Here is a 114,261-nt window from a genome sequence, read left to right as displayed (position 1 = left end):
GCGTCACCGTCCAGCCCTCCGGCGTGTTCGAGAGCAACGTGGCGTTCCGCAAGAAGACCATGCGCGCCGAGAAGGAGGCCGTCGCCGCGAAGGCGGCCACCCTGATCGAACCCGGCATGTCCGTGATGATCGACGACTCCACCACCGCCCTGGAACTGGCCCGGCTGCTGCCCGGCATGGAACCGCTCACCGTGGTCACCAACTTCCTCGAAGCGCTCAACCTGCTCTCCGACGAGCGCGGGCTGCACCTGATGGCGCTGGGCGGCGACTACGACCGGCTGCACGACTCCTTCCTCGGCGTGCCCTGCGTCGAGGCCGTCGAGGCGCTCCGCGTCGACCTGTGCTTCGTGTCCACCTCGTCGGTCTACGGCTCCTACGCCTACCACCAGGAACAGCGCATCGTGGCGGTCAAGCGGGCGATGCTCGGCGCCGCCGACCGCAGCGTCCTGATGATCGACCACTCCAAGCTGGGGCGCACCGCGCTGCACCGGCTGGCCCCGCTGAGCACCTTCGACCTCGTCGTCGTCGACGACCGCACCCCGCCCGACGTCCTGCGCTCCCTCGACGAGAGCGGCGTCCCCTACGAGACCGCTCCGACCGGGACATGAGAGCGCCCCGGCCCGAGCACGCGACCGACCGATGAAGGAGACCTCGGCCATGAGAATCCTCGCAGCGGGCGACCACTTCGTCGCACCCGACCTGTTCGCCCGGGAACTGGCGTCCGAGATCGGCGCCGGCCACAGCGTCGAGCACCTGCGGCTGCCGTGGCCGCTCACCCCGTTCGGCCCGGTCGCCGAGATCGACGAGGCGTCCGGCGACGAGGACACCATGATCGCCGCACTGGGCGGGGCGGAGGTGTGCGTCACCCAGATGGGCCCGGTGACCCGCAGGGTCCTGGACGGCGCCCCCGACCTGCGGCTGGTGGTCGTCGGCCGCGGCGGCCCGGTCAACGTCAACCTGGAGGCCGCCAGGGAGCACGGCGTCCAGGTCTGCAACACCCCCGGCCGCAACGCCGCCGCCACCGCCGAGTACACCGTCGGCATGATGCTCGCCGCGATGCGCCGCGTCCCCGAGACGTCCGCGGCGCTGGCCGCCGGCCGCTGGGCCGGCGAGTTCTACACCTACGACAACTGCGGCCCGGGCCTGGACGGCGCCCGGGTCGGGCTGATCGGCTGCGGCGCGGTCGGCAGCAGGGTGGCCCGCGCCCTGACCGCGTTCGGCGCCAGGGTGCGGGTGTACGACCCGTACGCCGACGAGCAGGTGCTGCGCGCGGCCGGCGAACCCGTCGCCGACCTCGACGCGTTGCTGCGCGAGTCCGACGTGGTGTCCCTGCACGCGCGGCTGACACCGCGGACCCGCGGGATGCTCGGGGCCCGCGAGCTGGCGCTGCTGCCGGACGGCGCGGTCGTCGTCAACTGCGCCCGCGGCGCGCTGCTGGACGAGGACGCCCTGTGCGACGGCCTGGAGACCGGGCACCTCGCCGCCGCCGCGCTCGACGTCTTCGCGGTCGAGCCCCCGCCGCCGCACTCCCGGCTGCGCACCGCCCCGCGCCTGGTCATGACCCCGCACCTGGCCGGCGCGAACACCTCCGTCGCCCACAACGCCGCCCGGATCGCCGCGGCGGAGGTCGGCCGCTTCCTGCGCGGCGAGCCGCTGGCCCACCGCGTGGCGTAGGCGCGCCGCCTGCTCCCGCCGTACCTCCCGCCTCACCTGCAAGCGGCGTTCGCGCCCTGTGCACGTGGTTCAGCCGAAGGTCTTCCAGCCGAGGGAAGGAACGCACGGTGTTCGTCGGAGTGGACATGGGGACATCCGTCGCGAAGGCGGCGGCCTTCGCCGAGGACGGCACGACCCTGCGCGTGGAGTCGGTGCCGATCGCGCTCGGCGGGCACGGCGAGGCCGTCGAGCAGGACGTCGAGGAGGTCGCGCGCGCCGCGACCGCCGTGATCGGCGCGGTCACGGGCGGGCAGCGGCCCGCGCTGGTCGCCGTCACCGGCCAGGGCGACGGCCTGTGGCTGGTGGACGACCGGGGCCGGGCGGTGCGCCCGGCGATGTCGTGGATGGACGGGCGGGCCGGCGGCCTCGTCGCCGAGTGGATGGCCGACGGCACCGCCGACCGGCTCTACCACCGCACGGGCAACGTGCTCTTCCCCGGCTCGCCCGGGCCGCTGCTCGCCTGGCTGGACCGCCACGAACCGCACGCCCTGGACGCGGCGGCCACCGCCGCCTGCTGCAAGGACGTCATCCACCTGCGGCTGACCGGCGAACGCGGCACCGACCTGTCCGACGCGTCGGTGCCCTTCCTCGACCCGCGCACCCGCACCTACGCCCCCGACGCGCTCGCCGCGCTCGGCGTCGCCCACCGCGCCGGGCTGCTGCCGCCGATCGCCGCCACCCTGCCGTACGGGCAGGCCCGGGCGGGCACCGCGGGCCTGCCGGACGGCACCCCCGTCACCGGCGGCCCCTACGACCTGCCGGCCTGCGCGACGGGCGCCGGGGTCACCGAACCCGGTGACGGGCTGCTCATCGTGGGCACCACGCTCGCCTGCCAGGTGGTCGTGGCGGACGTCGACCTCGACGGCGACCCGGTGGGCTTCCACCTCGCCACGGCCCGCCCCGACCGCCACCTGCGGGCGCTGCCGGCGATGACCGGGACCGCGGCGCTGGAGTGGGTGCTCGGGCTGACCGGCACGACCCACGACCAGCTCTCCGACCTGCTCGACGCCTCCCCGCCCGGGGCCCGCGGCGTGGCCGCGCTGCCCTACCTGTCGCCGTCGGGCGAGCGCGCGCCCTTCGTCGACCCGGCCGCGCGCGCGGAGTTCACCGGGCTCGACCTGCGGTCCACCTCCGCGGACGTGGTCCGCGCGATGTGCGAGGCGATCGCGTTCGCCGCCCGGCACTGCCTCGAAGCGGCGGGGCTCACCGGGCAGTTGGCGGTCTGCGGCGGCGGCGCCCGCAACTCCGGGTGGCTGCGGCTCTTCGCCGATGTGCTGGGCCGCCCGCTGCGGGTCGCGCGCGGCCCCGAGCCCGGCGCGCGCGGCGCGGTGCTGGCCGGCCTGGCCGCCCACGGCGCCGCGATCGGACGGGCGGTGGACACGGCCGCCTGGACCGCGCCCGAGGCCGTGGTCGACCCCGACCCCGCCGCCGTCGCCCACTACGAACAGGGCTACGCCGACTACCTGTTCAGGGTCGGCTGCGCCCGGGACCGCTGGCGGGGCCCGCAGTCCAGCCGCCCCTGAGCCGCACGCCACGGCCCTGGCGTGCGGTCGGCGAGGTGTCGCCCCGTACGGTGGGCGCGGCACGCGCCGGGACGGGTCAGGCGCCGCGGCTGCCGCCACCGGCGGCGGGCGGCGGGGCGTCGGTGAGCAGCCGGACCGGGCCGAGCAGGCCCGAGACGCGCTGGCCGGGGAAGACGAAGTGCGTGGGGCTGGTGGCGTCCAGCCAGGGCGCGAGGGTGCCGAACACCGTGACGTCCACCGTGTTCGGGCCCGGCGCCACCAGCCCGGTCAGGTCGAAGACGTACGGGCCGCAGATCCGCACCCCCGCCGGGACACCGCCGACCGCCACCTCCGCGGTGCCGCGGACCCGGCCGAGGTCCAGACGCACCCGCCCGGCCGCGGCCGGCACGTGGAGGACGCGCCGGTAGCGGACCCCGCCGCTGTACCCGGCCAGGCCGCGGTCCTCCCAGTCGCCGACCGCGATCCGGCCCGGGCCTACCTCGCAGCGCAGCGGCCCGGCCAGGGCGGCGCCGCCCTCGCACCCCGGCTCCGGGACCAGCCGCAGCGCGGCCCGGCGCACACCCGGCAGGTCCGCTCCGGCGGCCAGGCACGCGGACAACGTCTGCCGTCCGCGGGCGCCGGGCGTACGGCCGCGCTCCTCGCCGTCGACGAACAGCGTGCCGCCGCCGTACACGTCGACCGCCACCCGTACGGCGCCGGGCGGCAGTTCGCACCACAGCCACTCCACCCGGGGCCGGGCCCGCCCCGGCACCGCGAACCCCGCGGGCAGCACGGTGCCGTCGTCGGCGTCCGGGTCCAGCCAGGCCGCGCCCGGCAGCGGGTGCGGCCGCCGCCACAGGTGGAGGGCCGCCGGGTCGCCCTCGGGCGCGCGCCGCACCACCGGCGGCACCCGTACGCCGCCGCGCTCCGCCCACCAGCGGCCGTCGCTGTGGAAGGCCGCGGCCACGGCTCCGGCGGCGTCGTGGCAGCGCGCGTCCACCAGCACCGCCAGGCCGTCGCCGCCCGCGCCCTCCACCACGATCTCGTTGCGGCCCGCCCGCAGCGCCGCGGCCACCTCGTGCCGCCGCACCCGCGGCACCGCGTGCTCCACGTACGGGTCGAACCCGCCCTGGCGGCCGACCACTTCGCCGTTGACCCGCAGCACGCACCGGCCGAGGGCGGCGACCTGCACCACGGCGCGCGCGGGCCGCCGCGCCAACGTCACGGAGGTTCCCACGCGCACGGCTCCTTCAACAGCCTCATCAGGCGGGGGAGTCGCGGTGATCCACTCCGGGCGGCGGTAGCGTGCCGCGTCCCGGACCAGCGCCATGTGCACCCGCAGGTCCGTGTCCTGATCCGGCGTCAGGTACAGCTCCAGCGGGATACGGCCGGGCGCCAACCGCACCCGGCCGAGGGCGAGATGGCCGCCGTCCGCCAACTCGACCGGCCGCCCGGCCAGCCGCACCGCCTTCGCCGCGGCGGCGCCGACCGCGAGGTGCCCCTCGAACGGCGCCGGAAGCAGCAGGTCCGCGGCCACCCGCCGGGTCGTGCCCGCGGGCGTCGGACCGACGTGCACGAACTCCTCCGGCACGTGGCCCTTCGGGCCGAGCACCGCCCGGTGCACCGGGTCCTTCCGGATGCCGCGCGTCTGCGACCACTCCAGCACCCGCACCGACTCCCCGGCCGCGCCCCGCAGCACCGCGTGCGGCCCGAACGTGGCGTGCACGCCCACCGCGTCCGGCACCGCGCCGCTGCCTGCCTCGGCCCATCCGTCCCGTACGCCGTCCTCCCCGGCCGCCTCCACCCGGTGCCGGAACGCGTGCACCTCGGTGCGGACCAGCCCGGGCTGTTCGGGCCGATTGCTTGCCGGACGGTCGAAGTCGCCCCAGGAGTTGTCGGCGGTCGGCACCAGCACCGACTCCCACGCGGTGCCGGGAGGCAGCGTGGTCACGTGGACGGGGGCGGCGGGGATGCTGTACCGCGCGGGGCCGCCCACCGGGTCCGTTCCGGCGGTCGGCGGGAGGAGGAGCAGGAGCGCGGCGGGGCCGGCGTCGAAGGGGACCTCGATGTCGTGGTGTCCGGGGGAGTCCGGGGCGGGGGTGGGGGTCAGGGTGCGGGGGGCGGCGCCGAACGGGTCGAGGAGGAGGGCGGGGCCGGGCGCGGGCCCGGTGCGTACGCGCACGCGGGCGGTGGGGGCGTAGCGGGCCGGGTCGAAGTCGTAGCGGGCGTCGAGCCAGCCGAGGGCGGCGCCGCGCGCGTCGGGGGCGGCGACACGGGCGCGGGTCGCGCGGGGGGAGGCCGCCGTCAGGAACACGACCGTGGTGCCGGCGGCCTGCCGGACGAGCGCGGGCACCGTCGCCTCGACGCGCGGCCGCGGACCGGCGGTGGCGTCCGTCAGCCGGCCGGGCGAGGCGACGAAGGCGGCCCGCCCGTCGGCGAAGCACGCCCGCAGCGCGCCGAGGGCCGCGGCGCCGCCCGCGCCGACCGCCTCCTCGGGCAGCGCGCCCACCGCGACGACCCGGCCGCCGGCGGTCGCGAACTGCGCCAGCCGGCGGGCGGTGTCCGCGGTGAGGACGGTGCACGCGGGCAGCAGGACCGTCGCGTAGCGCTCCTCGGCGACGCACAGCCGCGGCCCGTCCCCCGATCCGCCGCCCGAACCGGCCGACGATCCGTCCGCGGGCGCGCCGCCGTGTACCTCCGCCCGCGCCAGGGAGTCGTCGTCGATCACGTCGGCGTCGCGGCCGAGCCGGTCGAGCACGCCGGGCCGGGTGCGGAACCAGGCCATGTCGCCGACGAGTTCGAGATACGTCTCCTGGGCGCGGGCCGCTGCCGCCGAGACGCCGTCCAGCGCGGTGCCGGCCTGCGCGGTGGTGGTGGGCGCGAGCACCGCGGTGTCGCACAGGTGGCGGCCCAGGCCGAGCACCGCGCACAGCCGGGTGACGGCGGCGGCGAAGACCCGGTAGTGGCGCCAGTACGGCTGGCGCCAGTCGGTGCCCGGCGGCGCCCACTCCCACCAGCCGCCCTTGGTGGTGCTGTACACCGCGTGCGGGTTGTACAGCGTCGCGCCGGCGCGCAGCCACGGCAGCAGCCAGTCGTAGGTCTCCTCCAGGGTGCCGCCCCACCCGGTGGAGTGGAACGCCTCGATCCAGGTGCGGCGGCGGCCGTAGAGGTGGGCGAGCGAGGAGTGCACGCGGGCGTCGCCGTGGTGGTCGCTGCCCGGCGCGGAGAACCAGCGGTGGGTGCGGGCGTAGTCGGCGTAGAGCTGGACGCCGCCGACGGGGTGGCCGGCGCGGGCCGGGTCCTGCTGGTCGCAGCCGACGAGCAGCCCGTGCCGTTCGTGCCAGGCGGCGAGCGGGCGGAAGAACGCGGCCTCGGCCAGCTCCGCCCGGGTGAGCTGGTAGTCGTGCCGCACCTGGGCGACGCCCGGGCCGGTGCCGGCGGGATCGGTGCCGGCGGGATCGGCGCTCGTACGAGGGGTGCCGCCGTCGTCGTACAGGGCGGGCAGATGCGGCCGCAGGTCGTAACCGCGCCGCCGCGCGAACTCCTCGGCGAACTCCGCCGACCAGGTGGGCAGGGACGGCAGTTCGTCCTGGAAGGAGCCGACGACCACGCTGCCGAGCCGGTCGCCGAGGTGCCGCTCGAACGCGCCGTGCACCCGGTCCAGGAGCGCCGCGCACGCCTGCGCGCCGAGGTAGTCGAAGCCGCGCGCCACATGGTGGTGGAGCGTCAGCCGCCAGCGCCCCGGGCCCGGCGGCCGCACCGCCCGGCCGTCGACGGGGAGGTGCACCGCGGGACCGGCCGGGCGGCCGGCGGCGGACAGCGGTACGGCGTGGCCGGCGACGGGCTGCCCGTGCGCGGGGCAGCGCAGCACACCGGTGCCGTCCACGTCGGCCCGGACGCGTTCCAGCGCGCGCCCGCCGTAGCCCGGCCGCTCGTCGACCAGCCGGGCCTGGAGGTCGGCGCCGGAGAAGCCCAACTGGTCGTAGAACCACAGGAAGACGCCCAGGGCGGCGGCGTCCTCGCACAGCCCGTCCAGCAGTTCCCACCAGGCGGCCGACATGAAGGGCGGGTCGTCGGCGTCGGACCCGAACAGCGGTCCGGACGGTGCCAGGTTGAGGATGACGAGGTGGAACACCCCGCCCTCGGCGAAGCGTTGGAGCTGCGCCCGCAGCCGGGCCCGCTCCAGCCGCTCCCCGCTCCACCACCACAGCGCAGCCGGCGAGAAGGCGCGCGGCGGGTCGGCCATGATCGCGGCGATCTCCGCGGGGACCGCGGCCGGGCCGTCAGCCCTTGAGGCCACCGGCGAACCCCTTGATCACGTAGCGTTGGAGCAGCAGGAAGACCACGAGCACCGGCAGCGCGGCGAGGACCAGTCCGGCGAAGACCAGGCCGTAGTCGGAGACGTACTGCCCGACGAAGGAGAAGACCGCCACCGGCACGGTCTGCTTGCCCGAACCGCCCAGGTACAGCAGCGGGGTGAAGAAGTCGTTCCAGACGAAGACCGCGTTGAGGATGATCACGGTGCCGGTGACCGGCCGCAGCAGCGGGAAGACGACCCGGGTGAACGCCTGCCGGTGGTCGCAGCCGTCGATCAGCGCGGCCTGCGCGTAGTCCCGGGGCAGCGCCCGGATGAAGCCGGTGTAGAGGAAGACGGTGAACGGCATCTGGATGCCGGTGTAGAAGAGGATCATGCCCTGGTAGGTGCCGAGCCAGCCGAGGTCGTCGACCAGCTTGTACAGCGGGATCATGCCGAGCTGGAAGGGCAGCACGATCCCGAGCAGGAACAGCACGTACAGCCCGTAGCCGAGGCCGCTCGCGCACCGCGCGAGGTAGTAGGCGCCGGTGGAGCCGACGACGACCAGCAGCACCAGGCTCGCCGCGGTGATGACCGCGCTGTTGACCAGCGCCGAGCCGAGCGACGCCGACGACCAGGCGTCGCCGAAGTTGCCGAACGTGGGCGATGTCGGCGGCGACAGCGGCGAGTCGGCGATCTGCTGCGGGTTCTTCAGCGCCAGCGTCACCAGGGCGTACACCGGGAAGAGGAACGCGACGGCGGCCGCGACCATCGCCAGCTCCAGCAGGTAGCGCCCGTAGCCCGGCCGCCGGCGGCGGCGGCCGGGCGCGGCCACCGGGCGCCCGGCGCCGCCGGCGTCCGCGCCGACCGGTCCGGCCGTCGCGGCGGTCACGCGGCGACCTCCCGGGCCCGCAGGTAGTGCAGCTGGACCAGGGAGACCGCGGCCACGAACAGCGCGAGCACCAGCGCCACTGCCGTGCTGTAGCCGAACTTCCCGTACACGAACGCCTCCTTGTACAGCACCGTGGACAGCGTCTCGCTCGACGTGCCGGGACCGCCGTCGGTCGCGGCGTACACCTGGTCGAAGAGCTTGAGGCCGCCGATGGTCGACAGCATCAGGTTCACCGTCAGCGCGGGCGCCAGCAGCGGCCAGGTGACGTAGCGGAACCGCTGCCAGGTCCCGGCGCCGTCGATCCGCGCCGCCTCCTGGAGCTCGGGCGGCACGTCCTGGAGCCCGGCCAGGAAGATCACCATCGAGTAGCCGGCGTACTGCCAGACCACCATCGCCGCCACCGACCACAGCGTCAGCGACGGGTCGCCCAGCCAGTCCTGCCGCAGGCCGCCGAGCCCGACCGCGCCGAGCACGCCGTTGAGCCCGGCGCCGCTGTCGGGGTTGTAGACGTACTTCCACAGGAACGCCACCATCACCGGGCTGACCACGGCGGGCGCGAAGAAGACCACCCGCAGCAGCGTCCTGGAGCGGATGTTGGCGTTGACACCGAGCGCCAGCAGCAGCCCGACGAGGTTCTGCACCACCACGATCGCCACGGTGAGCAGCAGCGTGTTGCCGATCGACTGCACGGCCCGGTCGTCGTGCAGCAGGGTGTGGAAGTTGGCCAGGCCGACGAAGGAGAACGACCCGATGCCCGACCAGTCGGTGAACGCGTAGACCACGCCCGCCACGCTCGGGTAGAGCACCACGAGCGCGTACACCGCCAGCGCGGGCAGCACGAAGACCCACGGCGGCACCGTGGGGTCGCGCCGGCGCAGCCGGACGGCGGGCTTCACGGCGGCCGCCCGCTTCACGACGCCTTCCTGTACGCCTTGTCCATCTGCGCCAGCGCGCCCTTGACGTCGGTGCGGCCGGCGAGCAGGTCCTGCACGGCGGCGAAGTGGGCGGGCTGCACCTCGGCGTTGGGCCAGCGCTGGTCCATGAACGGCACGGCGCGCCCCGCGTCGATGATCGGCAGGAACGGCGACAGCACCGGGTCGAGCTTGGTGGTCGCGTCCCGCGAGAAGGGGATGGCGGACACCGCCGACGCCCAGGCGTTGAGGTTCTTCTGCTCGCCGAGGAACGCGACGAACTGCTTGGCCTTGGCGGCGTTCCTCGCCCGCGCGGAGACCCCGAGCCCGACGACGATGCCCGCCGGTATCCACAGCTTCGACGCGTCGTCGCCGCCGGGGAAGGGGAACATGCCCAGGTCGTCGGGGGACTTCGCGGCCTGCCGGAAGTTGGCGAGCACCGAGGTGACCTGAACGGCCATGGCCGCCTTGCCGGTTGCCACCATCGAGGTCTGCTGCTCGTACGTGGTGCCGTCGGGGTGGTCGTTGAAGAAGCCGCGCTTCTGCAGCTCCAGGTAGCGGCCCATCGCGTCGGCCCAGCCCGAGCCGGCGAACGTCGCCTTCCCCGCGGCCATCTCGTCGTCGAAGTGCGGGTCCTTGGCGTACACGGCGTTGGGCACCAGCGCGTAGGTGATGAGCTGGGTGACCCAGGGCGTCTGCGCGCCGAGGGCGATCGGGATCGTGCCCTTGGCCTTCAACTTGCCGCACACGTCCAGCAGTTCGGACCAGGTGCCGGGCGGCTCCACCCCGGCGTCGGCGAACGCCTGCTTGTTGTAGATGGCGCCGATGACGCTGCTGCCCGCCGAGTACAGGTACGTGTGGCCGTCCCTGCGGTAGGCGGCGTCGAAGTTCTTCGGGATGGTCTTCGTCCACGCCTGGTCGTCCAGGTCCGCCAGCAGCCCCGCCTTGGCCAGCTCCACCATGGACATCGCGCTGCCGCTGCCGGGGTAGAGCACGTGCACGTCGGGGGCGTTGCCGCCGGCGAGCTGGGTGCGGACCACCGTCTGCACCTGGTCGGTGGGCGCGAAGGAGGTGCTGAAGGAGACACCCGGGCGGCTCTTGCGGTAGGCGGCGATCAGCTCGGTGACCGGCTGCTGCTCGTCGGCCACCCCGACGACCCGCACCTTGCCGCCCGACCCGCCCGAACCGGAGCAGGCCGCGAGGACCGGGGACAGCGCGGCCGCGGCCGCGACACCGCCACCGGTCCGCAGCAGTCCTCGGCGGCTGACTGCGCCCTGGCCGGGCAGGCTGCGGGAACCCGTGCTCATGCTGTGTCCTCCTCAGGGTGGCCGGCGGGCGGGAGTGCCGCCGCCGGGCGGTACACGGCGGTGAAGTGGTAGGTGCCGGAGGCGACGTGGCGGTGGACGTGACCGGGGACGGGGGAGGGGCCGGGTGCGGGGCTGGGTCCGGGTGCGGGTGGCGGGGCCGGCGCGGACCCGGGCCCGGGTGCGGGTACGGGTACGGGTTCCGGGCGGCGGCCCGGCGTGCGGGACGGATCGGCGCTCTCGCGGACCGAGTCCGGATCGGTGGTGGGCACGTACACGTCGGCGGTGGCGCCCGGCGGCACCTGCACGCGCAGGCTGATCCGGCCGCCCTCGCGCCGCCACCGCACGTCGACGGTGCCGCGCGCGGACTCGTACCGGGCGCCGGCGTGGTCGAAGGCGCCCGGGCGGGGCCGGACCAGCAGCCGCCGGTACGCCACGGAGTCCGGGTGCTGGTCCAGGCCCGCAACACCGCGGTAGAGCCACTCCCCGACGGAGCCGAGCGCGTAGTGGTTGAAGGAGTTCATCGCCGGTGCCCGGAAGCCCGCCTCGGGGGTCCAGCCGTCCCAGCGCTCCCAGATGGTGGTGGCGCCGTGCCGCAGCGGATAGCGCCAGGACGGGACGTCGGTGCGGCGCAGCAGCGCGTGGGCGAGGTCGGCGCGGCCGTACGCGTCGAGGACGGGCGCGGCGAGCGCCACCCCGAGGAAGCCGGTGTGCAGGGCGGGCCCGGCCGCCTCGACGAGTTCGGCGAGCCGGCGGGCGGCGGGGGCCGCGAGGCGCGCGGGCAGCAGGCCGAAGGCGAGTGCCAGCAGGTAGCCGGTCTGGGTGTCGCCCGCGATCCGCACCTGCCGCGGGCCGCCGCCGTCGCTGTCGTGGGCGATGCCGCCGTCACCGCCGCCGTGCGGTTCCGTGGTGACGAAGCGGGCGGTGAACGCGGCCCGTACGGCGGCGGCCAGCCCGTGGTGCTCGGCGGCGACGTCGTGCCGGCCCAGCTCCTGCGCGGCCAGCGCGGTGAGGTGGGCGCTGCGCGCGAAGTACGCGGTGGCGACGACCTCGCGCGGGGTCGGCGTGCCGGGCGCGAGCCAGTCCGCGAAGTGCGGGCCCACCCGGTTGCGCCACACCAGGTCGGGGTTGTGCCGGTGGACGAGGGCGACCCAGGCCCGCATCGCGTCCAGCGCCCGGCTCAGGAACCGCCGGTCGCCGTACGTCCGGTACAGGTGCCAGGGCACGATGACGCCGGCGTCGGCCCAGCCGGGCGCGCCCTCGTCGGCGACGCCGGCCAGCCGCGGCGCCACGTTGGGGAACCCGCCGTCGGGGGTGCGGGCGTCGGCGACGTCGTCCAGCCACTTGGTGAAGAAGGCCGCGACATCCGCGTTGAGCGCCGCCGTGGGCAGGAAGACCTGCGCGTCGGCGGTCCAGCCCAGCCGCTCGTCGCGCTGCGGGCAGTCGGTGGGCACGCTCACGAAGTTGGAGCGCTGTCCCCACTCGACGCAGGAGTGCAGCCGGCGCACCTCCGGGTCCGAGCAGTCGAAGGAGCCCGACCAGGCGGTGTCGCTGTGCAGGGCGACGGCCACCACGTCGGTCGCCGACAGCTCCGGCAGGCCGCTGATCTCGGCGTAGCGGAAGCCGTGGTAGGTGAAGCGCGGCTCGAACTCGACCCGGTCGCGGCCGTCGCCGACCAGGACGTCGGTGGCCGCGGCCGTGCGCAGGTTGGCGGTGTACAGGCGCTGCCCGTCGAGGACTTCGGCGTGCCGGACGACCAACCGGGCGCCTTCGGCGAGGCGGTTGACGGTCAGCCGGACCCGCCCGGCGAGGTTCTGCCCGAAGTCCACGATGTGGGTGGCCGGTCCGACCCGGGTGATGCCGGCCGACGGCAGCTCCGCCATGGCCCGCACGGGTTCGTCGACGGCGGCGACCAGGGTGCGGTGGTCGGCGTCCACCACCAGGGCCGGCGCCCAGCGGCCCGCGTCGTAGCCCGGCAGCTCCCAGCCGTCCGCGGCCCGCCGCAGGTCGTGGCACTCGCCCTTGAGCAGGTCGGCGTACCGGATCGCGCCGGTGCGGGTGCGCCATGTGCGGTCGGTGACCACGGTGCGCACGGTGCCGTCGGCGGCGGTGAGGTGCAGTTCGGCGAGGAACTGCGGGCGGGTGCCGTAGTGCGCGCCGGCCCGGCGCGGCTCGAAGCCGACGAAGCCGCTCCACCAGCCGTCGGCGAGCGTGGCGGCCAGGACGTTCTCGCCGGGGACGACCAGCTCCGTGACGTCGTAGGTCCGGTACTGGACGCGGCGGGTGTAGTCGGTCCAGCCGGGGTCCAGTTGGGCGTCGCCGACCCGGGTGCCGTTGAGGTGCACCTCGTACAGGCCGCGGGCGGTGACGTACAGGCGGGCGCGGGCGAGCGGGGAGGCGCCCGGGGTGCCGGCTGGGCCGGGGAAGGCGCGGCGCAGCAGCGGACAGGGCGACAACCCGTAGTCGTCCAGCGCGAGTTCGCCCTCGGTGGGCGCGTCCATGACGTCGACCGGGTTCGGGTCGTGGGTGATCCAGGAGGCGCGCCACTGCGGCGGGCCCGACCCGGGCGCGCCGCCGGGCGGGCGCATCGCCATGCCCGTCTCGAACCAGGAGGACGCGGCCGCCGGCGGCCCGCCCGCCGCCGCCCACACCTGCACGCGCCAGTGGTAGCGGGTCCGCGCCCGCAGCATCCCGCCCGCGTACACCGCGCCGACCGCGCCCGCGTCCTCGACCCGGCCGCTGTCCCATTGCGGGGCGCCCGCCGGGCCCGGCTGCTCGCCGTCCCGCTCGTCGTCCAGGGGCTGTTCGGCGACCACCACCCGGTAGGCGGCCGGGGCGTCGCCGCGCAGGTCCGACGCGAGGCGCCAGGACAGCCGCGGGGCGCCGTCGTCGATGCCGAGGGGAGTGGTGCGGTGCTCGCACCGCAGGGCGTACGGCCGCAGTGCGGTCACCGGCACGTCCTCCTTCCACACCATCTGACGCGTGAAGACGATCACCGTGGATGTGAAAACTAACGGCCATTCTGTGGCGTGGAGACTATGATCCCCCTGTGACGGGTGTCAATAGCCGCGTACGGGCGCCCCCACGGGGGCCTCGAACACCCGAACCACCCGCCTGACGCCCTCTTGTCGCCGGCGCCCCCCTGGTGATATCCGCACGTGATAACCACATCCGCGGACGTGAAATCGCGCTGCGGGGACGGGCGGCTGGACGAACACGACCCCGAACAGGCGCCACCCTTCCGCGCGTCACGGGCCCGGGGCATGCTGGGGGAGGAACTGCTCGGGGGAGCGAAGGGCGGTGAGCCTGGGATGCGGACCATCGACGCACTGCGCGCCGCGGCGGACGGATACCGCTACCTGGACGAGGGCGGCCACGTCTACCTCGACTTCACCGGCGCGGGACTGCCCGCGAGGGCCCAACTGCGGGCGCACGCCGCGCGCGTGACCGCCGGCTGCTACGGCAACCCGCACTCCGTCAGCCCCGCCTCCGCGGCCTCGGGCGAGCTGGTGGAGCGCGCCCGCCGCCGGGTGCTCGCCCACTTCGACGCCGACCCGGCGCAGTACGCGGTGGTGTTCACCGCCAACGCCACCGGCGCCTGCCGGCTCGTCGGCGAGGCGTACCCCTTCGCGCCGGGCACCCGGCTGGTCCTCACCCTGGACAACCACAACTCCGTCAACGGCCTGCGGGAGTACGCCAGGAGCCGCGGCGCCGACACCGTGTACGTACCGCTGCGCGCGCCCCTGCTCGGCGTGGACGAGGACGCGATGGACGCGGTGCTGGCCGACCCGCCGCCGGGCGGCGGCCTGCTGGCCTACCCCGCGCAGAGCAACTTCAGCGGCGTACGCCACTCGCTCGCGTGGATCACCCGGGCGAAGGCGGCCGGGTGGGACGTGCTGCTGGACGCGGCCGCCTACGTGCCGGCCAACCGGCTCGAACTGTCCGAGCTGCGACCGGACTTCGTGGCGGTGAGCTGGTACAAGGTGTTCGGCTACCCGACCGGCGTCGGCTGCCTGCTGGCCCGCCGGGACGCACTGGCCCGGCTGCGCCGCCCCTGGTTCTCCGGCGGCACCATCCACGTCGCCAGCGCCCAGGGCCAGTGGCACCACATGGCCGACGGGGAAGCCGCGTTCGAGGACGGCACCGTCAACTACCTGAGCATCCCCGATGTCGAAGTCGGCCTGGACTGGGTCGAGTCGGTCGGCATCGACGCGATACACCGCCATGTCACCGCGCTCACCGGCCAGTTGCTCACCGGGCTGGCCGGGCTGCGGCACTCCTCGGGCGCGCCGCTGGCCCGCGTCTACGGCCCGCCCGGCACCGACGGCCGCGGCGGCACCGTGGCACTCAACCTGCTCGACCCGTCCGGCGCCGTCATCGACGAGCGGATCGTCGCGCGCGACAGCGCCGCCCGCACCATCTCGCTGCGCACCGGCTGCTTCTGCAACCCGGGCACCGGAGAGGCCGCCTTCGCGATCGACCGGCGCACCCTGGACGGCGCGGTGCGCACCGCCACCGGCACCATCGACGACTACCTGGGCCGCCTCGGCCTGCCCTCCGGCGGCGCGGTCCGGGTCTCCCTCGGCCTGCCCTCCAACCGCGCCGACGTCACCGCCTTCCTGGACTTCGCGGCCGCCACCTACCGCGACCGCACCCCGGACCCGGCCGGGCTCAGCCCGCGGCTGGTGTGCTGACCGCTGCCGTCCGGGCGCCCTTCCCGGCCCCGGCCCCGGTGCTCCGCGCGGGCCGGCCGACCGTACGGCACCGCCCGGCCAGCACCGCCCACGCCGCCGCGAGGAACAACGCGGCGAACCCCGCCAGCAGCAGCCAGTCCACCCACACCGACCGCCCGAACGAGTCGCCGTAGGACGCCAGCAGCGGCGGCCCCAGCGGCGAGGCGCCGTGCGCCCACAGCCGGGGCAGCCCGATCCCGCCGCCCAGCGCCTCGAACGCCCACCGGTTGGTCATCGCCGCGCTCAGCACCCGCCCCGCCCACGCCATCTGCGGCACCGGCACGAACGCACCGGAGAAGAGCACCTGCGGGAAGCACAGCAGCGGCAGCATCAGCGTCGCCTGCTGCGGCTCGGCCACCGACGAGGACGCCAGCAGCCCCAGGGCCAGCGCCGCCGCCGACGCCAGCAGCACCGTGGTGAACAGCGACCCGTACGTGCCCCACCCGGCGGCCGGCAGCCGGTCCAGCCCGCGCAGCACCGCGAGCAGCAGCGCGTCCGCCCCGGCCAGCACCGGCGGCAGCAGCGCCGCCTTCGACAGCAGGTAAGGGCCCAGCCGCAGCGCGGTCAGCCGTTCCCGGCGCACCACCGGCAGTTCGGCGCTGACCTGGAGCAGGCCGTAGTTCAGCCCGAAGAAGAAGCCGCCGAACGCGATCCAGAACAGGATCATCGCCGCCGAACCCGGGCTGGGCGCGGCCGGGTCGAAGGCACCCGGGCGGAAGAGCAGCGCGAACATCGCGGCGATCACCACCGGCGAGCCGACCACGACGGCCGCGGTCAGCCGGCTGCGCAGCATCAGCTCGGTGCTGCGGCGGGTGAGCAGCCACCACTGGCCGACCGCGCCCAACGGCCGCTGCGGGGAGATGCTTTGACGCTCCCGAGCGTCCGGCACCAGGTCCGGTTCCGGCGCCGGGGCCGGCGTCGGGTCGGGCTCGGGCAGTTCCGGGAGGTCGCGGGCGCCCCGGCGGGCCACCGCCGCGTACACCTCCTCGACGCTCGGCACCGCGAACGCCGTGGTCAGGTCCTTCGGGCGGCCGAGGTAGCCGGGGCGGCCGTCCGGGGTGAGGAAGAGCACCCGGTCGCAGCGGGCGAGGTCGGCGGGCGCGTGCGTCGTGAGCACCACCGTCACCCCCTCGCCGGCCAGGTCCCGCAGGGTCCGCATGAGCCCGGCGCCGGTGGCCGGGTCGAGCCCGGTGGTCGGCTCGTCGAGGAACAGCACCCGCGGCCGGGTCAGCAGCTCCACCGCGATGCACGCCCGGCGCCGCTCGCCCTCGCTGAGGGTGCGCACCCGCTGGGTGGCCCGCGCGGACAGCCCGACCGCGGCCATCGCGCCGTCCACCGCGGCGGCCCGCCGCTCCCTGCCGGTGCCCGCGGGCATCCGCAGCCGCGCCGCGTAGGACAGCGCCCGCACCAGCGGGAGGTCCTCGTGCATCAGGTTGCCGTGCGGCAGGTAGCCCAGCGCGGACCGCAGCCCGGCCGGGTCGGCGCCGTCATGCAGCACCCGGCCGCGCGAGGGCGGCCGGACCCCGGCGAGGATCTCCAGCAGGGTGGTCTTGCCCGAGCCGCTGCCGCCGGCCAGCGCCAGCAACTCGCCCGGGGCGACGGCCAGATGGATGCCGCTGAGGATGTCCCGGCCGCCCCGCACCCGCCGAGCCACGCCGTGGGCCGCGACCGCCAGCCCGGTGCCGGCTGCCGTTACCGACGCGTCCGGCCCGTCCAGCCCGGTCGATCCGTCCAGCCCGTCCGGTCCGGTCGGCCCGTGCACGCCGTCGCCGTCCATGCCGCCGTCCTCGCTCATGTCACCTGCCCCGTCCGCCGCCGGCCGCCCTCTCCCGGGCCCGTCCGTTCGGACTTCCTACCCCGGGGCGGCACGTAGCGTACGCGACGGGGTGCGCGGCGCGGAGTGAACGGCGTCCTGCGGATGGATGAATACTGCGGGCCGTACCCGATCCGCCGGGTGGTGGCTCCGGGGATGTGCCGCGACGGCAATAGGCTGGTCCGCAGCGGCCGTTGTGCGCCGCCGTCGCTGCCACCGGGCGCCGGTGGCCGCCGCCGCGGGCGGCTGCGGCGGTCCGTGGAGCCGCCGCCTTGACCGTATCCTCGCCTCCTGAAGCCGAATGGGAGCCCGCACCATGTCCGCAAGTCCCCTTGCCCTGCCGCCGGTACGGCTGCTGTCCGTGGACGTGCTCGCCGGGCGGGCGCTGGCCGCGCCGCTGCTCGACCGCGCGCTGCGGCTGACCCGATGGGCCGGACAGGAACGGCGCGTCGACGGCATGGGCGAGCTGCTGGACGACGAACTCGTGGCCGCGGCCGAGGAGTTGGGCCTGGCCGGTGGCGAGGGGCAGGCCGACGCCGCGCAGGCGTGGGGCATCGCGGTGGACACCGGGTTGCTCGTGCTGGAGATCGAGGAGGAGGCCGAGGAGTCCACGCCGCCCGGCGAGGCGGCCGGGCGGGCGGTCCCCGGCGAGCTGTACGCGCGGATCGGCGGCGGCGTCGCCGCCGCGGAGGGCGCGGGAGGGGCCGAGGGCGCCGCGGGGGCCGATCCGCACGACGTGCTGGACCTGTGGCTGGGCATGCTGGAGTGTGCGCTCGCCGAGTCCACCGCGCCGGACTTCGACAACCTGCCGGGCGACCTGGACGGCGACTTGGCCGGTGACCTGGGCGGCGACGGCCTTCCGGTGAGCGTCGAGGAGGCGGACCGGGAGGCCGAGGCGGAGGCCGAGCTCCTCGACGCGGCGCTGGTCAACCTGTACGCGCTGTCCGCGATGGAGGACGGCGAGGCGGCGGCCGGCTCAGCGGAGCAGGAAGCGGACGGCGGCGGCCCCGCGGTCCCGCTGCCGGTGCTCGCCGCCTCCCTGGTGCTGCCCGAGGAGGAGGCGGAGCAGCCGAGCGAGGAGGTCCTCGAAGAGGTCACCGCCGTGATGCTCCGGCTGGACGGGCACTTCCGGCTGCTGGAAGGCACCGGCCTGGTCGCGTACACGCCGATGGACGACGCGCTGATCGAGGAGACCGACGACGAGGTGGCCGCGCTCGGCGGCGGCCCCGACGAGCCGGACGACGACGAGATCGCCCGCTACGGCGCGGTCCGGCTCACCGCGCTGGGTACGTACGGCGTCCGCGAGCGGCTGACGGACGCCGGGGCGTACGCGCCGGTGCTCGGCGACCTCGCCGGGGTGAGCGCCGACGACCTGCTCGGCGCGCTCGGCGGCTACCCCGACCACGGGCTGCGGGCCGAGGCGGAGTTGTGGCTCGACCGGCGCGAACCGGCCAAGGCGGCCGCGGAGTTGCTCGCCGCCGCGCAGGACGACGGCGCCGACGGGCCGACCCGGCGGCTGGTCTGCCAGCAGGTGCTGGCGCTGATCGGCGCCCAGGCGGAGAACGCGGTGCGCGACGTCCTCGACGACCCCCGGCTAGGCGGGCTCGCCCGCGTCTGGCTCACCGAGCGCGGCGCGTCCGACGTGCCCGCGCCCACCACCGACATGGTGTACTGGCTGACCATCGACACCATCGCGGCCCAGCTCGCCGCCGACGGCGACAGCGACGAACTCGCCTCCCTCGTCACCGAACTCGTCGCGCGCCACGAGGAGTTCTTCGCCGACGCCTGGCGCGTCGACCACCCGGCCACCGCTGCGGTCCTCGAAGCCATCGGCCGCCTCCACCCCGACCGCCCCACCGCCAAGGCCTCCCGCAAAGCCGCCTTCAAGGCCCGCTCCCGCCCCTGACCGCGCGACGCGGCGCGGGTGGGCGGCGAAGGGGGCCGCCCACCCGGGGCCGGGGCGCCGCTTTCCGGCGTTCCCGGCGAGGGATCGTTTCCGCTAGCAGCCGCTCAGCACCGAGCTGAGCGCGGACTTCTCGGCGCTGTCCACGGTCAGACCGTAGTAGTGCTTGACCTGCACGTAGGCACGCGCATAGGTGCACTGGTAGGACGCCTGGGGCAGCCACTCCGCCGGGTCGTCGTCACCCTTGGAGCGGTTGGAGTGCGCGGAGACCGCGAGGAGTTGGGGCCGGGTGGTGTCGTTGGCGAACGCCTGGCGCTGCGCGGTGGTCCACGCCCACGCGCCGGAGTCCCACGCCTCGGAGAGCGGCACCAGGTGGTCGATGTCGAAGGTCGACGGGTCGGTGGTGGTGACGCCGTCGTACGGGCTGGTCCAACTCCCCGAAGTCGCCTTGCAGGAGCTGTCGGTGACGACGTTCGAGCCGTCCCGCTTGATGACGTACTCGCGGGTGTCGCAGGTCCCGGAGATCGTGATCCAGGTCGGGAACAGGTCCCGGTCGTAGGTGGACGCGTGCGTCTCGGGCGTCGCGGTCATCCCCGAGAGGTACGTCCGCGCGGTGGAGGCGGCGATGGGTGTGGGCAGCGCGGCCTGGGCCGTACCGCTGCTGGTGAGCAGGAGGGTGGCCGTGAGCAGGGCTGCCCCGGCTGACGCGCAGAGGCCGCGCAGGAGACGGGTTTTGGGCATGGCTGAGCGCTCCCGTGACTAGAGGGTCGGAAGGTGTCGGGGGGTTGCCCGTCCAGCGTCCCGTCCTCAGGTCTATGCGGGTAGACAGTCAACGGTAAATTTTAGGTGACCATGACATTTTGTTCGGTGTCGGCATGCCAACGGCCCGGTCCCGTACGGGAACCGGGCCGCTTGTTCGAACGGGCGGCGGGTGGCGGGCGGGTCAGAGGGCGGCGGCGCCCGGGTTGACCATGTCGCGCGCGGTGCGGCCGTCGGCGAAGGTGCCCAGGGCGGTCATGTCCCACTCGCCGGAGTTCTGGCGGATCAGTTTCGCCATCAGGACACCGCGCTTGGCCTCGCCGTTGGTGAGGTCGAAGCGGACCATCTCCTCGTTGGTGCTCGCGTCGAAGAGCCGGCAGTACGCCTTGGCGACCTTGTTCAGCTTCTGGCCGCTGTAGGAGTTGACGGTGAAGACCAGGCCGGTGGCGTTCGGCGGGAGGGCGCCGAGGTCGATGGTGATGACCTCGTCGTCGCCCGAGCCGGCCCCGGTCAGGTTGTCGCCGGAGTGCTGGATCGCGCCGTTGAGCACGGTGAGCCGGCCGAAGTAGCAGCTGGTGATGTGCTCGCGCTGCGGCCCGTAGACCAGAACCGAGGCGTCCAGGTCGATCGAGCGGCCGCCCCATGCGGGCTCCCAGCCCAGGCCCATCTTCACCCGGGTCAGCACCGGGCGGCCGCCCTTGACGAGCGAGACCGTCTGGTTCTTCTGGAGGTTCACCCGGCCCTTGTCGAGGCTGATCTTGCCGGTGCCGGTGCCGGTGCCGGTGCCGGTGCCGGTGCCGGGCGCGGGCGCGCCCGGGGGCGGCGGGAACTGGGCGGCGGGCGCGCCCTGCGGGGGCGGCGGCAGGTGCGTGGCCGGCGGTCCGGACGGGGGCGCCGAGAACGGCGCCGCCGGGGGAGCGGCGGGCGGGGCCGGAGGCGGCGGAGGCGTGGCCGCGGGCGGCGCCACCGGCGGCGCGGCCGGGGCCGCGGGCTCCTCGACGCTCACCCCGAAGTCGGTGGCGATCCCGGCCAGCCCGTTGGCGTACCCCTGCCCGACCGCGCGGACCTTCCACGCGCCGCCCCGCCGGTAGATCTCCACGACCACCAGCGCCGTCTCCGGCCCGAGCCCGGCGGGCGCGAAGGTGGCGACCACCGAGCCGTCGGTGCCGCGGAGGGTCGCGGTCGGGGTGGTGCCGGCGAAGACGCCGCCGCCGTCGATGCTGGCGGTCACCACGATCTTGTCGATCTCGGCGGGCACCGCCGCGGTGTCCACCTCGATCGAGTCCGGCGCCGACCGGCCGCCGGAGTGGTGGCTCACCCCGGGGCCCTGCGGCTGGTTGTAGAAGACGAAGTCGTCGTCGGAGCGCACCTTGCCGTCGGCGGTGAGGAGCAGGCCCGACACGTCGAGCCGCACCGGGGCGGTGACGTCGACCACCACTCGGGGTACGGAGAGCGGCACATTCGAGCCAGGCGTCATTGCGGTCATGCTGTAGGTAACGACAGATCGGGCGTCACGGTTCCACCCCGCGGGGCGCGGACCGGGCCGCCGGACCACCCGCACCAGCGGCCGCAGGGGTATCGGCGGCGGTACCCCCGGCCGAGCCGGCACCCGAGCCGGAGGCCGAGCCGACGTCGGAGCCCGAGCCTGCCTTCGGGGCCGGCGTGGCGTCCGGGCCTGCTTCCGGGTTCGGCGTGGCATCCGGCCCTGCCTTCGGGTTCGGCGTGGTGTTCGCGTCCGCTTCCGGGTCCGGCGCCGGGACCGCGGCGATCCGCCACCCCCGCGCCCGCTCGTACTGCGCCCACAGCTCCGCGTAGCGTCCCCCGCGCGCCAGCAGCTCCGGGTGCGTACCGCTCTCCACCACCCGGCCGCCGTCCAGCACCGCGATCAGATCGGCGCCCGCGACCGTGGTCAGGCGGTGCGCGACCATCAACAGGGTGCGCCCGGCGCCGAGTTCGGCGAGCGCCTCGTGGACCGCCGCCTCGTTCTCCGCGTCGAGCGCCGAGGTCGCCTCGTCCAGCAGCACGATCGGCGCGTCCTTCAGCAGCGCCCGCGCGATCGCCACCCGCTGCCGCTCACCGCCCGACAGCAGCCGCCCGCCCTCGCCGACCCGGCTCGCCCAGCCGTCCGGCAGCCGCTCCGCGATCGGCTCCACCCGGGCCCGCCGAGCAGCGGCCCGCACCTCCTCGCCGGTCGCGTCGGGCCGCCCGAGCCGGATGTTCTCCTCGATCGTGTCGTCGGTGAGGTACACGTCCTGGAAGACCAGCGACACCGCCCCGGTCAGCTCCGCCGACGCCACGTCCCGCACGTCGAGGCCGCCGACCTCCACCCGGCCGCCGTCCACGTCGAAGAAGCGCGCGACCAGCTTGGTGACGGTGGTCTTGCCCGCGCCCGACGGCCCCACCAGCGCCACGGTGCGGCCGGCCGGCACCTCCAGGTCCACGCCGTCGAGCACCGGCCGGTACCCCGGCGCGGAGGCGTCGCCGTAGCCGAAGCGGACACCGGACAGCCGGACCGAGGGCGGGCCAGGGCGGTCCGCCGCCCGCAGCGGCGCGGGCTGCGCCGGCTCCGGCAGCGGCGCCGTGTCCAGGACGGCGGCCACCCGCGCGACCGCCGCCCGGCAGGCGCGCAGCCCGCTCGCGGCGCCCGCCACCACCGAGAACGGCTGGAGGAAGTGCACACCCAGCACCAGCAGCGCCACCAGCCGCGCCGCTCCCACGTCCCCGCCGGTCGCCAGCCGCATCCCCACCACCAGCACGGCGGTGAAGGCGAGTTGGATCGCCAGCCGGCCGAGGTTCTGGCCGGGCAGGGCGCCCAGCACCTCGCGCCGCGCCGCCCGGTGCTGCGCCTCCAGCGCCCCGCCCAGCAGCCCGCGGCCGGCCGCGCCGCGCCCGTACGCCCGCAGGACCGGCTGCGCGCCCGCGAACTCCACCAGCCGCGCGCCCGCCTCGGCCGCCGCCGCGTCGTGCTCGGCCTCCGTACGGTCCGTCACCCGCCGGGCGACCGCGAACACCGCGAGCACCACCGGGACGGTGACCAGCACCGACAGCGCGATCCGCCAGTCGTAGCAGAGCAGGAACACGAAGATCACGGCCGGCGTCAGCAGTGCGCCGACCAGCACCTGCGCGAGCCGCACGCCGAGCGTCACCGTCTCCACGCCGGGGCCGATCAGCCGGGGGAGCTCGCCCGTCCTGCGCTCGTCGAACCAGCCCAGCGGCAGCCGCACCACGTGCGCGCCGAGCTTCGCGTACAGGCCGCGCTGCCAGGCCGCCGACAGCCGCAGCGCGCGCATCTCCATCGCGTAGTGCGCGAACCAGCCGACCACCACCGCCGCGGCCTCGGCCGGCAGCCACAGTGCGGCCCGGCCCGCGTCCCCGGACAGCAGCGCGGTCAGCAGCGGTACGAGCAGGCCGAACGCGGCGCCCTCGCTCACCGCGTACACCGCGGTGGCCGCCAGGTGCCCCGCGACCAGCCGCCGCCGCCCGTCGCCCAGCACCCGCCCCAACATCCCCAGAAGCCCCTGCGGGGCGGCTTTTTCGGCCGGACGGTCAGAGGGTGCCGTGCCGGCGGCAACGGTGTGCCGGGGCGGTGCGATGCCGGTGGCGGTGTCGGTGGCCGGGGTGACGGTCGCGGGTTTCGCCTCGGGGGGCGAACTGCTCGCCGGTGTGGGGGCGTTGGTGTGGTCAGGGCGGGGCGCGTCGGTGGTGGTGCTATCTGTCGGTGCGATGGGCGCCGCGGTGCCGGGCGCGGTCGCGGTCCTCGCTTCGAGGGGCGAACCGGGCGCCAGTGCAAGGGCGTTGGCGGCGACAGGTTGGTCGGAGGGGGCCGGGTCGGCGGCGGGCTCGTCGCCGTTCGGGTGGACCGGGGCGGTCACGCCCCTCGTCCCGGCGGCCGAACCTGCCGCCACCGTGCCGTAGTTGGCGGCGGAGTGCGCCGGTGGGGCCGCGGCGGCCTCGGCCTTCGGGGCGGGCGGGTGCTGGGCGCGCCACATGCGGGCGTAGGGTCCGTCGGCGGCCAACAGCGTTTCGTGGGTGCCGCGTTCGACGATCTCGCCGGCGTCGAGGACGAGGATCTGGTCGGCGTCCACGACGGTGCGCAGCCGGTGCGCGATGACCAGGAGGGTGCGGCCGGCGGCCAGGCGGGCCACGGCGTCCTGGACGGCGGCCTCGGACTCGGGGTCGGCGAAGGCGCTCGCCTCGTCCAGGACCACGATCGAGGTGTCGGCGAGCAGCGCGCGGGCGATGGAGACCCGCTGCGCCTCGCCGCCGGACAGCCGCGCGTCCTCGCCCACCACCGAGTCGTAGCCGCGCGGCAGCCGGCAGACGCGGTCGTGGATCGCTGCGGCGCGGGCGGCGGCCTCGACCCGTTCCCGGCTCGCCCCGGGGTCGCCGAGCGCGATGTTGTCGCGGACGGACTGCCGCAGCAGCACCACGTCCTGGAAGACGAACCCGACGTGGCGGTGGAGTTCGGCCCGGTCCAGCTCGCGGATGTCGACACCGTCCAGCCGTACCGCGCCGCCGGTCACGTCATGGAAGCGGGCGGGCAGCATCCCCAGCGTGGACTTGCCCGCGCCCGACGGCCCGACCACGGCCGTGACGGTGCCGGGCCGCAGCACCGCGTCCACACCGTGCAGCACCTCGCGGTCCTCGGTGTAGCCGAAGCGCACCGCGTCGAAGGTGAGCGTGGGCGCCGTACCGGGGGCGGGCGCGAGCACCGCGGGGTGCTCGGGCACCGCCTCGGCCGGTTCGCGCAGCAGCCCCGCGACGCGGTGCGCGGCCGCGCGGGCCCGGCGGGCCTGGTCGCGGGCGGCGTAGATCGGGGTGAGCTGCTCGAACAGGCCCAGGCCCAGCAGGACGAACGCGATCACCCGCACCGGGTCGGTCCAGCCCGCGGCGACCAGCGCGATGCCGCACCCGGTGACGAGCAGCAGCACCGTGGTCGGGGCGACCGTCGCCCGGGTCAGGCCGCGCTGCTTGGCGAACCCGGCCTGCGCCGCCTCGCCCGCGTCGGCGTACTCCGCCGCGGCCGCGGTGAAGCGGCGCGGCGCGCCCTGCCCGCCGAACGCTTTCGCGACCGCGATGCCGCGCACCAACTCGATGGTGGCGGCGGACAGTTCGAGCCGTGCGGCGCCGATCCGCCGCAGCGGCTCCGCGGTCTTCGCGGCCAGCCGCATCCGGATCGTCTGCGCGCCGCCGACCAGCGCCACGGTGAGCAGCGCCAGCCGCCAGTCCGCCCACAGCAGGTAGCCGACGATGACGGCCGGGCCCGCGACGGCGGCCGCGAGGTCGCCCCTGGCGTGGGCCACGGCGTGGTGCAGCGCGGCCACGTCGTCCTGCACCACGGTCTTGACCTGTGCCGAGACCCCGCCGGCGAACCAGCGCAGCGGCAGCACCGCGAGGTGGTCGGCGAGCGCGCGGCGCAGCGCGATCGCCAGGTCCGCGTCGGCGAGGTGACTGACCAGCGCGGCCAGCAGCGACAGCACCAGCCGCGCGGCGAGCAGCCCGGCCGCCCACCAGGTGACCGTCCACAGCCCGCCGGCGTCGCCGCTCCACCGGCCGTGCGCGTCCACCCCGGCGAGCAGCCGCCGGGCCAGTTCGACGACGGCCACCATCGGCGCCACCGCGAGTGCGGCCGCCAGCGCCTCCATGACGGCGGCGGCCGTCACCCGGCCCCGTACCGGCCGCTGGATGTCCGCGAGATCGGCCCGCGCCTCGGCTTCCCGCGTCTCCTGCGCCGCCTTCGCCGCGTCCCGCGTCCCGCCCTGCTGCCGTGTCCGGCGCATCAGGCGGCCGCCACGGCCTTGACCAGCTGCGGCACCGTGCTGTCCAGCCCGTAGGGGATGCTCAGCACGGACGGGAAGGCGACGGCGATCGCGGTCTTGAAGTCCAGGGCGATGTACGAGCCGCGCTTGACCGCCTTGAGGTTGCGGAAGAGCGCGCCCTTCTCGAAGGCGGCCTGGTCCTTGGGGGTGGGGTAGGTGAGGATCAGTACGTCGGCCTCCAGCAGGTCCAGCCGCTCGGCGGAGATCTGGGAGCGGCCCGGCGTGCTGCTCGCGGGCAACTTGGTGACCTGCGGGGCGAGTTCCATGCCGAGCTGGCTGAAGAAGACCGCCGAGGCGTCGGTGGGGCTGCTGATCGTGTAGACCTGGCCGGCCGTGACCGGGCCGAACGTGAAGGTCTTGCCGGCGAGTTCGGGGTGGTCGGTGCGGACCCCGGCGATCTTCGCCTTGACCTGGGCGACCAGGTGGTCCGCCTTCGCCTTCTGCCCCAGCGCCTGCCCGGCGCGTTGCGCCATCACGTCCCAGGTGTCCTTGCCGATGCCCGACTTGACGCCGAGCGTGGGGGCGATCGCCTTGAGCTTCGCGAAGTCGTCCTGGAGGGCGTAGTCGTCGGCGGCCAGGATCAGGTCGGGGCGGGCGGCGGCAATCTTCTCCAGCGGCAGCCCGGCGGTGCTGTCGACGAGGGTGACGCCGCTGCCGGGGCGGGCCCAGGGTGAACGCCCGTCGGCGAAGCTGCCGTTGCGGTTGGCGAGGACCAGGCTCGCGCCGAGTGCGAGCGCGAGGTCGGTGTCGCGGCCGTTGCCGTACGCCACCACGCGCTTCGGCGCCGACTTCACGGTGAGCGGGCCGGGTTGGCCCGGCACCGTCACCGGGAAGCCGCCGGCCGCGCCGGTGCTGCTCTTGGCGCTGTCCTTCGGGGCGTTCTTCGTGTCGGAGCCGCAGCCCGTCAGCGTCAGGGCGGCGCCCGAGGCCAGCGCGGCCCCCGCGAACAGGACGCCGCGCCGCGAGGCGGGGACAGGGGCCTTGGCGGTGGTGCGGGGGCGGGCGTTCACGGGCGGGGCTCCTTCGACGTCGGTAAGTTAGGTGAGCCTAACCAAACACGCCGTCCCTTCGCCCGGGCCTGTCCGGCTGGCGACACAGCCTGTCCGCAGCCTGTCCGCGGGCTTTCCGCCGCCGTCGCCCCGGCCCGCCCGCCGCCCTTCCCGCCGTGCGCCCGCCCCCGCCGTACGACTGCCGTACGACTGCCGTCCGGCTGCCGACACGTGCTGTCCGTCAGTACGGCCAGATCGGCGGGTCGGTGCAGAACGCGCCGCCGAGGTTCGCGTGGGCGGGGTTGTCCGGGTCCAACTCGCCCTGCTCAGCGATCAGTTGCGCGGCGAACACCTCGGAGTCGTCCTGCGGTTCGTAGCCCAGCGCCCGCGCCGAGGCGAGGTCCCACCACAGCCGGGTGTTCCCGGAGGAGCCGTAGACGACGGTGTGCCCGGTGGTGCCCGCGCTCAGCGCCGCGTGGAAGAGCCGGGCGCCGTCGGCGGGGCTCATCCAGACCGACAGCATCCGCACGTTCGACGGCTCGGGGAAGCAGGAGCCGATCCGGACCGAGACGGTGTCGACCCCGTGCTTGTCGGCGTAGAACTGCGCCAGGTCCTCCCCGAAGCCCTTGGACAGCCCGTAGAAGGTGTCGGGGCGGTGCGGGGTGCCGATCGGGATCAGCGGGTCGTCGCCCTGCGGGCGCGGGGTGAAGCCGACCGCGTGGTTGCTGGAGGCGAAGACCACCCGCGGGGGCGCGCCCCCGGTGCGGACGCCCTCCTCGCGGACCGCCTCGTAAAGGTGGTAGGTGCCCTGGATGTTGGCCGCGAGGATCTTGTCGAAGGTGGACTCCACGGAGATGCCCGCCAGATGCAGCACCGCGTCCACCCCGCGGACCGCCTCGCGCAGCGCGTCCCGGTCGGCGAGGTCGGCGGTGATCGCCTCGGGCGCGCCGGCCGGGTCGTGGTCCGCCTCGTGGTCCGCCTCGCCCGGCAGCGGTTCGACCGGCCGTACGTCCAGCAGCCGCAGGTCGTATCCGTACGACGGCAGCAGCCCGCGCATCAAGGTGCCCAGCCCGCCGGCGGCGCCGGTGAGCAGGACGGTGCGAGGAGCGGTCATGGAGATGCCTCCTGGTTCGACGGGTTCGACAGGTTCGACTGGTTCGACTGGTTCGACGGGTTCGACGGCCGAGTGGGCCCGTGCAGCGTATGCAGACCCGCAGCGTATTCAGATACATGGACAATGGGGAGGGGGTGCCGGGGGCGCCGGGGAAAGTCCGTCCGCTTGACCCGTGCCCGGGGCCTCGCCTAGCGTGGCAGCGTTCATAAGTATGGACGTGAATCACAAGGGCGCACGACGCGCCGCACAGCTCCGAGGGGGACACCCGATGACCTCGCCCGCGCTCGCCGAGCGACTTGACGGTCTGCTGTTCTTTCCCGTGACGGCGTTCGACTCCGACGGCGCGCTCGACCTCGACGCCTTCCGCACGCACGTCCGGCGCGGCATCGAGGCCGGCGCCGCGGCCGCGTTCGTCTGCTGCGGCACCGGCGAGTTCCACGCGCTGACCCCCGAGGAGTTCGGCGCGTGCGTGGCCGCGGCCGTCGAGGAGGCGGCCGGCCGGGTCCCGGTGGTGGCCGGCGCCGGATACGGCACCGCGCTCGCCCTCCAGTACGCCGCCGTGGCCGAACGGGCGGGCGCCGACGGCCTGCTCGCCATGCCCCCCTACCTCGTGGTCGCCGACCAGCAGGGCCTGCTGCGCCACTACACCGCGCTCGCCGCGGGCACCGGCCTGGACGTCATCGTCTACCAGCGCGACAACGCCGTCTTCACCCCCGAGACGGTCGTCGCCCTGGCGAAGGTGCCGAACATCATCGGCCTCAAGGACGGCGTCGGCGACCTCGACCTCATGCAGCGGATCATCAGCACCGTCCGCGCCGAACTGCCCGGCCACCCCTTCCTGTACTTCAACGGCCTGCCCACCGCCGAACTCACCGGCCTCGCCTACCGCGGCATCGGCGTCACCCTCTACTCCTCGGCGGTGTACGCCTTCTCGCCCGAGATCGCGCTCGCCTTCCACCGCGCGCTCACCGCCGGCGACGACGACACCGTGCGCGCACTGCTCGACGGCTTCTACCTCCCGCTGGTCAACCTCCGCAACCAGGGCCGCGGTTACGCCGTCTCGCTGGTCAAGGCCGGGGTGCGGCTGCGCGGGCTGGACGTCGGCGAGGTGCGGCCGCCGCTGTCGGAGCCCACCGCGGCCCACGTCAAGGAACTGGGCGAACTCATCGAGCGCGGCCTCGCGCTGGCCGGCGGGCGCTGACATGGCCACCGGCCGGCCTTCCGGCACAGACGTCTCCGGCGCACCCGCCCCCCTGCGGACCTCCGCCTTCCTCTACCCCTGGGACGTCCTCGGCGACCCCGCGGCCGCCGACCGCGTCGCCGCCCTCGGCGTGCAGCAGGTCACCCTCGCCGCCGCCTACCACTCCACCCGCGCGCTGACCCCGCGCCACCCCGCCCGCCGCGTGGTCACCGCCGAGTACGCCGCCGTCCTCTACCCGCCCGACCCCGCCCGCTGGCAGCCGCATGCCCTGCGCCCCTACCCCGCGGGCGCCTGGACCGGCGGCGACCCCGACGCCTACGGTACGGCCGCGGCAGCGCTCGCCGCCGCGGGCCTGGACGTGCACAGCTGGGTGGTGCTCGCCCACAACTCCCGGATGGGCGCCGAGCATCCGGACACCAGCGTGGTCAACGCCTACGGCGACCGCTACCCGTGGGCGCCATGCATCGCCCAACCCGCCGTCCGCGCCCACCTGGTGGAGCTGGCCGCCGAAGCCGCCCCCCGACCCGGCGCCCTCGGCACCGAGTTGGAGTCCCTCGGCTGGTACGGCCTGGCCCACCTGCACGCCCACGACAAGATCGGCGGGGTGCCGCTCGGCGACGCCGCCACCTACCTGATGTCGCTCTGCTTCTGCCCGCACTGCCGCGAGGGCTACGCCGGGCTCGGCGCCGACCCCGACCGCCTCGCCGCCGACGTGCGCGCCGCCCTCGGACCCGTCTGGGCCGGCGCCGCGGACGGCGCCGCCGATGGCGGGGAGCGGGCGGCGGGCCGCGACGGCATCGAGCGGCTGCTCGGCGCGGAAGCGACCGCCCTGACCTTCGACTGGCGCACCCGCACCGCCGGTTCGCTCCAGGCCGAGGCGATCGCCGCGGTCCGGGCCGCGGCCGCCCCCGGCTTCCAGGTGCTCATGCACGCCGACCCGCTGTCCTACCGCTGCGGCGCGAACGCCGGGGTGGACCCCGCGCACATCCTCGGCCACGCCGACGGCCTGGTGCTGCCCTGCACCGGCGGACCGGCCGCCCGCGAGGCGGTCCTCACGCCGCTCGCCGCGCACCGCCGCGACGGCACCGTGCTCGCCGCGAACTTCACGGTCGTGTCCGGCATGGGCGGCAGCCCCGGCACCCTCGCCGCCGACGCGGCCCACGCCGCTGCCCTCGGCGCCACCGAACTGCGCCTCTATCACGCGGGCCTGGCGAGCGACGCCGACCTCGCCGCTGTCCGCACCGCCCTGCACCCGTAGCCGCCTCCGCAAAGCCCCTCCCCCCGCCATGCGGCCCGGAGGACGTCCCCGCCGACGGCGCGGGCCCGCTCTTCGGCGTGGGGGCGGGCCTCCGCCGGGGACCGGCCATGGTGCCTGCGGCCGAAACGAGACCAACGCGGGTCCGGCGGCCCCTCGCCGATCCCGCTCCGGCAACGGATCGTTTGCGGCAACCGTCGTTCGCGGCGGGGACGAGAGGGGACCGGACAGCCGGCCGGTGCGGCCCGAACATGTTCGTTACGATCGGGTGATGACCGCGAGAAGAGAGCCGATCAGCCGCCGGGAGCGTCCGGCGAAGCCCGCCCTGTCCCGGCGCTGGATCGTGGACACCGCCGTGCGGATCATGCGGGCGGAGGGCCTGGGAAAGGTCACGATGCGCCGCCTGGCGCAGGAGCTGGATACCGGCCCGGCGTCGCTGTACGTCTACATCGCCAACACCGCCGAACTGCACGCGGCCGTGCTGGACTCCCTGCTCGGCGAGGTCGACCTGACCGGGCGGGACGGCGGTGAGGACTGGCGCGAGCAGCTTCGTGCCGTCATGGCGTCCTACACCCGGGTGCTGTTCGCGTACCCGCAGTTGGCGCGGGCCGCGCTCGTCGCCCGTCCGAGCGGCGAGAACTACCTGCGCCTGCTGGAGCGCGTCCTCGATCTCCTCTCGCACAGCGGCGCCGGTCGCGAGCAGGTCGCCTGGGGGGTGGACAAGCTGCTCCAGGACGCGACGGCCACTGCTGCCGAGCACTCGACGCGTGAGCACGATCCTTCCTCCGCGGACGAGTGGAACGCCACGGTGCGTGCGCTGCACGCCGTGGACGGCGCTACGCATCCGGCGATCGCCGCGCACATGCCCGCGCTGATCGGCGGCTCGGTGCCGGACAGGACGCGCTGGAGCTTCGACGTCCTCGTCAACGGCATCACGCGCACCCCCCTGCCGGAAGCAGTGGACTGATCCCGGGCGGGGTGACCGGGCCCCGGCGGCGAGGTTCCCGGGTAGCGGCAGTCGCCGCGTCGCCTCTCGCCGGGGCGTGTCGAACTTGTTCGTAACGAACACGTTCGTTACCGTGGACGGAGTGAACGAGGCATCCCTCCTCCTCGCCGCGCAGGCGCCCGTGCGAGGAGCCCTGCGGTGGTGACCCCGCGCACCGAGGTGTTCCCCTACTGCTTTCGGAGGCCCCATGAGCACCAGCCACTTCCCGATCGCGATCATCGGCGCGGGCCTCGGCGGCCTGACCGCCGCCCGTGTCCTGCACGTCAACGGCATCGGTTCGGCGATCTTCGAGCTCGAGGCGTCGGCGGCGGTCCGAATGCAGGGCGGGATGCTCGACATCCACGAGAACGACGGGCAGAAGGCCCTGCGCGCCGCCGGCCTCCACGACGACTTCCTCAAGATCGTCCACGAGGGCGGTCAGGCCATGCGCCTGCTCGGCCCCGACGGCACGGTGCGCGTGGCCGAGGAGGACGACGGCACCGGCGGCCGGCCGGAGGTCGACCGCGGCGACCTGCGGGACCTGCTGCTGGGCTCCCTGCCCGACGGCACGATCCACTGGGGACGGAAGGCCACCGGGGCCCGGGCGCTGGACGACGGGCGCCACGAGGTGACGTTCGCCGACGGCTCGGCCATCACCACCGATCTCCTGATCGGCGCGGACGGCGCCTGGTCCCGTATCCGGCCGCTGGTCTCCAGCGCCCGTCCCGCCTACACCGGCATCTCGTTCGTCGAGACCGACCTGTTCGACGCCGCCACCCGCCACCCGCGCAGCGCCGAGGTCGTCGGCGGCGGGTTCTTCATCGCGCTGGGAGGCGAGCGAGGTGTCCTCGCGCACCGGGAGAGCGACGGCAGCCTCCACGTCTACACGGCGCTCAAGGCCGGCGAAGACTGGCTGGACACGGTCGACTTCACCGACCACGCCGCCGCCAAGGCCGCGGTCCTCGCCCGCTTCGAGGGCTGGGACGAGGGCCTGCGCGCCCTGGTCGCCGACGCGGACACGATCACCCCGCGCCGTATCCACGCCCTGCCCGTCGGGCACCGCTGGGACCGCACCCCGGGTGTGACGCTGCTCGGTGACGCCGCCCACCTGATGTCCCCCTTCGCCGGGGAGGGCGCCAACCTGGCCATGTTCGACGGCGCCGAACTCGCCCTGGCCGTCGCCGCGCATCCCGGCGACACCGAGGCCGCTCTGGCCGCGTACGAGGAGGCGCTGTTCCCGCGCAGCGAGGCGTCCGCCGCCGAGTCCGCCGGCAGCCTGGACAGCATGTTCGGGGAGCGGGGCCTGGAGCACATGGTCGCGTTCTTCACCTCCGGCCCGGCAGCCCGGTGACGCCGGCCCCTTCGGCCACCCCGCCCTCAGCCACCGAACCCCCCGCAACTGGAAGCACCCTCATGACCGCACCTGAGCAGCGCACCGTTCCGGTGCGGCCCGGCCTGGACCTCGACGTGCGCGCGGCCGGCACCAGCGGCAACCCGGTCCTCGTCCTGCACGGCGGCCCCGGCCCGTCCAGCATCGCGCCCCTGGCCGACCACCTCGCATCGGATCACAGGGTGCTGGCGCCCACCCACCCCGGCTGGGACGCCACCCCGCGGCCCGACGATCTGGACTCCGTGCCCGCACTCGCCGCTGTCTACCTGGACCTGCTCGGCCACCTCGGGCTGGACGACGTCACGGTGATCGGCACGTCCTTCGGCGGCTGGGTCGCCACCCAGACCGTCCTGGACGACCGCGAGGGCCGGATCTCCAAGCTCGTCCTCATGGACGCCATCGGCCCCGCCCTCCCCGGTCGGCAGATCACTCTGCCCGCCGGGCCACCGGCTCCGACGGCCGCAGGACCGGCGCCGCAGGGCGGACCGTCCGCCCCGTCGATGGCCGCCATGCGCGCCTACGCGGGGCCGGCCATGGCGGACGCCGGCATGCTGCCCCGCCTTTCCACCGTCACCTGCCCGGTCCTGGTGCTCTGGGGCGCCGACGACGCGGTCGTCACCCCCGACTTCGGCCGCGCCTACGCCGCGGCGTTCCCCGACGCGCGATTCGCACTCATCCCCGGCGCAGGACACCTGCCCATCCGTGAGAAGCCCGAGACGGTCTTCACCCATCTCGACTCCTTCCTCGCCCCCCGGGCCCGGGCCGCCCGCCACTGAACCCCTGCCCGCCGGTTCCCCGCCCGCCGGCCGACCCCGGCGTGGTCCTCGGCAAGCGGCGGCGGGCGCAGCGAGCGAAAGCGTCCCCAGGCGCCGCAGGCCCTCTCCTGCCGGAGCACCCCGGGGCGCGGCGATCATGGGGGTACCGCCGCGCCCCGGCTCCTCCGCCCCCGCCGGGGCGGGAGGGTCGGTGCGTACCCATGTCGCCACCGGGGCGCGAGGGGTTGCCGTGGCGGCGCAAATATTTCCCGAAGCCGCCGGAAGAGGGTGCCGATGGCCCTGCGGCGCCGGCGCCCGGCACGCCGGCCGACCTCCGCGCTTCCCCTGACGCGGGCCGGCCGGCGCGGCATGATGGACACACGCGAAAGGAGCGCCACAGCCCCGGACATCGAGGAGGATGCATGCTGGAAGCAGCCGCGGACCTGGCCCTGTCGGGCGCGACGACCGTGGTGGCGGCGATGGCGACCGACGCGTGGGCGGGCGCCCGTGACCGGCTGGCCCGGCTGTTCGGACGCTCCGGCGGCGCCCAGCAGGCTTCCCTCGACGCCCAGTTGGAGGGAAACGCGGCCCTTGTGGCGCAGGCCGAGGACGCCGAGCGCGTGCGGGCGGCCCTGGTCCCGGTGTGGCAGCTGCACTTGGCGGGCTTCCTGCGCGAACACCCCGAGGCCGCGGACGAGTTGCGCGTCCTGCTGAGCGAGATCCGCTCCGCGCTGCCCGAGGACCGGCGGGCCCAGGTCCAGATGAACGTCGCCCGCGACAACGGCCGGGTGTTCGCCGCCCAGGGCGGCGACGTCATCGTGCACCAGGCGCCGGAGAACCCGCCGGGCGCACCCGGGCCCGGCGCCGGCCCCGCAGCGGACCGGCGGTGACCGGCGGTGGCACCGCCGGCGACCCCGCCCCCTGACACCGGGGGCGACCGCCAGGTCGTCCAGGTCGAAAGCGGCTTCGGCTACGGCGTGGTCGGTGCCGACCTGCACGTCTTACCGGACCGGGGCCCGGTCTACCTGCTCGGTGAGCACCGCGCCATCGCGCAGCCGGACCCGCACTGGCTGCTGGCCCAGCCCAGCCGGCTGCTCGACGCCCGCTTCCGGCTGGTGGAGTTCACCGGACGGGCGCGGGAGCAGGCCGAGTTGGCGGCCTGGCGCGACGCGGACGGGCCGCGGCTGGCGGCCCGGTGGCTGCACGGGCCCGGCGGCCAGGGCAAGACGCGGCTGGCCGCCGAGTTCGCCGAGCAGAGCGCGGCCGCCGGGTGGAAGGTCGTCAGTGTGACGCACGGCCCCGGCACGGCCGCGCCACCCCCGGGCAGCCACACCCTGGAACCCGGCGCCGCCCCCGGCATCCTGCTGGTCGTCGACTACGCCGACCGCTGGCCGCTGACCCACCTGACCTGGCTGTTCAGCAACAAACTGCTGCACCGCGACCTCCCGACCCGGTTGCTGCTCCTCGCCCGCTCGCTCCACCCGTGGCCGCCGATCCGCGCCGCGCTGACCGAGCTCCAGGCCCGCACCGACGCCTGCCTGCTCCGGCCCATCGGCGACAGTGGCGACGGCGGCGGTGGCAACAGCGACAGTGGCTACGACGGCGGCCCCGGCGGCAGCGGCACCGACGCCGCCGCGGACGCCGCCCGGCGCCGGATGTTCACGGTGGCGCGCGACTGCTTCGCCCACCGCTACGGCGTCCGCGACCCGACGGCCGTCGAACCGCCCGGCCCGCTGCGCCACGCCGACTTCGGCCTCGTCCTCACGCTGCACATGGCCGCGCTGGCCGCCGTCGACTCCCACGTGCGGGGCGGCCGGCCCCCGACCGACCCCGCGGGCCTGTCCGCCTACCTCCTGGACCGCGAACTGCGCCGCTGGACCCAGCTCTTCGAGAACCAGGTCGAGGGCCTGGACTTCCGCACCCCGCCCGAGGACATGGCGCGGGTGGTGTTCGCCGCGGCGCTCACCGGTCCCACCGCCCGGCCGCGGGCCAAGGACATCGTGCGCGGCCTCGACCTGGAACTCCCCCCGGGCCGGGTGCTCGACGACCACGCCGCCTGCTACCCGCCCGCCGAACCCGGCGCGGCCCTGGAGCCGCTGTACCCGGACCGGCTCGCCGAGGACTTCATCGCCCTCACCCTGCCCGGCCACACCACGACCGGCCACCCCGCCCGGTCCTGGGCGTTCCCCGTCGCCCAGGCCCTCGCCCAGGCCCTCGGCCGGGCCGCCCCCGACGGCTCGCCGCCCGGCCACATCGGCCGCACCATCACCTTCCTGACGGCGGCAGCCGGGCGCTGGCCCCATGTGACGGCCCACCTGTCCCAGATCCTGGCAGCGGACCCCGGACTGGCGCTGGAGGCGGGCGGCCCGGCGCTGACCGCCCTCGCCGGCCTCGACCTGGACACCGGACTGCTCGAAGCGCTGGCCGCGCGCTTCCCCGACCGCCATGTCGACCTCGACACCGGCATCGCCTCCGTCGCGGCGGCCCTGGCCCGGCGCTACCCGGCGACGACCCACCCGCACGCCCGCGCGGACGCCCACTTCACCCTGGTCTACCGGCTCAACGACGCCGGTCTGCACCAGGAGGCGCTGGCGGCGTCGCAGGAGGCGGTGCGCCTCTACGAGCGCCTGGCCGGCACGGACCCGGCCGGCTACGAGATCGCTCTCGCCCGGGCCCTGCACAACCACGGCCACGTCCTCGGGCGGATGGGACAGCTCCGGGAGGGCCTGGCCGCGACGGAGCAGGCGGTGGCGGTCTACCGGCGCCGCACCGCCCGCGGTGCGCTGGCCCGGCTGCTGCGCTCGCGGCGCCCGGGCCCTTACGACGCCGACCTCGCCACCTGCCTGCTCAGCCTGGGCAGCCGGCTGGCCGAGGTGGGCCGTGGGGAGGAGGCCCTGACGGTCACCGAGGAAGCGGTGGCGGTGCGCCGCCGGCTGGCCGCGTTCGACCCCGCGGCCGCCGACGAGGACCTGGCCGACTCCCTCGCCAACCTCGGCATCTACCTGTCCGGGGTGGGCCGGGGCGAAGAGGCGCTGGGGCCGGCCCAGGAGGCGGTGGACGTCTACCGGCGGCTGGCCGCGCGCGACCCGCAGGCGTACGAACCCAACTTCGCGTCCTTCCTCAGCAACTTCGCCCTGCACCTCATCTATGCCGACCGGGCACGGGAGGCGCTGGGCCCGTCCGAGGAGGCCGTCGCGCTGTACCGGCGGCTGGCCGCGAGCAACCCGCACGCCTTCGAGGACGGCCTCGCGCGGGCCCTGCACAACCACGGCCTCGCGCTGGCGGACACCGACCAGGAGGCGCAGGCCCTGGCGGTGACCAGGGAGGCGGTGGAGTGGTACCGGGCGGCCGGTGCCAGGAGCCCGGCCGCCGTCGAGCCCGAACTCGGCGCGGCCCTCACCCTCTTCGCCCAGGTACGGGCGGGCGCGGGCCGGGAGCAGGACGACGCGCTGCGGGCCGCCGAGGAGGCGGTCGCCCGCTACCGGCGGCTGACCGAGGAGACACCAGGCGCGTTCGACGACCGGCTGCGCAACGCCGTCCGCGCCGCCGCGCGGGTGCTGGACGGGCTCGGCCGCACACGGGAAGCCGCGGAACTGCGGCGCGCCCATGGCATCGACGAGGGCACCGGCGGGGGCAGCGGCGGCGGTTCGGCGCCCGGCGGCTGATGGCACCCCGGTCGGCTGCCCCGCCGGGGTGCCCGGGCCGGCTGTCCCGCCCGGTTGTCCCGCCCGCGGTCAGAACCCGCCGGTGCAGGTGGCCGGTCCGGCCGGCCCGTCGGCGGTGACGGTGTAGCGGTCGGCGGAGGTGGCGCGGTCTCGGGCGGCGTGGTCGAACTGGCCGGCGAAGGTGTACGTGCCCGGCGGCAGCGTCTGGCCCGGGTTGAGCGTCCAGCGGTAGAGCAGGTCGCCGCCGCTGGTCGAGACCGAGGTGGTGACCCCGCTCGCCGAGGTGTAGCTGCTGTTGCTGTCGACCTCGCCCGACCGCCCGGACACGCGCAGTTCCACGGTGAGCGAGGTCAGCGCCACCGTACTGGTCACCTTGACGTCGTCCTCGGTCCAGTAGGCGTTGCTGTTCGGGTCGACGCTGCCGCCGGAGGTGACCCCGCCGTTCGCGTGGCCGGTCCCGGTCCCGGTGGCGGGCGTGGACGGCCCGGTGCCGTCGGGTGCCGCGGCCACCCCGCCCGCGGACGGTGTGCGGGTCGGCGCCTTCCCCTGGCCGCGGGTGGTGCGGTGCGCGCTCGGCGTCGTACGGCCCGGGTGCGGGGCGCTGTGCTGCTCGACCGGGCCGGACCGGGCCGCGCCCCCGGAGGCGTCCGACGGCGCGGGCCGCGGCGCTGTGGCGCTGGCGGCGCCGGACGTCACCGCGCCGTGTCCGGGGGCGCCGCCGTCGCCGCCGACCTCGCCGACCGCGAGGCCGCCGATGGCGATCGCGGCGGCCACGGCCGCGGCTGCCGCGCTGACCCGCATCCAGGGGGCGGGGGAGTGCTCCCGGGGCGCCGCGTCCGGGGCGGCAGCGTGCGCCGGCCCGCACTCCGGGGCGGCGATCGCACGTTCCACCCGGGCGAGCATCCGCTCCCGGTCCGGGCGGTGCGCGTCGGCCGCCTCACGCAGTTGTCGTGGCAGATGCGGCAGTTCGGTCATCGCAGTTCCCGTCCGATGTGCGTACGCGGGCGTGCCGTGGGATGCGCCGATCCCGGTAACGGTGCCGCCGCGCCTGGTTCTGCGCCGGTCCCCGCCGCGGGAGCGCTCCCGCGGACCGGCGTACTGTCCCCCGTCCGTGCCTGCCGCCCTGTCTCGGCGCCCTCGCCGTCGCCTTCCGGCTCGGGCTCCCCGCCCCGGTCGCCGGTGCAGGGAGCCGCCAACTCGGCGGTCTGCGTGGGGCGTTGCGCCGCAAGGAGGGTAGCGCGCGCAACGGTGTCCACGGCGTTCGCGCCCTCCTGGGGACGCGCCGGGGCGGGCGCGGGAGCCTTGGCCAGGGCGGGCGCCGCCCGTACGGCGGTCGCGGTCGCAACCGGTGCCGGTGCCGGTGCCGGTGCCGGGCGGGGCGTCCGGGGCGGCTCGGCCGGCTGGGCGAGCAGCCGCTCCAACTCCGCCACCCCGCGCGAGGTCTGGCTCTTCACGGTGCCCACGGAGATGCCCAGCGCCTCCGCGGTGTCCTTCTCCGACAGGTCGAACGCGTGCCGCAGCACCACGCACGCCCGCTTGCGGAACGGCAGCCGCTGCAACGCCTCCCGCAGGTCCAGCACCGCGGGCACGTCCGGCTGCTCCGTGACCCGTTCGGCCCGCTGCGACCAGAACAGGGCGACCCTGCGCCGCTCCCGGACCGCGCTGCGGATGCGCGAGCGGGCCAGGTTGGCCACCACCCCCCGCGCGTACGCCACCGGGTGCTCGGCCGCCCGCACCCGGTCCCAGTGCCGCCACAGCGCCACCAGCGCGTCCGCCGCGAGGTCGTCCGCGGTGTCCGCCTCACCCGTCAACAGGTGGGCGAGGCGGGCGAGTTCGGCGTAGTGCTGTTCGAAGAACGCGTGGAAGGCGGCCGCGTCGTCGGCCTCGGCGCCGTGCTCGACGGACATGCCCACGGTCACCTCTTCCTGCCCGGACCTCCGCGCTACGGCGCGGCGCGAGCGTAGCAGCGGGGTCCGGGCCGGCGGCAGAGGCCGGGAGCGCCGACTTACCGCCGTACCGAGCGCTGCACGACGGTGATCAGGGCCAGTTCGAACTCGCCCTCCGCGGTCTCCGGGCGCGCGGCCAGATACGAGCGCACCCGCTCGACCAGCGCCTCCCGCTCGGCCGGTTCGCGGGTCAGCGCGTGCGAGTGGGTGCCGATCGTCGCGGCCAGCGAGTCGGCGGTACGCCGCTGGGTGTGCGGGAAGTACGCCTCCTCGACCGGGAACAGCTCGGGGTGGGACCCGATCGAGCGGTCCCGGGACCAGGTGCGAAAGCCCAGCCGGCTCGCCAGGACCGTGCCCAGGCCCGCGACCCAGTCGACCCGTTCGTCGTCGGTGTTCCACAGCGCGCCCAGCACGCCGCCGGGCCGCAGCACCCGGGCGATCTCCGGCAGCGCCCTGCTCTGGTCGAACCAGTGCAGGGCCTGCCCGGCGAGCACCGCGTCCACCGAGGCGTCCGGCAGCGGGATCTCCTCCGCGCCGCCCTGGAGCGCCCTCACCCCGGGTGCGTAGCCGCGCAGTTCGGCGAGCATCTGCCCGTCGGGCTCCACCGCGGTCACCCGGTGGCCGAGTCCGGCGAGCACCGCGCTCAGCTTGCCGGTGCCCGCGCCGAGGTCGAGGACGTCCAGGGTGCGGTCGGCCGCCCCGAGCCCGGCGTCCAGCGCGGGCTGGAGCGCCCAGCGCACGCCGCCCGCCGGGTAGTCGGGCCGGTGCCGGGAGTACGCGGCCGCCGCCGCGCCGAAGGACGAGGCGTATCTGCCGATCGTCTCCGGGGAGAACTTGTCGATGCCGCCGGTGTCTTCCGTGCGGGTCCCGCCCGCGTTCACGTCAGCCATCCCCCGAATCTACGGCGCCCCGCCCGGAGTCCGGCTCCCCCGGGCGGGCGACTGACCGCTCCCGTCCTAGACGGCGGGTGCCTTCGGGTTGACGTTCTTCGCGAGGAGTTCGTTCATCTCCGCATGGGCCACGGACGCCTTGCTGTTGCTCTCGTCGTGGAAACGCAGCAGGTAGTGGTACATCACGGCGACGCACTTGTCGCGGCTGCGGTACTCCGCGTTGTCGGTGAGTTCCAGGCGCTCGGAGATCTCCCTGATCTTCCCGTCGGGCGTGGTGTAGAGCGGGTGCCACATCAGGGTGACCGCCGGGTTGAGCCGCTGGATCATCCGCAGTTGGGGGATCTCCTGCGCGATCAGGACGCTGTCGGGGTTGTAGGCCCGCAGGAAGACGTGCACCGGGCCCGTGGCGCGCTCGACGAACGCGGTGGACAGCACGTTCCACAAGGGCGCCTGGAGCTTCCAGTTGGCGTGCAGCTCCAGTTGGTCGACGACCTTGCCGAGCCGGGTGAACTCCAGCGAGGTGTGGCCCTTGCCGTGGGCGTAGACGCTCACGTCGAAGCCGCCCGACCACAGCGCCAGCGTCGGGGTGGTGATCCGCAGGTGGTCGCCGACGAGGTTGACCAGCTCGCGGAACCAGGTGTTCGAGGCCCGGATCTTGCGGCGCTCCGCGGAGTCGATCGACGGGTCGGCGGACTTGCGGTTCAGCACCTCCTGCTCGGCGATGCCGCCCAGCAGCAGCTGCCAGGCGCTCTCGATCACGTCCGCGGGGAAGCCGCCGGCCTTCATCATCTTCTGGAACACCGCCCATTCGGGGTGTTCCTGGGCCCGGTCCGCGAAGTGCTCCGTGGGCGCGGCGGCGGAGGGCTTGCGGCGTTGCAGGGCGGGCGCGGCCCCGTCGCCGGCCGTCGCCTCCTGGGCGGCCGGTTCGGCGGCGGGGGCGCTGCCGGACATGACGCGCCGGGCGTTCTCCTCGGCGGCGACCTCGAAGCGGTCGGAGGGGTCGGAGATCTTCATCCCGTTGCCGTGGTCCGTCCCCGCGACGGGGCCCTGCCGCTGCTGGAGGACGTGCGTGAGTTCGTGGGCGAGCGTGTGGCGGTCCCCGCCGCCCTCGCCGATGACGATGTGGCTGCCGGAGGTGTAGGCGAGGGCGCCGATCTCCTGCGCCGACCGCTTGGCCACCGCGTCGTCGTGGATGCGTACGTCGCTGAAGTCCGCGCCGCCGAACCGTGCCTGCATGTCGTGCAGTTCAGGCTCCGGCAGCGGCTGCCCGGCACGGCCCAGCACGTCGTGCGCGGCCGTCCGCCGCTGTACCGGGCCGCCTTCGGGTTCCGGCGCGGCCTGCTGGTGTGCGCAGGACGGGCCGTGCGTGTGGCGCTGGGCCTCCAGCAGGTGGGCGACGCCGGCGTTGCCGACCGAGCGCTGCAAGGCGATGACGGACGCCGGTGAGTGCCCGCCCGGCAGCTGCCCGGCGGCAGCGGCGGCGGCCCTCCCCAGTCCCTCGGCGGACGGCAGGGCGGTGGGCTTGCGCGGTACGGCTCCCTGGTGTCGCTCGGCGCTCGCAGCCTGCTTTCGCTCCTGCACGTACTCACTCCTTCGGTGCGTCACACGGACGGCTGCCGGCGCGCGGTACGACAAGAAGCGCAGGGGCACGCCGGACGTTCGTGCGGGTAGCGTACGTGCCCCGCCGGGCAATTGCGCGTGCGCCGGGGCACATTTGCGCCGGCGCGCCCTCGCTGCGGGGCCGACTGACCCGGAACGGGGCCCTCAGAGGCGGCGGGTGGCCAGCAGGAGGCGGTCGCGGGCGTCGAAGAGGGTGTCCTTGATCATCTGCTCGTGCCCGGGGGTGAGCCGGGCCACCGGCACCGAGCAGCTGACCGCGTCCCGCGCGGGGGTGCGGTAGGGGATGGCGATGCCGAAGCAACGCAGCCCGAGGGTGTTCTCCTCGCGGTCCACCGCGTACCCCTGCTCGCGGATGGCCGCCAGCTCCTCGATCAGCTTCTCGCGGTCGGTGTGGGTGTGTTCGGTGAGCGGCTCCAGCGTCTCCGGGAGCAGCCCCCGCACCTGCTCGTCGGTGTAGGTGGCCAGCAGCGCCTTGCCCAGCGAGGTGGAGTGCGCGGGCAGGCGGCGGCCGACGCGGGTGAAGGGCCGCAGGTAGTGCTGGGACTGGCGGGTGGCGAGGTAGACCACGTTGGTGCCGTCGAGCCGCGCCATGTGGATGGTCTCGCTGGTCTCGTCGGAGAGCCGGTCCAGGGTGGGCCGGGCGGCGGCCACCACCTCGTCGCCGTCGATGTACGACGTGCCGACCAGCAGCGCGCGCACCCCGATGCCGTACCGCGTGCCGGTCGCGTCGGTCTCGATCCACCCCAGCTCGACCAGGGTGCGCAGCAGCATGTACAGGCTCGACTTGGGGTAGCCGACGGACTCCTGGACGGCGGCCAGGCTGTGCATGCCGGGGCGGCCCGCGAAGAACTCCAGCAGTTCGACCGTGCGGACCGCGGACTTGACCTGGGAACCGGCCCCCTCGGCAGCAGCCATCGCGTCTGACCCCTCTTGTTCGGCCGGGCCGCGTGGACGTAGGCTCCGGGCGTAGATTCACATGTGAAGACGTTGTTCAGTATAGAGAACGAGCGGGTCGGGACAACGGGCGCCGGGGAACAACCCGGGCGCACCGGCGGGCGATCGGCTCGCCCGGCAGCCGGCCGGCCCGCACACACGGAGGTGGAGATCCGGTGGCAGCAGTACCAGTCTGGAGCGTGGACCCCCGAACCGGGAAGCAGCGCGAGCAGGTCGCCGTCGAGGCCACGGCCGGCGACGTCGACGCCGCCGTACGCGCCGCCGCCACCGCGCTCCCCGGCCTCGCCGACCGTAGCGCACGGGCCCGGCTGCTGCGGACGGCCGCCGGCCTGCTGGAGCGCGACGCCGAGCGGGTGATCGCCGCCGCCGACGCCGAGACCGCCCTCGGCACACCCCGCCTCACCGGCGAACTGGCCCGCACCGCCTTCCAGTTGCGCACCTTCGCCGACGTCGTGGACGAAGGCGCGTTCCTCGACGTGATCATCGACCACCCGGACCCGGACGCCAAGCCCATCCCGCGGCCGGACCTGCGCCGCTACAAGATCCCGCTCGGCGTCGTGGCGGTCTACGCGGCCAGCAACTTCCCGCTCGCCTTCTCCGTCCCCGGCGGCGACACCGCGAGCGCGCTCGCCGCGGGCTGCCCGGTCGTGGTCAAGGCCCACCCGGACCACCCGGCCACCTCCGAGCTGACCGCGGGGCTGCTGCGCGAGGCCGCGGTCGCGGCCGGGCTGCCCGCCGACACCGTCGTGCTGCTGCACGGCTTCACCGCCGGCGTCGAACTGGTCCAGCACCCGCTGGTGGCCGCGGCCGGCTTCACCGGTTCGGTCGGCGGCGGCCGGGCGCTGTTCGACGCGGCCGCCGCCCGCCCCCGCCCGATCCCCTTCCACGGCGAACTGGGCAGCCTCAACCCGGTGGTGGTCACCCCCGCCGCCGCGGCCGAGCGGGCCGAGCAGATCGGCACGGGCCTGGCCGGCTCCTTCACCCTCGGCAGCGGGCAGTTCTGCACCAAGCCCGGCCTGGTGCTCACCCCCGCCGGCGCCGACGGGGACCGGCTGGTCGCCGCGCTCACCGCCGCCGCGGACAGCGCCCCCGCCGGGGTCCTGCTCGACGGGCGGATGCGGGAGAACTTCCTCAAGGGCACCGCCGCCCGCGCCGCGCTGCCCGCCGTCACCGCACCGGTCGCCGCGGGCGGCGCCGCCGACCCGCTCGCCGTCCGCCCCGGCTACGTCGTGGCCGACGCCGCGGAACTCGCCGCCCCCGGCGCGTACGACCTGCTGCTGGAGGAGTGCTTCGGCCCGCTCACCGTGGTCGTCCGCTACGACGGCGCCGGCCAGCTCGACGCGGTGCTCGACCGCCTGCCGGGCAACCTCACCGCCACCGCGCACCTCGGCGCCGACGAGGCGGCCGACCCCGACGGCCCGGCCGCCGCACTGCTCACCCGGCTGACCGCACTCGCCGGCCGGGTCCTGGTCAACGGCTGGCCCACCGGCGTCGCCGTCACCGGCGCCCAGCACCACGGCGGCCCCTACCCGGCCACCACCTCCACGTCCACCTCCGTCGGCGCCACCGCCATCGAGCGCTGGCTGCGCCCGGTCGCCTACCAGGACACCCCGCCCGCGCTGCTCCCGCCCGAACTGCGCGACGACAACCCCCACCGCGTCCCGCAGCGCGTCACCGGCCGCCTCTGACCGCCGCGGCAGCCGCGCCCCCGTACGATCCCGCTCCCTGCCGCTACGACGCGTCGCCGTCGCGCAGGGAGTCCAGGAGGACGGGGACGTGGCTGTGGTCGGGGTGCTTGACCGCCGTCAGCAGGGTCACCGGCTGGGAGGCGGCCAGGTCGCGCAGGTGGGCGAGGTCGTCCGCCAGGTCCGGGGCGCTCAGTTCCGCGCGGTAGCGGTCGGTGAACTCGCCGTACCGGTCCTCGTGGGCGTGGAACCACTTGCGCAGGTCGGCGGAGGGGGTCACCGATTTCGGCCACTCGTCGATGCCGGCCGCGTCCTTGGACACCCCGCGCGGCCACAGCCGGTCGACCAGGACCCGTACCCCGTCGTCCTTCTCGGGCGGGTCGTAGACCCGGCGCACCTTGAACCCCTTGCCGGACGCCATGGCGGACCTCCTCGGCCTCGGTGGAAACCCCCGGCCGAAAGCCTGCTGCCCGGCCGGGCTCATTCCCTCCCCCCTCCCAGCTTGCGTCCTCCCGCCGCGGACGTCTCGCCCCGCGCGCCGCGCAGCCCGTACGCGGTGGCCAGGGCCGCGGCCGCCAGCAGCACCGCCGCGATCAGCAGCCCCCGGCGCATCCCGGCCACGAAGTGCGTGCCGTCGCCGACCAGCGCGCCGAAGACCGCCACGCTGAACGCGCCCGCCACCTGGCGCCCGGCGTTGAGCACGCCCGCCGCCATCCCGGCCCGCTCACCCGGCACCGCCCCCATCGCCGCGGCCGTCAACGCCGGCACCGCCAGCGCGGCGCCGAGGCTGAGCGGCACCATCGCGACCGCGGTCAGCACCGCGGGCGTGCCCGCGCCCACCGGCAGCAGCACCAGCAGCCCGACCACCGCCCCGCCCTGCCCGACCAGCATCGGCACCCCGGGCCCGTGGCGGTCGGTGATCCGGCCCGAGAGCACATTCATCACCGAGATCACCAGCGTCATCGGCAGGAACATCAGCCCCGCGGTCAGCGCCGACTCGCCGCGCACCTGCTGGAAGAACAGGCTGAGCACGAAGACCCCGCCGAAGAACCCGAACGTCACCGCCGCGCCCGAGGCGATCGCCGTCGCCGCGGCGCCGTTCCGGAACAGCCCGAGCGGCACCACCGGGTGCGGGTGCCGGGCCTCGACCCGCAGGAACGCGGCCAGCGCCAGCACCCCGACGGCGCCCGCCACCGCGCCCGCCGCGCCGCCCTCGATCACCGCGTAGGTCAGCGCGGCCAGCGCCACCACCGCCGTGGCCTGCCCCGGCAGGTCCAGCGGCGCCGGGCGCCGCGGGGAGCGGGCCACCCGCGTGGACAGCGCCAGCGCGGCCGCGCCCACCGGCAGGTTGACGAAGAAGACCGCCCGCCAGCTCCACGCCGTGGTCAGCGCGCCGCCGGCCACCGGGCCGAGCGCCACCGCGATCGACCCGCCCGCCGCCCACACCGCGATCGCCCGCGCCCGCCGACGCGCGTCGGGGAACGCCTGTCGCACCAGCGCCAGCGACGAGGGCAGCACCACGGCCGCCGCGCTGCCCTGCACCACCCGCGCCGCCACCAGCAGCGCCAGGTCCGGCGCCAGGCCGCACGCCACGGACGCGGCGGTGAACACCGCGGCCCCGACCGCGAACGCGCGGCTCGCGCCGACCCGGTCCGACAGGGCACCGGTGGACAGCATCAGCGACGCGAACGCGAGCGTGTAGCCGTCCACGACCCATTGCAGGGCGGACAGGCCGCCGTGCAGTTCGCGGCCCATGGCCGGCAGGGCGACATTGACCACGGACGTGTCGAGGGTGACCAGGAAGAACCCGATCACCGCCGCGACCAGGGTCAGACGGGGGGAGGAGCCGGCCGGCGACGGGTCCGCGCCGGCGGGTGCCGCCGCGGGGGACGGGAGCGGTTGCTCCCGGCAGGACGGGAGCTGCGGCTCGGGGGTGACGCGTTCCTGTGGCATGCGTTCAGCGTGCCGAGCGCGGCCCGCCTACAGTAGTGGCCTGAATGCCATACTCCCGGAGGTTCTGGCCATGACGATCGCGGGGCCGGAGACGGCCGACCACCCGAAGACCGCGGACCGCCCCGAGACGGCGGACCGCCCCGAGACGGCCGACCGGCCCGAGGCGGCGGACCGCCCCGAGACCGTCGACCGCCCCGAGCCCGCCGACCCGGAGGCGCCCGGCTCCGCGGGCGCGGCGCGCCGGCCCGCCGCCGGACCCTTCACCTCCCACCGCCCGCACCGCGTCGCCGTCATCGCCTCCGAGCCCGTCTCGCTGTTCAACCTCGCCGTGCCCGAACTGCTCCTGCTGAAGGTCCAGTTGGACGGCCGGCCCGGCTACGAGGTAGAGATGTGCACGCCCGACCCCGGCACCGTCACCACCAGCGGCGGCGCCGACCTGGTGATCCGCAGCGGCCTGGACGCGGTCGACCGCGCCGACACCGTGATCGTGGCCGGCACCGGCGCGGCCGAGCACCCCGACCCGCGCGTGCTGAGCGCCCTGCGGGCGGCCGGGCGGGACGGCAAGCGGATCGCCTCCATCTGCACCGGCGCCTTCCTGCTCGCCGAGGCCGGGCTGCTCGACGGCCGCAACGCCACCACGTACTGGGCCTACACCCGGCAGTTCGCCGAGAAGTACCCCGACGTGGTCATCCAGCCCGACGTGCTCTACGTGCAGGACGAGCACATCCTCACCTCCTCCGGCTACGCGGCCGGCATCGACCTGTGCCTGCACCTGGTGCGCACCGACTACGGCGCCGCGGTCGCCAACACCGTCTCCCGCCTCGCGCTGGTCGCCCCCGTACGGCCGGGCGGCCAGGCGCAGTTCACCGACACCCCGCTGCCCGCCGAGACCGGCACCTCGCTCGCCGGGACCCGCGCCTGGGCGATGACCCGGCTCGACCGCCCGCTGACCCTCACCGACCTCGCGCGGCACGCCGCCGTGAGCGTGCGCACCCTCAGCCGCCGCTTCCACGCCGAGACCGGCCTCAGCCCGCTGCAGTGGCTGCTGCACCAACGGCTGGAGCGCGCACGGGAGTTGCTGGAGACCACCACCCTGCCGGTCGACCAGGTCGCCCGCGCCAGCGGACTGGGCACCGCCGACTCCCTGCGCCAGCACCTGGTCCGCCGGGTGGGGCTCACCCCCTCCGACTACCGCGCCACCTTCACGCGGCTGCCCGCGCGGGAACTGCCGGCGGAACCGGAACAGACCTCCGGCGCGTCCCCGTACGGGTGACGGAGACGGCCGCACCCCGGGTGCGGGTGTGCGGAGCTGTGAAGGGCCTGAGCACATGGGACGCTGATGTGGTCGTGACCAGTTCTCCGCATATGCTTTCGGAAGGGCTGTAGACATGCGACGGAACTCCGCCGCCCGGCACGGGGCGTCCGACCCGCCAGACCGCAGGCCGCACGCGACCACCTTGGGAGTAACCCGCATGTCCCGCGCCAGCCGCGCCCCCCGCCTCCGCACCCGCGGCCGGTCGCTGCGCCGTTCGGTGCTGGCCCCCGCGGCCGGCGTGGTCGCCGCCGCCACGGTCGGCGCGCTGCTGGTCTCCAACGCGCACGGCGGCCGCCATGACGACGGCCGCGGCCAGGCCACCGCCACCGCGACCGCCACCAGCAGCCGGCAGAGCGCCGCGACCTACCCCGGCCGGGTCGGCGCTTGGGAGAGCGCCATGAGCGCCGGCGGGCCGTCCTTCCGCCGCCAGACGGTCCGGATGGTGGTGCACACCAGCGTCGGCGGCTCCGGGCTGCGGATCAAGGTCTCCGACCTGCGCAGCGGCCGCCCGCTGACGGTGGGCGCCGCCGACGTCGCCGAGCAGTACGACGGCGGCCGCGCCGTGGCGGGCAGCCACCACCGCGTCACGTTCGGCGGCTCGCGCTCCACCACGGTGGCCGCGGGCGGCGAGCGCTACAGCGACGTCATCCCGATGCGGGTGAACGCCGACCAGAACCTGCTGGTCAGCCTCTACCTGCCGGGCCCGACCGGCCCCTCCACCTTCCACCGCGAGGCGTACGAGACGACGTACGTCTCCACCGACGGCGTCGACCACGCCGCCGACGACTCCGCCGCGGGCTACGCCCGTACCCGCGGCTCCTGGTACTACCTGTCCGGCCTCGACGTGGTCTCGCCGACCGCGCACGCGACCGTGGTCGCCTTCGGCGACTCGATCACCGACGGCTACCACTCGACCGCGGGCGCCAACCGCCGCTGGCCCGACCAGCTCGCCCGGCGGCTGTCCAGCGCCCCCGGCGGGCAGCGGCTCGGCGTCACCGACGCGGGCATCGCGGGCAACCGCCTGCTGAGCGTCGCCCCGCAGATCTACCGCGGCCCCAGCGGCGTCCAGCGCTTCGACCACGACGCGCTCGGCGTGCCCGGCGTCAAGGACGTCATCGTGCTCGAGGGCGTCAACGACCTGAGCAACGACATCAACAGCACCGGCGGCCCGCTGACCGCGCGCGACCTCATCGACGGCTACCGCACCCTCATCGCGAGCGGTCACGCCGCCGGGGTCCGGATGATCGGCGCGACGATCCTGCCCTACAGCAAGCTCAGCCCCGCGATGAACGCGATCCGCGAGCAGGTCAACCGGTGGATCAGGACCAGCGGCGCGTTCGACGCGGTGGCCGACTTCGACCAGGCCCTCCGCGACCCGTCGAACCCCGGCGCCCTCGCCCCCGCGTACGACTCCGGCGACCACCTGCACCCCAATGACGCGGGGATGCTGGCGATGGCCGACGCCGTCGACCTGTCCTCCCTGGTCTCCTGACGCGGTCTCCTGACGCCCTGGCGTCTCACGTCGTGACGCCCTGACGCCCTGACGCCGGGGCCGCCCGGGGCCGTACAGTGCCCGTATGGGAGCCGGAGCGAACGAGGTGCTGCACGTGCGGGGCCGGGTGCTGGCCGGCCCGGACGACGCGGAGGTCAGGGACGAACTCTGGGTGGTCGGCGGCCGGATCACCTACCGGCGGCCCGCCGCCGAGGTCACCGCGACCGCCACCGGCTGGGTGCTGCCCGGGCTGGTGGACGCGCACTGCCACGTCGGCCTCGACGCGCACGGCGCCGTGGACGAGGCCACCACCGAGAAGCAGGCGCTGACCGAGCGCGAGGCGGGCGCCCTGCTGCTGCGCGACGCCGGCACCCCCGCCGACACCCGCTGGATCGACGACCGCGCGGACCTGCCCCGGATCATCCGCGCCGGCCGCCACATCGCCCGCACCCGCCGCTACATCCGCAACTACGCCCACGAGATCGAGCCCGGCGACCTCACCGCCTACGTGCGCCGCGAGGCGCGCCGGGGCGACGGCTGGGTGAAGCTGGTCGGCGACTGGATCGACCGCGGCATCGGCGACCTCGCGCCGTGCTGGCCGCGGGACGCGCTGCGCGAGGCGATCGCGGCCGCCCACGAGGAGGGCGCCCGGGTCACCGCGCACTGCTTCGCCGAGGACTCCCTGACGGACCTGGTGGCCGCCGGGATCGACTGCGTCGAGCACGCCACCGGCCTGACCGCCGAGACGGTCCCGCTCTTCGCCGAGCGGGGCGTGGCCATCGTGCCCACCCTGGTCAACATCGCCACCTTCCCGCGGCTCGCGGCCGGCGGCGCCGCCAAGTTCCCCCGCTGGTCCGCCCACCTGGAACGGCTGCACGCACGCCGCTACCAGACCGTACGGGACGCGTACGACGCCGGCGTCCCCGTCTACGCGGGCACCGACGCGGGCGGCAGCCTCCCGCACGGGCTGGTCGCCGCGGAGGTGGCCGAGCTGGTGGCCGCCGGGCTGCCGGCCACGGCCGCGCTGTCCGCCGCGACCTGGGGCGCCCGGCGCTGGCTGGGCCGCGACGGCCTGACCGAGGGCGCGCCGGCCGACCTGGTCGTCTACGAGGCGGACCCGCGCGCGGACGTCCGCGTCCTGGCCGCGCCGCGCCGGGTGGTGCTGCGCGGGCGCACCGTCGCCTGAGGCCGGGAGCGCGCCGGCGCGCTCCCGGAAGGGCGCGCGCTCGCCCGCGGCGGTGAACCGTACGGAACGGCCGTACACCGGAAATCGAAGACATGCGCGGAAACCACCCTTCTGAGTGAACTGGCTCCGTGTAGCCGTGTGTTGACGCTCAGTGCGTAAATATTGCCGGGTCGATGTCCCCGGCGGCTGTCCCCAATCAGCGCGCGCCGGGGGCGCCATCCCGTACGTGGGGGTTTCCCAACCGTGTACCGCACCATCAACTTCCGCCTGCCCGCACGCCGTTCGGCCGCCGCTCTCGGCGCCGCGACGGCGGTGGCGGCCGTGGCCGTGCTCGCCGTCGCACCGACCGTGCAGGCGGCGCCCGCGACCGCGCACGACCCCGGCGCCGCCACGGCCGCCGACCTGCGCGCGAGCCTGGACGTGGCCCTGCTGGGCCGCGCCGTGGACGTCCCGCTGAACGTCTCGCTCAACGACGTGCAGGCCCCGGCCGACGCCAGGAAGACCGCGCTGACCGTCACCGTCGGCCACGGCGTCGAGTCCGGCCGCGCCGTCGACCTGCTGCGCGCCACCGCCGCCACCGCGAACGCCACCACCGGCCCGGACAAGGCCGAGGGCGTGGCCCGGATCGCGGGGGCCGACCTGCACGTGCCCGGCCTGCCGCTGCTGTCCGCGGTCAAGCTGGACGCGGTGACGTCCACCGCGACCTGCCAGGTCGGGCACCGCCCGACCGCCTCCTCGCACCTGGTCGGCCTGACCGTGCTCGGCCGGCGGACCGAGCTGTCGGCGGTCGGCACCACCAAGGTCGCCGTCCCGGGCGTCGGCGAGGTCGACCTCCAACTGACCGACGCCGTCACCACCTCCAGCACCGCGGCGGCCACCGCGCTGCACCTCAGGGTCGACATCGACCCGCTGAACCTCGGCGTCGCCCACGTCACTGGGGACATCACCCTCGCCCGGGCCACCTGCCGCACTCCCAAGGGCGGCAGCACCTCCTCCACCGGGGGTTCGTCCACCGGCGGTTCGTCGACGGGCGGTTCCTCCACCGGCGCGGACAACGGCGGTACGTCCGGCGGCCACTCCTCGGGCGGCTCCGGCAACGGCGGCGCCGCGAACGGCGGTTCGAGCAGCAGCGGCGGGTCCGCCGGTTCGGCGGGCTCCTCCGGCTCCGCGGGTTCGTCCGGCGCGCCGGGTTCGGCGGGCTCCTCCGGCTCCGCGGGTTCGTCCGGCGCGCCGGGTTCGGCGGGCTCGTCCGGCTCCGGGGTCCGCACCCAGACCGTCGCCGACACCGCGTCCACCGGCAACCTCGCCGAGACCGGCGCCAGTTCCAGCACCCCGTACCTCGCCGGCGGCGCCGCGGCGCTGGTGGCCGCGGGCGCGCTCACCTTCGTGGTCACCAACCGCCGCCGCAAGGCGGCCGGTTCGTCCACCGGCGGCGCGTGACCGGCACAAGGCGGTAACAAGCCCGGGGGGCGGCACCGGCACCGGCGCCGCCCCCGTAGGCTGTCCCCACGCCCGGGGACGGCTGACGATCGCCGCATGGGCACTGACACGGTGGGGCGACAGGGCGGGCAGGTATGAGCGACGGGCTTTTCGCGGGCAGATACGAACTCGCGGAGCTGCTCGGCTCCGGCGGCATGGCACGGGTGCACCGCGCCCGTGACACCCGGATGGGCCGGATCGTGGCGATCAAGACCCTCATGCCGGAACTGGCGCTCGACCCCGACGCCCGCCGCCGGTTCGCCCGCGAGGCGCACGCCGCGGGCGGGCTGAACCACCCCGGCATCGTCACCGTGCACGACCAGGACGAGTACCGGGACGGCGACACCGTGGTGCCGTACCTCGTCATGGAGTACGTCCGCGGCGGTACCCTGTCCCAACTCGTCCGCGAGCAGGCCCCGTTCGAGCCGGAGCGGGCGGTGCGGATCGTCTGCGACATCCTCGACGCGCTCGCCCACGCGCACAGCCACGGCACCGTGCACCGCGACGTGAAGCCCGCCAACGTCATGGTCACCGAGGAAGGCGCGGTCAAGGTCGCCGACTTCGGCATCGCCCGCGTGCTGGACACCGACACGCGGCTGACCACCGCCGGCTCCTCCGTCGGCACCCCCAGCTACATGTCGCCCGAGCAGATCAACGGCAGCGACGTGGACGCCCGCAGCGACATCTACGCGGTCGGCTGCGTGCTCACCGAACTGCTCACCGGCAAGCCGCCGTTCCACGACGGCAACCCGCTGAGCCTGATGTACTGGCACGTCCACGCCGAGCCGCCCGCGCCCTCCACCCGCAACCCGCGGGTGACACCGGAGCTCGACGAACTGGTGATGGCCGCGCTCGCGAAGGCGCCCGCGGACCGCCCGGCCGACGCCGGGATCTACCGGGCCCGGCTGTGGGCCTGGCTGACCGCCGCCCGCTCCGCGGCCGTGAACGGCCCGGCCACGATGCCGACCGCCGACTTCGGCCTGGCGAAGCCCGCCCCGAGAAGCGGCCCGGCGTCCACCCCGAACCCGGCCCCCACCCCCGCCTCCACTCCGGGCCCCGCCTCCACCCCGAACCCGGCCGCGTCCGCCCAGCCGCCGGCCGGCGCCGACCCGCGCGCCACCTTCGGCGTCGGCGGCGCCCTGCCCGTCCTTCCCGCGCCGCCCGGCCAGGGCACGCCCCCGCCGCAGATACCCGGCCCCTACCAGCCCGCCGCGGCCGGCCCGCAGCCGTCCCCGACCCCGCCGCCGGAGCACCCCGCCTACTCCCGCAGCCCGCAGGTCCCGCTGCCCCCGCCGTATCAACCGGGCACCCCGCCGCCCGCGAACAACGGCACCCCGCCGCCGTCCGCCCCCGGCCTGGCGCAGGTCCCGCCGCCCGGCGTGCCGCCGGTCCCCGGGCCGCGCTGGAACACCCGCCGCAAGGTCCTCACCGGCGTGGCCGGACTCGCCGTCGCCGGCATCACCGTCTCGGTCGTGCTGGCCACCGGGGCCCTCAGCGGCGGCGGCGGCAAGCCGGGCCCCTCGCCCGACCCGCACCCGACGACCTCGGGACCGGTCGTCGGCACGCAGGCCGCCCTCAAACGGCACGGCGGCAAGGAGGGCAGCGGGTTCAACGGCGGCAACGACGGCGTCGTCCGCCCCTCCACCCAGACCGGCGGCACCGTGCAGCTGGCCACCTCCAACTTCCCCGACGCGCTGCTGGACCCGGCCAACACCTACGACCCCGGCGCCTGGAACATCCAGCGGCTGCTCTACCGCAGCCTGGTCAGCTACGCGCCCGCGCCCGGCGACAAGGGCCGCCGGCTCCTGCCCGACCTCGCCACCACCACCGGCGACGTCAGCGACAACGGCCGGACCTGGACCTTCCACCTGAAGAAGGGGCTGCGCTTCCAGGACGGCTCGGCGATCACCTCCAAGGACGTCAAGTACGGCGTCGAGCGCACCTTCGACCTGACGGTGCACCCCAACGGCTCCACCTACCTGTCCGACCTGCTCGACCAGGGCCAGCACTACCCGGGCCCGTACGACGACAGCGACCCGGACAAGATGGGCCTGAAGTCGGTCACCACCCCCGACGACAGCACCGTGGTCTTCTCCCTCGCCAAGCCCTACACCGACTTCCCGTACATCCTCGCGATGGCCGACGGCGCCGTGGTCCCGCCGAGCGCCGACACCGGCGGCGGCAAGGACTACGAAGCGCACCCGGTGGCCAGCGGCCCGTACAAGGTGGCCGACTACACCCCCGGCAAGTCGCTCCACCTGGTGCGCAACACCGAGTGGCAGGCGAGCACCGACCCGGTGCGCTCCCAACTGCCCGCCGGCTACCAGCTGAAGTCCTACGACACCCAGCAGGCCGTCGAGCAGGCGCTCCTCGACGGCAGCGCCGACCTGGACTTCACCGAGTCGCTGCTCGACGACGACACCGAGACGAAGGTCATCAACGACCCGTCCAACAAGGCCAACGCCGACCTCGCCTACACCGGCGCCACCCGCTACCTGAGCCTGCGCACCGACGTGGCGCCGTTCGACAACGTCGCCTGCCGCCGGGCCGTCGCCTACGCGATCGACCGCGAGCAGGTGCGGGCCGCGCTCGGCGGGCAGTACGAAGGCGGTGACGTCGCCACCACGATGCTGCCGCCCACCAACATCAGCTACGACCCGAAGGCGAACATGTACGCCTCCACCACCGGGGGAGCGGTGGACAGCTACGCCAAGACCGAACTGAGCCAGTGCGGCAAGCCCGGCGGCTTCAGCACCACCCTGGTGGGCCTGTCCGGCGCCTCCCGGGGCCAGCAGGCGATGGAGGCGATGCAGGCGGCCCTGGCGAAGGTCGGCATCAAGGTCACCGTCAAGGTCGTGGACAGCACCGACTTCTACGACACCCTCTTCTCCTCGGCGAAGCTCAAGGCGGCCAAGTGGGGCATGGTGTACACCGGTTGGGTCGCCGACTACCCGACCGGCGGCGGCTTCCTGCGCCAACTCGTCGCCCCCGGCTCGGAGACCAACTACGCGGGCCTCGACGACAGCACCCTGAACAGCATGGTCGACCAGGCCGACGCGCTCACCAGCGCCTCGGCCGCGCAGAAGGCGTGGACGAAGATCGACGCCCAGGTGCTCTCCGACGCCGCCACGGTGCCCGTCGTCTACGACCGCCACCTGGTCTACCGCGGCCCGCGGCTGACCAACGTCTACCAGCAGCAGGTACTCGGCCAGATCGACCTCAGCGCGCTGGGCGTGAAGTGAGCACCTTGGCCAGCGCGTCGGCGAAGCGGTCGGTGGTACGGCGGTCGCGTACCGCCACCCGCAGCCAGTCCGGGCCGAGGCCGGGGAACGTGTCGCCGCGGCGCACCGCGTAACCGGACTCCCGCAGCGCCGCGCGCACGTCCGCCGCCCCCGGCGTGGACAGCAGGACGAACGGCGCCGCGGGGGCCGGCCCGGCGACCTCGACCCGCGGCAACTCGCCCAGCCGCGCCAGCAGGTGGGCCCGGTCGGCCGCGACCTGCCGGGCGGCCTCGGCGGCCTCGGCGACCGCGGCCGGCGACACGCACGCCTCGGCGGCCGCCAGCGCGGGTGACGACACCGCCCACAGCGGCTGCGCGGCGGCCAGCGCGGCCACCAACTCCGGAGCGCCCAGCACGTATCCGATCCGCAGGCCGGCCAGGCCCCAGGTCTTGGTCAGGCTGCGCAGCACCACCAGGCCGGGCACCGCGCCGCCGCCGTCCGCCAGGGACTCCCGCTCGCCCGGCACCGCGTCCATGAACGCCTCGTCCACCACCAGGGTGCGCCCCGGCCGGGCCAACTCCCGCAGCAGCGCCGCCGGATGGAGCACCGAGGTGGGGTTCGTCGGGTTGCCGACCACCACCAGGTCCGCGTCGGCGGGCACCTTGCCCGGGTCGAGCCGGAAGCCGTCGGAGGCGTCCAGCAGTACTCGCTCGACCAGGTGCCCGGCCGCCCGCAGCGCCGCCTCCGGCTCCGTGAACTGCGGGTGCACCACCACCGCGCGCCGCGGCCGCAGCACCCGCGCCAGCAGGACGAACGCCTCGGCCGCGCCCGCGGTCAGCAGCACCTCCGCGTCCGCCCGCCCGTGCCGCACCGCCACCGCGTGCCGTGCCGCCCGCCCGTCCGGATAGGCCGCCAGCCCGGTCAGCGTGGCGCCGACCACCTCGACCAGCCAGTCCGGGGGCGTGCCCGCGCGGACGTTCACCGCCAGGTCGACCAGCCCCTCACCCACCTCCGCGTCGCCGTGGTGCCGCAGGTCATGGCCGTCGGGATACACGTCGTCGGCTCCAGGGGGGACACGGGCGACCGCCACCGTGGCGTGCGCCGACTTCCGTTTGGGCAGGGCGAGTTCGGCGCCTGGACCGGCGGACAGGAGCGCCGCGGCCTCGGCCACCGACGGGGTGCCGAGCGCGCCGAGCACCACCGGCGACGGCGTCGGGACCGCCACCCGCGCCAGCTCCGCCGGGCCGAACCCGGCCACCGCCACGCCGAGTTCGGCCGCCGCACCGGCGATCGCGGGCGCGCCCTCCTTCCCGGCCACGGTGGCGATGCGCGCCAACCCTGGTGCGGCGGCGGGCCCCGCTGCCGCGACCGGCCCGGGGGACTCCGCCAGTGCGGCCGCCTCCGCCAGTGCCGCGCGGACCAGCGCCAGCACCTCGGCCGGGTCCGCGGCGCGGCTCGCGCCCACCCCGATGTGGTACGGCCGTCCGGTCACCGGGGCGGCCCGGCCGCGCAGGAGGTGACCAGCCGCCGGGCCAGGGCGGGCGCCGCGGCCCAGTGCGTGTGCAGGTAGGAGGCGTGCAGCCGGCCGTGGGCGAAGCCCTCGACGCGGCGCTCGGGGCGGACGAAGCCCCACGCCGGGGCCGGCCCGGCGCCCGGCTCGACCCGGGTGCGGTGGAACTCGTGGCCGCGCACCCGGGTGCCGGCGGCGGCCAGCACGCTGTCGCCGACGGCCACCGCCTCGCGGTAGCCGAGGGTCAGCCGCTCGCCCATCCACGCCTTCGCGTCGAGCACCCCGCACATCGGATGCCCGTCCAACTCCCGTACCAGGTACAGCAGTCCGGCGCACTCGGCGGCCACCGGGCCGGAGAAGCGCGCGACCTCGCGGCGCAGCGCGCCGTTGGCGGACAGCTCGGGCCCGTACATCTCGGGGAAGCCGCCGCCGATCACGACCCCCCGGGTGCCGGGCGGCAGCGCCTCGTCGGTCAGCGGGTCGAAGCCGACGACGTCGGCGCCCGCGGCGGCCAGCAGCTCTTCGTGCTCGGGGTAGGCGAAGGTGAAGGCGGCGCCGCGGGCCACCGCGACCACGGGCCGGGCGGCGGTACGGCCGGCGCGTTCGGCGGGGGCGCCGGCGGTCACTTCGGCGGCGACTTCGGCGGCCGGGTCCCACGCGGGGCCGGCCAGCGGGGGAGCGGTGCGCGCCAGCGCGAACAGCGCGTCCATGTCGCAGCCCGCGGCGACCTTTCCGGCCACCGCCCGCACCCACGCCAGCGCCTCCGCGCGCCGCTCGGCCGCCGGCACCAGCCCGAGGTGGCGGGCCGGCACCGCCAGCACGTCGGAGCGGCCCAGCGCGCCCAGCACCGGCATACCGACCTCCTCCAGGGCCGTGCGCAGGATCTCCTCGTGCCGGGCCGACCCGACCTTGTTGAGCACCACGCCGCCCAGCCGCACCCCCGGGTCGAAGGACGCGAAGCCGTGCACCAGCGCGGCGACCGACCGGGCCTGCGCGGACGCGTCCACCACCAGCACCACGGGCGCGGCCAGCACCTTGGCGACCTGCGCGGTCGAGGCCAGCTCGCCGTGCCCGGTGGCGCCGTCGAACAGGCCCATCACCCCCTCCACGACGGCCAGCCCGGCCCCGGCGGCGCCGTGCAGGAACAGCGGCACCATCCGCTCCACCCCGCACAGGTACGGGTCGAGGTTGCGGCCGGGCCGGCCGGTGGCCAGCGCGTGGTAGCCCGGGTCGATGTAGTCCGGGCCGACCTTGTGCGGGGAGACGGCCAGGCCGCGCGCGGCGAACGCGGCCATCAGCCCGGTGGCGACCGTCGTCTTGCCGCTGCGCGAGGACGGCGCGGCGACCACGAACCGCGGCATCGCGAACCGCGGCACCGCGCCCTGCGGCACCGTCTCCCGCGGCTCGGGCACCGCGCCCGTACCGGTGGCCGGACTCACCACTCGATCCCCCGCTGCCCCTTCTGCCCGGTGTCCATCGGGTGCTTGACCTTCGTCATCTCCGTCACCAGGTCCGCGAAGTCCAGGAGTTCGGCCGGCGCGTTGCGCCCGGTGACCACCACGTGCTGGCTGCCCGGGCGGTCCCGCAGCACCTCGACGACCTCCGCCACCGGCACCCATCCCCAGTGCATCGGGTACGCGAACTCGTCCAGCACGTAGAGCCGGTAGGTCTGGGCCGCCAGGTCCCGCTTGACCTGCTCCCAGCCCTCCCGGGCGGCCTCCTCGCTGGAGGCGGGGTCGCGCTGCACCCAGGACCAGCCCTCGCCCATCTTGTGCCAGACGACCTCGCCGCCCTCGCCGGAGGCGCCCAGCACCTTCAGCGCCCGCTCCTCGCCGACCTTCCACTTCGCGGACTTCACGAACTGGAACACCCCCACCGGCCAGCCCTGGTTCCAGGCCCGCAGCGCCATCCCGAAGGCGGCCGTGGACTTCCCCTTGCCCGGCCCGGTGTGCACGATCGTCAGCGGCCGGTTGCGGCGCTGGCGCGTGGTCAGCCCGTCGTCCGGCACCACACTCGGCTGTCCCTGCGGCATTACGCGGCCCTCCGTACGTCCTTGACCAGCGCGGACACCGTGTCGGCCCGCAGCTCCTCCAATGTCACCGCGGCGGCGCCCAGATCCCGGGCGAGCGTCCCGGCCAGGCCCAGCCGGACCGGGCCCGTCTCGCAGTCCACCACCACCGACGCGACCCCGGACGCGGCCAGCAGCCGGGCCGCCCGCGCCGCCCGCGGCAGCGGCTCGGGCCCGCCGGTGGCGCGCCCGTCGGTCACCACCACCAGCAGCGGCCGCCGCGAGGCGTCCCGCAGCCGCTCCACCCGCAGCACCTCGTGCGCCCGCAGCAGCCCCGCCGCCAGCGGGGTGCGGCCCCCGGTCGGCAGCTTCTCCAGCCGCGCCGCGCCCGCGTCTACCGACGACGTCGGCGGCAGCGCCAACTCCGCGCCGGCGCCCCGGAACGTGACCAGGCCGACCTTGTCCCGCCGCTGGTAGGCGTCGAGCAGCAGCGACAGCACCGCGCCCTTCACCGCCACCATCCGCTTCCGCGCGGCCATCGAGCCCGACGCGTCGACCACGAACAGCACGAGGTTGCCCTCCCGGCCCTCCCGCACCGCCTGCCGCAGATCCGCCCGGCGCACCACCAGCCCGGCGCCCGCCCGCCCCCGCGCCCGCTGGTGCGGCGCCGCCGCGCGCAGCGTCGCCGTCAGGTGCAGCGCCGCGAGCCGGCCGTGCGGCAGCTCCGCGCCCGTCGTCCGCCCCTGCGCGGTGCGGGCCCGCGAGCGCCGCCCGGCCGCGCCCTCGCCGAGCCCGGGCACGGTCAGCGCCCGGGTCCGGTACGGCTCACCGGCGGCGGACGGCGGCTGCTCGGCACCTGCCGCCGCGCCCGCGCCCGCGCCGGGCTGCGGGGATGCGGGTTCGGCGCCGGCGTCGGGGGCCGAGTCGCCGGCCTCGGGGCCCGCGGTGTCCTCGCGCTGCGGCGGCACCCCGCCGCCCCCGCCGGGGCCGTCGCCGCCCGGGCCGCCCTCGGGGCCGCCGTCCGGGCCGGGGCCGCCGTCAGGATCGGGGTCGGGCTCCGGGTCGTCGTCCGGGCCCGGGCGCTCGTCCACGTCGTTCGCCGCCTGCTCGGCCGCCGCCTGCTCGGCCTCCTGCCGGGCCTGCTCCAGCGCCTCGTCCAGCTTCTGCTCGTCCAGCCCGGGCGCGTCGAACGGGTTGCGGCGGCGCCGGTGCGGCAGCGCCAGCAGCGCGGCCTGCCGGACGTCGTCGGCCGTCACCTCGGTGCGGCCCGCCCACGCCGCCAGCGCGGTCGCGGTACGCGCCATCACGATGTCCGCGCGCATCCCGTCCACCTCGAAGGCCGCGCAGGTCGCCGCGATCTGCCGCAGCACCGTGTCGCCGAGCACCACCGACGGCAGCAGCGCCCGTGCGGCCGCGATCCGCTCCCGGGTCCGCCGCTCCTCCTCCGCCCACCGCGCGGCGAAGGCCGCCGGGTCCGCGTCGTAGGCCAGCCGGCGGCGCACCACCTCCACCCGCTCGTCGGTCTCGCGCGAGGCGGTGACCTCCACGGTCAGCCCGAACCGGTCGAGCAACTGCGGCCGCAGCTCGCCCTCTTCGGGGTTCATCGTGCCCACCAGCAGGAAGCGCGCCGCGTGCCGCACCGACACGCCCTCGCGCTCCACGTAGCTCGCCCCCGTCGCGGCGGCGTCCAGCAGCACATCCACCAGGTGGTCGTTGAGGAGGTTGACCTCGTCGACGTAGAGCACACCCCGGTGCGCCTCGGCCAGCAGCCCCGGCTCGAACGCCTTCACGCCCTCGGCCAGCGCCCGTTCGAAGTCCAGCGCGCCGACGAGCCGGTCCTCGGAGGCACCCACCGGCAACTCGACGAGCTTCGTGGCGCGCCGGGCGCCGGCCGGGTCCGGGTCGTGCGGCCCGTCCGGGCAGCCCGGGTCCGGCGCGGCCGGGTCGCAGCTGAACCGGCAGCCGGGCACCACCGCCACGTCCGGCAGCAGCGCGGCGACCGCGCGCACCGTCGTCGTCTTCGCCGTCCCCTTCTCCCCGCGCACCAGCACACCCCCCACCGCGGGCGAGACCGCGTTGAGCAGCAGGGCCAGCCGCAGGTCGTCCTGCCCGACGACAGCGGTGAACGGATAGGTGATGCTCATGCCAGGATCGCTCCTTCGAGCGGAAGTCGTGGGTTCGGGGCCATGCGCGGCGCCTGCGGCGGTGCCTGCTGTGCGCGGGGCGGCGGCGGTCTCACGGCGCCCCCGGCGGCAGGAACGGCAGGCCCTCCGGCGGGCCCTGCTCCACCAGCCGCAGCAGCGCCCCGGTGTCGGCGTGCTCCTCGACCAGGTCCGCCAGCCGCTCCAACTGCTCCTCCCGCAGCGCCTCGAAGCGGGTGCCGGGCGCGGGCACGAAGCGCCGCCCGGCCGCCGCGGCCACCTGCCGCAGGAACGCCCGCCGGAAGCCGTCGCTCTCCAGCGACCCGTGCCAGTGGGTGCCCCACACCGCGCCGACCCGGCAGCCGTCGAGGAACGGCTCGTCGCCGCCGCGCAGTTCGGCCACCCCGTGGTGGATCTCGTAGCCGCGCACCGGCTCGCCGTACTGCGTGCCCTCCGGGCGGGCGAGGGTCTTCTCCCGGGCGAAGCGGACCCGTACCGGCAGCAGGCCCAGCGCCCGGACCGTACCGGCCTTCGACTCCACCTCGTCGTCGATGCTCTCGGCCAGCAGTTGGAAGCCGCCGCAGATGCCCAGCACCGGGCGGCCCTGCGCCGCGCGCTGCCGTACCGCGTCGGCCAGGCCGCGCGCGTGCAGCCACTCCAGCGCGCGGACGGTGCCGCGGGTGCCGGGCAGCACCACCAGGTCGGCGTCGGCCAGTTCGTCCGGGCGGTCCACGAACCGCACCACCACACCGGGTTCGGCGGCCAGCGCGTCGAGGTCGGTGAAGTTCGACATCAGCGGCACCGCGGCCACCGCGACCCGCAGCACCTCCTCGCCGTGGGGCGCCTCGACCGCGGACTCGCGCACCGCGCCGCGCAGCGACACCCGCAGCCCGTCCTCCTCGTCGATGCCCAGGCCGTGCGCGAAGGGCAGCACCCCGAGGGTGGGGCGGCCGGTGAGGCCGTGCAGCATGTCCAGGCCCGGCCGGAGCAGCGAGACGTCACCGCGGAACTTGTTCACCAGGTAGCCCGCGACGAGCCGCTGGTCCTCCTTCGCGAGCAGCGCCGTCGTGCCGTAGAAGGACGCGAAGACGCCGCCGCGGTCGATGTCGCCCACCACGACCACCGGCAGCCGCGCGCTCCTGGCCACCGCCATGTTGACGATGTCGGTACGGCGCAGGTTGATCTCCGCGGGGCTGCCCGCGCCCTCGCAGACCACCGCGTCGTGCGTACGGCCCAGCTCCTGGAGGCAGTCCACCACGGTGCCGAGCAACTCCGCCTGCTTGCCGCCGTGGTAGCCGCGCGCGCTCAGCTCGCCGACCGGCCTGCCCAGCACCACCACCTGGCTGCGCTGCTCGCCGCCCGGCTTGAGCAGCACCGGGTTCATCAGCGCCGACGGCTCCACCCCGGCCGCCTGCGCCTGCATCGCCTGCGCCCGGCCGATCTCGGCGCCCTCCCGGGTCACGTACGAGTTGAGCGACATGTTCTGGCCCTTGAACGGCGCCACCCGCAGGCCCTGCCGGGTCAGCCACCGGCAGATCCCCGCGGTCACCACGCTCTTGCCGGTGTCCGAACCGGTCCCGGCGACCATCAGCCCCTTCACCGCGCACCCCTCGTGCCGGTCCGGCCGCGGGCCGCCGACAGCAGCACCGACGCGCCCAGCGCGAGCGCGCCGACCCGGCGGGACAGCCGCACCGCGCGCCCGATGTCGGCCGGCCGCGGCGGCCGGAACCCCGCGCCCAGCACCGGCCGGTGCTCGACCCGCCCCCCGTACGCCAGGGTGCCGCCCAGCCGCACCCGCAGCGCCCCCGCGAACGCGGCCTCGACCGGCCCGGCGTTGGGCGAGGGGTGCCGCGGCCCGTCCCGGCGCGCGGTGGCCAGCGCGCTGCGCGGATACGGCCCGGCCAGCGCGGCGAGCAGGGCGGTCAGCCGCGCGCCGGGGTAGCCGGCCGCGTCGTCCAGCCGGGCGGCCGCCCACCCGAAGCGCAGGTGCCGCGGGGAGCGGTGGCCGACCATCGCGTCCAGCGTGTTGGCGGCACGGAAGCCGACCAGCCCGGGCACCCCCGCGAGCCCGCCCCACACCAGGGCGCCGACCACCGCGTCCGAGGTGTTCTCCGCGACCGACTCCACCACCGCCCGCGCCAGCGCGTCGGCGTCCAGCGCGGCCGGGTCCCGCCCGCACAGGTGCGGCAGCCGGTCCCGGGCGGCGGCCAGGTCGCCGGCCTGAAGCGCCGCGCCGATCGTGCGGGCCTCCCGGGCGAGCGAAGTGCCGCCCAGCACCGACCAGGTGGCCGCCGCGGCCAGCGCCGCGCCCAGCAGCGGGCGGCGCCGGGCCGCCCGCTCGGCGACGGCGGCCGCGGCCACCGCGCCGCCCACGCACAGCGCCGCGTACGCGCTGCCGGCGCCCCGGTCGTCGCGCCACATCCGCTGCTCCAGGGCGCCGGCGGCCCGCCCGAACCCGGCCACCGGGTGGCCGCGGCGCGGGTCGCCGATCAGGAGGTCGCCGAGGAAGCCGAGTGCGGCGCCGTACGCGTAGGCACGGTGGCGGCCGCTCATGCCGCGGATATCCGGGTACCGGCGGCCGCAAGGGCGGCTGCCGCCTGCGTGCAGGGCATGGCGAAGTCCTCACTCAGGGTCCGCGCCCTGGCTCGACGTGACCGGCGGTGAGAGTCTCCTGGCTCCCGGATCAACGCACTCCCGGGCCTTCCCGCCGGCGTGCGCCGGCCGTGGCCTCCAGCTTCGGGAGTGCACTCCCCGGTGACAGTGGCGGGACCGCGTCGGATTCGCACCGACTTCCTCTCCTGCCGCCGCATTGCTCCCGGCAGTTCACCACGCCCGGAGAAACCCCGTCAACCGGGCCTGCCTGCGGCTTTGCGGCCCCGCGCCGACGGGTGGGCGTGCGGCCGGCTCAGAGGGAGGCGTGCTCGGGAAGCAGCTCCTGGATGCCGATGCGGTGGTAGAACTCCGCGCGGATGCGGTCGCTGACCGCGGACACGACCTCGCTGCCGTCGCGGCTGGGGTCGATGTGGGTGCGGAACGGCCGCTCGCCCTGCGGCAGTCCGACCACCCGGACGATCTCGTCCGCGACCTCGTCCACGGTCCGCCCCGCGGGGAAGAGGTCGGTGAGCGCCTGCGCCATGGAGTCGCGCACCGCGCCGTACGCCTCGTCGTACGCGGTGTCCCGTACGGTGTCGGCCGGCCGGGCCGCGTGGGCGAAGTGGTTGGTGCCCGACGGGTAGGCGCCCGGCACCACGATGACGGTGTCGATGCCGAACCGGACCAGCTCGGCGGCGTAGCTCTCGGCCAGTGCGTCCATGCCCGCCTTCGCCGCGAAGTACGGGGCGAGGAACGGCGGGTGGCCGCCGCGGGTGGAGGACGACCCCACCCACACCAGCAGCCCCTCGCCCTGGCGGCGCAGGTGCGGCAGCGCGGCGCGGTTGACGCGCTGGGTGGACAGGACGTTGGCGTCGTAGAGCGCGGCGAGCTGTTCGGGGGTGAACGCCTCGGTCGGGCCCAGCGCCATGTGGCCGGCGTTGTGGACGACCACGTCCAGCCGGCCCTGCTCGGCGGTGACCTGCTCGATCGCCGCGTCGACGGACGCCTGGTCCTGCACGTCCATCTCGATGCCGCGCACGTCCACGCCCTCCGCCTCTGCGTACGCGGCGAGTTCGGCCACGCGGGGGGCGTTGCGGTCGGCGGTGGCGCGCATGCCCGCGTAGACGGTGTGCCCGGCCCCGGCCAGGAAGCGGGCGGCGAGGTTGCCGATGCCGCTGGAGGCGCCGGTGACGACGATGACCTTCGGACCGGTGCGGTGTGTCGTGGCTGGTGTCATGGCTGTTCCTGCCTCCTAGATGATTCCGCCGTTGGCGCGGACGGTCTGGCCGTTGACCCAGTGGCCGGCGGGGCCGGCCAGGAAGGCGGCCACCTCGGCGATGTCCTCGGGGGTGCCCAGGCGCTCCAGCGGGGGCTGGGCCGCGAGGCGGTCGACGGTCTCCTGGTCCTTGCCGGCCATGAACAGGGGTGTGGCGGTGGGCCCGGGGGCGATCGCGTTGACGGTGATGTCCCGGCCGCGCAGCTCGCGGGCGAGGATCAGGGTCAGCGCCTCGACGGCGCCCTTGCTGGCGGTGTAGGCCCCGTAGCCGGGGAACTGGAGCCCCACGACGGAGGTCGAGAGGTTCACGATGGCCCCGCCCGCGCGCAGTCGGCGGGCGGCCTGCTGGTCGACCACGAAGCTGCCGCGGATGTTGGTGCGGTGCACCGCGTCCAGCTCCGCGAGGTCCAGGTCGACGATCGGCTTCAGCCGCATCACGCCGGCGGTGTGCACGACGGCGTCCAGCCCGCCGAAGGCGGCCTCCACGGTGTCGAAGGCGGCGGCCATGGCGTGCTCGTCGGCGACGTCGCCGCCGACGGTGACGGCCCGGCCCCCGGCGCCCGTGATCTCCGCGGCGAGCGCCTCGGCGGCGGCCTTGTTGCCGGCGTAGTGAATGCCCAGGGCGTACCCGTCGCGGGCGAGCCGCCGGACGACGGCCCGGCCGATGCCACCGGACCCACCGGTGACCAGGGCGACGCGGACAGGGGTGGCGCTGGTGGACATGGCGTCCTCCTTGTTTTCGTCGATACGATCTGACGAGATCAACGATAACACAGATGGGGATCGATGATTCGGTCAGAGTGTTATCGGCGAAAACAGGAGAGGGGCCCGCGGGCGCCGGCATGCGAACAGCCCGCCGCCGGGACCCAGGTGGCGGGTCCCGGCGGCGGGCCGGGTGACGGCGGAGGGAGGGTGCGCTCAGCCGGCTATGAGGTGGATGCCGTAGGCGACGGCGGCGGCGCAGGCGGCGAAGCACAGGTAGGCGCCGGTGCGCGTCAGGAGCGCGGTGCCCTGGGCGGACGAGGGGCGGGAGAGCCCGACGATGCCGAGCGTGAAGACCCCGACGAGGCCGACGGTGGACAGCAGTGTGACCGCGAGGACCGTGCCGAGCGCGTGCCAGTCGATGCTCATGGCGTGCCCTTTCAGACCGTGGTGGGAGCGGAGGCGGGAGGCGGGACGGGGGAGGCCGCCGGAACGGCGGGCCCGGGGGCGGGTTGCGGCTCGGCCGCGGGCTCGGACGCGCTGTCGACCACGGTGACCGGGACGACGTGGACCGCGGGGGCGAGGTGGACGGCCGGTGCGGCCGGGACCGGGATCGTGGCCGGGACGGGGGCCTCGGCGGCCGCGGCGTCGTTGACGTTCGCGTGCGTGACCGGCTTGCGGCGGGCCGCCGTACGGACCACCGCGCACACCGCGAGGCCGATCACGCCGACCGTGGTGACCCCCCAGGTCCCGCGGTCGGCGAGGTAGGCCGCGGCGCCGGCGACCAGCCCGGCCGCGGGAAGGGTGAGCGCCCACGCGGCGACCATGCGCCCGGCGGTGCCCCAGTGGACCACCGCCCCGCGCCGCCCGAGCCCGGCCCCGAGTACCGACCCGGAGCAGACCTGCGTCGTCGACAGCGCGAACCCCAGGTGCGAGGACGCCAGGATCGTCGCCGCGGCGCCGGTCTGCGCCGCGAACCCCTGCTGCGGCTGGATGTCGGTGATGCCGCGGCCGACGGTCCTGATGATCCGCCAGCCGCCGATGTACGTGCCCAGCGCGATCGCGGTGCCGGCCGCGCAGATGACCCACAGCGGCGGGTCGGACCCGGGCGCGAGCGAACCGCCGGCGATGAGCGTGAGGGTGATGACGCCCATCGTCTTCTGCGCGTCATTGGTGCCGTGCGCGAGGGACACCAGCCCGGCGGAGGCGATCTGCCCGACCCGGTAGCCGCGCGAGGTGGCCGCCGGATCGGCGGCGCGGCCGAGCCGGTAGGTGAGCCGGGTGGCGAGCATCGAGGCGAGGCCGGCCACCACGGGCGCGGCCACTGCCGGAATGATCACTTTCATGACGACCGCGTCCCCGTGCACGCCGTGCGCGCCGACCGAGACGAGGGTGGCGCCGATCAGTCCGCCGAAGAGCGCGTGCGAGGAGCTGGAGGGGAGCCCGGCCAGCCAGGTCACCAGGTTCCACACGATCGCGCCGACCAGTGCGGCGAAGATCATCGCGGGTCTGATGCCGGCCGACTCGTCGATGATCCCGCCGGAGATCGTCTTGGCGACCTCCACCGACAGGAAGGCGCCGACCAGGTTGAGTACGGCTGACATGCCCACCGCGACGCGGGGTCCGAGGGCCCCCGTCGAGATGGTGGTCGCCATGGCGTTGGCGGTGTCGTGGAAGCCGTTGGTGAAGTCGAAGACGAGAGCGGTGGCGATCACGAGTCCGATCAGGAGCGTGATGTGTTCCATGGGCCCAGCAATCGTTCGGTCGGGCAGTGGCGAGGTGAACGTACGGAGCATTGATGAACGGAAGGTGAACTCGCGGCAGACTCGGAGTGCTGACATGAATCATCGGTGAACGCGGGGGGATCGGGAAGGGGTGCGGAGCGGTCGGGAGCGGTCGGCGCGACGCCCTGGCGCACTCCTGCGTGATCCCGCGGACCGGTGAAGCGAGCCGTAATCCGTGCTCTTTGGTGGTCGGTCCGCCCGTGGCACCCTCGAACCGGTATCAGCGGCACCAACGGCAGCAAGGGGTTCCCGTGCACGACGCAGCACAGCAGACCTGGTCCGACGTGGTCGACGCGGCCCGCCGCACCGTCGCGGACGGCCTCGTGGTCGGCACCTCCGGCAACGTCTCCGCCCTCGTCGGCGACGACCTGGTCCTGGTCACCCCCACCGGCGTGCCCTACCACCGGCTCGGGCCCGGCGACCTCGTCGGCGTCGACCTCGCCAGCGGGCGCCAGGTGCGCGGCGAGCTCAGACCGACCAGCGAACTCCCGCTCCACCTCGCCGTCTACCGCGGCACCCCCGCGCGGGCGGTCGTCCACACCCACGCACCGCACGCCACCGCCGTCTCCACGCTCGTCGCCGAGCTGCCCGCCATCCACTACATGGCCGCGGAGCTCGGCGGACCCGTCCGCGTCGCCGACTACGCCCTCTACGGCACCCCCGAACTCGCCGACGCCGTCCTCCACGCCCTCCGCGGCGACCGCACCGCCTGCCTCATGCGCAACCACGGGATGATCAGTCTCGGCGACACCCTCGACCGCGCCTACGACCGCGGCGCCCAGCTCGAATGGATGTGCCGCGTCTGGCTCACCGCGACTTCCACGGGCTCCACTCCCACGACCCTCACCCCCGCGGAACTCGAAGCCGCGGGAACCAAGTTCCGTGGTTACGGCCAACCCTGACCCCCCGGGTGCCCCCGTCCCGCCCGTCCCGGGACCTTGCGGCCGGTGGGTGGCTTGTCGCGCCGTTCCCCGCGCCCCTGAGCACGCCCGGGTACCCCGTGGTGCGGGCCCGCCCGGGGGTGCCCCTGTCCGACGGCTCCCGGACCTTGCGGTGAGTGGGTGGCTTGTCGCGCAGTTCCCCGCGCCCCTGGGTAGCTACCTGGTCCTACCGGAGTGACCTGACCCGGTGCAGGAGGGACGTCGGCTTGCTCCGGAAGGACCAGAAGCATTTCCAGGGGCGCGGGGAACTGCGCGACCAGCCCACCACCGGCCGCAAGGTCCGGGAACCGGACAGTTAGGGGCACCCCGGGCGGAGCCCCGCCACGGAAGACCAGAAGCATTTCCAGGGGCGCGGGGAACTGCGCGACAAGCTACCCACGGGCCGGAAGGTCCCGGCACCCCCGTGGGAGGGGGCACACGTCGGGTGCGGTGGCGCCCGCCCGGAGGGGGTAGCAGAGTGAGGGTGATGCGCTTTCGACACGCGGTGGCCGTGGCGGCCACGACAGTGGTGAGTGCCGGCGCGGCCGCATTGGCGGCGGGCCGGTACGGATCGAGGTTCGCCCTGAACCCGGGGGTGGCGGGCCCGCCACCGGGCGGGGCGGTGACGGTGCACAGCGTGACGCCGCACGAGGTCGTGCTGACCCGCACCACGGAGTCGGGCCGCCCGGGGGTGTACGGCCTGAGCGGCCCGGGCGTGCACGCGACGGTGGGCCGGGTGCTCAGGACCGACGGCCGCTCCGTGACCAGGGAACTGCTCGGCACGGGTAAGGGCACCGTGGACGCGGGCGCGTTCGTCCGGCTGACCCCGCAGGCGTACGCGGGCGACCCGCGGACCGCGTGCGGCCTGGAGTTCCACGACGTGGAGGTCGAGGGCGAACTGGGCCCGATGCCCGCCTGGTACGTACCCGGCGCCCGCTCGATCTGGGTGATCGCGGTGCACGGCGTGGGCGCCACCCGTGAGCAGGCCCTCGCGGTCCTGCCCGCCCTGCACCGCTTCCGGCTGCCGGTCCTGGTCCCGACGTACCGCAACGACGCGGGCGCCCCCGCCTCCCCGGACCGTATCGGCCACCTCGGCGCCACCGAGTGGCGCGACCTGGACGCGGCGATGCGCCACGCGGTGGCGCACGGCGCGACGGCCCTGGTGCTGTACGGCTGGTCCACCGGCGCGGCGATGGCGCTGCGGGCCCTGCGCCGCTCCCCGTCGGCCGACAAGGTCGCCGGCCTCGTCCTGGACTCGCCGGTGCTGGACTGGCGCGCCACGGTCACCGCGGCGGTCCGCGCCCGCGGCCTGCCCGCCGCCGTCACGCCGCTCGCCGTCCGCGCCGCGCAGGGCCGTACCGGCGCGCAGGGCCCCCGCTCCGCGGAGGAAACCGCAGAAACGGAAGCGGGCGGGCCGGCCGGCCTGGACGTACCGACGCTGATCGTGCACGGCCCCGACGACACCTTCGCCCCTTGGTCCGCCTCGCGCGCGCTCGCCGCACGCTACCCCGGCAAGGCATCCCTGCACACGGTGCCCGGCGCCGCCCACACCGCGATGTGGAACGCCGACCCGGCCGCGTACGAGGAGACGCTGCGCCGCTTTCTGACCCCGCTCATGTGAGCGCGTTCACAGTCGGGTTTGGGATTCTGGGTGCTGAGCGGCGAGACTGATCAGGTGACGTCCCGTATCCCGCGAGACACTCCGCTCCGCCTCGTCCCCCGCCGGCCGCTCACCGCGGCCCGCAGGACCGCCACGACGCGCAGGTCGCGACCGGCGCGCCCCCCCGAGGGCACCCCCTCGATCCCCGAACTCGCCCACGTCGCCAGGGCCGAACTCGCCGCCGCGGTACGGCTCGCGCGGTGGGCCGGCACCGGCCCCGGCACCGCGGGGCCGACCGGGATACTGCCGGACGGCACCGTCGCCCAGGCCGCGGCCGACCTCGGGCTGACCCCCGGCCAGGTCCGCACCGCCTGGGACCGGGCACGGCTGTCCGGCCTGATCGAGCTGCACCGCGGCACCGCCCGCCCCGGCTGGCGGCTGCGCGCCTGGGACACCGACGACACTGCGGTGCTGCGCGGCTGGGTGGCCCTGTTCGACGCCTGGTCCCTCGCCCACCCGTTCCTCGCGCCCGACACGCGGGGGGACGATGATGACGGTGCCGATGGTGCCGATGGTGCCGATGGTGCCGACACCGGCGGCGCGCTGGGCGCCGACCCCGCCCTGGTCGCCGAAGTCATCGAGGCCGCACCGCAGTTGCTGTCCTTCCTGCACCTCTCGCAGGGCCCGGTGCCGCTGGACACGCTGCTGGACCTGCTGCGGCAGCGCGTCGCCGAACTGCGCACCGAGCGGCACGAACCGCCCGCCGCGGGCGACCCGCTGCCCGCCCTGCTGGACTGGGTGCTGGAAGCCGCCACCGACGTGGGCGCGCTGCGCCCGCGCGACCCGAAGCGCCCGGACGAGGCCGCGCTGACCGCGCTGGGCAGCTGGGCGGTGTGGGTCAAGCTGGAGCAGATCTGCGTGGCCGCCCAGGGCCCGGCGGGGAACATGGAGCAGTCCGCGGAGACGATGCTGCGCGCCTGCGCCCGCCTGTCCCCGGGGCCGGCCCGCGCCGAGTACCGCGCGTGGCTGGCCGCCCGCCCGGTCGCGCCGGCCGTCGCCGAGCTGCTGGAGACCGCCCGCGGCGAGGACGCGCTGCTGCGCGGGCTGGCCTTCGAGGCGCTGCGCGTGGTCGGCGACCCGGCGGAGGCGGCGGTGCGCGCGGTCGTCAACGAACCGACGCTGCGCCCCTACGCGGTGCTGTGGCTGGCGGAGTTGGACGGCGGCGACCCGGACACCGCGACCGGGCTGCTGAGCCGCGAGGAGGCCACCTGGCTGTGGGTGGACACCGCCGCCGCGGTCGCCGACCACGGCGACGAGCACCTGCTCGTCAGCCACCTGGAGACGGCCGTCCAGGGCTCGGTGCCCGGGCTGCTCCAGGAGGTGCGGCGGGCCGGCCACCCCCGCACCGTGCAGGTCCTGGTCGCCCTCGCCGCCGCGCACCCCGACCCCGCGCTGGCGAAGGCGATGCGCAAGGCGGCGTTCCAGGTGCACACCGGCGAGGCGTGAACAGCCTCTACGACGACGGGAGTTCGGGCGCGTAGGTGCCGAAGCACCACAGGTTCCCCTCCGCGTCCCGGACCACGTAGTCGCGCGAACCGTAGTCCTTGTCGGTGAGCGGCGCCACGATCTTCGCGCCGGCGGCCGCCGTACGGGCGTAGTGCGCGTCGACGTCGTCGACCGCCACGTAGACCGAGGTGGGCCCCAGGTGCTGGGCGGCCTGCCCGTACGCGCCTTCGTCCGTGGCGGTGCCGAGCATCACGATGCCGTTGCCGTGGGCGAGTTCGGCGTGGGCGACGGTGCCGTCGTCGTTCTCGTACACGGCGACCTCGGTGAAGCCGAACGTGTCCTTCAGCAGCGCGATGGCGCCCTTCGCGTCCTGGTACCGCAGGGCGGGGCAGACGCTGAGCCGGCCGGTCATGGGTGGTCTCCCTTCCCGAGGGCGGCCAGTGCCCGTCACTGGCACATGTCCGAGTATGGGCGATGTGCCCGGCGGGTGCGCGCAGCCGTGGCGGCGGAGCCGGGAAAAGCGGTTGCGGGTCGGTCGTAGAATGCACCTATGGCAGTTCTGCTCCTCGATTAGCCGAGTCGACCAGCCGCGGCGCCGACCCACCGGTCACGGCGCCCGCCCCGACCGCAGTCCGCGGGCCGGCTTCCGACGCCTTCGCGCCGCCGCGCCCCCGGACCTCTCGTCCTCCGCTGCCGCCTGGCGCGGCGCCCATCGCCCTGGAGCTTCACCCGTGATCACTGCCACCGGCATCGAGTTGCGCGCCGGCGCCCGCATCCTCATCGAATCCGCCTCCTTCCGCGTCGCCAAGGGCGACCGGATCGGCCTGGTCGGCCGGAACGGCGCCGGCAAGACCACCCTCACCAAGGTGCTGGCCGGCGAGGGCCAGCCCGCCGCCGGAAGCGTCACCAACTCCGGCGAGGTCGGCTACCTCCCGCAGGACCCGCGCGCCGGCGACCTCGAGACCATCGCCAGCGACCGGGTGCTGTCCGCCCGCGGCCTTGACGTGGTGCTGCGCAAAATGCGCGAGAACGAGGAGCGGATGGCCAACGGCAAGGGCGCCACCCGCGAGAACGCGATGAAGAAATACTCGCGGCTGGAAACGGAATTCCTCACCAAGGGCGGATACGCCGCCGAGGCCGAGGCCGCCACCATCGCCGCCGCGCTCGGCCTGCCCGACCGGGTGCTCGGCCAGCCGCTGCGCACCCTGTCCGGCGGGCAGCGGCGCCGGGTCGAACTGGCCCGCATCCTGTTCTCCGACGCCGACACGCTGCTGCTCGACGAGCCCACCAACCACCTCGACGCCGACTCCATCACCTGGCTGCGGGACTACCTCAAGTCCTACCGCGGCGGATTCATCGTCATCTCCCACGACACCGACCTGATCGAGACGGTCGTCAACAAGGTCTTCTATCTCGACGCCAACCGCTCCCGTATCGACGTCTACAACATGGGCTGGAAGCTCTACCAGCAGCAGCGGGAAGCCGACGAGAAGCGGCGCCACCGCGAGCGCGCGAATGCCGAGAAGAAGGCCGCCGCGCTGAATTCGCAGGCCGACAAGATGCGCGCGAAGGCCACCAAGACCGTTGCCGCGCAGAACATGGCGCGCCGGGCGGAGAAGCTGCTGTCCGGGCTGGAAGAGGTCCGGCAGGCCGACAAGGTCGCGAAACTGCGCTTCCCCGACCCGGCGCCGTGCGGCAAGACCCCCCTGATGGCCGAAGGGCTCTCGAAGTCCTACGGCTCGCTGGAGATCTTCACCGACGTCGACCTGGCCATCGACCGCGGCTCACGCGTGGTCATCCTCGGGCTGAACGGCGCCGGCAAGACCACGCTGCTGCGGTTGCTGGCCGGGGTGGAGCAGCCCGACACCGGCGCCGTCACCCCCGGCCACGGCCTCAAGCTCGGCTACTACGCGCAGGAGCACGAGACCCTCGACCCGGACCGCACCGTGCTGGAGAACATGCGCTCCGCCGCGCCCGACACCGACCTGGTCGAGATCCGCAAGATCCTCGGTTCCTTCCTCTTCTCCGGCGACGACGTCGACAAGCCCGCCCGGGTGCTGTCCGGCGGTGAGAAGACCCGGCTGGCGCTGGCCGCGCTCGTCGTCTCCAGCGCCAACGTGCTGCTGCTAGACGAGCCCACCAACAACCTCGACCCGGCCAGCCGCGAGGAGATCCTCGGCGCGCTGCACACCTTCACCGGCGCGGTCGTGCTGGTCACCCACGACGAGGGCGCGGTCCACGCGCTCGAACCCGAGCGGATCATCATGCTGCCCGACGGGGTCGAGGACCTGTGGAGCCAGGCGTACGCCGACCTGGTCGCGCTGGCCTGAGCCCGGGGCCCTGCGGCGCCGCTCCGACGCGGTGCCGCACGGCCGGGGGAGCGGCGCCCCTACTGCGCCGTTGGGCCGGATGATCATGCTGAATCGATCATTCGGCCCATCGTTGATCCTTCATCTGTATGAGTCGGCCTCGTACCGCCGCCCTGCCCCGGCCAGCCGCCCGCCCGGCCCGCCGATCAGTGCCATGACGTCGGTGAACTCCTTACCCACCGGGCTGACCTGCCGGTATTCCCCGGGGGAAGATCTCGGCACGGGAATTACGGCCGGGAAATTGCCCGCACACCGGGTTCTGCGGGGGCTATCGGCACATTCGGTCGCCGAATGTACGGCGATCGACCTTGTCGAATGGGTGGCCAGGAACCGGGTTAGGGGTGATCATGAGAGTCCATAGCGCACTTCCCTGGAGGAGGCACGGGTGGCCGAGACTCTGAAGAAGGGCAGCCGGGTGACCGGCGCCGCGCGCGAGAAGCTCGCGGCAGACCTGAAGAAGAAGTACGACTCCGGTGCGAGCATTCGTGCCCTCGCCGAGGAGACCGGGCGTTCCTACGGGTTCGTCCACCGGATGCTCAGCGAGTCGGGCGTGGTCCTGCGCGGCCGCGGCGGTGCGACACGCGGCAAGAAGGCCGACGCGGCCTGATCACCGCGGGGAATTCCCGCGGGCGGGGGCGGAGCGGGCGCCGGACGGCGTTCACGGTCCGCCCCGGGGTGTGTACGGGCACCCGTACGACCGGCGCGCCGAGCGAGTGGTTACTCTTCGGTAATCATGTTCGCGGTCCGCTCGGAGGTGCCCGATGCCCGATGCCCACGTCCTGCTCGAACGCGACGGAGTCCGGCTCACCCTGGACGGTGCCGTCGCACACATCACCCTCTGCAACCCGGCCAAGCGCAACGTCCAGTCACCCGCCCTGTGGCGGGCCCTGGCCGAGGCGGGGCGGCTGCTGCCGGGGAGCGTACGGGTCGCGGTCCTGCGCGGCGAGGGCGTGTCCTTCTCCGCCGGGCTCGACCGGCGTGCGTTCACTCCTGAGGGCTTCGAGGGCGAACCGTCCTTCCTCGACCTCGCGCGCGGCACCGAGCAGCAGCTCGACGCGGCCATCGAGGGGTACCAGGAGGCGTTCACCTGGTGGCGGCGCACCGACCTCATCACGGTCGCCGCTGTCCAGGGGCACGCGATCGGGGCCGGCTTCCAGCTCGCCCTCGCCTGCGACCTGCGGGTCTGTGCGGACGACGTCCAGTTCGCCATGCGGGAGACCTCGCTCGGGCTCGTGCCCGACCTCACCGGCACCAAGCCGCTGGTCGAACTCGTCGGCTACGGCCGCGCCCTCGAGATCTGCGTGACCGGACGCTTCGTCCACGCGGACGAGGCCCTCCGCAGCGGCCTCGCCAACGTCGTCGTGCCCGCCCCCGAACTCGACGACACCGTCTCCGACCTCGTCGCCGCAGTACTCTCGGCGCCCCGCGACGCCGTCATCGAGACAAAGGGGTTGCTGCGCTCCGCGCTGGTCGAGGACGAGGGTGCCCAGCGCGCCGCCGAGCGTGCGGCCCAAGGCCGCAGGCTTCGTGACCTCATGAACGTCTCCGACTGACCGGACCCCCCGGGTGCCCCCGTCCCGCCCGTCCGGGACCTTGCGGCCGGTGGTGGGCTTGTCGCGCCGTTCCCCGCGCCCCTGGGAATGCTTCTGGTCTTCCGTGGCGGGGCTCCGCACCATCTGCCCTGTCCGGCGGTTCCCGGACCTGGCGGCCGGGAAGTGGCTGGTCGCGCAGTTCCCCGCGCCCCTGGGAAAGCTTCTGCTCCTCCCGGAGCCAGCCGATGTGGTGCTGCCGACAGCCGACCTCCCCCTGCACCAAGTCAGCTCACTCCGGCACGACCAGGTAGCTACCCAGGGGCGCGGGGAACTGCGCGACCAGCCATCCACTTACCGCCAGGTCCGGGAACTGTCGGACAGGGGACCCCCGGGCGGGCCCGCACCACGGGGTACCCGAAGCGTTTCCAGGGGCGCGGGGAACTGCGCGACCAGCCCACCACCGACTGCAAGGTCCGGGAGCCGTCGGAGAGGGGCACCCCCGGGCGGGCCCGCACCACGGGGTACCCGGGCGTGCTCAGGGGCGCGGGGAACGGCGCGACAAGCCACCCACCTGCCGCAAGGTCCCGGACGGGCGGGACGGGGGCACCCGGGGGGTGCGGGCCGACCCCGCTACGCGAGGTCGGTGATGAGGACCGCGGTGGAGACGGGGCCGGGGGCGCCCGGGGTGGCGGCTTGGGTGGCGGCGGCTGAGGCGGCGCGGGCGACGGTGAGGGGTCGGTAGGAGGGGGCGGCGGCGAGTTGGAGCCGTACGTAGCGGGCGGAGCCCTGGGCCCCGTCGGAGTCGTGGACGTGGACACCGGCGTGTCCGGCGAGCCGCCGGGTCACCCGGGCGACCCCCGGTACGGAGAGGACCGCGGCCTGGACGGCGGCGGCGGTGCCGGGGCGGGCGGGGGCGTCGGACGCGGATGCGGGTCCGTAGTCGTCGGCGAGTTCGGGCCGCGCGGGGGGCGCGGGGGCACCGGCCAGGGCGGTGGCGTCGTCGACCAGCCCGGTGACCGCGAGGTCGACCACCCGGACGGGCAGCCCCAGCCCGCTGTCGCCCGCGGCAGCGAACAGCGCGGTGCGCAGCCGCTCCGCCAGGACCGGCAGCGGCTCGCCGAGCGCCGCCTCGAACCGCGCCTCGATCCGCAGCGGCCGGTGCGGCACCGCGCCCACCGGGGCGGCCGGGGACACCTCGGGGCCGACCGGGCCGTCCGGCACCGGCAGGATGTTCACCCGGCCGAGCCGTACCCCGGGCAGCGCCGCGCAGACGGCCCGGAGTGCCGCCACGGCCGTCCGCTCGGTGATCCAAGCGCCGTCCTCGGGCGCGCCGAGCGGCAACAACCGCCCCAGCGCGACCTGTTCCCGTACCGTTCGGCTCAGCCGGTCCATGACCTCCACCCCTCGCTTCGACGGGCCGGCCACCCGATCGGGGGAAGGCCGGTGGCAACCCACTCGCCGCATCCCCCACGCGTGCGGGGGCATGCGCACTTAGTGTGGTGCACGGAGCAGCCGAGACGGAGGGACGACTCGCGATGAGCGACAGCGCACAGCATGGCAGCCCGGAGCCGAACAGCACGTCCTCGGCCGAGGGAAGGACGCTGGACAAGGGCGCGTCGGGCGGCCGCAAGGCGCTCGGTGACCCGGCCACCCGCGGCCGTACGACGATCGCCGACGGCGTGGTCGAGAAGATCGCCGGGCTCGCCGCCCGCGACGTGGTGGGCGTGCACGCGATGGGCACCGGCCTGTCCCGCACGTTCGGCGCCGTACGCGACCGCGTGCCCGGCGGCGGCCGGTCGGTGGCCCGCGGGGTCAAGGCCGAGGTCGGCGAGGTGCAGACGGCGCTCGACCTGGACATCGTCGTGGAGTACGGCGTGTCGATCGTCGAGGTCGCCCGCGCCGTGCGGGAGAACGTGATCACGGCGGTGGAGCGGATGACCGGCCTCGAGGTCGTCGAGGTCAATGTCGCGGTCGGCGACGTGAAGCTGCCCGACGAGGACGATGACGACGAGCGCGAGCAGCGGGTCCAGTAGCGGGCCGGCTCCGGAACGGACGCAGGCGGAGGCGGTCATGGCTGAGCGGACGGAGAGCGCGGAATGAGTATGGCGGTGATCGGCCTGGCGGTGGGAATGGCGCTCGGGTTCGCCGGATGGTTCGGCGGGTTCGGGGCCTTCCTGCTGGTGGCGGCGCTCGGCGTGGTCGGGTTCGTGGCAGGCAAGTTCCTGGACGGCGACCTCGAACCGGGCGAGTTCTTCCGGACACGTGACCGTGACCGCGACCGCGACCGGCGGCGCTGATGGCGGGAGCCCAATCCGCCAGGATGCCGCCCGCGGAGCGCGGGGCGCTGCGGATCGCGGACCGGGTGGTCGCGAAGATCGCCGCGCAGGCCGCCGGTGAGGCGCTGAGCGACGCGCCGGGTGCCGAGTTGGTGCCCGGCGACGCGCGCCCGCATGCCACGGTGTCGGTGCGCAAGGACACCGCCCGGCTGCGGCTGGCCCTCGAACTCGGCTACCCCACCGACATCGGCGCCGTCTGCGGGAGCGTACGGCGCCATGTCACCGGCCGGGTCGAGGAACTGACCGGGATGGCGGTACCGGAGGTGGCGGTCGAGGTCGAGCGCCTGCACTCGGCCGCCGCCCGCCGCAAGGACGACGGGAGGGTGCAGTGAGCGACGACGGCCCGGACCCGAGGCGTCCGGCGGACGCCGGCGGCGGCAGCGGCGCCGACCCGGGCGCCGGGTACGGCGAGCGCGCGGACGGCCGCCCCGAACCCACCGTCAGGCTGCCCACCCTCGACCCGGACGAGGGCTCCGGCGCGCTCCAGTACGCCCCGGCCGCCGGTGAGCCCGGCGCGGTGCGCGTCAAGCGCTTCTGGTCCGGGCGCCGCGTCCCCGCGGCCCTGACGGCGGCCGTCTGCACCGCGTTGACCGGCCTGTTCCTCTACGACGTCGCCGCGGTGCGCACCGACCGCAAGGCGATGGCCTGGCGCAAGACGCTGGCGGACGAGCTGGCCACCCGCCACCTGGACAACGTCTGGATCATCGTCGGCGCCGCAGTGGCCGCGGCGCTCGGGCTGTGGCTGCTGCTGCTCGCGGCGACCCCCGGCGAGCGCAAGGTGCTGCCGATGGCCCGCCGAGGCCCGCAGGGCGTACGGGCCGGGCTGGACCGGCACGCGGCCGAACTGGTGCTGCGCGACCGGGCGATGGAGGTCGCCGGGGTGCGCTGGTCGCGGGTGAAGGTGGGCCGCCGCAAGGTCACCGCCCGCGCCACCTCGCACTTCCGCGAACTGGACGACGTACGGCGCGACCTGTCCGCCGCGCTGGACACGGCGGTCGCGCAGCTCGGGCTGGCCAGGGAGCTCGCGATGCGCGTACACGTCCGGCGGGCCGACAAGAAGGCGTGAGGAGAGGGCGCATGCGCACCACACTCAACCGGGTCATGCTCGGGCTGCTCGGCCTGCTGCTGCTGGTGGTGGGGCTGTCGGTCCTGGTCGGCGGCCTGGACCTGGAGCGGCACTGGAACTTCACGATGCCGCACTGGTGGCCGTGGAGCGGCCCGAAGGACGTGCTGCTGAGCGACCACGACCGGACCCGCTACCGCTCCGACGGCTGGTGGTGGCCGGTGGTGATCGCGGTGCTGGCGGTGCTGCTGCTGATCGGTCTGTGGTGGCTGTTCGCCCAGGCGCGCAGCCGCCGGGTCCGGCAGATCCGGGTGGACAGCGGCGACGGTCAGGGCGCGCAGCTGCGCGGCCGGGCGGTGGAGGACGTGCTGCGCGCGGAGTCGGAGGCGTACGACGGGGTTGCGTGGTCCGGGGCGCGGCTGGTGGGCCGGCGCGGGCGGCCCTCGGCGCGGCTGGTGCTGGGCCTGGAGCCGGACGCCAACCCGCGGGAGGTCGTGGCGGGCCTGGACACCTCGGTGCTGACCCGGGCCCGCGGCTCGGCCGGGCTGGACGAGCTGCCCGCCGAGGCGCGGCTGCGCGCGGTGCGCCACCGGGCCCGGCGGGTCAGCTGACGGCGCCCGCCCGCGGTCAGGCGGTGTCGCCGGCCCGGCCGGTGAGCGTCAGCGCGCTGTTGACCAGGCCGATGTGGCTGAATGCCTGGGGGAAGTTGCCCAGCTGGCGGCCCGCGACCGGGTCCCACTCCTCGGCGAGCAGCCCGACGTCGTTGCGCAGCGACAGCAGCTTCTCGAACAGCTCCTTCGCCTCGTCCGGCCGCCCGGTGGTGTGCAGGGCGTCCACCATCCAGAACGAGCAGGCCAGGAAGGCGCCTTCGGTGCCGGGCAGGCCGTCCACCCCGGCCGCCTCCGGGCTGTAGCGGCGGACGAAGCCGCCGAGGTCGAGTTCGGCGCGGACCGCCTCCACGGTGCCGGCCACCCGCGGGTCGTCCGGCGGCAGGAACCCGACCTGCGGGATCAGCAGCGTGGCGGCGTCCAGTTCGCGGGAGCCGTAGGACTGGGTGAAGGTGTTGCGGTCCGCGTCATAGCCCTTCGCGCACACCTCGGCGTGCACCTGGTCGCGCATCGCGCGCCACTTGTCGACGTCGCCGCGCAGCTTGGGGCGGGACTCCATGGTGCGCACCGCGCGGTCGGCCGCGACCCAGGCCATCACCTTGGAGTGCACGAAGTGCCGGCGCGGGCCGCGGACCTCCCACAGGCCCTCGTCGGGTTCGCGCCACTTGGACTCCAGGAAGTCCATCAGGGAGCGCTGGAGGTTCCAGGCGTGCGACTCGGTGGCCAGGCCCTGCTCGCCGGCGAGGAAGAGGGAGTCCATCACCTCGCCGTAGACGTCGAGTTGGAGCTGTCCGGCGGCGGCGTTGCCGATCCGGACCGGGGCCGAGCCCTGGTAGCCGGCCAGCCACGGCACTTCGTACTCCGGCAGCCGGCGCTCGCCCGCGATGCCGTACATGATCTGGAGGTCGGCCGGGTCGCCGGCGACCGCGCGCAGCAGCCAGTCGCGCCAGGCGCGGGCCTCGTCGAGGTAGCCGCCGGCGATGAGGGCGTTGAGGGTCAGGGCCGCGTCGCGCAGCCAGCAGTAGCGGTAGTCCCAGTTGCGGACGCCGCCGATCTCCTCGGGCAGCGAGGTGGTCGCCGCGGCCGCTATGCCGCCGCTGGGCGCGTAGGTCAGCGCCTTGAGGGTGATCAGGGAGCGCAGGACCGCGTCGCGCCAGGGGCCCTCGTAGCGGCACTGCGCGGACCAGGACTCCCAGTCCTTCAGGCAGGTGTCGAGGGCCGCGAACGGGTCGACCTTGCGCAGGTGCCGGGCGTGCGAGACGTTCCAGGTCAGCACGAAGCCGACGCGTTCGCCCGCGCTGACGGTGAAGTCGGCGTGGGTGCGCATGTCCTTGCCGTACATCGGCACGTTCGGGGTGCTGCGCAGCCACGCGGAGTCGGGCCCGGCGGTGGCCACGTGGTGGCCGTCGACGCGGCGCATCCAGGGCACCACGTTGCCGTAGTCGAAGCGCAGCACCAGCTCGGTGTGCATGGCGACCTCGCCGGATATGCCCTCCACGACGCGAATCACGTCCGGCGCCTTGTCGCGCTGCGGCATGAAGTCGGTGACCCGCACGGTGCCGCTGGGCGTCTCCCACACGGTGTCGAGCACCAGGGTGTCGCCGCGGTAGGAGCGGCTGGCACAGTGCCCGGAGTTGACCGGGGCGATCCGCCAGCGGCCGTTGTCGCGGTCGCCGAGCAGGGCGGCGAAGCAGGCACCGGAGTCGAAGCGGGGCAGGCACAGCCAGTCGATCGAGCCGTCCCGGCCGACGAGCGCGGCGGTCTGGAGGTCGCCGATGATCGCGTAGTCCTCGATGGGTGCTGCCACGTGTCCGCCTCGCCGCCTTCTTGGGGCCGTCGCCGGCCGCCCCCGTGCTGTCCGCCGTGCAATCCCCTGACCGTACAACTCGGCGGCGGGGGTGGGGAGCGCGGGTCCGGGAAGGTGCGGGCGCGGTGGGGCGGGCGGTCGGGCGGCGCGGCGGTCAGGCGGGGGAGGGCGTGCCGACCCGGTCGACGATGCCGACCGCGCCCTCCGCGTTGGCGCAGTGCGCGCAGCAGTAGAACCGGCCGTCGACCTCCACCCCGTGGCCGACGATCTGCACGCGGCAGTGCTCGCAGATCGGTGCCAGCCGGTGGATCGCGCACTCGAAGCTGTCGAAGACGTGCACCGCGCCCTGGGCGTGCACCTCGAAGCTCAACGCGTAGTCGTTTCCGCAAACCTCGCAACGGGCCATGCCGTTCAGGGTGCGGACCGGCCGCCGGGTGGGCAACGCTCCGCGCGGCGCGGCGGCGGGTCGGGCCGCCCCTTTCACCCGTACGGTGGTGTACGGCACCCAGGCGTCAGCCGTGTACACCGTCGGCGGGCCGGACGGCCTTGAGCAGTTCGGCGAAGCGCGCCTCGTCGATGATCGGGGTGCCGACCTGCCGGGCGCGGACCGCCTTGGTGGTGGGGGAGTCGGGGTCGTTGGTGACCAGCAGGCTGGTCAGGCGGCTCACGGACGACGCGACGTGCAGCCCCGCGTCGGTGGCCCGGTCCTCCAGCAACTCGCGGTCGATGCCGGTGTCGCCGGAGAACGCCACCCGCATGCCCTGGACCAGCGGCCCGTCCGGCGCCAGCCGCCCGGGGTTCGGATACGGGCAGGCCGGCCGCTTGCGGGCCGGGCGCCAGCCGGAGTTGCCGTACCCCGAGCCGTACAGGCGGCCGGCGCGCGGCGCCGCGGTCCGCTCCTCCTGGCCGGGGCGCGCCGGTGCGCCCGCGGCGTCCTTCCACTCCGTCAGCGGGCGGCAGGCGTGCAGCGGCAGCGGCAGGTCGGCGGCGGCCGCCAGGTGCAGGCTCGGCCGGAACGTCTCGGCGAGCACCCGGGCGTCGTCGAGCGCGTGGTGCGCCCGGCGCTGCTCGACCCCGTAGTGCGCGGCGAGCGTCTCCAGCTTGTGGTTGGCCAGCGGCAGGCCCAGCTCCTTGGCCAGCACGATGGTGCACAGCCGGTGCTCGACCGGTGCGGTGGTCTGCGCGCGGGCGAACTCCCGCGCCAGCATGGACCAGTCGAAGACCGCGTTGTGCGCCACCAGGACCCGCCCGGCCAGCTGCTCCGCGAGGGCGTCGGCGATCTCCGCGAAGAGCGGCGCCTTCGCCAGGGCCGCCGCGGTCAGACCGTGAATCCAGACCGGGCCGGGGTCGCGCTGCGGGTTCACCGGCGAGTACCAGTGGTCCTGCACCGTGCCGTAGGCGTCCAGCCGGTAGACGGCCGCGGACACGATCCGGTCGTTCCGGCTGAGCCCGGTGGTCTCCACGTCGACCACGGCGTAGCCCTCGGGGTAGCCGGCGGGCCACGACGCCGGTGCGGGCAGCCAGGGCGGCGGGGCCGGGGCGGGGATCGCCGCGCGGACCGCCGCCGGGGCGGTGGTCGGCGTCGGGGTCGGCCCGCCGGGAGCGGTGGGCGGCTCGGTCCGGTTGTCCAGCATGGTCATTGAGGATAAGGGCCGTCGCCGACAGCGTTTCCCACCCCATGGCCGGACCGCGGGTGATGACGGTGCCGCGCGGGCCCCCGAGCCGCCGTTCCACCAGTCCGTCGCGGCAGGCGCGGGCCGGGAGGACCTAGGGTGGGAGGTGAGCAGCGGGCCGGTGCCGTACGCGCCGGCCGCGAGCACCGGCGGACCGCCGCGCCGGTGCGGGAACGGAAGGAGGGGCCGTGCTCGTCGACACCTACGGTCGGGTCGCCACGGACCTCCGGGTCTCGCTCACCGACCGCTGCAACCTGCGCTGCACCTACTGCATGCCCGAGGAGGGCCTGCGCTGGTTGGCCCGTCCCGACCTGCTCACCGACGACGAGGTGGTCCGGCTGGTCCGGGTCGCCGTCACCGAACTCGGCGTCACCGACGTGCGGTTCACCGGCGGCGAGCCGCTGCTGCGCCCGGGCCTGGCCGGCATCGTGGCCCGCTGCGCCGCACTGGAGCCGCGCCCCCGGCTGTCGCTGACCACCAACGGGATCGGGCTGGGCCGCACCGCCGGCGCGCTGCGCGCCGCGGGCCTGGACCGGGTCAACGTGTCGCTGGACACCCTGCGCCCCGACACCTTCCGCACCCTGACCCGCCGGGACCGGCACCGCGACGTGCTCGACGGGCTGGCCGCCGCCCGCGCCGCCGGGCTCACCCCGGTCAAGGTCAACGCCGTCCTGATGCGCGGGGTCAATGACGACGAGGCGCCCGACCTGCTCGCATGGGCCCTGGCCGAGGGCTACGAACTGCGGTTCATCGAGCAGATGCCGCTGGACGCGCAGCACGGCTGGCAGCGCTCCGGCATGGTCACCGCCGAGGAGATCCTGACCGCGCTGCGCACCCGCTTCGCGCTCACCGCCGAGGGCGAGCCGGCCCGCGGCCACGCGCCGGCCGAACGCTGGCTGGTGGACGGCGGCCCGGCCCGGGTCGGGGTGATCGCCTCGGTGACGCGGCCGTTCTGCCGTGCCTGCGACCGTACCCGGCTGACCGCCGACGGCCAGGTGCGCACCTGCCTGTTCGCCCGCGAGGAGTCCGACCTGCGCGGGGCGCTGCGCTCGGGCGCCGGGGACGCCGAGATCGCCGAGCGGTGGCGGACGGCGACGTGGGGCAAGAAGGCGGGCTCGGGCCTGGACGACCCGGCGTTCCTCCAGCCGGACCGGCCGATGTCAGCCATCGGCGGCTGACCGGGCCTCCCACTCCGTCAGCGCCACCACGTCCTTGAGGAAGCCGCGCACCCCGAGGAACTGGGACAGGTGCTCGCGGTGCTCCTCGCACGCCAGCCAGGTCTTGCGCCGCTCCGGGGTGTGCAGTTTCGGGTTGTTCCAGGCCAGCACCCACACGGCGGCCGCCCGGCAGCCCTTCGCCGAGCAGGTCGGCGGCATCTCGTCGCTCATGGCACCCAGTAAACAGGGCGGCCGCGGAGCAGCGGACCCGGCCGCCTCGGACGCGGTTTCGGGCGGCATCGGACGCGGCGGTTTCGAACACGGCGGCCGCGCACATGGCGACGCCGGGCAGCCACGGGGGGAGCCGCCCGGCGTCGGTCCATCGCTCCGACGGGGGATACGGAGCGCGTACCGCAGTATGGCACGCGCTCCGCCGCTCGTGGAGGGGGAACAGGACGATTGATCTGAGCTTTTCTTGAGCTTTCCCGGCCCGCCGCCATTGGTCTGGACCAGTCGCTGTTCGAAAGGGCGCGGTCAGTCCGCGTCCGGCTGCTTTCCGAACGCGTCTCCGCCCGTGTCCCCGCCCGCGTCCCCGGGCCGGGCCGGGGCGGCCTCCGCGCCCGGCACCACCTCCGACGGCTCCAGAGCCGGCCGGGACAGCGGCGGCACATAGGACGACGGCAGGTCCGGCGCGTTCTCCCGCCCGCCGTTGGCGAAGACCACGGCCACGTACGGCAGCAGCAGGCCCACGACGAGCGTCGCCCACGCCAGCGGCCGTTCGACGTTCCACAGGACCACCGTCAGGACCACCGAGACGGTGCGGATCGACATCGAGATGATGTAGCGCCGCTGGCGCCCGCGTACGTCGTCGGTGAGCCCGGCCCGTGCCCCGGTGATCCGGAAGACCTCAGGACCGCCCTGCTTCCCCATCCCGCTCCACCGCCTGCTCCACGCACCGGGCCGTGCCGATCACGGGTCACGACACCTGCTCACCGGTGGCACCACGGTACGCCGCCGGGGCGCCGCACAGCAGAGCGGGGCGGCCTGCCGCGCGCCGTGCCGCTGCTTCGCCGCACGCGGTAGGGCGTTGCCCGACATGCGGCGTAGGCCGTCCGGGCGGACACTGGCGGGACATCTGCCGGGCGCACGCGGCCCGGCCGGAGGAGGCGAGCGGCATGGGTTGGTTGTGGGCGATCATCGTCGGCCTGGTGCTCGGTCTGATCGCCAAAGCGATCATCCCCGGCAAGCAGAGCCTGCCGCTGTGGCTCACCGTGATCTGCGGTATCGGCGGCAGCGCGCTCGGCAACGGCGTGTCCCGGTGGCTCGGCGTCCGCCACACCAGCGGCTTCGACTGGACCCGGCACCTGCTGCAACTCGTCGGCGCCATCGTGCTGGTGGCGATCGGCGACGCCCTGTGGGCCGGGCGCAGGCGCCGCCGCGACGCGGCGCGGAGGTGACCGCCGGCTCAGCGGCGGCCCGGCCCGCCCTGCGGCGCCTGCCGCAGCCACCGCGGCGGCACCGCGTCGGTGAGCCACACCCCGTTGTCGCTGACCCGGAAGGCGTGCCCGGCGGCCGCCATCCCCGCCGCGTCCACCACCAGCACCACCGGGCGGCCGTGCCGGGCGCCCACCCGTAGCGCCGTCCCGGGGTCCGCGGACAGGTGCACGTCCTGCCGGGACATCGGCCGCAGGCCCTCCTGCCGGATCAGCGGCCACGCCGCGGTCGCGGTGCCGTGGTAGAGCACGTCCGGGGGAGCGGTGGCGGGCAGGCCCAGCTGCACCGGGACCGAGTGGCCCTGGCTGGCGCGTATCCGGCGGCCGTCCGGGGAGTAGGCGAACCGGCGCTTGCTGTTCGTGGCGACCACGTGGTCCAGGTCCGCGCGCGAGATGCGGCGGCCGTGGGCGGCGCACGCGGCGAGCAGTTCGTCGACCCCCACCCAGCCGGCCTCGTCGAGGGTGACGCCCACGGCCTGCGGGTCGTGCCGCAGCACCAGCGACAGGAACTTCGACACCTTGACCGTCTGCTTCTCGTCGAGCATGGTCCCTCCCCTGTTCCGGCCGTCGCCTCGGCCCGCGCCTGTTCCGCCGGCCCGGCCGCTCAGACGCCCTGGCTGACCGAACTCATGTTGAAGTCGGGAATCCGCAGCGCCGGGGTGGCGGCACGGGTGAAGTAGTCGCCCCACTCGCGGGGCAGGGTGCGCTCGGTGCGGCCCGCCTCGGTGGCGCGGCCCAGCAGGTCGACCGGCGACTCGTTGAACCGGAAGTTGTTCACCTCGCCGGTCACCTCGCCGCCCTCCACCAGGTACACCCCGTCCCGGGTCAGGCCGGTCAGCAGCAGCGTCGCCGGGTCCACCTCGCGGATGTACCACAGGCAGGTCAGCAGCAGGCCGCGTTCGGTGCCGGCCACCATCTCCTCCAGGGAGCGGGTGCCGCCGCCGTCCAGCACCAGGTTGTCCACCATCGGCGCCAGCGGCACCCTGGTCAGCTCCGCGGTGTGCCGGCTGGTGAGCAGCTGGTTGAGGGTGCCCTCGCGCACCCACTCCACCGGGCCGAGCGGCAGCCCGTTGTCGAAGACCGACGAGTCGTCGTCCGAGGCGTGCGCGATGACGAACGGCGCCGCCTCCAGGCCCGGTTCGGCCGGGTCGCTGCGCAGCGTCAGCGGCAGCGCGGCGACCTTGTCGCCGATCCGGGTGCCGCCGCCGGGGCGGGAGAAGACCGTACGGCCCTCGGCCGCGTCGCGGGCCCCGGACGACCAGAGCTGGTAGATCAACAGGTCCGCGACCGCGGTGGGCGGCAGCAGCGTCTCGTAGCGCCCCGCGGGCAGTTCGACCTTGCGCTCCGCCCAGGCCAGCCGCCGGGCCAGCTCGGCGTCCAGCGCCAGCGGGTCGACATCCCCGAAGTCGCGGGTGGCGCGGCCGGCCCACGCCGAACGGGTCCGGTCCGGGGACTTCGCGTTCACCTCGAGGGTGCCGGAGGGCTGGTCGTGCCGCAGCCGCAGCCCGGTGGAGCTGCCCAGGTAGGTGGACGTCACATAGTGGTGGGCGAAGCCGTACAGCTCCCGGCCGCCCGCCGCGGCGGCGCCGAACGCCTCGCCGAGCGCGGGGGCGAACGCCGCGAACACCTCGGAGGAGGTCTCCGCGGGCGGCGCGGTGAAGTCCGCCGACGGGGCGCGGCCGGGCACCAGCGGCCGGGCGTCCTCCGCGGGCCCCGCCGCCCGCGCCGCCGCCTCCGCGGCCCGTACCAGCGGCTCCAGCTCGTCGGCGGTCACCGCGCTGCGCGAGACCGTGCCGGAGGCGGTGCCCTCGGCGCCGTCGACCGTGGCGATCACCGTGAGGGTGCGGCCGCGGGTCACGCCGTTGGTGGTCAGGGAGTTGGCCGCCCAGCGCAGGTTGGCGCTGGACTGCTCGTCGGCGATCACCACGCAGCCGTCGGCCCGGGACAGCTCCAGGGCGCGCTCCACGATCTCGTGCGGCGTGGTCGCCGCGCTGCTGACGCTGCCGCTCATCGGCCGGCCTCCTGCGTGGTGTTGAGAATGCTGACGCCCTCGAAGAGGGCCGACGGGCAGCCGTGGCTGACCGCCGCGACCTGGCCCGGCTGGGCCTTGCCGCAGTTGAAGGCGCCGCCGAGCACATAGGTCTGCGGGCCGCCGACCGCGGCCATGGAGCCCCAGAAGTCGGTGGTGGTGGCCTGGTAGGCGACGTCCTTGAGCTGCCCGGCGAGCCTGCCGTGCTCGATCAGGAAGAAGCGCTGCCCGGTGAACTGGAAGTTGTAGCGCTGCATGTCGATGGACCAGGAGCGGTCGCCGACCACGTAGATCCCGCGGTCGACGGAGCCGATCAGCTCCTCGGTGGACGGGCCGCCGGGTGCCGGCTGGAGCGACACGTTCGCCATGCGCTGCACCGGGACATGGCCGGGGGAGTCCGCGAAGGCGCAGCCGTTGGACCGCTCGAAGCCGGTGAGCTTCGCGATCCGCCGGTCGAGCTGGTAGCCGACCAGGACGCCGTCGCGCACCAGGTCCCAGGACTGGGCGGCCACCCCCTCGTCGTCGAACCCGACGGTGGCCAGGCCGTGTTCGGCGGTGCGGTCCCCGGTGACGTTCATGTGCGCGGAGCCGTACTTCAGGGTGCCGAGCTGGTCGAAGGTGGCGAAGGAGGTGCCCGCGTACGCCGCTTCGTAGCCGAGCGCGCGGTCCAGTTCGGTGGCGTGGCCGACCGACTCGTGGATGGTCAGCCACAGGTTCGACGGGTCGACCACCAGGTCGTAGCGGCCGGCGCGCACCGAGGGGGCGCGCATCTTCTCGGCCAGCAGCTCCGGCAGCGCCGCCAGTTCGCCGGACCAGTCCCAGGTGCCGCCGGTCAGGTACTCCCAGCCGCGGCCGGCCGGCGGGGCCAGGGTGCGCATCGAGTCGAAGTCGCCGCCCGGGTCGACGGAGACCGCCGTCAGCGTCGGATGCAGCCGGACCCGCTGCTGGATCGTGCTGGTGCCGGCGGTGTCGGCGTAGAACTTGTTCTCCTGGACGGTCATCAGCGACGCGTCCACATGGGAGACGCCGTCCGCGGCCAGCAGCCCCGCACTCCACTGTGCGAGCAGCCCGGTCTTCTCCTCGTCGGGCACGTCGAAGGGGTTGACCTCATAGGACGACACCCAGGTGCGGTCCGCGTGCACCGGCTCGGCGGCCAGTTCGACCCGCTCGGGCGAGCCGGCGGCCGCGATCACCCTCGCCGACAGCTTCGCCATCGCGACGGCCTGCGCGGCGACCTTCGCCGCGCCGTCCATCGTCAGGTCGACGCCGGCGGCGAAGCCCCACGCCCCGCCGTGCACCACGCGGACGGCGTACCCCAGGTCCGTGACGTCCGAGGAGCCGGCCGGGCGGGCGTCCCGCAGCCGCCACGCCGCGCTGCGCACCCGCTCCAGCCGGAAGTCCGCGTGCTCGGCCCCCAGCGCACGCGCTCTGGCCAGCGCGGCATCGGCCAGCGCGCGCAACGGCAACGCCACGAACGACCCATCCACCTCATGCGGCACGACGACTTCCCTTCCTTCGCGTGCCCGCAGTGAACCACGCCCCGCCCGCCGCACGCGCCGGATTCGCCCACACCACGGCCGCGCCGCCGACCGGCCCGCCCGCAACTCCCGGCGGCGGCACGTGAGAAGGGGTGTCGCGGCAAAACCGCGGATGTTCGTGACCCGGGCGCGGATGATCGGGTTCCGGAATAACGTCGCGGGCATCACGAGAGCGCGCGGAATCCGCAATGCCGTAAAACCGCCGCGGCCGTCCGGGATTTGCCGGCCGCTTTCCGGTCAGGCGCCGCGCGGATGCTTCGGGCCGGAGACTTCCACATGCCGGGACGCCTTCACAAGTTCGGGCCGCCGGTACTCCTCTCGCGCACCTGCCGCGGCGTCAGGAAGGGCGGAAAGCGGCCTGTGTCCTGGCAGTTCAGAGGACTGCGGTCCCATATGCGCGGAATCCACCCATGGATGGGCTGATTGCGGGCGATGTCCGTCAGGGGAGAGGGTCCGTCGAGATATCCGACATCAAGATGCGGATTTTCTGAGATGGTTCCGGCACACTCCCGACCCAACTTGTTCGATTCACGGGCGCCTCGCTAGAGTCGGCCGCCATGACCGTAGACACTTCGCTGATCCGCAGCAGTTTCAAGGTTGTCGAGCCGAACGGCACGCAGGTGACCGCATATTTCTACGACCACCTGTTCACCCATCACCCCGAGGTGCGCCCGCTGTTCGCGCCGCACATCGACGAGCAGCGCGACCGCCTCTGGGCGGCGCTGGGCGCGCTGGTCTCCAACATCGACAACCCCGAGACGCTGACCGGCATGCTGCAGAACCTCGGGCGGCGCCACGTGGGCTACGGCGCGCTGCCCGAGCACTACCCGGCGGTGGGGGCCAGCCTCATAGCCACCCTGCAGCACTTCGCGGGCGACGCGTGGACGCCCGCCATGGAGGAGTCCTGGGCCGGGGTCTACGGCGTGATCACCGACACCATGCTCGCGGCCGGCGATGCGGTCGCCCGCTGACGGAGCCGTCGGCGGTCCGCCGCGGCGGACCGCCGGTCACCCCCCAACTGTCCGGAGGTCTCGGATGATGTCAGCCGCCGGTGGCCGCCCGTGAGCGACACCCAGGCGCTGCGGGACTCCTTCGCCCTGGTCGGCAAGTCCGGGGACGAGGTACCGCGGTACTTCTACTCCTACCTGTTCCTCATCGCGCCGGAGGTCCGGCCGATGTTCCCGGTCTCCATGGGCCTCCAGCGCGACCGCCTCGTCGCGGCCCTGGGCCGGATCGTCGCCGATGTCGACGACCCCGAGCGGCTGGTGCCGTTCCTCCAGCAACTGGGCCGCGACCACCGCAAGTTCCAGGTGGTGGCCGAGCACTACGACGCGGTCGGCCGGGCGCTGCTGGCCACCCTCGGCTACTTCCTGGGCGAGGCGTGGACCCCGGAGCTCCAGCGCGGCTGGACCGAGGCGTACGGCGTGGTGGCCCGCACCATGTTCCAGGCCGCCGAGACCGACGCCGCGGTCAACCCGCCCTGGTGGAACGCCGAAGTGGTACGGCGCGAGCAGCGCGGCTTCGACCTCGCCGTCCTCACCCTGCGCCTGGACCAGCCGATGGCCTACGCCGCCGGGCAGTCCGTGATGGTGGAGACCCCGGTGCTGCCGAGCACCTGGCGCTCCTTCACCCCGGCCAACGCCGTACGCGCCGACGGCACCATAGAACTGCACGTGCGCTCCATCGACGGCGGCCTGGTCAGTCCCGCCATGGTCTACTCGCTGCGGCAGGGCGACGTGCTGCGGCTGGGCGCCCCGGTCGGCGACCGGCTGGGTCTGCGGCGCTCCCAGGGCCGGGACCTGGTGCTGGTGGCCGGCGGCACCGGCCTGGCGCCGCTGCGCGCCCTGGTCGAGGAGATCGCCTGGTACGGCCCGGCCCGCCGGGTGGACCTGTTCTTCGGGGCCCGCGACGTCCACGGCCTGTACGACATGCCCGCGCTGCGGCAGATGGCCGAGGCCCACCCGTGGTTCCGCGTCACCCCGCTGACCGGTGTGGACTTCGGCACCTTCGAGAACCGCAGCCTGGCCGGCCCGGTCCTGCGCTCGGGCACCTGCCCCGGGCGCTCGGTGTACGTCTGCGGCTCGCCGTCCATGGTCACCGCGACCGTGCGCGACCTGGCGGCCGGCGGCATCCCCCAGGACCTGCTGCACTACGAAGACGCTCGGTGATCGGAGACACGTGAACGAGCCACGAGCACACCGCCCGGAGGAGCGCCGGGTGACGCCCGAGACGCTGCGCTCGATGACGTTCCCCCGCGCCCCCCTGACCCGCCGCGGCTACAACGAGGAGGCCGTGCACGACGCGTTGCGCCGCTGCGCCGCCGAACTCCTCGCGCTGGCGCAGGAGAACGACCGGCTGCGCACCGACATGCAGCGCCACCGGGACTGGATCAGAGCGAACAACATCGGCGACGGCGCCGGGCCCACCGGGGTGCCGACCGTGGACGCGGTCCTCCAGCAGGCCCGCGCCCAGCAGTCGGCCGAGCAGACCGTGGTCGCCGCCCGCGAGCAGGCCCGCAACATGGTGCGGGCCGCGCGGATACAGGCCGAGGCGGTCCTGGAGCAGCTGCGCGCCCAGGACGGCAGGACGGCCGGCGGCGAACAGGAGGAGACCGAGCGGCTCATCTCCTATCTGCGCCAGATCGCGCAGTCGCTGACCGTCACCGTGGACCAGTACGCCACGAAGCACGCCCAGCCCGACCCGTCGGCGGCCGCCACCCCGCACGACGCCTGACCGGCGGGACGTATCCGCAGGCCCCGGCGCCGCCGGGCACTGTAGGAACCCCACAGGGTCCTCGTGGGCAGGCTGTACGGCCCGATTCCCCGGAACGCGAGCGCTACCGGTAGTTTTCAGGCAGACAGCCGACCCATCGACGCAGGGAAAGAGTGATCCGTTGAGCCGCTCGGTTCTGGTCACCGGAGGAAACCGGGGCATCGGTCTCGCCATCGCGCGGGTCTTCGTCGAGGCGGGCGACAAGGTCGCCATCACGTACCGCTCGGGTGAACCGCCGGCGGAGCTGGTCGAGTCGGGCGCGCTCGCGGTGCGCTGCGACATCACCGACAGCGAGCAGGTGGAGCAGGCGTACAAGGAGATCGAGGAGAAGCACGGCACCGTCGAGGTGCTGGTCGCCAACGCGGGCATCACCCGGGACCAGCTGCTGATGCGGATGTCCGAGGAGGACTTCACCACGGTTCTGGACACCAACCTCACCGGCACCTTCCGCGTCGTCAAGCGGGCCAACCGCGGCATGCTGCGGGCGAAGAAGGGCCGGGTCGTGCTGATCTCGTCCGTCGTGGGCCTGCTGGGCAGCGCCGGACAGGCCAACTACGCCGCGTCCAAGGCCGGACTGGTGGGATTCGCCCGTTCGCTCGCCCGCGAACTGGGCTCGCGCAACCTCACCTTCAACGTCGTCGCGCCCGGCTTCGTGGACACCGACATGACCCGGGCGCTCACCGACGAGCAGCGCTCCGGCATCGTCTCCCAGGTGCCGCTGGGCCGGTACGCGCGACCGGAGGAGATCGCCGCCACGGTGCGCTTCCTCGCCTCCGACGACGCCTCGTACATCACTGGAGCCGTCATCCCGGTTGACGGCGGATTGGGCATGGGTCACTGATCACCATGAGCGGAATCCTCGAAGGCAAGCGCATCCTGATCACCGGCGTGCTGATGGAGTCGTCCATCGCGTTCCACGCGGCCAAGCTGGCGCAGGAGCAGGGCGCCGAGATCATCCTCACCGCCTTCCCCCGGCCCACCCTGACTGCCCGTGTCGCCAAGAAGCTGCCGAAGCCGACGAAGGTCATCGAGCTGGACGTGACCAACGCCGAGCACCTGGCCGGCCTGGAGGAGGTCGTCCGCAAGGAGCTGGGCGGCCTCGACGGGATCGTGCACTCCATCGGCTTCGCCCCGCAGGACGCGCTCGGCGGCAACTTCCTCGACACGCCCTTCGAGTCGGTGTCCACCGCGATGCACGTCTCGGCGTTCTCGCTGAAGTCCCTCACCATGGCGCTGCTGCCGCTGATGACGGAGGCCGACGGCCCGGACGCGGTGAGCGGCGGCTCGGTGGTCGGCCTGACCTTCGACGCGCAGTTCGCCTGGAAGCAGTACGACTGGATGGGCCCGGCGAAGGCCGCGCTGGAGTCGACGTCCCGCTACCTCGCCCGCTACCTCGGCGAGCGGAACGTGCGCTGCAACCTGGTGTCGGCCGGCCCGCTCGGCTCGATGGCCGCCAAGTCGATCCCCGGCTTCAGCGACCTGGCCTCCGCGTGGGACACCCGCTCCCCGCTGGCGTGGGACCTCACCGACCCGGAGCCGGCCGGCCGCGGCGTCGTGGCGCTGCTGTCGGACTGGTTCCCCAAGACCACCGGCGAGATCATCCACGTGGACGGCGGCCTGCACGCGGTCGGTTGATCCGGCCGACAGGTTCTGGACGGCCTTCCTGCCCTCGCGGGCAGGGAGGCCGTCGTCATACCCGGAAGGCGCCGAACCGGCAGGAGAAGGCGTGGTTGCGGGCCTCGGCGGCCGCGGCGGCGGCGTCGCCGGCGCGGATCGCGGCCAGCAGCCGCGCGTGGTCGACGTAGTCCTCGGGGCGCACCTGCGGGCCGACGTCCGCCCGCAGGAAGTCGCGCAGCACCTCGCCGAGGTCGGCGTACAGCGCGGTGAAGACGTCGTTGTGCGAGGCGGCCACCACCGCCAGGTGCCAGGTGGCGTCGGCCTGGACGAAGTCCTCGGCGCCGCCGGAGTCCCAGGCGCGCTCGCGCCGCTCGGTCAGCGCGTCCAGCCGCCGCAGGTCCGCCTCGGTGCGGCGCTCGGCGGCCAGCCCTGCCGCGCTCGCCTCCAGGGAGCTGCGCAGCTCGGCGACGTGCAGCGGGTCGGCGTCGGCGAAGCGGCGGTGCATCACCCCGGCAAGTTCGCTGGTCGCGACGACGTAGGTGCCCGAGCCCTGCCGGATGTCGAGCAGCCCGTTGTGCGCCAGGGCGCGGACCGCCTCCCGGACGGTGTTGCGGGCCACCCCCAGCTGCGCCACCAGCTCCGGCTCGGTCGGGATACGCGATCCGACCGGCCAGTTCCCGGCGGCGATCTCCGCGCGCAGCCGCGCGATGACCTGGTCGGCGAGGGGAGCGGGGCGGGAGACGGGTCCAAGATTCATCCCATCATTCTATGATGGGTTCATGCGTGATGACGAATCCCTGGCCCTCGACCCCGCCGCGGCCGCACCGTCGGGTGCCGTCGCCCCCGCGGACGCCCCCCGAGCCGGTCCCGGCGCCGACCCCGGCCAGCCCCTGCCCGCGCGGTGGATACGCCGCCTCGTCGTCGTGGCCCTGATCCTCGCCGCGCTCAACCTGCGCCCGGCCATCACCAGCCTCGGCGCGCTGCTGAAGGAGGTCCGCGACGGCCTCGGCATGAGCGGCACCATGGCCGGGCTGCTCACCTCGGTACCCGCCGCGTGCTTCGCGCTGTTCGGCTTCGCCGCGCCCCGGCTGGCCCGGCGCTACGGCCCCGGCGCGGTGGTCTGCGCCGGGATGGCCGCCATCACCGCCGGCCTGCTGCTGCGCCCCCTCGCCGGCGGCACGCCGGTCTTCCTGGCCACCAGCGCGCTGGCGCTGGCCGGGATCGCGGTCTCCAACGTGCTGATGCCGGTCATCGTCAAGCGCTACTTCCCCGACCGGGTCGGCACCGTCACCGGCGTCTACTCGATGGCCCTGTCCCTGGGCACCTCGGTCGCCGCGGCCGTCACGGTGCCGCTCACCGACGCGATGGGCGGCAGTTGGCGGCTGGGCCTGGGCATGTGGGCCGCGCTCGCCGCGCTCGCGATCCTGCCCTGGCTGCCGCTGGTCCGGGACCGGTCCGGGCAGCAGCCGCCGCGCCCCCGGGCCGTACGCGGCGCGGCCGCCACCCCCGTAACGGCGCCCGCCCCCGCCGCCGGGTCCGCGTCCACGCCCGCCCCCGCCGCCGGCGAGCACGGCCGGATCGGCCGCAGCCGCACCGCCCGGGTGCTCGCCGGCTACTTCGGCCTCCAGGGCGCCGCCGCCTACGTCACCATGGGCTGGATGCCGCAGATCTTCCGGGACGCCGGGCTGTCCGCGGACAAGGCGGGCCTGCTGCTCGCCGTCACCATGGCGCTGGGCGTGCCGCTGTCGTTCGTGCTGCCGCTGCTCGCCGCCCGCATGCGCTCGCAGGCCCCGATCGTGGTGGTGCTCGCCACCTTCCAGATCGCCGGGTTCGCCGGGCTGTGGGCCGCGCCCGCCGCGGCGCCCTGGGTGTGGGCGGCGCTGCTCGGCGTCGCCAACTGCGCCTTCCCGCTGGTGCTGACGATGATCGGGATGCGTGCCCGCAGCGGACCGGGCGTCGTACGGCTGTCGGCGTTCGCGCAGAGCAGCGGCTACCTGCTCGCCATCCCCGGGCCGATCCTGGTCGGCACCCTCAACCAGGCGACCGGCGGCTGGGGCCTGCCGATGGCGCTCATGCTCGTCCTGGTGGTGCCCCAGGTGCTGTGCGGGGTGCTGGCCGGGCGGAACCGACACGTCGAGGACGAACTGTGACCCCGCCGCACCGCGCCCGGGACGCGGTGCCAGACTGGACGCCATGCCGGTACTCGAACCGAATCCGCCGCAGCCGCAACGCCGCCTGCTGATCATCTTCGGCCTCATGATGGGCGTCCCCGCGATCGTCGCGGTGGTCGCCACCATCGCCGCCCGCATGGGCTAGCCCACCCGCCCCCCCCGGTCCGTCCTCCCCAGTGGTCCGCGCGGGCGCGGACCACTGACCCCGCGACCCTGACCCCAGGGTGGGGACAACCCCACCTCCCCTAGGGGGTCAGGCTCAGGGTCAAGTGGGTGGACGACCGGATGGGCCGCGCCACCGCGCCGCCGTAGCGTCGAACCGCACCGGGAAGAGCGACCCGGCAGTTCGACGGTCCAGCACGGAGGCGGCCCACGTGACCACGCAGTCCCCGCACCTGTACGAGCGGCAGCCCCGGTCCGCGGTCCGGCCCGGCGCCGGCCGCGGCCCCGGGCGGGAGCCCGCCGCCCAGACCAGGGTGCCCTGGTGGGCGGTGGCGCTGCCCGTGGTGGCGTTCGCCGTGCTGCTGGCCCTGCTCAGCGGCGGCGCCGCGCACGCCTCCTCCGGCGCCGCAGGCAGCGACCTGCTCGCACGCTTCACCACGGCCTTCACCGCCCTGCTGCACCACCTGTGGTGACCTGTTCCGACCTGCTTCCGAGCCCGCGTACGCCCCCGGTCGTGCGCCGGCGCGAAACCCCGGTCCGGGCCAGGTGGTCCAGCCCGCGCCTGACGGCCCGAATTCTGGAAAGCTGAAGGGCATGAGCGCCGATTCGACCCGCACCATCGTCCTGCTCAGGCATGCCAAGGCCGACTGGCCGGCCGTGCCCGACCACGAGCGCCCGCTGGCCGACCGCGGCCGCCTGGACGCGCCCGCGGCCGGCCGCCGCTTCACCGACGACGGCATCGCCCCCGACCTCGCCCTGTGCTCGACGGCCACCCGCACCCGCGAGACCTGGAAACTCGTCGCGCACGAGATGACGCACCGGCCCAGGACCGTCTACGAGGAGCGGCTCTACGACGCCTCCCTCGGCGACCTGCTGGCCCTGGTCGGCGAGACCCCCGACAGCGTCGGCTCGCTCCTGCTGATCGGCCACAACCCGGGAATGCACGCCCTCGCCGAGGCACTGGCCGGCACCTCGGACGGCGACGCCCGCGCCCGGATGCACCGCGCCGGCTTCCCCACCGCGGCCTTCGCCGTCCTGACCTTCACCGGGCCCTGGAAGTCCGCCGAGCACGGCGTGGCCCGCCTCACCGCCTTCTGGGCGCCGCACGAGGAGTGAGGACCCGGGGCCGGCCGTAGAGGCGGCGGCGCGGTACGGCCGGCGGGCGGGTCAGTCCGTGGCCGTGCCGTCCAGCGCGTCGGCCGCCTCGATCTCCTCGCGGGTGATCCCCAGCAGGTAGAGCACGGCGTCCAGGAACGGCACCGTCACCGCCGCGTCGGCCGCCTCCCGGACCAGCGGCTTGGCGTTGAACGCCACGCCCAGGCCCGCGGTGTTGAGCATGTCCAGGTCGTTGGCGCCGTCGCCGATCGCCACCGTCTGGCTCAGCGGCACCCCGGCCAGCGCGGCGAAGGACCGCAGCAGCCGCGCCTTGCCCGCCCGGTCCACTATCGGCCCGGTCACCTTGCCGGTCAGCCGCCCCTCGACGATCTCCAGGGTGTTCGCGGCGGCGAAGTCCAGCCCCAGCCGCTCCTTGAGGTCGTCGGTCACCTGGGTGAAGCCGCCGGAGACCACCCCCACCTGGTAGCCCAGCCGCTTCAGGGTGCGCACCAGGGTGCGGGCGCCGGGCGTCAGCCGCACCTCGGCGCGGACCTTGTCCACCACCGACGCGTCCAGCCCCGCCAGCAGCGCCACCCGCGCGTGCAGCGACTGCTCGAAGTCCAGCTCGCCGCGCATCGCGGCCGCCGTCACCTCGGCGACCTGCGCCTCGCACCCGGCGTGCGCGGCGAACAGCTCGATCACCTCGTCCTGGATGACGGTGGAGTCCACGTCCATCACCACCAGCCGCTGCGCCCGGCGCTGGAGCCCGGAGGGCACCACCGCCACGTCCACCCCGCGCGCGGCCGACTCCAGCGCCAGGGCCGAGCGCAGCGCGGTGTGCTCGGCACCCGACACCGCGAACTCCACCGCGGTCACCGGGTACTTCGCCAGCCGGAAGATCCGGTCGATGTTGCCGCCGGTGCCGGTGATCAGGGCCGCTATGGCCGCGATGGACTCCGGTGCCAGCGGCCGCCCGAGCACCGTGACGTGGGAGCGGCCCGCGCCGCGCGGACTGTTGTCGCCGATCCCGGAGATGATCTCGGCCTGCATCTTCATCGACTCGGCCCAGCCGTGCACGGTGACCCGCAGCTCGCTCTCCGCGCCTCGGCCGGCCGGGGCGGTGACCAGCGCGCACAGCACGATCCGGCCGCGGGTGACCACCTGCTCGATGTCCACCACGGCCACGTCGTAGCCGGCCAGCGTCTCGAAGAGACCGGCGGTGAGCCCGGGCCGGTCCCTGCCGAAGATCTTGACCAGGAGGGTCGGCGCGTCGGCCGCGGGGATCATGGGGACGGTCTCGTCCGCGGCGGCAGCCGGTGGGGTCTGCGGGGCGTCGTTCATGGTGCTCCCACCGTATCGGCCGACCGCCCGCGGGGCGCGGGCTGTCCCGGCTGGCGGACACCCGCACAAAACCCGCGGTGCGCGGGCTGCCCTGCCTGGTGCGCCGGGGTGGTACTACTGGTGCCCCCGCGGCGAACCCGCGGCGAACCCGGGGTGCCGCGGCACGGAACCGGGGGTGCGCGACGTGCGTCGTGGGGCGTGGAGGGGGCCCTCGGCAACCGGGCCGAGCCGGAAATATTTCCTCCCGATGTTCGTAATCCCTAGACTGCCCCTCCATGGGGGACTTCGGGGGACAACAAATGGGGCATGGGGTGCCTGAACTCGTACTTGAACTCAACGGACAGACCTGGCCGCTGGACCCGTCCCGGTCCTACAGCCTCGGCCGGGACCCGCAGGGCGACCTCGTGCTCGACGACGCGCGAGTCTCCTGGCGGCACGCCACGATCCGCCGCGGGGAGCGCGGCTGGCTGCTGGAGGACCAGGGCAGCACCAACGGCACCTTCGTACAGGGCCAACGGGTCCAGCACACCGACCTCGGCCCGGGGGCGGTGGTCAACCTCGGCAACGCGACCGACGGGCCCCGGCTGAACTTCACCGCTCCGGCGGGAGCCGGCGCGGGCGCGGCGGCGGGTGTGGCGGCCGCGGCGGCCGCCGCGGCCGGGGCGGCCGGGGCGGCGCCGTCCGCGCCGGCGCAGGCGCCGTACCAGGCGCCCCAGCCGGCCGCCGCCTACCAGCAGGCCCCGCCGCAGGCGCACCCGCAGCCGCAGCCGCCGTACCAACCCCCGCCGCAGCAGCCGCAGATGTACGCGGCGCCGCCGCAGGCCGCACCGCAGCAGGGGCAGCCGGGCGCCGGGGGATGGGGCGCGCCGCCCCAGCACGGGGTACCGCAGCAGCACGCGGCGCCGCCGCAGCAGGCCGCCCCGCCGCAGCAGGCTTGGGGCGCCCAGCCCCAGCCGGGGGTGCCGCCGCAGGCCGGGGCGCCGCAGCCGCCGCAGGGCGCACCGGGCGCCGGGATGCGCAGCCCCACCACCTTCCACCAGCTCGCGCTGGGCCGGGTGATGAAGATCGGCCGTGCGCTGGAGAACGAACTGGTCGTCTCCGACCTCCAGGTCTCCCGCTACCACGCGGAGTTCCGCGCGCACCCCGACGGCCGCTACGAGATCGTCGACCTCGGCAGCCACAACGGCACCTATGTCAACGGCCAGCCGGTCCAGCGCCACCTGCTGGGCCCCAACGACATCGTGGGCGTCGGCCACTCCACCTTCCGGCTGGTCGGCGACCGGCTGGAGGAGTTCGTCGACACCGGCGACGTGTCCTTCTCCGCGCGCCGGCTGTCGGTCACGGTGCCGCACGGCAAGACCACGAAGACGATCCTGAAGGACGTCTCCTTCGGGGTGCCGGAGAAGTCGCTGATCGGCGTCATCGGCCCGTCCGGCTCCGGCAAGTCGACGCTGCTGCGCGCGCTGACCGGCTACCGCCCCGCCGACCAGGGCGAGGTGCTGTACGACAACCGCAACCTGTACAAGCAGTTCGCCGAGTTGCGCCAGCGCATCGGCCTGGTCCCGCAGGACGACATCCTGCACAAGGAGCTCCAGGTCAGGACCGCGCTGCGGTACGCCGCCAAGCTCCGCTTCCCCGGCGACACCGCGACCGCGGAGCGCGAGGCGCGGATCGACGAGGTGCTGCGCGAGCTGAAGCTCGACATCCACGCGGACAAGAAGGTCACCTCGCTCTCCGGGGGCCAGCGCAAGCGCGTCTCGGTCGCCCTGGAGCTGCTGACCAAGCCGTCGCTGATCTTCCTGGACGAGCCGACCTCCGGTCTCGACCCGGGCATGGACCGCGACGTGATGAAGCTGCTGCGCGGCCTGGCCGACGACGGCCGCACGGTCCTGGTCGTCACCCACTCGGTGGCCGAACTGGCGCTGTGCGACAAGCTGCTGGTGATGGCGCCGGGCGGCGCGGTGGCGTACTTCGGCCCGCCGGACGAGGCGCTGACGTTCTTCGGCTACGACAACTGGGCCGACGTCTTCTCCGCGTTCGAGAACTACCGCGACTACGACTGGTCGGGCCGCTGGCGCGGTTCGCAGCACTACCAGACGTATGCCGCCCACCTCGACCAGGCAGCCCCGCAGGCCGCGCACTACATCCCGTACCAGGCGGCCAGGCCGCCCAAGCCGCAGGCGTGGGGCTCCCAACTGGGCACCCTGATACGGCGCTACCTGTCGGTGATCCTCTCCGACCGGGGCTTCATCGGGCTGATGGTGATCCTGCCCGCGGTGCTCGGCGTGGTCAGCATCCTGATCCCCGCCGACTACGGACTCGGCTTCGGCAAGCCGCCGTTCCTCCAGAACAAGGACGCGGGCACCATCCTGATGATCCTCGCGGTCGGCGCCTGCTTCGCCGGCTCGGCGAACTCCGTCCGCGAGCTGATCAAGGAGCGGGTGATCTACGAACGGGAACGGGCGGTCGGGCTGTCCCGGTCGGCGTACCTGATGTCGAAGGTCATCGTGCTCGGCCTGATCACGGCGCTCCAGGGCGCGATCATCTGCGGCATCGGCTTCGCGCCGCGCAAGATGCCCACCGAGGGCGTCGTCCTGCACAGCCACCCGGGCGTGGAGATGACCGTGGTCATCATCGTCTTCGGCTTCGCCTCGATGATGGTCGGCCTGATCATCTCGGCGCTGGTGAAGACGGCGGAGAAGACCATGCCGCTGCTGGTGATGTTCGCGATCGTGCAGATCGTCTTCACCGGGGTGCTCTTCCAGCTCTACGGCAAGCCCGGGGTGGAGGAGTTGGCCTGGCTGATGCCGGCCCGCTGGGCGGTGGCCGGCACCGGTGCCACGGCGAGCCTCAACACGCTGCTGCCGTGGGACCCGACCCGCAAGACGCACGACGCGCTGTGGCAGCACACCGCGGGTGCCTGGACGCTGGACGTCCTGGTGCTGGTGGTGATGTCCGTGCTGTGCGGCGTCGTCGTCGCCCGGCTGCTGCGCCGGCACGAACCCGAGGTCATGCGGAAGTAGCCGGCGCCGGGCCGGCCAGGTCGCGCGCGAGGGCGGTGGGACGCACAGGTCCCACCGCCCTCGCGTTTTCCCGCATTCAGCGGATACGCCGGTCAGTACGCCGAGTTCACGTTGTCCATGCCGCCGTACACGTGGTACGCGTAGTTGCACGCGGCGGCGATGTTCGCGACCGGGTTGTAGACGTTCCACGAAGTACCGGAGACGTGGTACGCGTTGAACGTGGGGTCGATCGTCTGGAGCAGGCCCTTGGACGGAATGCCCTTGGCGGCGTTCGAGTCCCACAGGTTGATCGCGTTCGGGTTTCCGGACGATTCCCGGATGATGTTGCGGTAAATGCCGTTGTAGGTCGGGACCGGAATGTTGTGCGCGGCCAGGACGGCGCGGGCCTGGCGAATCCAGCCGTCCAGGTTGTTCGGGTAGGTCACGGCGACGGGCGTCGCGGTGATCGTCTTCGAGACGGTGGTCGACTTGGCGGTCGACGTGGCCGTCGACGTGCCGGTCGACCTGGTGGCCGTGGTGGACTTCTTCGTCACCGGCGCGGTCTTCTTGACGGTGGTGCGCTGGGTGGAGCGGTTGGCCGCTTCCTTGGCGCGCTCGGCCGCCAGCGCCGCCGCCTTCTTCTTCGCGGCCGCCGCGTCGGCGGCCTTCTTCTTCGCCGCGGCCTCAGCGGCCGCCTTCTTCTTCGCCGCTGCCGCGGCGGCCTTCTGCTGAGCGTCGCTCTGGTCCTTGATGGCCTTCTGGGAGGCCATGCCGGACTCGGGGCTGATGCCCTTGACCTGGTCGCCGGTGGACACGGAGAACCCAGTCGGGTCGCCGTCGGCGACAGCCGACCCACCAGCGGTCGCCTCGAGACCGGTGACTGTCAGCGCAACGGCCGCGGCGGCGGCGACACCGGCCGCCGTGATCTTGTGCTTCCTGGACAGTCGGCCGATCTTCGGGATCGTGGGGAGCTGCATGCGGGATTACCTCTTCCGATTGGGACCCGAGAATTGTTAGAGGGTCGGAAATCGGGGGTCAATGAGCCTGGCTACGAGCGTGGCTCGTAGCCGCGGCCGAAGTGCCCGAGGCAGTTTCCGTGATATGTCCGCGCGTTTGCCGCGGTGAATTCCACTAAGCGGCTTAGTATGTGACGCAGGCCCTATCGGTGAGGTCACAGGGGCGCGCCCCCTGCGTCGCGGATGGTGACGGAGGAGGCGCTTTATGTGACGCTTATTCGGGGCCCGAAGGCCCTTATGGGAGCAGCAGGTTGACGTCTCCGAACTCGTGCCAGCGGAAACGGCCGCGCAGCGCTTCCGCGTAGACCCGGGCCAGCAGGCCGTCGCCCGACAGGGCCCGCAGCATCAGCAGGTGCGACGCCTGCGGCTCGTGCAGCCCGGTCAGCAGGCCGTCCACCGCGCGCACCCCGCGCTCCGGGGTGATCACCAGGTCCGTCCAGCCGTGCGCCGCCCGCACCCGGCCGCGCCCGTCGGCCGCCGACTCCAGCGCGCGCACCGCGGTGGTGCCCACCGCCACCACCCGCCCGCCGGCCGCCCGGGCCGCGTTCACCTGCCACGCGGTGCCGGCCGGCACCGTGTACGGCTCGGGGTACGGCGGTTCGTGCGCCTCGGCGGACGCCACCCCCGTGTGCAGTTCGATCGGCGCGATCTGCACCCCCCGGCTGACCAGCGCCGTGACCAGGGGCGCGGTGAACGGCCGGCCCGCGCTCGGCATCTCGGCCGAGCCCCGCCCGTCGGCCGACGGCGTGCCGAAGACCGTCTGGTGGGCCGACAGCGGCTGGTCGCGGGCGGTGTACCCGTAGCGGATCGGCCGCCCGTGCCGCCGCAGGTGCCGCACCAGGTCGGGCACCCGCACCGATGCCACCCACAGCCGGTCGGCCGCCGGGTCCAGCGGGTGCTCCAGCACCAGCCGGCCGCCGCCTTCCAGCCGCACCTGGGCGCCGGCCGGTCCGCCCGGCCGGCGTACGGTCGTGCCGCGCCCGTCGGGGGAGCGCAGCTCGACCACCCAGCGGCCGTCGTCACGCCGGGTGGAGAAGTGCACCACGACCGGTGCGCCGCCGCCGTCGATCCAGCCGTCCAGCGCTGCGGGCAGAGTCTGCGAGGTGTTGACGACCAGTACGTCCCCGGCCCGCAGCAGTCCGGGCAGCTCGCGGAAGCCGTGGCGGGAGACCTCGCCGCTGCCCTGCCGCCCGACCAGCAGCCGTACCGCGTCGCGGCGGGGCGCGGGCGCCGCCGCCGACAGCTCCGGCGGCAGCCGCAGGTCGGCCAGCCTCCCGGCGTCCAGCCGGTCCGCCTCGTCGTCGCAGGTCGGGCAGGTGACCGGGGCCGCCGGCGCCGCCGCGCTCATCGTGCCCGCCCCGGCTCGGCGGGAGCGGCCGGCGAGGCCAGGGGGTCCGGTCCGGCCGGCGTCTGCGGACCCGCCAGCTCGGCGGCGACATAGCGGCCGCCGGGCGCCGGACCGTCGAGCAGCCGCAACAGCGCGGGCGCGACCTCTTCCGGCAGCGGGCGCTGCGCGAAGCCGGGGTCGTCCGGCACCGCGGCCGCGTACAGCGCGGTCCGCAGGTCGCCCGGGTCGACCCACCACACCCGGACCGCCGGCTCCTCCGCCGCCAGCACCGCCGACAGGTGGTCGAGCGCGGCCTTGCTCGCCCCGTAGCCGCCCCAGGCGGGGTAGGCGGCCACGGCCGCGTCCGAGCTGATGTTCAGCACCGCGCCGCCGGCCGCCCGCAGCCCCGGCAGGGCCGCCCTGATCAGGGCGAAGGGCGCGAGCACATTCGTCTCCAGGGCCGCCCGCAGCCCGTCCTCGGGGAGTTCGGCCAGCGGCAGCAGGGGTTCGGCGCCCAGGGCGCTGGCGTTGTTGACCAGCAGGTCCGGGCCCGCGCCGCCGCCCAGCTCCCGGGCGGCCGCGAGCAGCTCGGCGCGGTGCGCCGGGTGCGTCACGTCGCCGGGCACCGCCCGCACCCGGCCCGCACCCGCCGTACCTTTGTCCCCTATATATAGGGCATCGTGACTTTTGTCCGTTATGAGGTCCTGGGCGGAGGCGCGCAACGCGTCCGCGTCGCGGCCGTCCAGCACCAGATCCCAGCCGCGGCCGGCCAGCCCCTCGGCCAGCGCGCGGCCCAGCCCCCGCGACGCGCCCGTGATGATCGCCACCGGCATGGTCCCCGCCTTCCGCCACGGCCCGGCGCGGTCGCCGGACCCGTTGCCCCCACCGTAGGAACGCCGCCCCGCCCCGGGCCTCGGGCGCCCGCCGCAACCCCCGCGGGCCCTTCGCCCTACGCCGGGCCCTAGGACGAGCGGACCAGGACCGTACGTCCGGCGGCGCATACGGGGTGTCACCTGCGCCGAGTACCGTGGAGACATGTCCGGACGGGCGCCGCGAGGCGGCATCGAAGCGGTCAGCGCCGCGATCGTGGCGATGAACCGGCGGCTGGAGGTGCGCGAGGTCCTCCAGACCATCGTGGGCTCCGCCCGCGAGCTGCTCGACGCCCAGTACGCGGCGCTCGGGGTGCCCGACGACCACGGCGGGTTCGCCCAGTTCGTGGTCGACGGCGTCAGCGACGAGCAGTGGAAGGCGATCGGCCCGCTGCCCCGGCAGCACGGCGTGCTCGCCGCCATGCTCCGCGAGGCCACCCCGCAGCGCCTCGCCGACGTCCGCGACTTCGAGAGCTTCGCCGGCTGGCCGCGCGCCCACCCCGTCATGAAGGACTTCATCGGCATGCCGGTGGCCGACGGCGACGAGATCCTCGGCGCGATCTTCCTGGCGAACAAGAACGCGCCGCCCGCCAGGGACACACCACCCGCCAGGGACGTACCGCCCGCCAAGAACTGCCCGGCCGCCCCCGCGGGCTTCACCCAGGACGACGAGGACCTCCTGCGCATCCTCGCCGACCACGCCGCGATCGCCCTGACCAACGCCCGCCTGCACGAGCGCAGCCGCGAGCTGACCCTCGCCGGGGAGCGCGCCCGCATCGCCCACGAACTGCACGACGCGGTCTCCCAGAAGCTGTTCTCACTGCGGCTGACCGCCCAGGCGTCCGCCGCCCTCGTCGACACCGACCCCGCCCGCGCCAAGGAGGAGCTGCGGCAGGTCGCCGCGCTCGCCGCCGAGGCCGCCGACGAGCTGCGCGCCGTCGTCGTCGAGCTGCGCCCGGCCGCCCTGGACGACGACGGCCTCGTGGCCACCCTGCGCACCCAGGCCGACGTCCTGGACCGGGTGCACGCCGCCCGCGTGACCTTCCACGCCGACCGGATGCGCGCCCTGCCCGCACCGCAGGAAGAGGCCCTGCTGCGCGTCGCCCAGGAGGCCACCCACAACGCGCTGCGCCACGCCCACCCGCGGAGCGTCGCCGTCACCCTCGAAGGGCACGGCGGCGGGGGCGCCACCCTGCGCGTGCGCGACGACGGCCGCGGCTTCGACCCCACCGCCGTCCGCCGGGCCGGCCGCCACCTGGGGCTGGTCTCCATGCGGGACCGCGCCGACGGCGTCGGCGGCTCGCTGAGCGTGCAGTCGGAGCCCGGCCGGGGCACCGTCGTCGAGATGGAGGTGCCAGGTGGCTGACAAGGTGATCCGGGTGCTGCTCGTGGACGACCACCAGGTGGTGCGCCGCGGCCTGCGGACGTTCCTGGAGGTCCAGGGCGACATCGAGGTGGTCGGCGAGGCCGCCGACGGCGACGAGGGCGTGGCCCGCGCGCTGGAGCTGCGCCCCGACGTGATCCTGATGGACGTCAAGATGCCCGGCACCGACGGCATCGAGGCGCTGCGGCTGCTGCACGAGGCGGACAGCCCCGCCCGGGTGCTGATCGTGACCAGCTTCACCGAGAAGCGCACCGTGGTCCCTGCGCTGCGGGCCGGCGCCGCCGGATACGTCTACAAGGACGTCGACCCGGTCGCGCTCGCCGACGCCATCCGCTCGGTGCACGCCGGGCACGTCCTGCTCCAGGCGGAGGTGGCCGGCGCGCTGCTCGCCCCGGACCAGCCGGCCGGCGGCACCGGCCGCGGCAGCACGCTGACCGAGCGCGAGCGCGAGGTGCTGGGCCTGATCGCGGACGGCCGCTCCAACCGGGAGATCGCCCGCGCCCTGGTGCTCTCGGAGAAGACCGTCAAGACCCATGTGTCGAACATCCTCATGAAGCTTGACCTCGCCGACCGCACCCAGGCCGCGCTGTGGGCGGTCCGCAACGGCGTCGGCAACTGATCTGCCGTGCGAGCAGGCGCCTGACCTGGCGTGCGCGGGCACGCGGCACGCCCCCGCGGGCGCCGGTGCGCCACGCCCGTGCACCCGCGCTTGGCGGAGTGAGATTCATACTGTCGGGTGTATGTCCTCCGGAGTGCGCATCCCCAGCGGCGGCGGACCGTTCTCCATGGCGTGCCGCGGCGGATGGCCGCGGCATGTCTCGCAAGGAGGAAGTTCGAAGTGAAGAACCTGAAGAAGGCCGCGACCCTCACCCTCGTGGCGGGCGGGCTCCTCGCCGCCGGTGCCGGTGCGGCCTCGGCCGACTCGGGCGCGCAGGGTGCCGCCGTGAAGTCCCCGGGCGTCGTCTCCGGCAACCTCGTGCAGGTCCCGGTGCACGTCCCGGTCAACGTGGTCGGGAACACCGTCAACGTGATCGGCCTGCTCAACCCGGCCTTCGGCAACACCGGCGCCAACACGTGACCCCGCCTGCCGTCTGACCCCCTCCGGACGGCAACCCGCACGGGCCCCGCGGCCGACGTCACCGTACGCCGCCCGCGGGGCCCGCGCGCTGTCCCGCGACCCCCGCCCCTCAGGGCCTGCGGCGCTCGGTCTCCTCCACGTACGCGTTGTACGCCGCGACCTGCGCGCGCCGGGCGGTCCGCTCCACCGGGCGCAGCAACTCCGCACGGGCGGCGATCTGCGAGGCGCTCACCGCGCCGCCGTGCCCGTCGGACGCTATCGACACCAGCGCCGCCACCCGCTGCGCCAGCTCCAGCACCCGCACCGCGCGCGGCGGGTAGCCGGGCGCGAGCACCTCGCGCCCGCGCTCGGCCCGGGCCCGGTACGCCTCCAGCGCCGCCTGGGCGGCGGGCCCCGCGCCGGCGACGTCGAGCTGGGCGAGCGCGTCCGTGGCGTCGCGCAGCGCCTCCGCCAGCTCGCGTTCCGCCTCGCCGAGCGAGGGCACGTCGGCCGGTGGCGCGTCCCGCACCGGCAGGCACTGCCACTCCACGTCCACGTGCAGGTCGCCGACCGGCCCGGCCTCGTGGACCTCGGGCACCAGGCCGAGCGCGACCGCGCCCACGGTGAGCACCGCCTCACCGGCGGCCATCGCGCGGGCGTTGAACTCCGGGGGCCCGGTCAGCCCGAGCGGGTGCCCGGCCACCGGCAGCGCGAGCCGCAGCCCGGTGGCGCCCAGGGCGCGGAGCCGGCCCAGCGCCAGGGTCAGCCCGACCGGCGCCGGCTCGCCCGGCAGCCCGGCGACACGGTGCACCGCGTCCTCGGCCGAGATCCGCTGGGCGACGTCATCAGGGGCGGCAAGTCCGGCAAGCAGGGCATTTCCCCACGCCGTCAGCCGCCCTGAACGAGGTTCATCAAGCATGCCCCCAGCCTATGGACTGGACCGGCCGCGCGGTGGCGTAAGTTTTCCCCGGGGGTTGTTCCTTCCGGCCCGTGCCGATCCCGGCACACCGACCTGCCGAGACTGCCGAGATGCAAGGGGAGACAACGCGCTCATGAGCGATGTACTGGAGCTGGTGGACGTATCCGTGGTCCGCGACGGACGGGCTCTGGTCGAAGGGGTCTCCTGGTCGGTGGCCGAAGGGGAGCGCTGGGTCATCCTCGGCCCCAACGGCGCGGGCAAGACCACCCTGTTGAACGTCGCCTCCAGCTACCTCTACCCGAGCACCGGCACCGTGCAGATCCTCGGCGAGAAGCTCGGCAACGTCGACGTCTTCGAGCTGCGCCCCCGGATCGGGATGGCCGGGGCCGCGATGGCCGAGAAGATGCCGCGCCGCCAGACCGTCCTGGAGACGGTCCTCACCGCCGCCTACGGCATGACCGCCACCTGGAACGAGGGGTACGAACAGGTCGACGAGGACCGCGCCCGCGCCTTCCTCGACCGGCTCGGCATGACCGAGTTCCTCGACCGGAAGTTCGGCACCCTCTCCGAGGGCGAGCGCAAGCGCACCCTCATCGCCCGCGCGATGATGTCCGACCCCGAACTGCTGCTGCTCGACGAACCCGCGGCCGGCCTCGACCTCGGCGGCCGCGAGGACCTGGTCCGCCGGCTCGGCCGGCTCGCCCGCGACCCGATCGCGCCCTCCATGATCATGGTGACCCACCACGTCGAGGAGATCGCGCCCGGCTTCACCCACGTGCTGATGATCCGTCAGGGACGGGTGATCGCCGCCGGCCCCATCGACACCGAGCTGAGCTCGCGCAACCTCTCGCACTGCTTCGGACTGCCGCTCGTCGTCGAGCGCCGCGGCGACCGCTGGACCGCCGCCGGACTGCCGCTGAAGTAGCCCGCGGCACCGCCGTCCGGATCGCGCACTGCCGCAACTGCCCCGAGTACGCCTACGATTGACCCCGTGGACGCATGGGTGTGGTGGTTGGTGGCCGCAGTGGGGCTGGGCATCCCGCTGGTGATCACGGCGATGCCCGAGTTCGGCATGTTCGCGGTCGGCGCGGTCGGCGGAGCGGTCACGGCAGGCATGGGCGGCGGCATCGTCGCCCAAGTCATCGTCTTCGTCGTGGTCTCCGTGGCGCTGCTGGTCTTCGTCCGGCCGATCGCCTACCGGAACCGGCAGAGCGCCGGCCAGCGCAGCGGGGTGGACGCGCTCAAGGGCAAACGGGCCCTGGTGCTCGAACGGGTCGACGACGGCACGGGCGGACGGATCAAGCTCGCCGGTGAGATCTGGTCGGCCCGCGCCCTGGAACACGACCGCGTCTTCGACCCCGGCCAGCACGTGGACGTGGTCGAGATCGACGGCGCGACGGCCGTCGTGATGTAGATGTAGTCGCCACGCCCACCGCAGCCAACGGGCCGCCCGGCGCCGGGAATTCAAGGAACCCCGCGCACGGCACGCCTACCGTCTGCGACAATTGATCATGTTGTTGTAGTACGTGCTCCATCCGCACTCAACCCGGCGCCGGAGTGACCATGCAGCCCATCATCATCGTCCTCATCATCCTGGTGGTGCTCGTCTTCATCGCGCTGATCAGGACGGTCCAGGTCATCCCGCAGGCCAGCGCCGCCATCGTCGAGCGCTTCGGCCGCTACACCCGCACCCTCAGTGCCGGGCTGAACATCGTCGTCCCGTTCATCGACACCATCCGCAACCGGATCGACCTGCGCGAGCAGGTCGTGCCCTTCCCCCCGCAGCCGGTGATCACCCAGGACAACCTGGTGGTCAACATCGACACCGTCATCTACTACCAGGTCACCGACGCCCGGGCCGCCACCTACGAAGTCGCCAGCTACATCCAGGCGATCGAGCAGCTCACCGTCACCACGCTCCGCAACATCATCGGCGGCATGGACCTGGAGCGGACCCTCACCTCCCGCGAGGAGATCAACGCGGCGCTGCGCGGCGTCCTCGACGAGGCCACCGGCAAGTGGGGCATCCGCGTCAACCGCGTCGAGCTCAAGGCGATCGAGCCGCCCACCTCCATCCAGGACTCGATGGAGAAGCAGATGCGCGCCGACCGTGACAAGCGCGCCGCGATCCTCACCGCCGAGGGCATCCGGCAGTCCCAGATCCTCACCGCGGAGGGCGAGAAGCAGTCCTCGATCCTGCGCGCCGAAGGCGACGCGCGCTCCGCCGCGCTGCGCGCCGAGGGCGAGGCCCAGGCGATCCGCACCGTCTTCGAGTCCATCCACGCCGGCGACCCGGACCAGAAGCTGCTCGCCTACCAGTACCTCCAGATGCTGCCGAAGATCGCCGAGGGCGACGCCAACAAGCTCTGGATCATCCCCAGCGAACTCAACGACGCGCTCAAGGGCCTCGGCGGCATCGTCAACATCCCCGGCGTCACCGGCAACGGAGGCGGCGGCAACGGCGCGGGCAACGGCGGCGCTCCCGCGCCCGCCCCGGGCAGCGCGGCCGCCGCGCCCCCCGCCACCCGCCCCGCGGCCGCACCCGCACCGCGCCGCGAAGCCCCGCCCTTCGACAAGGACTGACCCGGGAGCACACCCCCGGAAGCCCCCGGAGCCCGTACTCCGGGGGCCGTCCCGGCCCGGGCGCACCGGTGTGGCATGATCGCCGCGCCCCCGACCGCCGTCCGGCACCCCCCCCGGAACCCCCGGCCGCCACGGCGCACAGGACGCGCACCGATCACGGAGGACCCATGTCACCGGCGGAAGCCGTCGCCGTGCTCGCCGCCGGAATCGGCGCGGGCACCATCAACACCATCGTCGGCTCCGGCACCCTGATCACCTTCCCCGTCCTGCTGGCCGTCGGCCTGCCGCCCGTCACCGCGAACGTCTCCAACACCCTCGGCCTGGTGCCCGGCTCGGTGGCCGGCGCCATCGGCTACCGCGGCGAACTGGCCGGCCAGCGCGGCCGGTTGCTGCGCCTGGGCGCCGTCTGCCTGGTCGGCGGCGCGATCGGCGCCGTCCTATTGGTCAACCTGCCGTCCGGCGCGTTCCACGCGATCGTGCCGGTCCTCATCGCGCTCGCCCTGGTGCTGGTGGTCCTGCAACCGCGGCTGACCCGCGCCCTCCAGGCCAGCCGGCAGCGCAGCGGGTCCGCCGCCCCCGTGCACGGCGGACCCGTCCTCCTGCTCGGACTCTTCCTCGCCAGCATCTACGGCGGGTACTTCGGAGCCGCGCAGGGGGTCATCTACATGTCCCTGATGGGGGTGCTCCTCGACGAGTCGCTCCAGCGGATCAACGGACTGAAGAACGTGCTCGCCGCGATGGTCAACGGCATCGCCGCGCTCTTCTTCGTCGTCATCGCCCACATGGACTGGGCCGCGGTCGCCCTCATCGCCGCCGGCGCCACCATCGGCGGGCTGATCGGCGCCCGGGTCGGACGCCGCCTCCCGCCGATGGCACTGCGCGGCCTCATCGTCGCCGTCGGCATCGCGGCGATCGTCCAGCTCCTGCTGAAGTAGCCCGCGCCGGGCCGCGCCCGGGCCGCCTCACGCCGGCAGCGCCAGCCACTCCGGCAGGTCCGTACGGTCCCGCGCCCCCAGCGCCAGCAGCAGCGCGTCGGCCGGTGTCGGCTCGAACGGCCGCACCAGCAGCCGCATCCCCGCCTGCTCCGGCGTACGGTCCGCCTTGCGCTGGTTGTCCTCGCTGCACGCCGCCACCGTGTTCAGCCAGGTGTCGCCGCCCCCGCGCGACCGCGGCTGCACATGGTCCACGGTCGTCGCCCGCCGCCCGCAGTACGCGCAGCGGTGCCGGTCGCGTACCAGCACACCGCGCCGCGACCACGGCGCCCGTTGTCGGAACGGCACCCGCACATACCGGCACAGCCTGATCACCTGCGGCATCGGCACGTCCACCCGCGCCGCGCGCACCCGAAGACCGGGATGGGCCTGCTCGACAACGGCCTTGTCCTGCATCACCAGCACGACCGCACGCCGCAGCGACACCGTCGACAGCGGCTCGAAACTCGCATTCAGCACCAGCGTCTCACGCATGTCCGCCCACCTCCCGGGGTCCTTCAGGTGGCACCACTGTGACCCCCGGCGCCGTACCGGACAACGGAGTTTCCGGCCGCGTACAGGGGCCACCGGCCCCGGGAGAGCAGGCGGGGCGGTCTCAGCCGGCGTCGGCCGGCACCTCGTGGACACCGATCAGCTGCGCCCGCGCCAGCGCGTGGAAGCGGAGGTTGAAGCCCACCACCGCCGGCGTCGCGTCCGCGTCAGGACCCAGCTTCTCCGTGTCCACCGCGTACACCGTGAACACATAGCGGTGCGGGCCGTCCCCGGGCGGCGGCGCGGCACCGCCGAAGTCCCGGGTCCCGTAGTCGTTGCGCACCTGCACCGCGCCCGCGGGCAGCCCGGCGAAGTCCCCCGACCCCGCACCCGCGGGCAGCTCCGTCACCGACACCGGGATGTCGAACACCGACCAGTGCCAGAAGCCGCTGCCGGTCGGCGCGTCCGGGTCGTAGCAGGACACCGCGAAGCTCTTCGTCTCCGCCGGGAAACCCTCCCACCGCAGGTGCGGCGAACGGTTGCCGGCCGCGAACACCTGGTCGTCCTTGAGCGCCGCACCCGGCGCCACATCGTCACTGACCACCGTGAACGCCGGCACCGGCGGGTGGAAGTCATGGGGGAGCGGCCGTCGCGCTTGCTCGGTCACCTCGACACCTCCTGTTGGGAACGGACTGGTCCGAGCCTATGGCCTGCCCGACCGATCCCCGCGGCACCCACCCGCCGTCGACTACGCTCCTGCCTCGTGAGCACGCCATCGACCCGGACCCCGCTGGAGCGCGCCTTCTTCGACCGGCCCGTCCTGGAGATCGCTCCCGACCTGCTCGGCCGCACCCTGGTGCGCAGCACCGACGACGGCCCGATCGAACTGCGGCTCACCGAGGTCGAGGCGTACGACGGCCCCAACGACCCCGGCTCCCACGCCTACCGCGGCCGCACCGAGCGCAACGCCGTGATGTTCGGCCCGCCCGGCCACACCTACGTCTACTTCACCTACGGCATGTGGCACTGCCTGAACCTGGTCTGCGGCCCGCCCGGCACCGCCAGCGGGGTGCTGCTGCGCGCCGGCCGGATCACCGCCGGCACCGACCTCGCCCGCCCCCGCCGCCCCACCTCCCGCAAGGACGCCGACCTCGCCCAGGGCCCGGCCCGGCTCGCCACCGCACTCGGCGTCGACCGCGGCCTCAACGGCGCCGACGCCTGCGCCGCCGACGGCGGTCCCTTCCGCGTCCTGACCGGCACCCCGCCCGCCCCCGACGCCGTCCGCAGCGGCCCCCGCACCGGGGTCGGCGGCGACGGCGCCGCACACCCCTGGCGCTACTGGATCGACGGCGACCCCACCGTCAGCCCCTACCGCCCGCACACCCCGCGCAAGCGCGGATAATCGAATCGCCGCCACACCCAGACCTCAGGCACGCTGGTACCAGGAAGCCAGGCACCCTGGCGGCAGGCCCACCAGGCGCCCCGGCGCCCGGGCAGGCCGGTGCCGGACCGAGCAGGCCGCAGACCCAAGGAGACACGGACACCGTGACGGACATCGTCGACGAGCTGCGGTGGCGGGGCGTACTCGCCCAGACCACCGACGAGGAAGCCCTGCGCAAGGCGCTCGCGGACGGTCCCCTCACCCTGTATTGCGGCTTCGACCCCACCGCGCGCAGCCTGCACGTCGGCCACCTCACCCAGATCCTGACCCTGCGCCGCTTCCAGCTCGCCGGCCACCGGCCGATCGCCCTCGTGGGGGGCGCCACCGGACTGATCGGCGACCCGAAGCCCAGCGCCGAGCGGGTACTCAACGACGTGGAGACCGTCCAGCAGTGGGTCGCCGCGCTCCGCGGCCAGCTCGCCGCGTTCCTCGACTTCGACACCGCCGGCCCCACCCAGGCGGTGATGGCCAATAACTACGAGTGGACCGAGGGCATCTCCGCCCTGGCGCTGCTGCGCGACTACGGCAAGCACTTCAGCGTCAACCAGATGCTCGCCCGCGAGACGGTGAAGACCCGCCTCGACGGCGAGGGCATGAGCTACACCGAGTTCAGCTACGTCATCCTCCAGTCGCTGGACTACCTGGAGCTGTACCGGACGTACGGCTGCACGCTCCAGATCGGCGGCAGCGACCAGTGGGGCAACATCACCGCCGGCCTCGACCTGATCCGCCGGGTCGAGGGCAACGCACCGCACGGCCCCGCGCACGCCCTCACCCAGGTGCTGCTCACCAAGGCCGACGGAACCAAGTTCGGCAAGACCGAGGGCGGGGCCGTCTGGCTCGACCCCGAACTGACCACGCCCTACGCCTTCTACCAGTTCTGGCTGAACGCTGACGACCGCGACATCTCCCGCTACCTGCGCACCTTCAGCTTCCGCTCCCGCGCGCAGATCGAGGAACTGGAGCAGGCGAGCGCCGAGCGGCCGCAGGCCCGGGCGGCACAGCGGGCGCTGGCCGAGGAGCTGACCGAGCTGGTGCACGGCGCCGAGCAGTGCGCGGCCGTCATCGCCGCTTCCAAGGCACTTTTCGGCCAGGGTGAGCTGGCGGACCTCGACGAGGGCACCCTCGCCGCGGCCCTGAGCGAGCTGCCGCACGCCAAGGTGAGCGAACTGGCGCCGGTCGCCGACCTGTTGGCGCTGGTCGAGCTGGCCCCGAGCAAGTCCGCCGCCCGCCGCACCATCAAGGAGGGCGGCGCCTACCTGAACAACGCCAAGGTCGTGGGGGAGGACGCGGTACCTGCCCGGAGCGACCTGATCCACGGCCGCTGGCTGGTCCTGCGCCGGGGCAAGCGCAACCTCGGGGCGGTCGAACTGGCCTGACACGGCCGGAAATCCACGTTTGGGCGGCGGCCGAGCTTGACTCGGCCGCCGCGCCTGCGTAACGTAGTCCGAGTCGCTGAAACGGCGGGCCTGGTTCACACAAGGCTCCGCGGGACGAGCGGCCACCCACTACCTACGTCCTCCCGATCATCGGGTTGGCTTTTGGTGCGCCAAAATCCAATTCGGGGAAGCCGATTATGAATCGGTCCGGGAATGGGGTACGGTAGTGAACACGAAGGGAAAGCCCGGAGGGAAAAACCGGAAACGGTCGGACCGAAGGA

At 74.8% G+C, this 114,261-nt stretch carries 95 protein-coding genes, 1 pseudogene and 1 riboswitch (1 of these 97 only partly in view); of the genes and pseudogenes, 50 read left to right on the top strand and 46 right to left on the bottom strand.

From position 1 onward, the window contains the following. The 3 genes from AC3ERT_RS23345 to AC3ERT_RS23335 all read left to right on the top strand — a co-directional run. Positions 1 to 608 carry the 3' portion of a DeoR/GlpR family DNA-binding transcription regulator gene (locus AC3ERT_RS23345; RefSeq protein WP_435129633.1) on the top strand. It extends 184 nt beyond the left edge of the window, so the window shows 608 of its 792 coding nt (coding positions 185–792); its start codon lies beyond the left edge, outside the window; it ends in the stop codon at positions 606 to 608. A gap of 49 nt (positions 609 to 657) precedes the next feature. Further along, positions 658 to 1,674 carry a 2-hydroxyacid dehydrogenase gene (locus AC3ERT_RS23340; RefSeq protein ID WP_435176572.1) on the top strand — a complete coding sequence of 339 codons (1,017 nt, stop codon included), beginning with the start codon at positions 658 to 660 and terminating at the stop codon, positions 1,672 to 1,674. A gap of 107 nt (positions 1,675 to 1,781) precedes the next feature. Next, positions 1,782 to 3,236, top strand: a complete 1,455-nt coding sequence (locus tag AC3ERT_RS23335) for an FGGY family carbohydrate kinase (RefSeq protein ID WP_435176570.1) — start codon at positions 1,782 to 1,784, stop codon at positions 3,234 to 3,236. Between the two features lie 76 nt (positions 3,237 to 3,312). Here the strand turns inward: AC3ERT_RS23335 and AC3ERT_RS23330 are convergent, their stop codons facing one another. The 5 genes from AC3ERT_RS23330 to AC3ERT_RS23310 are packed head-to-tail and all read right to left on the bottom strand — an operon-like array spanning position 3,313 to position 13,612. Then, positions 3,313 to 7,515, bottom strand: a complete 4,203-nt coding sequence (locus AC3ERT_RS23330; RefSeq protein ID WP_435176568.1) for a hypothetical protein — start codon at positions 7,513 to 7,515, stop codon at positions 3,313 to 3,315. Next, entirely contained in the window at positions 7,499 to 8,401 is a 903-nt protein-coding gene (locus AC3ERT_RS23325) for a carbohydrate ABC transporter permease (protein ID WP_435129621.1), read from the bottom strand. The genes AC3ERT_RS23330 and AC3ERT_RS23325 overlap by 17 nt, the downstream gene beginning before the upstream one ends. Next, a complete protein-coding gene (locus AC3ERT_RS23320) occupies positions 8,398 to 9,315 on the bottom strand; it encodes a carbohydrate ABC transporter permease (RefSeq protein ID WP_435176566.1) in 918 nt (305 codons plus the stop codon). Before AC3ERT_RS23320 ends, AC3ERT_RS23325 begins: the two co-directional genes overlap by 4 nt. Beyond that, entirely contained in the window at positions 9,312 to 10,619 is a 1,308-nt protein-coding gene (locus AC3ERT_RS23315) for an ABC transporter substrate-binding protein (protein ID WP_335973379.1), read from the bottom strand. The genes AC3ERT_RS23320 and AC3ERT_RS23315 overlap by 4 nt, the downstream gene beginning before the upstream one ends. Beyond that, positions 10,616 to 13,612 (bottom strand): alpha-L-rhamnosidase, encoded by a 2,997-nt coding sequence (locus tag AC3ERT_RS23310; RefSeq protein ID WP_435176564.1) that lies wholly within the window; start codon positions 13,610 to 13,612, stop codon positions 10,616 to 10,618. The genes AC3ERT_RS23315 and AC3ERT_RS23310 overlap by 4 nt, the downstream gene beginning before the upstream one ends. A gap of 315 nt (positions 13,613 to 13,927) precedes the next feature. On the opposite strand from AC3ERT_RS23310, the gene AC3ERT_RS23305 reads away from it, so the two are divergent. After that, entirely contained in the window at positions 13,928 to 15,310 is a 1,383-nt protein-coding gene (locus tag AC3ERT_RS23305) for an aminotransferase class V-fold PLP-dependent enzyme (protein ID WP_435176598.1), read from the top strand. On the opposite strand, the gene AC3ERT_RS23300 is transcribed toward AC3ERT_RS23305, so the two are convergent. Continuing rightward, positions 15,288 to 17,144, bottom strand: coding sequence for an ATP-binding cassette domain-containing protein (locus tag AC3ERT_RS23300; protein ID WP_435176562.1), 1,857 nt, complete (start codon positions 17,142 to 17,144; stop codon positions 15,288 to 15,290). The two genes, AC3ERT_RS23305 and AC3ERT_RS23300, sit on opposite strands and share 23 nt — an antisense overlap. Positions 17,145 to 17,478: 334 nt before the next feature. Here AC3ERT_RS23300 and AC3ERT_RS23295 point away from each other — a divergent pair, with 334 nt between their 5' ends. Then, positions 17,479 to 19,068 carry a hypothetical protein gene (locus AC3ERT_RS23295; protein ID WP_435176560.1) on the top strand — a complete coding sequence of 530 codons (1,590 nt, stop codon included), beginning with the start codon at positions 17,479 to 17,481 and terminating at the stop codon, positions 19,066 to 19,068. A 93-nt stretch (positions 19,069 to 19,161) separates the two neighbouring features. On the opposite strand, the gene AC3ERT_RS23290 is transcribed toward AC3ERT_RS23295, so the two are convergent. The 5 genes from AC3ERT_RS23290 to AC3ERT_RS23270 form a co-directional block, all read right to left on the bottom strand. Next, the gene (locus tag AC3ERT_RS23290; protein WP_335973364.1) at positions 19,162 to 19,806 is read right to left on the bottom strand and encodes an HNH endonuclease family protein; all 645 of its coding nucleotides are present in this window, start codon (positions 19,804 to 19,806) and stop codon (positions 19,162 to 19,164) included. A gap of 202 nt (positions 19,807 to 20,008) precedes the next feature. Next, positions 20,009 to 21,301, bottom strand: coding sequence for a TerD family protein (locus AC3ERT_RS23285; RefSeq protein ID WP_435176558.1), 1,293 nt, complete (start codon positions 21,299 to 21,301; stop codon positions 20,009 to 20,011). Positions 21,302 to 21,335: 34 nt separating this feature from the next. Beyond that, entirely contained in the window at positions 21,336 to 25,604 is a 4,269-nt protein-coding gene (locus tag AC3ERT_RS23280) for an ABC transporter ATP-binding protein (RefSeq protein WP_435176556.1), read from the bottom strand. Next, positions 25,604 to 26,653: an ABC transporter substrate-binding protein gene (locus AC3ERT_RS23275; protein ID WP_435176554.1), complete on the bottom strand. Its 1,050-nt coding sequence runs from the start codon at positions 26,651 to 26,653 to the stop codon at positions 25,604 to 25,606. The genes AC3ERT_RS23280 and AC3ERT_RS23275 overlap by 1 nt, the downstream gene beginning before the upstream one ends. A gap of 220 nt (positions 26,654 to 26,873) precedes the next feature. Continuing rightward, positions 26,874 to 27,746 (bottom strand): NAD-dependent epimerase/dehydratase family protein, encoded by an 873-nt coding sequence (locus AC3ERT_RS23270; RefSeq protein WP_435176553.1) that lies wholly within the window; start codon positions 27,744 to 27,746, stop codon positions 26,874 to 26,876. Positions 27,747 to 28,014: 268 nt separating this feature from the next. On the opposite strand from AC3ERT_RS23270, the gene AC3ERT_RS23265 reads away from it, so the two are divergent. The 7 genes from AC3ERT_RS23265 (at position 28,015) to AC3ERT_RS23235 (ending at position 36,997) form a co-directional block, all read left to right on the top strand. Then, positions 28,015 to 28,947: a 5-dehydro-4-deoxyglucarate dehydratase gene (locus AC3ERT_RS23265; RefSeq protein ID WP_435129592.1), complete on the top strand. Its 933-nt coding sequence runs from the start codon at positions 28,015 to 28,017 to the stop codon at positions 28,945 to 28,947. Positions 28,948 to 28,999: 52 nt separating this feature from the next. Further along, positions 29,000 to 30,205, top strand: a complete 1,206-nt coding sequence (locus AC3ERT_RS23260) for a hypothetical protein (RefSeq protein WP_435176596.1) — start codon at positions 29,000 to 29,002, stop codon at positions 30,203 to 30,205. 268 nt (positions 30,206 to 30,473) lie between these two features. Further along, entirely contained in the window at positions 30,474 to 31,169 is a 696-nt protein-coding gene (locus AC3ERT_RS23255; RefSeq protein WP_435176551.1) for a TetR/AcrR family transcriptional regulator, read from the top strand. A gap of 226 nt (positions 31,170 to 31,395) precedes the next feature. Then, entirely contained in the window at positions 31,396 to 32,538 is a 1,143-nt protein-coding gene (locus tag AC3ERT_RS23250) for an FAD-dependent oxidoreductase (RefSeq protein WP_435176549.1), read from the top strand. Between the two features lie 62 nt (positions 32,539 to 32,600). Continuing rightward, positions 32,601 to 33,353, top strand: a complete 753-nt coding sequence (locus AC3ERT_RS23245) for an alpha/beta fold hydrolase (protein ID WP_435176547.1) — start codon at positions 32,601 to 32,603, stop codon at positions 33,351 to 33,353. 401 nt (positions 33,354 to 33,754) lie between these two features. Beyond that, complete coding sequence (locus AC3ERT_RS23240) at positions 33,755 to 34,222, top strand: hypothetical protein (RefSeq protein WP_435176545.1); 468 nt, start codon at positions 33,755 to 33,757, stop codon at positions 34,220 to 34,222. A gap of 6 nt (positions 34,223 to 34,228) precedes the next feature. Continuing rightward, positions 34,229 to 36,997, top strand: a complete 2,769-nt coding sequence (locus AC3ERT_RS23235) for a tetratricopeptide repeat protein (RefSeq protein ID WP_435176544.1) — start codon at positions 34,229 to 34,231, stop codon at positions 36,995 to 36,997. 69 nt (positions 36,998 to 37,066) lie between these two features. Here the strand turns inward: AC3ERT_RS23235 and AC3ERT_RS23230 are convergent, their stop codons facing one another. From AC3ERT_RS23230 to AC3ERT_RS23210, 5 genes and pseudogenes are all read right to left on the bottom strand, one after another. After that, positions 37,067 to 37,972, bottom strand: a complete 906-nt coding sequence (locus tag AC3ERT_RS23230) for a hypothetical protein (RefSeq protein ID WP_435176543.1) — start codon at positions 37,970 to 37,972, stop codon at positions 37,067 to 37,069. A gap of 407 nt (positions 37,973 to 38,379) precedes the next feature. After that, a pseudogene (locus tag AC3ERT_RS23225) lies at positions 38,380 to 38,904 on the bottom strand (SigE family RNA polymerase sigma factor); the annotation flags it as partial. 98 nt (positions 38,905 to 39,002) lie between these two features. Beyond that, positions 39,003 to 39,833, bottom strand: coding sequence for a class I SAM-dependent methyltransferase (locus AC3ERT_RS23220; RefSeq protein ID WP_435176541.1), 831 nt, complete (start codon positions 39,831 to 39,833; stop codon positions 39,003 to 39,005). A gap of 66 nt (positions 39,834 to 39,899) precedes the next feature. Next, positions 39,900 to 41,414 (bottom strand): eCIS core domain-containing protein, encoded by a 1,515-nt coding sequence (locus AC3ERT_RS23215; protein ID WP_435176539.1) that lies wholly within the window; start codon positions 41,412 to 41,414, stop codon positions 39,900 to 39,902. Between the two features lie 183 nt (positions 41,415 to 41,597). Beyond that, positions 41,598 to 42,368 carry an IclR family transcriptional regulator gene (locus AC3ERT_RS23210; protein ID WP_335973326.1) on the bottom strand — a complete coding sequence of 257 codons (771 nt, stop codon included), beginning with the start codon at positions 42,366 to 42,368 and terminating at the stop codon, positions 41,598 to 41,600. A 194-nt stretch (positions 42,369 to 42,562) separates the two neighbouring features. On the opposite strand from AC3ERT_RS23210, the gene AC3ERT_RS23205 reads away from it, so the two are divergent. Beyond that, positions 42,563 to 44,095, top strand: coding sequence for an aldehyde dehydrogenase (NADP(+)) (locus AC3ERT_RS23205; protein WP_435176537.1), 1,533 nt, complete (start codon positions 42,563 to 42,565; stop codon positions 44,093 to 44,095). A gap of 43 nt (positions 44,096 to 44,138) precedes the next feature. On the opposite strand, the gene AC3ERT_RS23200 is transcribed toward AC3ERT_RS23205, so the two are convergent. Further along, the gene (locus tag AC3ERT_RS23200; protein ID WP_435176535.1) at positions 44,139 to 44,513 is read right to left on the bottom strand and encodes a DUF488 domain-containing protein; all 375 of its coding nucleotides are present in this window, start codon (positions 44,511 to 44,513) and stop codon (positions 44,139 to 44,141) included. 59 nt (positions 44,514 to 44,572) lie between these two features. Continuing rightward, positions 44,573 to 46,045 carry an MFS transporter gene (locus AC3ERT_RS23195; RefSeq protein ID WP_435176533.1) on the bottom strand — a complete coding sequence of 491 codons (1,473 nt, stop codon included), beginning with the start codon at positions 46,043 to 46,045 and terminating at the stop codon, positions 44,573 to 44,575. A gap of 70 nt (positions 46,046 to 46,115) precedes the next feature. Here AC3ERT_RS23195 and AC3ERT_RS23190 point away from each other — a divergent pair, with 70 nt between their 5' ends. The 5 genes from AC3ERT_RS23190 to AC3ERT_RS23170 all read left to right on the top strand — a co-directional run bounded on the left by AC3ERT_RS23190 (position 46,116) and on the right by AC3ERT_RS23170 (position 54,759). Further along, a complete protein-coding gene (locus AC3ERT_RS23190) occupies positions 46,116 to 47,318 on the top strand; it encodes a GlxA family transcriptional regulator (protein ID WP_435176531.1) in 1,203 nt (400 codons plus the stop codon). A gap of 199 nt (positions 47,319 to 47,517) precedes the next feature. After that, complete coding sequence (locus AC3ERT_RS23185; RefSeq protein WP_435176529.1) at positions 47,518 to 48,852, top strand: SGNH/GDSL hydrolase family protein; 1,335 nt, start codon at positions 47,518 to 47,520, stop codon at positions 48,850 to 48,852. An 85-nt stretch (positions 48,853 to 48,937) separates the two neighbouring features. Next, complete coding sequence (locus AC3ERT_RS23180) at positions 48,938 to 50,038, top strand: amidohydrolase family protein (protein ID WP_335973300.1); 1,101 nt, start codon at positions 48,938 to 48,940, stop codon at positions 50,036 to 50,038. Between the two features lie 243 nt (positions 50,039 to 50,281). Further along, entirely contained in the window at positions 50,282 to 51,478 is a 1,197-nt protein-coding gene (locus AC3ERT_RS23175) for an SCO1860 family LAETG-anchored protein (protein ID WP_435176527.1), read from the top strand. 134 nt (positions 51,479 to 51,612) lie between these two features. Then, positions 51,613 to 54,759: an ABC transporter substrate-binding protein gene (locus AC3ERT_RS23170; RefSeq protein ID WP_435176525.1), complete on the top strand. Its 3,147-nt coding sequence runs from the start codon at positions 51,613 to 51,615 to the stop codon at positions 54,757 to 54,759. Here AC3ERT_RS23170 and cobC read toward each other — a convergent pair. The 10 genes from cobC to AC3ERT_RS23120 all read right to left on the bottom strand — a co-directional run bounded on the left by cobC (position 54,737) and on the right by AC3ERT_RS23120 (position 66,712). Continuing rightward, positions 54,737 to 56,209: an Rv2231c family histidinol phosphate aminotransferase CobC gene (cobC, locus tag AC3ERT_RS23165; RefSeq protein WP_435176594.1), complete on the bottom strand. Its 1,473-nt coding sequence runs from the start codon at positions 56,207 to 56,209 to the stop codon at positions 54,737 to 54,739. The genes AC3ERT_RS23170 and cobC overlap by 23 nt on opposite strands. Positions 56,210 to 56,226: 17 nt before the next feature. Next, complete coding sequence (locus AC3ERT_RS23160; protein WP_435176592.1) at positions 56,227 to 57,609, bottom strand: cobyrinic acid a,c-diamide synthase CobB; 1,383 nt, start codon at positions 57,607 to 57,609, stop codon at positions 56,227 to 56,229. Between the two features lie 74 nt (positions 57,610 to 57,683). Beyond that, complete coding sequence (gene cobO, locus AC3ERT_RS23155) at positions 57,684 to 58,280, bottom strand: cob(I)yrinic acid a,c-diamide adenosyltransferase (RefSeq protein ID WP_435176523.1); 597 nt, start codon at positions 58,278 to 58,280, stop codon at positions 57,684 to 57,686. Continuing rightward, positions 58,280 to 60,400 (bottom strand): putative cobaltochelatase, encoded by a 2,121-nt coding sequence (locus tag AC3ERT_RS23150; protein WP_435176521.1) that lies wholly within the window; start codon positions 60,398 to 60,400, stop codon positions 58,280 to 58,282. Before AC3ERT_RS23150 ends, cobO begins: the two co-directional genes overlap by 1 nt. Before the next feature lie 91 nt (positions 60,401 to 60,491). Beyond that, the gene (locus AC3ERT_RS23145) at positions 60,492 to 61,985 is read right to left on the bottom strand and encodes a cobyric acid synthase (protein ID WP_435176590.1); all 1,494 of its coding nucleotides are present in this window, start codon (positions 61,983 to 61,985) and stop codon (positions 60,492 to 60,494) included. An 8-nt stretch (positions 61,986 to 61,993) separates the two neighbouring features. Continuing rightward, on the bottom strand, positions 61,994 to 62,950 hold the full coding sequence (locus tag AC3ERT_RS23140; protein ID WP_435176519.1) for a cobalamin biosynthesis protein: 957 nt from the start codon (positions 62,948 to 62,950) through the stop codon (positions 61,994 to 61,996). A gap of 111 nt (positions 62,951 to 63,061) precedes the next feature. Continuing rightward, positions 63,062 to 63,193, bottom strand: a riboswitch (cobalamin riboswitch). A 109-nt stretch (positions 63,194 to 63,302) separates the two neighbouring features. Beyond that, positions 63,303 to 64,226 (bottom strand): SDR family oxidoreductase, encoded by a 924-nt coding sequence (locus tag AC3ERT_RS23135; protein WP_435176517.1) that lies wholly within the window; start codon positions 64,224 to 64,226, stop codon positions 63,303 to 63,305. A gap of 15 nt (positions 64,227 to 64,241) precedes the next feature. After that, the gene (locus AC3ERT_RS23130; RefSeq protein ID WP_435176515.1) at positions 64,242 to 64,988 is read right to left on the bottom strand and encodes an SDR family oxidoreductase; all 747 of its coding nucleotides are present in this window, start codon (positions 64,986 to 64,988) and stop codon (positions 64,242 to 64,244) included. 195 nt (positions 64,989 to 65,183) lie between these two features. Continuing rightward, positions 65,184 to 65,396 (bottom strand): hypothetical protein, encoded by a 213-nt coding sequence (locus tag AC3ERT_RS23125; protein WP_335973262.1) that lies wholly within the window; start codon positions 65,394 to 65,396, stop codon positions 65,184 to 65,186. Positions 65,397 to 65,407: 11 nt separating this feature from the next. Beyond that, entirely contained in the window at positions 65,408 to 66,712 is a 1,305-nt protein-coding gene (locus AC3ERT_RS23120) for an inorganic phosphate transporter (RefSeq protein WP_435176513.1), read from the bottom strand. A 290-nt stretch (positions 66,713 to 67,002) separates the two neighbouring features. On the opposite strand from AC3ERT_RS23120, the gene AC3ERT_RS23115 reads away from it, so the two are divergent. From AC3ERT_RS23115 to AC3ERT_RS23105, 3 genes are all read left to right on the top strand, one after another. Next, positions 67,003 to 67,653 (top strand): class II aldolase/adducin family protein, encoded by a 651-nt coding sequence (locus AC3ERT_RS23115; protein ID WP_435176511.1) that lies wholly within the window; start codon positions 67,003 to 67,005, stop codon positions 67,651 to 67,653. 505 nt (positions 67,654 to 68,158) lie between these two features. After that, positions 68,159 to 69,292, top strand: coding sequence for an alpha/beta hydrolase (locus tag AC3ERT_RS23110; protein ID WP_335973251.1), 1,134 nt, complete (start codon positions 68,159 to 68,161; stop codon positions 69,290 to 69,292). A gap of 54 nt (positions 69,293 to 69,346) precedes the next feature. Further along, positions 69,347 to 70,777: a hypothetical protein gene (locus AC3ERT_RS23105; protein WP_435176508.1), complete on the top strand. Its 1,431-nt coding sequence runs from the start codon at positions 69,347 to 69,349 to the stop codon at positions 70,775 to 70,777. A 7-nt stretch (positions 70,778 to 70,784) separates the two neighbouring features. Here AC3ERT_RS23105 and AC3ERT_RS23100 read toward each other — a convergent pair whose 3' ends face one another. Continuing rightward, positions 70,785 to 71,189 (bottom strand): VOC family protein, encoded by a 405-nt coding sequence (locus tag AC3ERT_RS23100; protein ID WP_335973242.1) that lies wholly within the window; start codon positions 71,187 to 71,189, stop codon positions 70,785 to 70,787. Positions 71,190 to 71,508: 319 nt separating this feature from the next. On the opposite strand from AC3ERT_RS23100, the gene AC3ERT_RS23095 reads away from it, so the two are divergent. From AC3ERT_RS23095 to AC3ERT_RS23085, 3 genes are all read left to right on the top strand, one after another. Next, positions 71,509 to 73,107, top strand: a complete 1,599-nt coding sequence (locus AC3ERT_RS23095) for an ABC-F family ATP-binding cassette domain-containing protein (protein ID WP_335973237.1) — start codon at positions 71,509 to 71,511, stop codon at positions 73,105 to 73,107. 424 nt (positions 73,108 to 73,531) lie between these two features. After that, positions 73,532 to 73,753: a helix-turn-helix domain-containing protein gene (locus tag AC3ERT_RS23090; RefSeq protein ID WP_335973233.1), complete on the top strand. Its 222-nt coding sequence runs from the start codon at positions 73,532 to 73,534 to the stop codon at positions 73,751 to 73,753. Between the two features lie 154 nt (positions 73,754 to 73,907). Beyond that, positions 73,908 to 74,699 carry an enoyl-CoA hydratase/isomerase family protein gene (locus AC3ERT_RS23085; protein WP_435129515.1) on the top strand — a complete coding sequence of 264 codons (792 nt, stop codon included), beginning with the start codon at positions 73,908 to 73,910 and terminating at the stop codon, positions 74,697 to 74,699. 609 nt (positions 74,700 to 75,308) lie between these two features. Here the strand turns inward: AC3ERT_RS23085 and AC3ERT_RS23080 are convergent. After that, on the bottom strand, positions 75,309 to 76,070 hold the full coding sequence (locus tag AC3ERT_RS23080; protein ID WP_435176506.1) for a hypothetical protein: 762 nt from the start codon (positions 76,068 to 76,070) through the stop codon (positions 75,309 to 75,311). Between the two features lie 143 nt (positions 76,071 to 76,213). On the opposite strand from AC3ERT_RS23080, the gene AC3ERT_RS23075 reads away from it, so the two are divergent. The 5 genes from AC3ERT_RS23075 (at position 76,214) to amaP (ending at position 78,688) form a co-directional block, all read left to right on the top strand. Beyond that, positions 76,214 to 76,711, top strand: coding sequence for an Asp23/Gls24 family envelope stress response protein (locus tag AC3ERT_RS23075; protein ID WP_335973222.1), 498 nt, complete (start codon positions 76,214 to 76,216; stop codon positions 76,709 to 76,711). Positions 76,712 to 76,774: 63 nt separating this feature from the next. Continuing rightward, positions 76,775 to 76,975 (top strand): hypothetical protein, encoded by a 201-nt coding sequence (locus AC3ERT_RS23070; protein WP_335973218.1) that lies wholly within the window; start codon positions 76,775 to 76,777, stop codon positions 76,973 to 76,975. A 23-nt stretch (positions 76,976 to 76,998) separates the two neighbouring features. Next, entirely contained in the window at positions 76,999 to 77,346 is a 348-nt protein-coding gene (locus tag AC3ERT_RS23065) for an Asp23/Gls24 family envelope stress response protein (protein WP_335973215.1), read from the top strand. Beyond that, positions 77,343 to 78,080, top strand: a complete 738-nt coding sequence (locus tag AC3ERT_RS23060) for a DUF6286 domain-containing protein (protein WP_435176504.1) — start codon at positions 77,343 to 77,345, stop codon at positions 78,078 to 78,080. Before AC3ERT_RS23065 ends, AC3ERT_RS23060 begins: the two co-directional genes overlap by 4 nt. 11 nt (positions 78,081 to 78,091) lie before the next feature. Then, positions 78,092 to 78,688, top strand: coding sequence for an alkaline shock response membrane anchor protein AmaP (amaP, locus tag AC3ERT_RS23055; protein ID WP_435129508.1), 597 nt, complete (start codon positions 78,092 to 78,094; stop codon positions 78,686 to 78,688). 16 nt (positions 78,689 to 78,704) lie between these two features. Here the strand turns inward: amaP and AC3ERT_RS23050 are convergent, their stop codons facing one another. From AC3ERT_RS23050 to AC3ERT_RS23040, 3 genes are all read right to left on the bottom strand, one after another. Beyond that, complete coding sequence (locus AC3ERT_RS23050; RefSeq protein ID WP_435129505.1) at positions 78,705 to 80,492, bottom strand: glycoside hydrolase family 15 protein; 1,788 nt, start codon at positions 80,490 to 80,492, stop codon at positions 78,705 to 78,707. A 154-nt stretch (positions 80,493 to 80,646) separates the two neighbouring features. Further along, on the bottom strand, positions 80,647 to 80,898 hold the full coding sequence (locus tag AC3ERT_RS23045) for a hypothetical protein (protein ID WP_335973202.1): 252 nt from the start codon (positions 80,896 to 80,898) through the stop codon (positions 80,647 to 80,649). Between the two features lie 106 nt (positions 80,899 to 81,004). After that, entirely contained in the window at positions 81,005 to 82,126 is a 1,122-nt protein-coding gene (locus AC3ERT_RS23040; RefSeq protein WP_435176502.1) for a DEDDh family exonuclease, read from the bottom strand. 227 nt (positions 82,127 to 82,353) lie between these two features. On the opposite strand from AC3ERT_RS23040, the gene moaA reads away from it, so the two are divergent. Continuing rightward, positions 82,354 to 83,343, top strand: a complete 990-nt coding sequence (gene moaA, locus AC3ERT_RS23035) for a GTP 3',8-cyclase MoaA (RefSeq protein ID WP_435129499.1) — start codon at positions 82,354 to 82,356, stop codon at positions 83,341 to 83,343. Here moaA and AC3ERT_RS23030 read toward each other — a convergent pair. Together AC3ERT_RS23030 and AC3ERT_RS23025 are read right to left on the bottom strand one after the other, a co-directional pair. Further along, entirely contained in the window at positions 83,326 to 83,553 is a 228-nt protein-coding gene (locus tag AC3ERT_RS23030; protein ID WP_335973191.1) for a hypothetical protein, read from the bottom strand. The two genes, moaA and AC3ERT_RS23030, sit on opposite strands and share 18 nt — an antisense overlap. 303 nt (positions 83,554 to 83,856) lie before the next feature. Continuing rightward, the gene (locus tag AC3ERT_RS23025) at positions 83,857 to 84,252 is read right to left on the bottom strand and encodes a DUF3099 domain-containing protein (RefSeq protein WP_335973189.1); all 396 of its coding nucleotides are present in this window, start codon (positions 84,250 to 84,252) and stop codon (positions 83,857 to 83,859) included. A gap of 245 nt (positions 84,253 to 84,497) precedes the next feature. Between AC3ERT_RS23025 and AC3ERT_RS23020 the strand changes: the two genes are divergently transcribed. Beyond that, complete coding sequence (locus AC3ERT_RS23020) at positions 84,498 to 84,779, top strand: GlsB/YeaQ/YmgE family stress response membrane protein (protein WP_335973188.1); 282 nt, start codon at positions 84,498 to 84,500, stop codon at positions 84,777 to 84,779. An 8-nt stretch (positions 84,780 to 84,787) separates the two neighbouring features. Here AC3ERT_RS23020 and AC3ERT_RS23015 read toward each other — a convergent pair whose 3' ends face one another. From AC3ERT_RS23015 to AC3ERT_RS23005, 3 genes are read right to left on the bottom strand one after another with little or no spacing between them, the layout of a single operon-like run. Beyond that, positions 84,788 to 85,360 (bottom strand): RNA 2'-phosphotransferase, encoded by a 573-nt coding sequence (locus AC3ERT_RS23015; protein WP_435176500.1) that lies wholly within the window; start codon positions 85,358 to 85,360, stop codon positions 84,788 to 84,790. A gap of 59 nt (positions 85,361 to 85,419) precedes the next feature. Continuing rightward, entirely contained in the window at positions 85,420 to 86,826 is a 1,407-nt protein-coding gene (locus AC3ERT_RS23010) for a metallopeptidase TldD-related protein (RefSeq protein WP_435129490.1), read from the bottom strand. After that, positions 86,823 to 88,343, bottom strand: coding sequence for a TldD/PmbA family protein (locus tag AC3ERT_RS23005; RefSeq protein WP_335973176.1), 1,521 nt, complete (start codon positions 88,341 to 88,343; stop codon positions 86,823 to 86,825). The genes AC3ERT_RS23010 and AC3ERT_RS23005 overlap by 4 nt, the downstream gene beginning before the upstream one ends. A 596-nt stretch (positions 88,344 to 88,939) precedes the next feature. Between AC3ERT_RS23005 and AC3ERT_RS23000 the strand changes: the two genes are divergently transcribed. The 5 genes from AC3ERT_RS23000 (at position 88,940) to fabI (ending at position 92,789) form a co-directional block, all read left to right on the top strand. Beyond that, positions 88,940 to 89,353: a globin domain-containing protein gene (locus AC3ERT_RS23000; protein ID WP_335973173.1), complete on the top strand. Its 414-nt coding sequence runs from the start codon at positions 88,940 to 88,942 to the stop codon at positions 89,351 to 89,353. 90 nt (positions 89,354 to 89,443) lie between these two features. Next, positions 89,444 to 90,550 (top strand): globin domain-containing protein, encoded by a 1,107-nt coding sequence (locus AC3ERT_RS22995; protein ID WP_335973168.1) that lies wholly within the window; start codon positions 89,444 to 89,446, stop codon positions 90,548 to 90,550. 49 nt (positions 90,551 to 90,599) lie between these two features. Further along, positions 90,600 to 91,115: a DivIVA domain-containing protein gene (locus AC3ERT_RS22990; protein WP_335973166.1), complete on the top strand. Its 516-nt coding sequence runs from the start codon at positions 90,600 to 90,602 to the stop codon at positions 91,113 to 91,115. A 160-nt stretch (positions 91,116 to 91,275) separates the two neighbouring features. Further along, complete coding sequence (fabG, locus tag AC3ERT_RS22985) at positions 91,276 to 91,995, top strand: 3-oxoacyl-[acyl-carrier-protein] reductase (RefSeq protein ID WP_335973162.1); 720 nt, start codon at positions 91,276 to 91,278, stop codon at positions 91,993 to 91,995. A gap of 5 nt (positions 91,996 to 92,000) precedes the next feature. Beyond that, positions 92,001 to 92,789, top strand: coding sequence for an enoyl-ACP reductase FabI (gene fabI / locus AC3ERT_RS22980; RefSeq protein WP_335973159.1), 789 nt, complete (start codon positions 92,001 to 92,003; stop codon positions 92,787 to 92,789). A 55-nt stretch (positions 92,790 to 92,844) separates the two neighbouring features. Here the strand turns inward: fabI and AC3ERT_RS22975 are convergent, their stop codons facing one another. Next, positions 92,845 to 93,528, bottom strand: coding sequence for a FadR/GntR family transcriptional regulator (locus AC3ERT_RS22975; protein WP_335973155.1), 684 nt, complete (start codon positions 93,526 to 93,528; stop codon positions 92,845 to 92,847). A 22-nt stretch (positions 93,529 to 93,550) separates the two neighbouring features. Here AC3ERT_RS22975 and AC3ERT_RS22970 point away from each other — a divergent pair, with 22 nt between their 5' ends. The 4 genes from AC3ERT_RS22970 to AC3ERT_RS22955 all read left to right on the top strand — a co-directional run bounded on the left by AC3ERT_RS22970 (position 93,551) and on the right by AC3ERT_RS22955 (position 96,220). After that, positions 93,551 to 94,921 (top strand): CynX/NimT family MFS transporter, encoded by a 1,371-nt coding sequence (locus AC3ERT_RS22970; protein WP_435176497.1) that lies wholly within the window; start codon positions 93,551 to 93,553, stop codon positions 94,919 to 94,921. Positions 94,922 to 94,964: 43 nt separating this feature from the next. Then, positions 94,965 to 95,087 carry an SGM_5486 family transporter-associated protein gene (locus tag AC3ERT_RS22965; protein ID WP_262413603.1) on the top strand — a complete coding sequence of 41 codons (123 nt, stop codon included), beginning with the start codon at positions 94,965 to 94,967 and terminating at the stop codon, positions 95,085 to 95,087. A gap of 229 nt (positions 95,088 to 95,316) precedes the next feature. Continuing rightward, complete coding sequence (locus AC3ERT_RS22960; RefSeq protein WP_335973149.1) at positions 95,317 to 95,577, top strand: hypothetical protein; 261 nt, start codon at positions 95,317 to 95,319, stop codon at positions 95,575 to 95,577. Positions 95,578 to 95,698: 121 nt separating this feature from the next. Then, positions 95,699 to 96,220: a SixA phosphatase family protein gene (locus AC3ERT_RS22955; protein ID WP_335973147.1), complete on the top strand. Its 522-nt coding sequence runs from the start codon at positions 95,699 to 95,701 to the stop codon at positions 96,218 to 96,220. A gap of 51 nt (positions 96,221 to 96,271) precedes the next feature. Here AC3ERT_RS22955 and serB read toward each other — a convergent pair whose 3' ends face one another. Beyond that, positions 96,272 to 97,540 carry a phosphoserine phosphatase SerB gene (gene serB, locus AC3ERT_RS22950; protein ID WP_435176495.1) on the bottom strand — a complete coding sequence of 423 codons (1,269 nt, stop codon included), beginning with the start codon at positions 97,538 to 97,540 and terminating at the stop codon, positions 96,272 to 96,274. 299 nt (positions 97,541 to 97,839) lie between these two features. Between serB and AC3ERT_RS22945 the strand changes: the two genes are divergently transcribed. After that, positions 97,840 to 100,563: an FHA domain-containing protein gene (locus tag AC3ERT_RS22945; RefSeq protein WP_435176490.1), complete on the top strand. Its 2,724-nt coding sequence runs from the start codon at positions 97,840 to 97,842 to the stop codon at positions 100,561 to 100,563. Between the two features lie 92 nt (positions 100,564 to 100,655). Here AC3ERT_RS22945 and AC3ERT_RS22940 read toward each other — a convergent pair whose 3' ends face one another. From AC3ERT_RS22940 to AC3ERT_RS22930, 3 genes are all read right to left on the bottom strand, one after another. Next, a complete protein-coding gene (locus AC3ERT_RS22940) occupies positions 100,656 to 101,519 on the bottom strand; it encodes a transglycosylase SLT domain-containing protein (protein ID WP_435129465.1) in 864 nt (287 codons plus the stop codon). Between the two features lie 274 nt (positions 101,520 to 101,793). Continuing rightward, positions 101,794 to 102,906 (bottom strand): S-adenosylmethionine:tRNA ribosyltransferase-isomerase, encoded by a 1,113-nt coding sequence (locus tag AC3ERT_RS22935; RefSeq protein WP_435176488.1) that lies wholly within the window; start codon positions 102,904 to 102,906, stop codon positions 101,794 to 101,796. Beyond that, positions 102,903 to 103,718, bottom strand: a complete 816-nt coding sequence (locus AC3ERT_RS22930; protein ID WP_435176486.1) for an SDR family NAD(P)-dependent oxidoreductase — start codon at positions 103,716 to 103,718, stop codon at positions 102,903 to 102,905. Before AC3ERT_RS22930 ends, AC3ERT_RS22935 begins: the two co-directional genes overlap by 4 nt. Before the next feature lie 202 nt (positions 103,719 to 103,920). Between AC3ERT_RS22930 and AC3ERT_RS22925 the strand changes: the two genes are divergently transcribed. The 3 genes from AC3ERT_RS22925 (at position 103,921) to AC3ERT_RS22915 (ending at position 106,216) form a co-directional block, all read left to right on the top strand. Further along, complete coding sequence (locus tag AC3ERT_RS22925; protein WP_435176484.1) at positions 103,921 to 105,120, top strand: GAF domain-containing sensor histidine kinase; 1,200 nt, start codon at positions 103,921 to 103,923, stop codon at positions 105,118 to 105,120. Then, a complete protein-coding gene (locus tag AC3ERT_RS22920; protein ID WP_335973137.1) occupies positions 105,113 to 105,757 on the top strand; it encodes a response regulator in 645 nt (214 codons plus the stop codon). The genes AC3ERT_RS22925 and AC3ERT_RS22920 overlap by 8 nt, the downstream gene beginning before the upstream one ends. A 219-nt stretch (positions 105,758 to 105,976) precedes the next feature. Then, positions 105,977 to 106,216 carry a chaplin family protein gene (locus tag AC3ERT_RS22915; protein WP_335973134.1) on the top strand — a complete coding sequence of 80 codons (240 nt, stop codon included), beginning with the start codon at positions 105,977 to 105,979 and terminating at the stop codon, positions 106,214 to 106,216. Between the two features lie 109 nt (positions 106,217 to 106,325). On the opposite strand, the gene AC3ERT_RS22910 is transcribed toward AC3ERT_RS22915, so the two are convergent. Continuing rightward, complete coding sequence (locus tag AC3ERT_RS22910; protein WP_335973132.1) at positions 106,326 to 107,114, bottom strand: hypothetical protein; 789 nt, start codon at positions 107,112 to 107,114, stop codon at positions 106,326 to 106,328. Between the two features lie 133 nt (positions 107,115 to 107,247). Here AC3ERT_RS22910 and AC3ERT_RS22905 point away from each other — a divergent pair, with 133 nt between their 5' ends. From AC3ERT_RS22905 to AC3ERT_RS22890, 4 genes are all read left to right on the top strand, one after another. Further along, positions 107,248 to 108,039, top strand: coding sequence for an ABC transporter ATP-binding protein (locus AC3ERT_RS22905; protein WP_335973131.1), 792 nt, complete (start codon positions 107,248 to 107,250; stop codon positions 108,037 to 108,039). Between the two features lie 78 nt (positions 108,040 to 108,117). Beyond that, complete coding sequence (locus AC3ERT_RS22900) at positions 108,118 to 108,528, top strand: NfeD family protein (RefSeq protein WP_335974110.1); 411 nt, start codon at positions 108,118 to 108,120, stop codon at positions 108,526 to 108,528. 149 nt (positions 108,529 to 108,677) lie between these two features. Beyond that, positions 108,678 to 109,697 (top strand): SPFH domain-containing protein, encoded by a 1,020-nt coding sequence (locus AC3ERT_RS22895; RefSeq protein WP_335973128.1) that lies wholly within the window; start codon positions 108,678 to 108,680, stop codon positions 109,695 to 109,697. A gap of 167 nt (positions 109,698 to 109,864) precedes the next feature. Continuing rightward, complete coding sequence (locus AC3ERT_RS22890) at positions 109,865 to 110,632, top strand: sulfite exporter TauE/SafE family protein (protein WP_435129450.1); 768 nt, start codon at positions 109,865 to 109,867, stop codon at positions 110,630 to 110,632. 27 nt (positions 110,633 to 110,659) lie between these two features. Here the strand turns inward: AC3ERT_RS22890 and AC3ERT_RS22885 are convergent, their stop codons facing one another. Further along, on the bottom strand, positions 110,660 to 111,163 hold the full coding sequence (locus AC3ERT_RS22885) for an HNH endonuclease (RefSeq protein ID WP_335973122.1): 504 nt from the start codon (positions 111,161 to 111,163) through the stop codon (positions 110,660 to 110,662). 121 nt (positions 111,164 to 111,284) lie between these two features. Continuing rightward, positions 111,285 to 111,827 carry a YbhB/YbcL family Raf kinase inhibitor-like protein gene (locus AC3ERT_RS22880; protein ID WP_435129446.1) on the bottom strand — a complete coding sequence of 181 codons (543 nt, stop codon included), beginning with the start codon at positions 111,825 to 111,827 and terminating at the stop codon, positions 111,285 to 111,287. A 96-nt stretch (positions 111,828 to 111,923) separates the two neighbouring features. On the opposite strand from AC3ERT_RS22880, the gene AC3ERT_RS22875 reads away from it, so the two are divergent. Next, the gene (locus tag AC3ERT_RS22875; protein ID WP_335973117.1) at positions 111,924 to 112,562 is read left to right on the top strand and encodes a DNA-3-methyladenine glycosylase; all 639 of its coding nucleotides are present in this window, start codon (positions 111,924 to 111,926) and stop codon (positions 112,560 to 112,562) included. Between the two features lie 143 nt (positions 112,563 to 112,705). Continuing rightward, entirely contained in the window at positions 112,706 to 113,980 is a 1,275-nt protein-coding gene (tyrS, locus tag AC3ERT_RS22870) for a tyrosine--tRNA ligase (protein ID WP_335973114.1), read from the top strand. Positions 113,981 to 114,261 lie beyond the last annotated feature (281 nt).

Source organism: Actinacidiphila sp. bgisy145 (assembly GCF_057708125.1).
This window is presented reverse-complemented; position numbering and strand designations above follow the sequence as displayed.

What these genes read in the sequence shown, in the direction of transcription:
- AC3ERT_RS23340 (WP_435176572.1), top strand. Translation starts at nt 658, where the DNA reads ATGAGAATCCTCGCAGCGGGCGACCACTTCGTCGCACCCGACCTGTTC.
- AC3ERT_RS23315 (WP_335973379.1), bottom strand. Translation starts at nt 10,619, where the DNA reads ATGAGCACGGGTTCCCGCAGCCTGCCCGGCCAGGGCGCAGTCAGCCGC.
- AC3ERT_RS23305 (WP_435176598.1), top strand. Translation starts at nt 13,928, where the DNA reads ATGCGGACCATCGACGCACTGCGCGCCGCGGCGGACGGATACCGCTAC.
- AC3ERT_RS23300 (WP_435176562.1), bottom strand. Translation starts at nt 17,144, where the DNA reads ATGAGCGAGGACGGCGGCATGGACGGCGACGGCGTGCACGGGCCGACC.
- AC3ERT_RS23295 (WP_435176560.1), top strand. Translation starts at nt 17,479, where the DNA reads ATGTCCGCAAGTCCCCTTGCCCTGCCGCCGGTACGGCTGCTGTCCGTG.
- AC3ERT_RS23290 (WP_335973364.1), bottom strand. Translation starts at nt 19,806, where the DNA reads ATGCCCAAAACCCGTCTCCTGCGCGGCCTCTGCGCGTCAGCCGGGGCA.
- AC3ERT_RS23285 (WP_435176558.1), bottom strand. Translation starts at nt 21,301, where the DNA reads ATGACGCCTGGCTCGAATGTGCCGCTCTCCGTACCCCGAGTGGTGGTC.
- AC3ERT_RS23280 (WP_435176556.1), bottom strand. Translation starts at nt 25,604, where the DNA reads ATGCGCCGGACACGGCAGCAGGGCGGGACGCGGGACGCGGCGAAGGCG.
- AC3ERT_RS23270 (WP_435176553.1), bottom strand. Translation starts at nt 27,746, where the DNA reads ATGACCGCTCCTCGCACCGTCCTGCTCACCGGCGCCGCCGGCGGGCTG.
- AC3ERT_RS23265 (WP_435129592.1), top strand. Translation starts at nt 28,015, where the DNA reads ATGACCTCGCCCGCGCTCGCCGAGCGACTTGACGGTCTGCTGTTCTTT.
- AC3ERT_RS23255 (WP_435176551.1), top strand. Translation starts at nt 30,474, where the DNA reads ATGACCGCGAGAAGAGAGCCGATCAGCCGCCGGGAGCGTCCGGCGAAG.
- AC3ERT_RS23250 (WP_435176549.1), top strand. Translation starts at nt 31,396, where the DNA reads ATGAGCACCAGCCACTTCCCGATCGCGATCATCGGCGCGGGCCTCGGC.
- AC3ERT_RS23245 (WP_435176547.1), top strand. Translation starts at nt 32,601, where the DNA reads ATGACCGCACCTGAGCAGCGCACCGTTCCGGTGCGGCCCGGCCTGGAC.
- AC3ERT_RS23240 (WP_435176545.1), top strand. Translation starts at nt 33,755, where the DNA reads ATGCTGGAAGCAGCCGCGGACCTGGCCCTGTCGGGCGCGACGACCGTG.
- AC3ERT_RS23230 (WP_435176543.1), bottom strand. Translation starts at nt 37,972, where the DNA reads ATGACCGAACTGCCGCATCTGCCACGACAACTGCGTGAGGCGGCCGAC.
- AC3ERT_RS23220 (WP_435176541.1), bottom strand. Translation starts at nt 39,833, where the DNA reads ATGGCTGACGTGAACGCGGGCGGGACCCGCACGGAAGACACCGGCGGC.
- AC3ERT_RS23210 (WP_335973326.1), bottom strand. Translation starts at nt 42,368, where the DNA reads ATGGCTGCTGCCGAGGGGGCCGGTTCCCAGGTCAAGTCCGCGGTCCGC.
- AC3ERT_RS23200 (WP_435176535.1), bottom strand. Translation starts at nt 44,513, where the DNA reads ATGGCGTCCGGCAAGGGGTTCAAGGTGCGCCGGGTCTACGACCCGCCC.
- AC3ERT_RS23195 (WP_435176533.1), bottom strand. Translation starts at nt 46,045, where the DNA reads ATGCCACAGGAACGCGTCACCCCCGAGCCGCAGCTCCCGTCCTGCCGG.
- AC3ERT_RS23190 (WP_435176531.1), top strand. Translation starts at nt 46,116, where the DNA reads ATGACGATCGCGGGGCCGGAGACGGCCGACCACCCGAAGACCGCGGAC.
- AC3ERT_RS23185 (WP_435176529.1), top strand. Translation starts at nt 47,518, where the DNA reads ATGTCCCGCGCCAGCCGCGCCCCCCGCCTCCGCACCCGCGGCCGGTCG.
- AC3ERT_RS23180 (WP_335973300.1), top strand. Translation starts at nt 48,938, where the DNA reads ATGGGAGCCGGAGCGAACGAGGTGCTGCACGTGCGGGGCCGGGTGCTG.
- AC3ERT_RS23170 (WP_435176525.1), top strand. Translation starts at nt 51,613, where the DNA reads ATGAGCGACGGGCTTTTCGCGGGCAGATACGAACTCGCGGAGCTGCTC.
- AC3ERT_RS23160 (WP_435176592.1), bottom strand. Translation starts at nt 57,609, where the DNA reads ATGCCGCGGTTCGTGGTCGCCGCGCCGTCCTCGCGCAGCGGCAAGACG.
- cobO (WP_435176523.1), bottom strand. Translation starts at nt 58,280, where the DNA reads ATGCCGCAGGGACAGCCGAGTGTGGTGCCGGACGACGGGCTGACCACG.
- AC3ERT_RS23150 (WP_435176521.1), bottom strand. Translation starts at nt 60,400, where the DNA reads ATGAGCATCACCTATCCGTTCACCGCTGTCGTCGGGCAGGACGACCTG.
- AC3ERT_RS23145 (WP_435176590.1), bottom strand. Translation starts at nt 61,985, where the DNA reads ATGGTCGCCGGGACCGGTTCGGACACCGGCAAGAGCGTGGTGACCGCG.
- AC3ERT_RS23140 (WP_435176519.1), bottom strand. Translation starts at nt 62,950, where the DNA reads ATGAGCGGCCGCCACCGTGCCTACGCGTACGGCGCCGCACTCGGCTTC.
- AC3ERT_RS23135 (WP_435176517.1), bottom strand. Translation starts at nt 64,226, where the DNA reads ATGACACCAGCCACGACACACCGCACCGGTCCGAAGGTCATCGTCGTC.
- AC3ERT_RS23130 (WP_435176515.1), bottom strand. Translation starts at nt 64,988, where the DNA reads ATGTCCACCAGCGCCACCCCTGTCCGCGTCGCCCTGGTCACCGGTGGG.
- AC3ERT_RS23125 (WP_335973262.1), bottom strand. Translation starts at nt 65,396, where the DNA reads ATGAGCATCGACTGGCACGCGCTCGGCACGGTCCTCGCGGTCACACTG.
- AC3ERT_RS23120 (WP_435176513.1), bottom strand. Translation starts at nt 66,712, where the DNA reads ATGGAACACATCACGCTCCTGATCGGACTCGTGATCGCCACCGCTCTC.
- AC3ERT_RS23110 (WP_335973251.1), top strand. Translation starts at nt 68,159, where the DNA reads ATGCGCTTTCGACACGCGGTGGCCGTGGCGGCCACGACAGTGGTGAGT.
- AC3ERT_RS23100 (WP_335973242.1), bottom strand. Translation starts at nt 71,189, where the DNA reads ATGACCGGCCGGCTCAGCGTCTGCCCCGCCCTGCGGTACCAGGACGCG.
- AC3ERT_RS23085 (WP_435129515.1), top strand. Translation starts at nt 73,908, where the DNA reads ATGCCCGATGCCCACGTCCTGCTCGAACGCGACGGAGTCCGGCTCACC.
- AC3ERT_RS23080 (WP_435176506.1), bottom strand. Translation starts at nt 76,070, where the DNA reads ATGGACCGGCTGAGCCGAACGGTACGGGAACAGGTCGCGCTGGGGCGG.
- AC3ERT_RS23075 (WP_335973222.1), top strand. Translation starts at nt 76,214, where the DNA reads ATGAGCGACAGCGCACAGCATGGCAGCCCGGAGCCGAACAGCACGTCC.
- AC3ERT_RS23070 (WP_335973218.1), top strand. Translation starts at nt 76,775, where the DNA reads ATGAGTATGGCGGTGATCGGCCTGGCGGTGGGAATGGCGCTCGGGTTC.
- AC3ERT_RS23065 (WP_335973215.1), top strand. Translation starts at nt 76,999, where the DNA reads ATGCCGCCCGCGGAGCGCGGGGCGCTGCGGATCGCGGACCGGGTGGTC.
- amaP (WP_435129508.1), top strand. Translation starts at nt 78,092, where the DNA reads ATGCGCACCACACTCAACCGGGTCATGCTCGGGCTGCTCGGCCTGCTG.
- AC3ERT_RS23045 (WP_335973202.1), bottom strand. Translation starts at nt 80,898, where the DNA reads ATGGCCCGTTGCGAGGTTTGCGGAAACGACTACGCGTTGAGCTTCGAG.
- AC3ERT_RS23040 (WP_435176502.1), bottom strand. Translation starts at nt 82,126, where the DNA reads ATGCTGGACAACCGGACCGAGCCGCCCACCGCTCCCGGCGGGCCGACC.
- AC3ERT_RS23030 (WP_335973191.1), bottom strand. Translation starts at nt 83,553, where the DNA reads ATGAGCGACGAGATGCCGCCGACCTGCTCGGCGAAGGGCTGCCGGGCG.
- AC3ERT_RS23025 (WP_335973189.1), bottom strand. Translation starts at nt 84,252, where the DNA reads ATGGGGAAGCAGGGCGGTCCTGAGGTCTTCCGGATCACCGGGGCACGG.
- AC3ERT_RS23020 (WP_335973188.1), top strand. Translation starts at nt 84,498, where the DNA reads ATGGGTTGGTTGTGGGCGATCATCGTCGGCCTGGTGCTCGGTCTGATC.
- AC3ERT_RS23015 (WP_435176500.1), bottom strand. Translation starts at nt 85,360, where the DNA reads ATGCTCGACGAGAAGCAGACGGTCAAGGTGTCGAAGTTCCTGTCGCTG.
- AC3ERT_RS23010 (WP_435129490.1), bottom strand. Translation starts at nt 86,826, where the DNA reads ATGAGCGGCAGCGTCAGCAGCGCGGCGACCACGCCGCACGAGATCGTG.
- AC3ERT_RS23000 (WP_335973173.1), top strand. Translation starts at nt 88,940, where the DNA reads ATGACCGTAGACACTTCGCTGATCCGCAGCAGTTTCAAGGTTGTCGAG.
- fabI (WP_335973159.1), top strand. Translation starts at nt 92,001, where the DNA reads ATGAGCGGAATCCTCGAAGGCAAGCGCATCCTGATCACCGGCGTGCTG.
- AC3ERT_RS22975 (WP_335973155.1), bottom strand. Translation starts at nt 93,528, where the DNA reads ATGAATCTTGGACCCGTCTCCCGCCCCGCTCCCCTCGCCGACCAGGTC.
- AC3ERT_RS22970 (WP_435176497.1), top strand. Translation starts at nt 93,551, where the DNA reads ATGCGTGATGACGAATCCCTGGCCCTCGACCCCGCCGCGGCCGCACCG.
- AC3ERT_RS22965 (WP_262413603.1), top strand. Translation starts at nt 94,965, where the DNA reads ATGCCGGTACTCGAACCGAATCCGCCGCAGCCGCAACGCCGCCTGCTG.
- AC3ERT_RS22955 (WP_335973147.1), top strand. Translation starts at nt 95,699, where the DNA reads ATGAGCGCCGATTCGACCCGCACCATCGTCCTGCTCAGGCATGCCAAG.
- serB (WP_435176495.1), bottom strand. Translation starts at nt 97,540, where the DNA reads ATGAACGACGCCCCGCAGACCCCACCGGCTGCCGCCGCGGACGAGACC.
- AC3ERT_RS22945 (WP_435176490.1), top strand. Translation starts at nt 97,840, where the DNA reads ATGGGGCATGGGGTGCCTGAACTCGTACTTGAACTCAACGGACAGACC.
- AC3ERT_RS22940 (WP_435129465.1), bottom strand. Translation starts at nt 101,519, where the DNA reads ATGCAGCTCCCCACGATCCCGAAGATCGGCCGACTGTCCAGGAAGCAC.
- AC3ERT_RS22935 (WP_435176488.1), bottom strand. Translation starts at nt 102,906, where the DNA reads ATGAGCGCGGCGGCGCCGGCGGCCCCGGTCACCTGCCCGACCTGCGAC.
- AC3ERT_RS22930 (WP_435176486.1), bottom strand. Translation starts at nt 103,718, where the DNA reads ATGCCGGTGGCGATCATCACGGGCGCGTCGCGGGGGCTGGGCCGCGCG.
- AC3ERT_RS22925 (WP_435176484.1), top strand. Translation starts at nt 103,921, where the DNA reads ATGTCCGGACGGGCGCCGCGAGGCGGCATCGAAGCGGTCAGCGCCGCG.
- AC3ERT_RS22910 (WP_335973132.1), bottom strand. Translation starts at nt 107,114, where the DNA reads ATGCTTGATGAACCTCGTTCAGGGCGGCTGACGGCGTGGGGAAATGCC.
- AC3ERT_RS22905 (WP_335973131.1), top strand. Translation starts at nt 107,248, where the DNA reads ATGAGCGATGTACTGGAGCTGGTGGACGTATCCGTGGTCCGCGACGGA.
- AC3ERT_RS22895 (WP_335973128.1), top strand. Translation starts at nt 108,678, where the DNA reads ATGCAGCCCATCATCATCGTCCTCATCATCCTGGTGGTGCTCGTCTTC.
- AC3ERT_RS22890 (WP_435129450.1), top strand. Translation starts at nt 109,865, where the DNA reads ATGTCACCGGCGGAAGCCGTCGCCGTGCTCGCCGCCGGAATCGGCGCG.
- AC3ERT_RS22885 (WP_335973122.1), bottom strand. Translation starts at nt 111,163, where the DNA reads ATGCGTGAGACGCTGGTGCTGAATGCGAGTTTCGAGCCGCTGTCGACG.